General features: G+C 55.4%; 74 protein-coding genes (1 of these 74 running past the window's edge). 13 read left to right on the top strand and 61 right to left on the bottom strand.

Going from position 1 to position 87,511, the window contains the following annotated elements; genetic code table 11:
- From ACFPPD_RS23570 to ACFPPD_RS23595, 6 genes are all read right to left on the bottom strand, one after another.
- Positions 1-558, bottom strand: partial view of an urease accessory protein UreD gene (locus tag ACFPPD_RS23570; RefSeq protein ID WP_209743842.1) — the 5' portion only. The gene continues 390 nt to the left of window position 1, outside the view; the window shows 558 of its 948 coding nt (coding positions 1-558); it begins with the start codon at positions 556-558; the stop codon falls past the left edge of the window.
- The gene (gene ureG, locus ACFPPD_RS23575) at positions 542-1,219 is read right to left on the bottom strand and encodes an urease accessory protein UreG (protein WP_209743845.1); all 678 of its coding nucleotides are present in this window, start codon (positions 1,217-1,219) and stop codon (positions 542-544) included. The genes ACFPPD_RS23570 and ureG overlap by 17 nt, the downstream gene beginning before the upstream one ends.
- Before the next feature lie 71 nt (positions 1,220-1,290).
- The gene (locus ACFPPD_RS23580; RefSeq protein ID WP_378083589.1) at positions 1,291-2,109 is read right to left on the bottom strand and encodes an urease accessory protein UreF; all 819 of its coding nucleotides are present in this window, start codon (positions 2,107-2,109) and stop codon (positions 1,291-1,293) included.
- Positions 2,058-3,764 carry an urease subunit alpha gene (ureC, locus tag ACFPPD_RS23585; RefSeq protein ID WP_378083728.1) on the bottom strand — a complete coding sequence of 569 codons (1,707 nt, stop codon included), beginning with the start codon at positions 3,762-3,764 and terminating at the stop codon, positions 2,058-2,060. Before ureC ends, ACFPPD_RS23580 begins: the two co-directional genes overlap by 52 nt.
- Positions 3,765-3,802: 38 nt before the next feature.
- Positions 3,803-4,165: an urease subunit beta gene (locus ACFPPD_RS23590; RefSeq protein WP_209744355.1), complete on the bottom strand. Its 363-nt coding sequence runs from the start codon at positions 4,163-4,165 to the stop codon at positions 3,803-3,805.
- A 30-nt stretch (positions 4,166-4,195) separates the two neighbouring features.
- Positions 4,196-4,498: an urease subunit gamma gene (locus ACFPPD_RS23595; RefSeq protein WP_209743851.1), complete on the bottom strand. Its 303-nt coding sequence runs from the start codon at positions 4,496-4,498 to the stop codon at positions 4,196-4,198.
- A 310-nt stretch (positions 4,499-4,808) separates the two neighbouring features.
- Here ACFPPD_RS23595 and ilvD point away from each other — a divergent pair, with 310 nt between their 5' ends.
- On the top strand, positions 4,809-6,479 hold the full coding sequence (gene ilvD / locus ACFPPD_RS23600) for a dihydroxy-acid dehydratase (RefSeq protein WP_209744358.1): 1,671 nt from the start codon (positions 4,809-4,811) through the stop codon (positions 6,477-6,479).
- A 71-nt stretch (positions 6,480-6,550) separates the two neighbouring features.
- On the opposite strand, the gene ACFPPD_RS23605 is transcribed toward ilvD, so the two are convergent.
- On the bottom strand, positions 6,551-8,014 hold the full coding sequence (locus tag ACFPPD_RS23605; protein WP_209743854.1) for a polysaccharide deacetylase family protein: 1,464 nt from the start codon (positions 8,012-8,014) through the stop codon (positions 6,551-6,553).
- 191 nt (positions 8,015-8,205) lie between these two features.
- On the opposite strand from ACFPPD_RS23605, the gene ytvI reads away from it, so the two are divergent.
- Positions 8,206-9,357, top strand: coding sequence for a sporulation integral membrane protein YtvI (gene ytvI, locus ACFPPD_RS23610; RefSeq protein WP_209743857.1), 1,152 nt, complete (start codon positions 8,206-8,208; stop codon positions 9,355-9,357).
- On the opposite strand, the gene ACFPPD_RS23615 is transcribed toward ytvI, so the two are convergent.
- The 16 genes from ACFPPD_RS23615 to cymR form a co-directional block, all read right to left on the bottom strand.
- Positions 9,314-11,107 carry a peptidoglycan D,D-transpeptidase FtsI family protein gene (locus ACFPPD_RS23615; RefSeq protein WP_209743860.1) on the bottom strand — a complete coding sequence of 598 codons (1,794 nt, stop codon included), beginning with the start codon at positions 11,105-11,107 and terminating at the stop codon, positions 9,314-9,316. The genes ytvI and ACFPPD_RS23615 overlap by 44 nt on opposite strands.
- Before the next feature lie 146 nt (positions 11,108-11,253).
- Entirely contained in the window at positions 11,254-13,350 is a 2,097-nt protein-coding gene (locus tag ACFPPD_RS23620) for a methyl-accepting chemotaxis protein (protein WP_209743863.1), read from the bottom strand.
- A gap of 181 nt (positions 13,351-13,531) precedes the next feature.
- Positions 13,532-15,646 carry a methyl-accepting chemotaxis protein gene (locus ACFPPD_RS23625; RefSeq protein ID WP_378083593.1) on the bottom strand — a complete coding sequence of 705 codons (2,115 nt, stop codon included), beginning with the start codon at positions 15,644-15,646 and terminating at the stop codon, positions 13,532-13,534.
- Between the two features lie 205 nt (positions 15,647-15,851).
- The gene (locus ACFPPD_RS23630) at positions 15,852-17,111 is read right to left on the bottom strand and encodes a peptidase U32 family protein (RefSeq protein WP_209743864.1); all 1,260 of its coding nucleotides are present in this window, start codon (positions 17,109-17,111) and stop codon (positions 15,852-15,854) included.
- Between the two features lie 69 nt (positions 17,112-17,180).
- The gene (locus tag ACFPPD_RS23635; protein WP_209743867.1) at positions 17,181-18,116 is read right to left on the bottom strand and encodes a peptidase U32 family protein; all 936 of its coding nucleotides are present in this window, start codon (positions 18,114-18,116) and stop codon (positions 17,181-17,183) included.
- A 112-nt stretch (positions 18,117-18,228) separates the two neighbouring features.
- Complete coding sequence (mltG, locus tag ACFPPD_RS23640; protein WP_378083596.1) at positions 18,229-19,539, bottom strand: endolytic transglycosylase MltG; 1,311 nt, start codon at positions 19,537-19,539, stop codon at positions 18,229-18,231.
- Positions 19,540-19,608: 69 nt separating this feature from the next.
- Positions 19,609-19,908 carry a DUF1292 domain-containing protein gene (locus ACFPPD_RS23645; RefSeq protein ID WP_209743872.1) on the bottom strand — a complete coding sequence of 100 codons (300 nt, stop codon included), beginning with the start codon at positions 19,906-19,908 and terminating at the stop codon, positions 19,609-19,611.
- Positions 19,892-20,194: a DUF1292 domain-containing protein gene (locus tag ACFPPD_RS23650; protein WP_209743875.1), complete on the bottom strand. Its 303-nt coding sequence runs from the start codon at positions 20,192-20,194 to the stop codon at positions 19,892-19,894. Before ACFPPD_RS23650 ends, ACFPPD_RS23645 begins: the two co-directional genes overlap by 17 nt.
- A gap of 10 nt (positions 20,195-20,204) precedes the next feature.
- On the bottom strand, positions 20,205-20,618 hold the full coding sequence (gene ruvX / locus ACFPPD_RS23655; protein ID WP_209743878.1) for a Holliday junction resolvase RuvX: 414 nt from the start codon (positions 20,616-20,618) through the stop codon (positions 20,205-20,207).
- Positions 20,619-20,620: 2 nt separating this feature from the next.
- On the bottom strand, positions 20,621-20,896 hold the full coding sequence (locus tag ACFPPD_RS23660) for an IreB family regulatory phosphoprotein (RefSeq protein WP_209744364.1): 276 nt from the start codon (positions 20,894-20,896) through the stop codon (positions 20,621-20,623).
- A 257-nt stretch (positions 20,897-21,153) separates the two neighbouring features.
- On the bottom strand, positions 21,154-23,781 hold the full coding sequence (alaS, locus tag ACFPPD_RS23665) for an alanine--tRNA ligase (RefSeq protein WP_378083732.1): 2,628 nt from the start codon (positions 23,779-23,781) through the stop codon (positions 21,154-21,156).
- Positions 23,782-24,151: 370 nt separating this feature from the next.
- On the bottom strand, positions 24,152-25,222 hold the full coding sequence (locus ACFPPD_RS23670) for an AI-2E family transporter (RefSeq protein WP_209743884.1): 1,071 nt from the start codon (positions 25,220-25,222) through the stop codon (positions 24,152-24,154).
- 384 nt (positions 25,223-25,606) lie between these two features.
- A complete protein-coding gene (locus ACFPPD_RS23675) occupies positions 25,607-25,816 on the bottom strand; it encodes a hypothetical protein (protein ID WP_209743886.1) in 210 nt (69 codons plus the stop codon).
- On the bottom strand, positions 25,813-26,361 hold the full coding sequence (locus ACFPPD_RS23680) for a PRC-barrel domain-containing protein (RefSeq protein ID WP_209743888.1): 549 nt from the start codon (positions 26,359-26,361) through the stop codon (positions 25,813-25,815). Before ACFPPD_RS23680 ends, ACFPPD_RS23675 begins: the two co-directional genes overlap by 4 nt.
- 29 nt (positions 26,362-26,390) lie before the next feature.
- On the bottom strand, positions 26,391-27,542 hold the full coding sequence (locus tag ACFPPD_RS23685; protein ID WP_209743890.1) for a cysteine desulfurase family protein: 1,152 nt from the start codon (positions 27,540-27,542) through the stop codon (positions 26,391-26,393).
- Between the two features lie 201 nt (positions 27,543-27,743).
- Positions 27,744-28,163: a cysteine metabolism transcriptional regulator CymR gene (cymR, locus tag ACFPPD_RS23690; RefSeq protein WP_209743893.1), complete on the bottom strand. Its 420-nt coding sequence runs from the start codon at positions 28,161-28,163 to the stop codon at positions 27,744-27,746.
- A gap of 256 nt (positions 28,164-28,419) precedes the next feature.
- On the opposite strand from cymR, the gene mnmA reads away from it, so the two are divergent.
- Positions 28,420-29,574 carry a tRNA 2-thiouridine(34) synthase MnmA gene (mnmA, locus tag ACFPPD_RS23695; protein ID WP_209743896.1) on the top strand — a complete coding sequence of 385 codons (1,155 nt, stop codon included), beginning with the start codon at positions 28,420-28,422 and terminating at the stop codon, positions 29,572-29,574.
- A 51-nt stretch (positions 29,575-29,625) separates the two neighbouring features.
- Here the strand turns inward: mnmA and queE are convergent, their stop codons facing one another.
- The 6 genes from queE to ACFPPD_RS23725 all read right to left on the bottom strand — a co-directional run bounded on the left by queE (position 29,626) and on the right by ACFPPD_RS23725 (position 33,587).
- On the bottom strand, positions 29,626-30,363 hold the full coding sequence (gene queE / locus ACFPPD_RS23700) for a 7-carboxy-7-deazaguanine synthase QueE (protein ID WP_209743898.1): 738 nt from the start codon (positions 30,361-30,363) through the stop codon (positions 29,626-29,628).
- Positions 30,350-30,814 carry a 6-pyruvoyl trahydropterin synthase family protein gene (locus ACFPPD_RS23705; protein WP_209743902.1) on the bottom strand — a complete coding sequence of 155 codons (465 nt, stop codon included), beginning with the start codon at positions 30,812-30,814 and terminating at the stop codon, positions 30,350-30,352. The genes queE and ACFPPD_RS23705 overlap by 14 nt, the downstream gene beginning before the upstream one ends.
- Entirely contained in the window at positions 30,811-31,476 is a 666-nt protein-coding gene (queC, locus tag ACFPPD_RS23710) for a 7-cyano-7-deazaguanine synthase QueC (protein WP_209743905.1), read from the bottom strand. The genes ACFPPD_RS23705 and queC overlap by 4 nt, the downstream gene beginning before the upstream one ends.
- Positions 31,477-31,665: 189 nt before the next feature.
- Entirely contained in the window at positions 31,666-32,391 is a 726-nt protein-coding gene (locus ACFPPD_RS23715) for a YebC/PmpR family DNA-binding transcriptional regulator (protein WP_209743909.1), read from the bottom strand.
- Between the two features lie 178 nt (positions 32,392-32,569).
- Positions 32,570-32,767, bottom strand: a complete 198-nt coding sequence (locus ACFPPD_RS23720; protein WP_209743912.1) for a cold shock domain-containing protein — start codon at positions 32,765-32,767, stop codon at positions 32,570-32,572.
- A gap of 100 nt (positions 32,768-32,867) precedes the next feature.
- On the bottom strand, positions 32,868-33,587 hold the full coding sequence (locus ACFPPD_RS23725; RefSeq protein ID WP_209743915.1) for a methyltransferase domain-containing protein: 720 nt from the start codon (positions 33,585-33,587) through the stop codon (positions 32,868-32,870).
- Between the two features lie 223 nt (positions 33,588-33,810).
- Here ACFPPD_RS23725 and ACFPPD_RS23730 point away from each other — a divergent pair, with 223 nt between their 5' ends.
- The 4 genes from ACFPPD_RS23730 to ACFPPD_RS23745 all read left to right on the top strand — a co-directional run bounded on the left by ACFPPD_RS23730 (position 33,811) and on the right by ACFPPD_RS23745 (position 36,877).
- Complete coding sequence (locus tag ACFPPD_RS23730; RefSeq protein ID WP_209743918.1) at positions 33,811-34,044, top strand: hypothetical protein; 234 nt, start codon at positions 33,811-33,813, stop codon at positions 34,042-34,044.
- Between the two features lie 45 nt (positions 34,045-34,089).
- On the top strand, positions 34,090-34,269 hold the full coding sequence (locus ACFPPD_RS23735; RefSeq protein ID WP_209743921.1) for a hypothetical protein: 180 nt from the start codon (positions 34,090-34,092) through the stop codon (positions 34,267-34,269).
- A 213-nt stretch (positions 34,270-34,482) separates the two neighbouring features.
- On the top strand, positions 34,483-36,273 hold the full coding sequence (pepF, locus tag ACFPPD_RS23740) for an oligoendopeptidase F (protein WP_209744366.1): 1,791 nt from the start codon (positions 34,483-34,485) through the stop codon (positions 36,271-36,273).
- 55 nt (positions 36,274-36,328) lie between these two features.
- Entirely contained in the window at positions 36,329-36,877 is a 549-nt protein-coding gene (locus tag ACFPPD_RS23745) for a YfiT family bacillithiol transferase (protein WP_378083605.1), read from the top strand.
- A 113-nt stretch (positions 36,878-36,990) separates the two neighbouring features.
- Here the strand turns inward: ACFPPD_RS23745 and ACFPPD_RS23750 are convergent, their stop codons facing one another.
- The 4 genes from ACFPPD_RS23750 to ACFPPD_RS23765 all read right to left on the bottom strand — a co-directional run bounded on the left by ACFPPD_RS23750 (position 36,991) and on the right by ACFPPD_RS23765 (position 40,783).
- Positions 36,991-37,494: a DNA-deoxyinosine glycosylase gene (locus ACFPPD_RS23750; protein ID WP_209743924.1), complete on the bottom strand. Its 504-nt coding sequence runs from the start codon at positions 37,492-37,494 to the stop codon at positions 36,991-36,993.
- Between the two features lie 114 nt (positions 37,495-37,608).
- Positions 37,609-38,439 (bottom strand): carbohydrate ABC transporter permease, encoded by an 831-nt coding sequence (locus tag ACFPPD_RS23755; RefSeq protein WP_209743927.1) that lies wholly within the window; start codon positions 38,437-38,439, stop codon positions 37,609-37,611.
- Entirely contained in the window at positions 38,439-39,317 is an 879-nt protein-coding gene (locus tag ACFPPD_RS23760) for a carbohydrate ABC transporter permease (protein ID WP_209743930.1), read from the bottom strand. Before ACFPPD_RS23760 ends, ACFPPD_RS23755 begins: the two co-directional genes overlap by 1 nt.
- A gap of 77 nt (positions 39,318-39,394) precedes the next feature.
- Positions 39,395-40,783, bottom strand: coding sequence for an extracellular solute-binding protein (locus ACFPPD_RS23765; protein ID WP_378083608.1), 1,389 nt, complete (start codon positions 40,781-40,783; stop codon positions 39,395-39,397).
- A gap of 423 nt (positions 40,784-41,206) precedes the next feature.
- Between ACFPPD_RS23765 and ACFPPD_RS23770 the strand changes: the two genes are divergently transcribed.
- The 3 genes from ACFPPD_RS23770 (at position 41,207) to ACFPPD_RS23780 (ending at position 43,806) form a co-directional block, all read left to right on the top strand.
- Positions 41,207-41,929, top strand: a complete 723-nt coding sequence (locus ACFPPD_RS23770) for an MBL fold metallo-hydrolase (RefSeq protein WP_209743933.1) — start codon at positions 41,207-41,209, stop codon at positions 41,927-41,929.
- Complete coding sequence (locus tag ACFPPD_RS23775) at positions 41,926-42,492, top strand: TetR/AcrR family transcriptional regulator (RefSeq protein ID WP_209743937.1); 567 nt, start codon at positions 41,926-41,928, stop codon at positions 42,490-42,492. Before ACFPPD_RS23770 ends, ACFPPD_RS23775 begins: the two co-directional genes overlap by 4 nt.
- A 192-nt stretch (positions 42,493-42,684) precedes the next feature.
- On the top strand, positions 42,685-43,806 hold the full coding sequence (locus ACFPPD_RS23780; RefSeq protein ID WP_209743940.1) for an HD domain-containing phosphohydrolase: 1,122 nt from the start codon (positions 42,685-42,687) through the stop codon (positions 43,804-43,806).
- A 70-nt stretch (positions 43,807-43,876) separates the two neighbouring features.
- On the opposite strand, the gene ACFPPD_RS23785 is transcribed toward ACFPPD_RS23780, so the two are convergent.
- The 7 genes from ACFPPD_RS23785 to ACFPPD_RS23815 form a co-directional block, all read right to left on the bottom strand.
- Positions 43,877-44,527, bottom strand: a complete 651-nt coding sequence (locus ACFPPD_RS23785; protein WP_378083612.1) for a fumarylacetoacetate hydrolase family protein — start codon at positions 44,525-44,527, stop codon at positions 43,877-43,879.
- Positions 44,528-44,529: 2 nt separating this feature from the next.
- Entirely contained in the window at positions 44,530-45,285 is a 756-nt protein-coding gene (locus tag ACFPPD_RS23790) for a glycerophosphodiester phosphodiesterase (protein WP_209743944.1), read from the bottom strand.
- 61 nt (positions 45,286-45,346) lie between these two features.
- Entirely contained in the window at positions 45,347-46,588 is a 1,242-nt protein-coding gene (locus ACFPPD_RS23795; protein WP_209743947.1) for a CapA family protein, read from the bottom strand.
- Between the two features lie 184 nt (positions 46,589-46,772).
- Positions 46,773-48,347: a beta-N-acetylhexosaminidase gene (nagZ, locus tag ACFPPD_RS23800; protein WP_378083615.1), complete on the bottom strand. Its 1,575-nt coding sequence runs from the start codon at positions 48,345-48,347 to the stop codon at positions 46,773-46,775.
- Between the two features lie 18 nt (positions 48,348-48,365).
- On the bottom strand, positions 48,366-49,994 hold the full coding sequence (locus tag ACFPPD_RS23805; RefSeq protein WP_209743952.1) for a response regulator: 1,629 nt from the start codon (positions 49,992-49,994) through the stop codon (positions 48,366-48,368).
- Between the two features lie 6 nt (positions 49,995-50,000).
- Entirely contained in the window at positions 50,001-51,857 is a 1,857-nt protein-coding gene (locus ACFPPD_RS23810) for a cache domain-containing sensor histidine kinase (protein WP_209743955.1), read from the bottom strand.
- Positions 51,858-52,312: 455 nt separating this feature from the next.
- Positions 52,313-52,537, bottom strand: coding sequence for a hypothetical protein (locus tag ACFPPD_RS23815; protein ID WP_209743957.1), 225 nt, complete (start codon positions 52,535-52,537; stop codon positions 52,313-52,315).
- Between the two features lie 549 nt (positions 52,538-53,086).
- On the opposite strand from ACFPPD_RS23815, the gene ACFPPD_RS23820 reads away from it, so the two are divergent.
- Both ACFPPD_RS23820 and ACFPPD_RS23825 read left to right on the top strand, forming a co-directional pair.
- The gene (locus tag ACFPPD_RS23820; RefSeq protein WP_378083619.1) at positions 53,087-54,766 is read left to right on the top strand and encodes a cache domain-containing sensor histidine kinase; all 1,680 of its coding nucleotides are present in this window, start codon (positions 53,087-53,089) and stop codon (positions 54,764-54,766) included.
- Positions 54,738-56,138 (top strand): extracellular solute-binding protein, encoded by a 1,401-nt coding sequence (locus ACFPPD_RS23825; RefSeq protein ID WP_209743963.1) that lies wholly within the window; start codon positions 54,738-54,740, stop codon positions 56,136-56,138. Before ACFPPD_RS23820 ends, ACFPPD_RS23825 begins: the two co-directional genes overlap by 29 nt.
- Before the next feature lie 103 nt (positions 56,139-56,241).
- Here ACFPPD_RS23825 and ACFPPD_RS23830 read toward each other — a convergent pair whose 3' ends face one another.
- Positions 56,242-57,558, bottom strand: coding sequence for an ABC transporter substrate-binding protein (locus ACFPPD_RS23830; RefSeq protein WP_209743966.1), 1,317 nt, complete (start codon positions 57,556-57,558; stop codon positions 56,242-56,244).
- A gap of 126 nt (positions 57,559-57,684) precedes the next feature.
- Between ACFPPD_RS23830 and ACFPPD_RS23835 the strand changes: the two genes are divergently transcribed.
- Positions 57,685-59,514: a sensor histidine kinase gene (locus tag ACFPPD_RS23835; RefSeq protein ID WP_209743969.1), complete on the top strand. Its 1,830-nt coding sequence runs from the start codon at positions 57,685-57,687 to the stop codon at positions 59,512-59,514.
- Between the two features lie 24 nt (positions 59,515-59,538).
- On the opposite strand, the gene ACFPPD_RS23840 is transcribed toward ACFPPD_RS23835, so the two are convergent.
- The 20 genes from ACFPPD_RS23840 to ACFPPD_RS23935 all read right to left on the bottom strand — a co-directional run bounded on the left by ACFPPD_RS23840 (position 59,539) and on the right by ACFPPD_RS23935 (position 87,461).
- A complete protein-coding gene (locus ACFPPD_RS23840) occupies positions 59,539-60,528 on the bottom strand; it encodes a GGDEF domain-containing protein (protein WP_209743971.1) in 990 nt (329 codons plus the stop codon).
- 120 nt (positions 60,529-60,648) lie between these two features.
- Positions 60,649-62,781 carry a putative bifunctional diguanylate cyclase/phosphodiesterase gene (locus ACFPPD_RS23845; protein ID WP_209743974.1) on the bottom strand — a complete coding sequence of 711 codons (2,133 nt, stop codon included), beginning with the start codon at positions 62,779-62,781 and terminating at the stop codon, positions 60,649-60,651.
- 33 nt (positions 62,782-62,814) lie between these two features.
- The gene (locus ACFPPD_RS23850) at positions 62,815-64,818 is read right to left on the bottom strand and encodes a methyl-accepting chemotaxis protein (RefSeq protein ID WP_209743977.1); all 2,004 of its coding nucleotides are present in this window, start codon (positions 64,816-64,818) and stop codon (positions 62,815-62,817) included.
- Between the two features lie 39 nt (positions 64,819-64,857).
- The gene (locus tag ACFPPD_RS23855) at positions 64,858-65,829 is read right to left on the bottom strand and encodes an HD-GYP domain-containing protein (protein WP_209743980.1); all 972 of its coding nucleotides are present in this window, start codon (positions 65,827-65,829) and stop codon (positions 64,858-64,860) included.
- A gap of 21 nt (positions 65,830-65,850) precedes the next feature.
- Positions 65,851-66,153 carry a LuxR family transcriptional regulator gene (locus tag ACFPPD_RS23860; protein WP_209743984.1) on the bottom strand — a complete coding sequence of 101 codons (303 nt, stop codon included), beginning with the start codon at positions 66,151-66,153 and terminating at the stop codon, positions 65,851-65,853.
- Between the two features lie 24 nt (positions 66,154-66,177).
- The gene (locus ACFPPD_RS23865; RefSeq protein WP_209743987.1) at positions 66,178-68,301 is read right to left on the bottom strand and encodes a methyl-accepting chemotaxis protein; all 2,124 of its coding nucleotides are present in this window, start codon (positions 68,299-68,301) and stop codon (positions 66,178-66,180) included.
- Positions 68,302-68,353: 52 nt separating this feature from the next.
- On the bottom strand, positions 68,354-68,713 hold the full coding sequence (locus ACFPPD_RS23870) for a response regulator (RefSeq protein ID WP_209743991.1): 360 nt from the start codon (positions 68,711-68,713) through the stop codon (positions 68,354-68,356).
- A 15-nt stretch (positions 68,714-68,728) separates the two neighbouring features.
- Positions 68,729-69,124 carry a hypothetical protein gene (locus ACFPPD_RS23875; protein WP_209743994.1) on the bottom strand — a complete coding sequence of 132 codons (396 nt, stop codon included), beginning with the start codon at positions 69,122-69,124 and terminating at the stop codon, positions 68,729-68,731.
- Positions 69,111-71,516: a putative bifunctional diguanylate cyclase/phosphodiesterase gene (locus ACFPPD_RS23880; protein ID WP_209743998.1), complete on the bottom strand. Its 2,406-nt coding sequence runs from the start codon at positions 71,514-71,516 to the stop codon at positions 69,111-69,113. The genes ACFPPD_RS23875 and ACFPPD_RS23880 overlap by 14 nt, the downstream gene beginning before the upstream one ends.
- Positions 71,513-73,906, bottom strand: coding sequence for a putative bifunctional diguanylate cyclase/phosphodiesterase (locus ACFPPD_RS23885; RefSeq protein WP_209744001.1), 2,394 nt, complete (start codon positions 73,904-73,906; stop codon positions 71,513-71,515). The genes ACFPPD_RS23880 and ACFPPD_RS23885 overlap by 4 nt, the downstream gene beginning before the upstream one ends.
- Before the next feature lie 55 nt (positions 73,907-73,961).
- Positions 73,962-74,993, bottom strand: a complete 1,032-nt coding sequence (locus ACFPPD_RS23890) for a protein-glutamate methylesterase/protein-glutamine glutaminase (RefSeq protein ID WP_209744004.1) — start codon at positions 74,991-74,993, stop codon at positions 73,962-73,964.
- A 21-nt stretch (positions 74,994-75,014) separates the two neighbouring features.
- On the bottom strand, positions 75,015-75,830 hold the full coding sequence (locus tag ACFPPD_RS23895) for a CheR family methyltransferase (protein ID WP_209744006.1): 816 nt from the start codon (positions 75,828-75,830) through the stop codon (positions 75,015-75,017).
- A gap of 30 nt (positions 75,831-75,860) precedes the next feature.
- Positions 75,861-77,585 (bottom strand): methyl-accepting chemotaxis protein, encoded by a 1,725-nt coding sequence (locus ACFPPD_RS23900; protein WP_209744009.1) that lies wholly within the window; start codon positions 77,583-77,585, stop codon positions 75,861-75,863.
- Positions 77,586-77,601: 16 nt separating this feature from the next.
- The gene (locus tag ACFPPD_RS23905) at positions 77,602-78,093 is read right to left on the bottom strand and encodes a chemotaxis protein CheW (RefSeq protein WP_209744012.1); all 492 of its coding nucleotides are present in this window, start codon (positions 78,091-78,093) and stop codon (positions 77,602-77,604) included.
- A 34-nt stretch (positions 78,094-78,127) separates the two neighbouring features.
- Entirely contained in the window at positions 78,128-79,762 is a 1,635-nt protein-coding gene (locus tag ACFPPD_RS23910) for a methyl-accepting chemotaxis protein (RefSeq protein WP_209744015.1), read from the bottom strand.
- A complete protein-coding gene (locus ACFPPD_RS23915) occupies positions 79,759-81,444 on the bottom strand; it encodes a methyl-accepting chemotaxis protein (RefSeq protein WP_209744019.1) in 1,686 nt (561 codons plus the stop codon). The genes ACFPPD_RS23910 and ACFPPD_RS23915 overlap by 4 nt, the downstream gene beginning before the upstream one ends.
- 48 nt (positions 81,445-81,492) lie before the next feature.
- On the bottom strand, positions 81,493-83,556 hold the full coding sequence (locus ACFPPD_RS23920) for a chemotaxis protein CheW (protein ID WP_209744022.1): 2,064 nt from the start codon (positions 83,554-83,556) through the stop codon (positions 81,493-81,495).
- Positions 83,557-83,670: 114 nt separating this feature from the next.
- Positions 83,671-85,314, bottom strand: coding sequence for a methyl-accepting chemotaxis protein (locus ACFPPD_RS23925; RefSeq protein ID WP_209744024.1), 1,644 nt, complete (start codon positions 85,312-85,314; stop codon positions 83,671-83,673).
- Positions 85,315-85,352: 38 nt separating this feature from the next.
- On the bottom strand, positions 85,353-85,709 hold the full coding sequence (locus tag ACFPPD_RS23930; protein WP_209744027.1) for a response regulator: 357 nt from the start codon (positions 85,707-85,709) through the stop codon (positions 85,353-85,355).
- A gap of 141 nt (positions 85,710-85,850) precedes the next feature.
- Positions 85,851-87,461: a methyl-accepting chemotaxis protein gene (locus tag ACFPPD_RS23935; RefSeq protein ID WP_378083632.1), complete on the bottom strand. Its 1,611-nt coding sequence runs from the start codon at positions 87,459-87,461 to the stop codon at positions 85,851-85,853.
- Positions 87,462-87,511 lie beyond the last annotated feature (50 nt).

Raw genomic sequence — 87,511 nt, forward strand, 5'->3', positions numbered from 1 at the left:
CCGAAAGTCGAACGCTTCTCCCCGGAACAGTCTCCCGGGGCTGAACAAATCCCCGAGCATGCATATCGCGCCTTCTCCGAGTTCGACCTCCGTCTCAGCGATGAACCGTGCGTCCCGGAACAGCATGACCGGTTCCGGTATCCATTCCAGCACCGCGCCCGCGCCCAAGCGGAACGATTGGCGAAGGCGGGCGTCGCCCGTCTCCGACTCGCAAGGATGAACGCGCGTATACGCTTGGTTCGTCGCGTACAGCCGCGCGCCTTCGCGAAGCTCCCAATCGAACGAATACCTGTCGCCTTCCAGTAAACCGGGTGAACCGTCCATCTGGACGACGGCCAATTGCCGCCAATCCCCTTCCCCCCGAAGAGAGAAAGTCTTCGCGATCTTCAGAGGCGACGTGTGGTACCGTTCGACGAGCTTCGGTACGCCGTCCGCATCCGGAATGCCGACGGTCGCGCGAAGCTCCGAGAGTCTTCCGGCGACAGGAACGGAACGGATGGCCGGCGGAACGGACGACGCGAGAGATCCTTCCGCGGCCGGGCTAGACGACGGCGACATGGCCGTCCGTCTCCCGCGATACCCATGCCGATACGGCATCGAGTCCTTCGCCGCCGAACAGGTTCGTGAAAATAAACGGACGTTCGCCGCGCATATGGCGGGAATCGTGCTCCATCACTGCCAAGCTCGCCCCGACATGAGGCGCGAGATCGATTTTATTGATGATGAGCAGGTCGGATCGCATAATGCCCGGACCGCCCTTACGCGGGATTTTCTCCCCTTGCGCGACGTCGATGATGTAGATGAACCGGTCGACCAGCTCGGGGCTGAACGCCGCGGCCAAGTTGTCTCCGCCGCTCTCGATCAGGATCAGGTCCAAATCCGGGAACCGTCTTTCCAGCTCTTCGACCGCCTCGAAATTCATCGACGCGTCCTCGCGGATCGCCGTGTGCGGACAGCCTCCCGTCTCGACGCCGATGATGCGTTCGTCCGGCAAGCAGCCCGTCGCGGACAGGATACGCGCGTCTTCCTTCGTATAAATATCGTTCGTAATGACCGCGAGATTGATTTTGTCCTTCAACTCGAACGCCAGTCTCTCGACGAGCTTCGTCTTGCCGGAACCGACCGGTCCCCCGATGCCGATCCGCATCGGCCGTCCGTTCACGATTTCGGGCGTTTCCCAGCCGTGGTGATGATGTTGTCCGTCTTTTCCTTTGCACATATGGAATCCCTCCGAGTATGAGTGATGGTTATTTACGAATTGTAGGAATCGCGTCCAGCCCTTCGACGCTATCAAGACATGAACAATCTGGAATACAGCGTTTCATGGCGGATCATCGCAAGCTCCGCGAGAGGCATCGCGCCGTAAGCGTCCTCCGGATCCATTTCCTTAACGCTAGCCCATGCCGCCGTCACGTCGGGGAACAGGGACGCGGTAATGCGCTGCGCTTCCGTCTGCCCCATCGAGATAAGCCTCAGCGCCGCGTTCACGCAAGTGCCGACCGACGCGTACAAATACCCTTCGGCCGCCCGGTCGAGCGGGATGCGAAGCTCCCTGCACACGATGCCGTATACGAGCGGATACGTACCGAAACAGCGACCCGCTTTGGCGTCTTCTCCCAGCTTCCGGAGCGAGACGTCCGGAAACAGCTCGGGCGCCAGCTTCAACAGCCTTCTTCCGATTTTCTCCATGCCGTCGCGCGATTCGGGCGCCAGCCGTTGGAGATGGACCAGCCGTTCGACGCGATAGGCATATTCGTCCATGCTTATGGAGCGATGTTCTTCCGCCTCTTCCGGTTCTCCCAGGCCCCCGCCCTTGCGGTCCGCGGCCCCGGATCCCACGCCGTATGCCGCCTTGACGATCATTGCGTCCCCCGGCGCCCAACTGTGCCGAAGCATTGCGGCGACGTATTCCCTCAAGCCTTTGCCATTCGAGATCCGACCGTCTTGCACGAGGGATTCCAGCCCGAACGAATGGGCGAAGCTGCCGATCGGCAACGCCGAATCGAGCAGCAACTGCAGCGACATCCAGCTGTCCGGCCTCGTTCCCGCCGTCTCCATCAGAACAGGAAGTACCGCTGCGCCATCGGCAGCACGGTAGCCGGCTCGCACACGGCGAGCTCGCCGTCGACCGTCACCTTGTACGTGTCCGGGTCGACTTCGATCTTCGGCGTCGCGTCGTTGCGGATCATGTCTTTTTTGCCAATGCCCCTGCAGTTGACGACGGGTTCGACCTTCTTGCTTAAGCCGAGTTCCTCCGCGATCCCCCGGTCGAACGCAGCTTGCGAGACGAACGTGATCGAGCTTTGCGTCAGCGATTTGCCGTAGGAAGCGAACATCGGACGGCCGAACACCGGCTGAGGCGTCGGGATCGACGCGTTCGGGTCGCCCATCTGGGCATACGCGATGCTTCCGCCCTTCAAGATCAAGTCGGGCTTCACGCCGAAGAACGCCGGACTCCAGACGACGACGTCCGCCCATTTGCCGGGTTCGAGCGACCCGACGAGGTGCGAGATGCCGTGGGCGATCGCCGGATTGATCGTGTACTTCGACACGTACCTCATGATGCGTTCGTTGTCGCCGTTCTCGTCGTCTCCCGCGAGCGGCCCACGCTGCGCTTTCATTTTGTCCGCGGTCTGCCAGGTCCTCGTAATGACTTCCCCGACGCGACCCATCGCCTGCGAATCGGAGCTGATGATGCTGAACGCCCCGAGATCGTGCAAAATATCTTCCGCGGCGATCGTCTCTGGACGGATCCTTGAATCGGCGAACGCGACGTCCTCCGGAATGCCGCTGTCCAGATGATGGCACACCATCAGCATGTCGAGGTGCTCCTCGATCGTATTGACCGTAAATGGGCGGGTCGGATTCGTCGACGACGGAATGACGTTCGGCTCGCCCGCCGCTTTGATAATGTCCGGGGCATGCCCTCCGCCGGCGCCTTCCGTATGATACGTATGAATCGTTCGGCCTCCGATCGCCCGAAGCGTGTCCTCGACGAAGCCCGCCTCGTTCAGCGTGTCGGTATGGATCGCGACCTGCACGTCGTACCTGTCCGCCGCCGACAGGCAGGCGTCGATCGCGGCCGGCGTCGTGCCCCAATCCTCGTGAAGCTTCAACCCGATCGCGCCCGCCTCGATCTGCTCGGCGAGCGGCTCGAGCGTCGACGCGTTCCCTTTGCCGAGAAAGCCGAGGTTCATCGGGAAAGCTTCTGCCGCCTCCAGCATTCGCCGGAGATGCCACGCGCCCGGCGTGCACGTCGTGGCGTTCGTTCCCGTCGCCGGTCCCGTCCCTCCGCCGATCATCGTCGTGACGCCGGAGGCGAGCGCGGTCTCGATCTGCTGCGGACAAATATAATGGATATGCGTATCGATGCCGCCGGCCGTAACGATTTTGCCTTCGCCCGCGATCACCTCCGTGCTCGCTCCGACGACGAGATTCGCGTCGACGCCGTCCATGATGTCCGGATTGCCGGCTTTGCCGATGCCGACGATTCGTCCGTCCTTGATGCCGATGTCGCCTTTGACGATACCCCAGTGGTCGATGACGACCGCGTTCGTAATGAGCGTATCGATGACGCCTTCGCTCCGGACGGCCCTGCTCGACTGGCCCATGCCGTCCCGGATGACTTTGCCTCCGCCGAATTTGCATTCGTCCCCGTACACCGTGTAATCTTTCTCGATCTTCGCCCACAGTCCGGTGTCCGCGAGCCGGACGGAATCCCCGGCCGTCGGCCCGAACATGTCGGCGTAGCTCTGACGGTTCATGCGCATGAACGCTCACCCCTCGCATCGATAAGCTGCAATTATTTTAAATCGTCCCATTCTTTCCATCTGTCCGAGACGTCGGACGGCATGACGCCGGAAGCGTTGCCGTTCGTCAGCCCATTCAACCCGTAGGAAGCTCTCGCGCCGCCGAGTTCCGTCAGCGAAACCGGCTTTTCTTCGCCCGGCTCGAACCGGACCGCCGTGCCCGCCGGAATGTTCAGCCTCATGCCGAACGCCTGCTCCCGCGGAAACCTGAGAGATCGGTTCACCTCGAAGAAGTGAAAATGGGAACCGACCTGCACGGGCCGGTCTCCGGCGTTGACGACGATCATTTCCGCCGTCCTCCTCCCCGCGTTTAATTCGATATCGCCGGGCTTCGCCCGGATTTCTCCCGGAATCATGGCCATGAACGAACTTGCCTCCTCTATGCGTCAGGCGATCGGCTGATGAACCGTCACGAGCTTCGTCCCGTCCGGGAACGTCGCTTCTACCTGCACCTCGTGAATCATTTCGGGCACGCCTTCCATCACTTGATCGCGACGGAGCAGCGTCGTGCCGTAAGCCATCATCTCCGCGACCGTGCGGCCGTCCCTCGCTCCCTCCATGATGGCGGAGGTGATCAATGCGATGCATTCCGGATAATTCAGCTTCACCCCGCGGTCCAGCCTGCGTTGAGCCAAGTCCGCGGCTACCGTAATGAGCAGCTTTTCTTTTTCCCGTTCGGTCAAATTCATCCCAACGTCTCCCTCCTGAACTTTCTTCCATTATAGGAAAACAGAATGGCACTGTAAATCTTTATGTCAACTTTCATGACATAAATGATGAATAATTTGGTTGTATTTCACGGAACCCCATTCCGAAACCAACCAACACCTCCCATGAACATGACGCATATACGCCTCCTTTGCTCATTTGACGCTTTACCAAACAAACGCGTCTATTGCCAGCAACATTCTGGTCAAGCCGTTCGAATCTATGATAAAATCAAGGATATGACATTCCGGTACAACCGAAAGCGAGGGGCACTCATTGGCTAACAAAAAAATGCGTTCAGACATGATCACCAAAGGGTTCGACCGCGCTCCGCACCGCAGCTTGCTGCGCGCCGCGGGCGTTAAGGAAGAAGATTTCGGCAAACCCCTGATCGCGGTGTGCAATTCCTACATCGACATCGTTCCGGGACACATCCATCTGCAGGAATTCGGCAAAATCGTCAAAGAAGCGATTCGCGAAGCGGGCGGCGTTCCGTTCGAATTCAACACGATCGGCGTCGACGACGGCATCGCGATGGGCCATATCGGCATGCGTTACTCGCTCGCGAGCCGCGAGATCATCGCCGACTCCGTCGAGACGATGGTTAACGCGCACTGGTTCGACGGCATGGTGTGCATCCCGAACTGCGATAAAATCACCCCGGGCATGATGATGGCCGCGCTTCGCGTCAACATCCCGACGCTGTTCGTCAGCGGCGGCCCGATGAAAGCCGGCCGCACGAGCGACGGCAAGGCCATCTCGCTCACTTCCGTCTTCGAAGGCGTCGGCGCGTACATGACCGGCAAAATCGACGAGAACAGCTTGACCGAGCTCGAGCGTTACGGCTGTCCGACTTGCGGCTCTTGCTCCGGCATGTTCACCGCGAACTCGATGAACTGTCTCGCCGAAGTGCTCGGCCTCGCCCTTCCGGGCAACGGCACGATTCTGGCCGTCGCGCCGGAACGTCGCGAATTCGTCAAGAAATCGGCGCTGCAATTGATGGAGCTCGTTAAGCAAGACATCAAGCCGCGCGACATCGTTACGATCGACTCCATCGACAACGCGTTCGCGCTCGACATGGCGATGGGCGGCTCCACGAACACGGTTCTTCACACGCTTGCCCTCGCTCACGAGGCGGGCATCGAATATCCGATCGAACGCATCAACGAAGTGGCGAAGCGCGTTCCTTACTTGTCCAAGCTCGCGCCGGCTTCCGACCACCACATCGAAGACTTGCATAACGCGGGCGGCGTCAGCGCGATCATCAACGAGCTGTTCAAGAAGGAAGGCGCGCTGAACGGCGACGTGCTGACCGTATCCGGCAAGACGCTTCGCGAGAACGTCGAAGGCGCGGAAATCACGGATCACTCCGTTATTCGCAGCGTGGAAGACCCGCATTCCAAAGAAGGCGGCCTTTCCGTCCTATTCGGCAACTTGGCGCCTCGCGGCTCGATCATCAAAGTCGGCGCGGTCGACAAATCCGTCGGCGGCTATCACCGCGGACCGGCGATCTGCTTCGACTCCCAAGAAGATGCCCTCGCCGGCATCGCAAACGGCAAAGTCAAAGAAGGCCACGTCGTCGTTATCCGTTACGAAGGACCGAAAGGCGGACCCGGCATGCCGGAAATGCTCGCCCCTACGTCCCAGATCGTCGGCATGGGTCTCGGCACGAAGGTCGGCCTGATTACCGACGGCCGATTCTCCGGCGCGTCCCGCGGCATCTCGATCGGCCACGTATCCCCGGAAGCGGCCGAAGGCGGCCCGATCGCGTTCGTCAACGACGGCGACATCATCGAACTGGACATGAACAACCGTAAAATCACGCTGGAAGTGAGCGACGAGGAGCTCGAAACCCGCCGCGCGGCATGGACAGGTTTCGAACCGAAGATCAAACGCGGTTATCTCGCTCGTTACTCCGCGATGGTCACGAACGCCAGCCAAGGCGGCGTCATGAAGATGTAATTCGCGTAATCGCGCAACGCAAAAAAAGAGCTTGCCCGGCATACCGGGCAAGCTCTTTTTGTCGTTATGGGCTAGACAAGGGTGCCGAGAGGCTCTTCCGTCGACGCGTTCGCGTTCGGTTCCCCGTGCGCGACCGCCTTCCGTTCCTTTTCCCGCTTCCGCTTGCGGGGACTCGACTCGTCCGCCCAGCTAAGCAGCATTTCGCGATGCATGACAAGCATGCGGGGATGCATCGTGTCGTCTTTCCCCCGTACCCTGTCTTTGCCTGCCGGATGAATGACGCGCATGAGAAACTTCAAATATTGTTTCGTCGTCCAAGCGAACAAGCCTTTCGGCAGCTCGACCGTATCGAAGCCGAGCGATTCCGCGCCGCGATGGATCATCGAAATGCCGAACAAAGCTTTCACCCGATCGCCGTTCGGAGCGGTGGACAGTTCTTTGGCCATATCCGGCAACGCGTTCTGCATCTCGCGAATGATCCGTATGCCGATTTGCAACGTCGTCTTCGCTTTCATGCCGAGGTCGAACAGCATTTGGTTCTCGAAATGGATTTCCATAATCAGATCGCCGGGACGAAGCGTCTCTCCGTCCCGCAAGTCGAGCTTCGCTCCCGTATACTTGCGGATACGATAATTGAAGAAATGGCCGGAACCGACCGGACGAAGCCGAAAGACGACGTGAAACGCTTTTTCGTACAACATCCAACCCGCGACGACGGCTTTCTTTAACCATCCGATCGAAGCGCGAACGTCGCCTTCCGCCCCGTCGCGGGGTTTGCCCGTTTCCTCTTGCATCCGTATATCCCCGCTTACCTTCCGATTTTTCTTCGCCCGTTCCGTAACCGCGATCAAGTCGTCGATGCCGACGAACCGGTAGCCGAGTTCCCTGCCGTCATCCAGAATGCGCGCCAGGGCGGCGATCGTGTTCGCCGGCGCCTCCCGGTCCGCTCCGAGCGTCGTGCCGCAATCGTGCAGCAGGAACACTTGCCCCGGCTTCAGCTTCTTTCTCATCCGCTTGTACAGCTTCTCCGCGCCGACCCGTTTTTTCCAGTCGTTGAACAGCGAAGACCAGAGAACGATCTGCAAATACCCGATATTTCGAAAATCGAATACGTTCAAGATCCCCCAAGGAGGCCGATAGTACATCGCTCTCGTCCCCGTAATCCGCTTGATCGCTTCCGAAGTCGTCCGAATATGCTTCTGGACCGTGCTCGGCCTCATCAGCCAGTTCGAATGGTGCAAGTAATTATGAATGCCGAGAATATGGCCTTCCGCGTGTATCCGGGAGATCAGCTCCGGATGGCGTTCCGCGTTCTCCCCGACGACGAAAAACGTCGCCTTCGCCCCGTGCTTCTTCAATAAATCGAGCAGCTTCGGCGTATATTCCGGATCGGGCCCGTCGTCGAACGTCAAGGCGATATCCGTGTCCGACACTCCTTTCATGAACACCCTGAATCCGAACAGCCGACTGACGAGCGCCGGCAAAAACGCGTAAAAAGTCAAAAAATAAAAACCGATCCATAGGATGATTTCCATGCGTTCCCCACCATCTTGATTGCCGTATTTAATCTGCCACAGGCTCCGCTTACGAAAATGCGCTTACTCTCTATTTTAACATAGTCGCTCGAATTAAGGCATTGCCGCGGGCATCTTTTTTGGTTTTCGTGTACAATAAGAACTGGATGCAAGACCCAACTCCCTATCGAATGCAAAGGATGGATTGACTCATGCTACCCCTGTACAAGAAATATTGGCGTACCGCCTTCGACATCTCGATGGTTGCGCTTACCGTATGGCTTACGATGTACGTTTTCAGCTATTTATACGATTTGGCCAAGCCCGTCTTTTACTCCTTCGTCATTTTCTGGTGCATCGAGCCGCTCGCCAGGAGACTGAACCGGGTCGGCTTGCCGAAGTCGATCGCGTCGGCCGTCAGCATTCTCCTCTTCGTGATCGTCATTTTGGCGATCTTCGCCGGTCTCGGCGTTATTTTCACGCAGCAGATCAACCAGCTAATTAAGGACTTGCCGGAATACCAGAGACTGCTGCAGCATCAGATCGAAGTCATCTCCGCCAACCTGGCGAAGCATTCCGAATCGTTGCCTCCGGACATTTCGGAGAAGCTGACGAGCGCGACCGAATCGATTACGAACAAGGGCGCGGAATGGGCGCAGCAATTCCTGAAATGGCTCGTCGGCGCGCTTAGCTCGTTCTCCACATTCGTCCTGAACATCTCGATCGCGATCATCCTCGCTTATTTCTTGAGCCTCGAGATCGACTCTTGGAAAAAGCTGAGCCGCGAGCGTTCGCCGAAGACGCTGCAGATCGCGTTCGAATTTCTTCGGAACAACGTGTTTAAGGGCATCGGCGCATACCTGAAGGCGCAAGGAAAGCTGATCAGCATCACTTTCATCGTCATCTTCATCGCGCTTCTCTCGCTTCGCGTGGAGAACGCTCTCACGATCGCGCTGCTCGCCGGCATTTTCGACGTGCTGCCGCTGCTGGGCGTGAACACGTTGTTCATCCCGTGGATCATCTACTTGTTTATTACCGGAGATACGACGCTCGCCGTCTGGCTCACCGCGCTGCTTCTCGTCGTTACGTTGACCCGTCAGTTCCTCGAGCCTCGCATCACGGGTCAGACGGTCGGCGTATCGGCCTTCACGATGCTCGCTTTCATGATGATAAGCTTGTCGCTGTTCGGCGTCGCGGGACTCATTCTCGCGCCGATTCTCATGATCCTGCTGAAGGCATTGTACGATCAAGGGTACTTCCACAAATGGATTCGGTTGCCGAAGGACGAATTCATCGTCTCCCCGCTCTCGCCGCAGCTCGCTAAAGACGACGTTCCCGCTCCAGAAGACGCAAGCCGTCCATGATTTCTCCGAACAACGCAGCGCCCCGATTGCGAACGCCCGCCGGTTGGTCTTCGATCAGCACGGCGATCGCGTAACGCGGCTTTCCGGTCGCGGGGCCGTAACCGACGAACCATTGGTCGTTGCGGCCTTCCGACTTCCCGGCGAGCTCGGCCGTGCCGGATTTGCCGGCGAGCGGCCATACGGCGCCGCTCAGCGCCGATTTGGCGGTACCTTCCGTCACGACGGTTCTCATGCCTTGCCGCAGCGTCGCCATCGTCTCCGCCGATACGGCGCCATGCTTCGACTTCGCCGCGTGAACGGGTAGCGCCGCGAGCAAGTTGCCGTCCGCGTATCGCAATTCCTTTACGATGCGTGGGGAATACGCTTTGCCGTCGTGCACAATCGTGACCGCCATATTGGCGACTTGCAGCGGCGTGACCCTGACGTTCCGTTGGCCGATTCCCGTCCCTGTCTTCATGCCGCCGTCATAGGCGGTTTTTTTGTCCGCGAATACCGTCCCGGCTTCCTCTTCCCCAAGCAACCGCAAAGGTTTGCCGTCCGCGAACGACTCCGTGTGCCAGCCGACCTGCCTGCCCAGACCGAGGCGGTCCGCCGTAATTTGCAACCATGCCGGATCGAGTTTTTCCGCCAAGCCGGCGAACGCGACGTTGCACGACTGCGCGTAAGCCTCCCGTAGCGTCAATTCGCCGTGTCCTCCTTCCTTCCAGCACTTCAGTCCGTATTTGCCGTAATGGCCGTCGCAATGAAACTTCTCGTCCCAGCTCGCGATTCCCGACTCCAGCGCGGCCGCGAGCGTAACCGTCTTGAATACCGAACCCGGAGGGACGCCCGTGAGCGCATGGTTGCGCTCGTCCGTCCCTTCTTCGCCGATCCGGTAAGGATTCAGCTTCGGCAACGAGACCATGGCCAAGATGTCCGCGTTAGCGGCGTCGAGAACGACGGCCGCCCCTTTGCGGACGCCATGCTTGGCGAGTACGTCCTCCGCGATCCGTTGCGCGTCCTTGTCGATCGTCGTCGTCACTCGCAACGGGAAATGCGGATTGTCGCCCGCGAGCAGTCGCAGGCCGAGCCCTCCGAGCGGGAGGCGGCTTCCCGACGTCACCTGCGCCGCTCGCGTCGGTCCGATGCCTTGGATGAGCCGATCCAGAGATTTCTCGAGTCCCGAACCGCCGACCTCGGATGATTCGTTCATCCGCCGACGTTCGATGCGATCCCCGTAAATCGCCCGTACGCGCTCGGGATGCTGGGAGACGAAGCCGATCGCGTGAAGTGGAGACAGATCGCCGCCGTAACGGTCCACGTACGGAACGACGGACACGCCGATCAAACCCGCGCGGTTCACTTCGGCGATTTGCCGGTCGGATAAGTCCAACGTTCGTCCGCTCGCCTTTATCTTCCACGTCTCCGACGCGCGAAGATTGTCCAGCCACTCCCCGAAAGAGGCAGCGTCCGTCCCGAGCGCGGCGGCGAGCCGGCCGACGGCTTCGTCCGTCCCCCTCGGCATTCCGTTGTCCGGGAAAGCGGCCAGCCCGCGAACGGATATGCCGGCCAGCGGTCTTCCGTACCGGTCGACGAAGCTGCCGCGGCCGCTGTCCAGCGCCAGCTCGTCCGACCGCTGCGCCGTCGCGTTGTGCCGGAGCGTGCCGCTAGCGGTTCGCGAACTGCCGATGCCGAGCTGCAACCATGCCAATCTTGCCCCTTCCAAGCCGAATACGATCGCGAGCGCCAACAGCACCTTGAAACCTCGCATCGCCCAGTCCTTCTGCAATCGTCATCGCCCTTTCGCGCTCAAGCCCGTCTCTCCACATTGTTTCCAACAAACGGTGCAAGCAAAAACGAAAAAACGGGAAGGACATGAAGTCCCTCCCGCTATCGCGGCGTCATTCGCGTCGCGCGTTAGGCGACGTTAAAGCGGCTGAGCGATTCGGTTAGCTTGGCCGACACGCTCTCCAATCGGTTTGACAGCCGGACGAGCCGTTCGCTGACGCTCATCTGCGCCGAACTGAACGACGCGACCCTTACCGACGTCGATGTAGCCGTCTGAGCGACCGACGTCACGTTGCCCATCGCGTGCGACAGCGTCGCTTGGGCGTCTTCCAATTGACGTACGGAGTCCGTCGCCGAATCGAGCCTGCCGGCGAACCCGCCCATGTGCTCCTGCACGGATACGAAGATCGTGTTCGCCTCCTTCACGGACTCGACTTGTTTCCGGTATATCGGATACGCCCGCGATAGAATCGCTACCGTCTCTTCGATCTCGAGAGAGATGCTCTCGACGATGTTGCCGACGTCGCCGATCGATTCCCGCGACTGGTCCGCCAGCTTGCGAATTTCGTCCGCGACGACCATGAAGCCCTTGCCGGACGCGCCTGCCCTGGCCGCCTCGATCGCGGCGTTGAGCGACAGGATGTTCGTCTGCTTCGTCATGTTATCGAGCAACTCCAGCACGCGGCGAATGGAGCTCGTGCTCTCTTTCAGCTTGTCGACCTTCTCGACCATTTCCCGGGTCATCCGTTCGGTCGCTCCCGTCTGGTCGATCAGCTCGCCCATGTATACCGTTCCTTGCCGGCCCGCCTGCTCGACCTCGCTCGCGGCGCGCTCCATTTCGCCGTTCGAGCGGATGACCGACTGCACGCGCGATCCGATCAGAGCCGTCAGCTCCGTGCCGGCTTTCGACTCCGAAGCGAGATTAGCGGCTCCTCCGGCGATTTCTTCCGTCGCCGCGGCGATTTCCTTCGCTGCGGCGGCCGTTTCCCTGGACGAATCCGTCAGCTCGGCTGCCGTATCCAGCACCTCTCGTGCCGTTTCGTTCGTCCTTCTTACGAGCGTCGTAATCTCTTCCATCATCCGGTTGAAGCTTTCGGACACTTGTCCGATCTCGTCCTTCTTGCGAATGTCGGAACGAACGGTCAAATTGCCCTTCTCCCCTTCGTTCATGAGCGTCCGCAGCTTCGACAGAGGCTTGCCGACCGTCAGCATGACGATCCAGCCGATACCGCCGGCGATCAGCGCCGCCAGAAGCGAGATGATCCACGTAAGACGGCTGATGGAGCTCGCGTCCTCGACGAGCTTCGAGACCGGAATATTGCCGATGACCGTCCAACCGCTTCCCTCCATCGTCCCTTTGACGGACAGCATCCTTTTCCCGTTCTCGGTAATCGTCGCCGATCCTTCCCCCGGCACTTCGTTTCCGTAAGGCTTGGCCAAGCGTTCCTTGTCGGGCGAATAAACGACCGTTCCGGCGTCGTCCAGCACGAAGGCGCTTCCTCCTTCCCCGAAATCGACGCCGCTCATTTCCTTCGCGATCGCGCTCAGCTTCACTTCGATGATGAGATAATACGAGAATTGAAGCTTGTACAGCCTGCCGACGGCGATCGTCGGTTCGGAACGGTTGCCGTCCAAGCCTAGAAGCATCGTAGGCAGCCATACGGTCGCCCCTTTGCCCGCGTCGATCTTCTTCAAGGCGTCTTGTTTCCGCAACACGTCCGCATTAACGGTCGAATCGCTCGTCATCGTTTTCTTGTCCGCCTGCACCGGGAGCAGCGTCACGTTGTCGATCAACGGATTCGCCTGCGCGACCGCCGTTAGCTTATCGTTCAAGAGGCGTTCGTTGCTGTACAGCTCAACGTCGTCGTTCGGAAAATTATACTGCGTCAGCACTTTCGTAAAATCGTTGTCGGCCGTAATCTGTCTGGACTGCCTTTCGTACTCCCCGAGCAGAAGCCGCAGTTTCCCGGTCGTCTGATCGGCCGTCTGGATGCTTGCGCTCGCGACTTTGTCCTGAATGATCGAACGGGATTCCGCGTAAGAAAACCAACCGAGCGACAGCACGCACAACAGGATGCTGCCGAAAATAAGCAAAAACAATTTCATGCCGACGGAACGGATCGGATTCGCGATTCGCGCCCCATTCGCGCGGCCCCCCGGCCGAATGGATGAAGCGTTTTCATGATTCCGCCGTTTCGACGGTTGAAGCGAGGATGGATTCGCCATGTTTACCCTCCCGGTAAAAGAAGATTGGTAATGATCAAAGGCGAATCGTCGTCACCCCCCGATGGCAACGATATCTTTGATAACGTATACATTCTCCATCGTTCGACATAATTCCTTTCGACGCGCAAAAAAACAGGCAAAGGAGTGACCCCTTGCCTGTTCTCGATGAAGCGGAAGATCGTTAGGCGACCGTGAACCGGCTAAGCGATTCGCGCAATTGTCCGGACACGGATTCCAATCGGTTGGATAGCTGCACCAGGCCGTCGCTGATGTTGAGTTGCTCGTTGCTCAGCGACGCGACCTCTTCCGATGTCGCCGACGCTTGCTGAGCGACCGCGCTGACGTTGCTCATCGCGAACGACAGCGTCGACTGCGCATCCTCCAGATGCCGGACGGATGCCGTCGCCGATTCGAGGCGTTGCACGAAACCGCCCATGTTGTCCTGTACGGCGATGAAGATTTGATTCGCTTCTCGAACGGATTCGATTTGCTCTTGGAAGATCGGATAAGCTTCGGACAAGACGGCTACCGTCTCGTCGATTTCGCGCTGGATTTTTTCCACGATGCCGCCGACGACGCCGATCGATTCCCTCGATTGATCCGCCAGCTTGCGGATCTCGTCCGCGACGACCATGAAGCCTTTGCCGGCGGCGCCGGCTCTCGCCGCTTCGATCGTGGCGTTAAGAGACAGAATGTTCGTCTGTTTCGTCATGTTGCCGAGCACGTCGAGAATTTTGCGGATCGAACGAGTGCTTTCTTTCAGCTTGTCGACCTTCTCGACCATCGAACGCGTCATGTCTTCCGTTTGGCCCGTTTTCTGGATGAGCGTGCCCATGTAGATCGAGCCTTTGCGTCCGGCTTCCTCGACTTCGTTCGCGGATTGGCCCATCTCCACGTTGGAATCGATGACCGATTTCACTTGCGTGCCGATCTCCACCGTCAAGTCGGTGCCTTTCTCGGATTCGACCGCGAGATTGGTCGCGCCGTTCGCGATCTCTTCCGTCGCGACCGCGATTTCCTTGGCCGCTCCAGCCGTTTTACGGGACGATTCGGTCAGCGACGTCGCCGTCTCCAGCACTTCCATCGCGGACTTGTTCGTCTGCCTCACGAGTCCGGTAATTTCCTCCATCATGCGGTTAAAGCTGTCGGATACTTGGCCGATCTCGTCCTTCTTGCGGATCGTCGACCGAACGGTCAAGTTGCCCTTCTCGCCCTCGTTCATCAAGTTCCGCAATTTCGCCAGCGGTAGGCCGACCGTCAGAAAGACGATTAATCCGATGCCTCCGGCAATGAGAGCGGCGAACAAGGAGATGATCAAGGTCAAGTTGCTGATCGCCTTGGCGTCCTTCACGAGCGCCGATACCGGGATGTTGCCGATGAGCGTCCAACCGCTCGTCTCGAGCAAGCCGCCGGAAGTGAGCGTCTTCGTTCCGTCGACGTCGACCGTCGCGGAGCCGTCGTCGCCGGGAAGCTCGTAGCCGTATTTAGAGCCCCACTTCGATTCGTCCGGACCGAACACGATCATGCCGTTGCCGGCCACGATAAACGCGGAGCTGTCGTCGCCGAAATTAACGGATACCATCTGCTCGGCCAATGACTTCGCTTTGATTTCCATGATCAAATAATACGGATCCCCTTGAGAAAGGAGGCGTCCGACGGCGAAAGTCGGATTGTTTCTTTTCCCGTCGAGCCCGGCCGGCATCGTCGAGCTCCATACCGCTTTACCGGAGCCGGCCTCGATTTCCTTCAGCAGCGGGTTATTCGCGATTTCGGCTTCGTCGAGGCTGCTCCCCGTCGTCATGAGTTGCCCTTCCGGGTTCACGGGAATAAGCGAAATCGATTCGTAACTATTGTCCGCCATCGCGATGGAGCTCAGCTTCGCCGTCAATTGGCGCGCCGCATCGAATTTCTCGTAATCGTCCGTCGAAACTCCCATTCCGCTCAGCAACGACATGAAATCCGAATCGGTAATGAATTGCAACGATTGCCTTTCGTAACCTTTCAGCAGCAGCGAGATTTTTCCCGCGGTTTGCTTCGCCGTCTCCGAACTGGAATCGGCCACTTTGCTTTGGATGATATCGCTGGATTTCGAATACGAGAACCAACCTAACGTAAGCACGCATGCCAAGATGCTGCAAAAAATAAGCAAAAACAGCTTCATGCCGACGGAACGGATCGGATTTTCAATTTTCGTTTCTTTCAATTGCCTGCCGATTTTTTTCGATAAACCGCTTACAAGACCCATTGATTTTTTCACGCTTGCCGCGTCCAATTTCCCACGCCACGATTTACTCATTATGCATAACCCCCACCTATGTAATGACGACCGAACGGCGTTAAAACAAAAACTTGCCGAAAATGCCATTAAAGTATATATCGGCATCAATGCGATGCGGCATTAACTTTAATGGAGACATTTCGACAAGTCTCGTTCAATTCCTTTAGATTCCACAAAATATTTTAGAATTTTCGCGTCGCCCGGACGCGGGAAACGCCGTCGATCAATGCAGCCGCTTGCGCATCATGTCTAGCGGTTCGACCGGCTTGTCGGTGCTCAGCTTGATCAGCTGAAGCGGATGCCTCGCGACGGTCAGCGGCTGACCGGCTTCGTCCGTCATGTCCCCGACGGTCTGAGTGAAGCAGCGTCCCCCGGGCCCGATGAATTCCACTTCCATGCCCGGACGGAACGGACTGCGCTGCTGCACGGTGGCGATTCCCGATTCGGCGTCGTAGCCGGTCACGATCGCGGCGAAGTCGTACGGGGCGGGTTTCTCTTCCGCCTCGTAGATGTGCTCCTCCGCTCCGGGAACGGAATAGAAGAAACCGGTGTTCAGCGGCCTGTTCGCCGCTTTACCGATCTCGTCCACCCATTCCTGGCGCAGCTCGTAGCCTTCCGGATCGGCCATGTAGGCGTCGATCGCCTGCCGGTAAGCGTTCACGACGGAAGCGACGTAATGGATACTCTTCATACGCCCTTCGATCTTGAAGCTGTCCACGCCGGCGTCGATCAAGTCGGGAACGTGACGGATCATGCACAAGTCTTTGGCGCTCATCGTAAACGGGTTTTGTCCCGGTTCGGCGACGGACTCCTCGTCCGCGCGTAGGTCGTATTTCCAGCGGCAAGACTGGCAACAGCCGCCGCGATTCGAATCCCTGTCGGTAAAATGATTGGAAAGCACGCATCGGCCAGATACCGACGAACACATCGCGCCGTGAATGAACACTTCCAGCTCGACGTCCACTTTCTCTTTCATGCCGCGGATTTCGTCCATCGTCGTCTCGCGGGCGAGCACGACGCGCGGCAAGCCTTCCTCTTTCCAGAACTGCACCGCTTGCCAGTTCATCGTCGACTGCTGCGTGCTCAAATGCACTTCCAGCTTCGGCGCATATTTCTGCGCCGTCTCCACGATCGCGGGGTCGGCGGCGATAATCGCCGCGATGCCCGCGTTCTCCAGCTCGCGCAAGTATTCGGCGATGCCGTCCAAGTCTTCTTGGTGAGCGTAAATATTCGTCGCCACGAACACCTTCGCGCCGTATTTCGCCGCGAACGCCACGCCCTCGCGCATTTCCTCGAAGCTGAAGTTGTCCGCGTTCGACCGCAGGCCGTACTTCTGCCCGCCGATATAGACGGCGTCCGCGCCGTAATGGACGGCGAACTTCAGCTTCTCCAAGTTGCCGGCAGGCGCGAGCAGCTCCGGCTTATCCAGCCGGTTGCGCTTTCCCTTGAATCGCGGCGCGATTCCGATTGCCGTATGGCTCATCTGGGTTTCCTCCTTGTATAGGCTCCCTGTTCAACTTCGTGATCAAAAGCGGACTTTTTGAACTTCCTCTTAATAGACTTGATCTTTGTATAGGAATCCGAAGCCCAGCTCTCGATCCGGGCTTTGCATTTTCCGGATCGCCGCCAGCCAGCGCGGATCCATCCGGTAAGAATCGGGTGCATGCGCGTAGGCATCCAGCGCCTGGCGGTAGCCGGTCAATACCGTCTCGTTGTAGGCTTCCGTCTTGAGCAACGTTTCGACGTACAAGCTATCGACGCCGAAGGAAATCAATTCTGGAAGCGCCTCGAGCAAGCAAATATCGTCAGGGCTCATGACGTGGGTGCCGCTCTCGTCCTCGTATACGGGGAACTTCTCGTCCGGTCTCTCCGCTTCGACGAGGAATAGCCCTTTGTCCGGGCCTTTGCGGATAAGCGTCGCTTCCCTGCCGATATGCTCGAGATAGCTTTGGATCAAGTTCCGGTGCGAATGATAAATATTGGTCATCCCGTGCGCCTGCACTTGTACTTCGATGCCGGATTTCATCTTCAAGTCGGCGATCTCGCCTTCGTTCAGCTCGCGGGCGAGCACGGCGCGAGCCGCTCCCCGCCGCGCCCAATACGAAGCGGAAGCCGAATTCGTTCCGGTCATCTCGGCGTTCCAATGCCAACGCAGCCCCGGCGCGTGTTGCCTGACGTTCATCAATACGGCAGGATCGCCGAAGACGATCGCGTCCGCGCCGGACGCTTCCACCGCCTTCAAGTAGGCGGGAAGCTCCTCCAACTCTTCGTTGCGGAACAGCTTGTTCATGTTGACGTAGGCTTTCGCCCCGAGACCGTGCGTCGCTTCGACCGCCTCGGCGAGCGCGGATGCCGCGATGTCGCCCGGCTGCCTCATGGCAAACCGCGACTCGCCGATCAAGATGGCCGACGCTCCGGCTTTTATATATCGTTTCGCTTGTTCCGCCGACCCCGCGGACGCGAGCAATTCGGGAATGGTCGCTGTCATGAGTATTGACCTCCGGGAAGTCTTCGACCCGGCGCGCCGCATACCGGGCGCTTAGAAGGCACAACGGTCGGACTCGCCGGGTCGGGACGCGCCTTTCGTCGGCGCGACTTCCTTATTTTTTTACGCTTTTTTCGTTCTTCTCGCTGAGCTTGATGTTTTTCTGGTGTTGCTTGTACGTCACCGCGAACAAGTGCGTGTTCGTACCGTCTTTTTTCGTGACGTAGTACATGTAGTCGGATTTCTCCGGATACAGCGCCGCTTCGATCGACTTGTAACTCGGACTCGCGATCGGCCCCGGCGGCAGCCCCGCGTTCAAATACGTGTTGTAAGGGCTGTCCACTTTCAAGTCGCCTTCGAGAAGGCGTTCCTTCTGCTTGTCGAGCAAATATTGAATCGTCGCGTCGATTTGCAGCGGCATCTTTTTCTTCAAGCGATTCTGAATGACGCCCGAGACGAGCGGACGCTCTTCGTCGACGACGACTTCCCTTTCGACGAGCGAGGCGATCGTGAGCAGCTGGTGGACGGTAAGTCCTCGCTCCTCCATGACGCTTTGCCAATCTTCCGGAAGCTGGTCGAGACGCCGGTCGAGCTCCGTCAACATCCGGTCGATAACGTCGAGCTCGGTGCTACCCCGTTTCATTTCGTACGTCTCCGGGAACAAATAGCCTTCGAGCGGATATTTCAGGCTGTTGTCCACCGGCAGCGACTTCGTCCATGCCGAACCGGCCCACAGCCCCGGCTTCTTCGCCGCATCTAGGAACTTCGCCTTGTCGATGTCCGCAGCATCGGCTAGACGGCCCGCGATTTGTTCGATCGTGAAGCCTTCCGGTATCGTGAACCGGATCGTGGCGGCCGCGATGATTTCCCCGTTGTTCAACTTCGTCACGATCTGTTCCATGGACATGCCCGGAGTCAGCTCGTAGACGCCCGCTTGGAAACGGGAGCCTTCCCCTTTGAGTTTCATCCACCCGCTGAATAAACTCGCATTGCGTATGAGTCCGTTTTGTTCGAGCAACTCCGATACTTTCTTCGCGCGCATCCCGCTCGTGATTGTCACTTCCACGGGAGCCGCGGATGCAGGAGGACGAAGCCCGTTCCACAAATAGAACAGCAACCCCGCCGAAACGGACAAGACGATGCCCAGTGCGATAAGGAACGACCAGAGCAGCACGCGAGGCTTGCGCCGGACGGGAGCCGACGATACCTTGCTTGCGGTTCTCGGCGCCGTTGCGGTTTCCGTCGCTTCGTTGTTGCGGACCGGCGCTTCTTTACCGGCGGGGGCCGAAGCGAAGCGACCGCTTCTCGTCCCGAATTCGGTAGCCGCGGCCGTTTCGCTTCTTTCCTCCGGGTGATTCTCCCGAGCGTCGATTTTATTGCCGTATACGGATTTCCATCCCGAATTCGAATCGTCGTCCCTTTCCACGCCAGTTCCCCTCCAGCTAGCTCTCTTTTCGCGGGAAAAGAGCGGTTGCCCGCTCTTCTCGCATCCCAATCAAGGCCGATCGTCGCTCCCGAACAGCATATCGTCGTAAGCTTCGGCGACGAGTTCCCACTCGTCGTCGTCTTCCACCGTCTCGAGTTGAGGGTCGCCGTCGCCGTTATCGACGACTTTGAACACTTCGAACTCGTCTTCCTTGCGCATCGCATCCGATTGCAGGACGGCGTAGTTCCCGGTCCCGACGGCCAGTTCGGCGAGAATGCGGAACTCGAGCGTCTTGCCGTCTTCCGTCAGCAACTCGACCGCGTCCCCGAATTTCTCGCGCAACGCGGAACCGTTATTGCGGATCGTCATTGAATTCTCCGATCAACGTGTTAAACGTCTCTTCGACCATGTCCCACTCCGCCTCGTCCTCGATCGGATAGAGTTTGAGCTCGTCTTCTTCTTCGTCGTAACGGAACGCGAATACTTCTTGCTCTTCGTCTTCGTCGTCGGCCGGCACGACCATAATATATTTCCGATCCGTGCCGTCGTCCAGCTCGAAGCGCATGATGACCTCGAACGCTTCGTCATTGCCTTCGTCGTCCGGAATATAAATAATTTCCGCTTCTTCTTCTTGGTTGTTGTTCACGTCTGCCATGACAGTTCCCTCATTTCGGTCTCGAGTCCAAATAGCCCTGCAGCAAAATCGCCGAAGCCATTTTGTCGATCACTTTTTTGCGTTTGCTCCTGCTTACGTCGGCCTCCAGCAGCGCGCGTTCCGCGGCCACCGTCGTCAGTCTTTCATCCCATAGGCGGACTGGCAAATCTAGTGTCTGCTTCAAGCTTTCCGCGAATGCGATGCAATTTTCTCCACTGGGTCCGATCGTTCCGTTCATGTTCTTCGGCAAGCCGACGACGATTTCCTCGACCCCGTATTCCCGGACGAGCTCCGAGATGCGGGCCATAAAATCCGCGACGACTTTGCGGTCGATGACCTCCAGCCCTTGCGCGGTCCAGCCGAACAAATCGCTCATCGACACGCCGATTCTTCTTTCCCCGTAATCCAAGCCCATGATTCTCATGCTTATCTGTTTTGCTGAAGATAGAAACGCACGAGCTCTTCGATCAGTTCGTCGCGCTCCTTCTTGCGAATCAAGCTGCGCGCGTTGTTGTGACGCGGGATATAGGCGGGATCGCCCGACAACAAGTATCCGACGATTTGGTTGATCGGATGGTATTCCTTCTCCACCAGCGCGTCGTGCACGGTAAACAAAATATCGCGTGCCGACACTTCTTGCGGATCCGCGACGACGTCGAATTTGACGGTTTGGTCGAATTGGTTTTTGCCCGTCGAGCTCATCTTCAGCACCTCGCTTTCGCTGATCAACTCTAATTCCTTGCCAATATCATAACATAAACCTCTACGGACAGGAAATTCGTGGGCGGGAAAATGTGACGGCCGCGGGACTCCGCGAAGGTATCTCTCTCCGGCCGTTTGCTTTCCGCCCATTGCCTGAATGATTTTCCGAGGGGGCAATGGGCTTCAAGAGGCGGACGTAAACTCCTACGAGAGATACCTTCGCTCCGTCCTCCAAGCGTCGTCCGAAAACCGAATGATTAAGAAAGTTGGGACAGAACCAACTGCTCGGCTGCTGCCAGGGCGTCGGCGAGCTTGGACGGGTCTTTGCCGCCGGCTTGGGCGAGTTCCGGCTTGCCGCCGCCTCCGCCGCCGCAGATGGCGGCGATTTCCTTGATCAGCTTGCCGGCGTGCAGCCGTTGCGGCACGAGGTCCGGCGTGACGGCGACGACGAGGTTCACCTTGTCGCCTTCGACGGAACCGAGCGCGAGCACGGCGGAACCGAGCTTGAGCTTCAGTTCGTCGGCGACGCCGCGAAGGGCGTCCATGCCGCCGGCGTTCACTTGGGCGGCGAGCAGCGTAACGCCGCCGACCGTCTTCGCGGCCGAGACGAGATCCGCCGCTTCGAGGCGACTTAGCTTGCCTTGCAAAGATTCGTTGTCGCGCTGCAGCTGGCGAATTTCGGCTTGCGTCGCTTCGATACGCTTCGGCACGTCAGCGACTGTGCTCTTGAGAAGCGCCGCGGCGCCTTTAAGCAAGCCAAGCTGGCCGTCCAGATACAAGTACGCGTTGCGGCCCGTGACCGCTTCGATCCGGCGGACGCCGGATCCGATGCCGCCCTCGCTAACGAGCTTGAACAGGCCGATCTGCGCCGTGTTGCGCACGTGGCAGCCGCCGCACAGCTCCAAGCTGTAGTCGCCGACGCGCACGACGCGCACGATGTCGCCGTATTTCTCGCCGAACAGCGCCATCGCGCCCAACGCCTTCGCTTCCGCGATCGGCTTGAACCCGATGTCGAGTTCCGTGCCGAGCCAGATTTGCTCGTTTACGCGGCGTTCGATGTCGGCGAGCTCTTCCGGCGTGATCGCGCCGAAGTGCGAGAAGTCGAAGCGCAAGCGCTCCGGCTCGACGAGGGAGCCCGCTTGGTTGACGTGCTCGCCGAGTACGTCTTTCAGCGCCCGGTGCAGCAAGTGGGTCGCCGTATGGTTGCGAACGGTATCCGCGCGGTCGGAAGCGTTGACGGACGCGGACACCGTATCGCCTACGCGTAGGATGCCTCCGGCGACGAGCACTTGATGCACCGATTGGCCGTGCGGCGCTTTCGACAAGCCCGTCACTTCGGCGTTCAAGCCTTTGCCGGTCAATACGCCGCGGTCGCTCACTTGGCCGCCGCTTTCCGCGTAGAAAGGCGTGCGGTCGAGGATGACGAGCACTTTCTCGTCGACGCCCGCGACTTCCGCGAATTCGTTGCCGGAGACGATCGCGAGCACTCTCGCTTCCGCCGTCAATCCGTCGTAACCGACGAATTCGCTCTTCTCCGTGTATTCCGCGAGAGGCCCGCCCTGCACTTTCATGCTATCCGTCTCTTGACGGGCGGCGCGGGCGCGATCGCGTTGCTCTTGCATCGACGCGTCGAAACCTTCGCGGTCGACGGTCATGCCTTGTTCCGTCGCGTAATCTTCCGTCAAGTCGAACGGGAAGCCGTACGTATCGTACAGCTTGAACGCGTCGGGGCCGGAGATGGCCGAGCGGCCTTCGGCGCGCGCCTTGGCGCACAGATCGGACAAGATGGACAAGCCGTCCGACAGCGTCTCGTGGAACCGTTCTTCCTCGGTACGGATCACTTTCTCGATGAACTCGCGCTTCTCGAGCACTTCCGGATAGTAGACGCCCATGATCTCGCCGACGGTCGGCGTCAGCTCCCACAGGAACGGACGGTCGACGCCGATCACTTTGCCGTAACGCACGGCGCGGCGAAGCAAGCGGCGGATGACGTAGCCGCGGCCTTCGTTAGAAGGCAGTACGCCGTCGCCGACGGAGAAAGCGACCGTGCGGATATGGTCGGCGATGACTTTCAGCGCGACGTCGTGCTCCGCGTTCGATTTGTAGGTCACGCCGGCGATTCCGCTCGCCTTCTCGATAATCGGCATAAACAAGTCGGTATCGAAGTTGGAATCGACGTCCTGCAGGATCGAGGAGAAACGCTCCAAGCCGGCGCCGGTATCGATGTTCTTATTCGGAAGCGGCGTGTAGCTGCCGTCCTTGTTATGGTTGAATTCGGAGAAGACGACGTTCCATACCTCGAGGAATCGCTCGTTCTCGCCGCCCGGCGTACAGTCCGGATCGGACAGGTCGCCGTATTTGTCTCCGCGGTCGTAGAAAATTTCGGTGCAGGGTCCGCAAGGGCCTTCGCCGATATCCCAGAAGTTATCCTGGAGCTTCACGATCCGCTCGGCCGGAATGCCGATCTTCTCGTTCCAGACGCGGAACGCGTCCTCGTCTTCGGGATAGACGGTTACGGACAGCCGCTCCGGATCGAATCCGATCCACTCCGGTCCGGTCAGGAACTCCCAAGCCCACGTGATCGCTTCTTCCTTGAAGTAATCGCCGATGGAGAAGTTGCCGAGCATCTCGAAGAACGTATGGTGCCGTCGAGTTTTGCCGACGTTCTCGATGTCGTTCGTGCGAATGCACTTCTGCGAGTTCGCGATGCGCGGGTTTTCCGGAATGACGCGCCCGTCGAAGTAAGCTTTCAGCGGCGCCATGCCCGCGTTGATCCAGAGCAACGACGGGTCGTTATGGGGAACGAGAGGCGAGCTCGGCTCGATTTTATGGCCTTTGCTGGCGAAGAACGCCAACCATTTGCTGCGGATTTCTGCTGCTTTCATCGGTTTCATCGGATAATCCTCCTCGAATTTGCCTGAAAAAAAATAAAAAACGCCCCTGTAGTCAGGGACGAAATGCTTCGCGGTACCACCCTGGTTATCGCGTTCCGGTCGGAAAGCGATCTCCTCTTTCGCGGGATAACGGTCCTCGCCGGCGGATTTCATCCGCACTCCGAAACGAGCTTCCCCCGCCCTTCGCACCGAAGATTTTTTCAGCCAAGCGTCATTCGCGCGATCGAATCTCCGTTCGATCGACTAGAATGGCGTCAAGAAATCTTCTCTCTGTCCATGCGGACTGCCGGGTACTTATGTTTCGTCAACGTGTTGAATATGGGGATCAGAATTTAATTATAGACAACGCTTTTCCACGCTGTCAAACGGTTTTTCGGTGAATGTAATAGGCGGCGACGTGCTGCGCGACGACCTTGAGCGCCGCGTACAGCGGCACCGCGAGAAGCAATCCGACGACGCCCGCGAGCTCCCCGCCGACGAGCAGTACGAGGATGATCGTCAGCGGATGCATGCGCATCGACCGGCCGACCACCTGAGGACTGATGACGTTGCTCTCGAGGTTCTGGCAGATCACGTTGACGATGATGACCATGAGCACCATTTTCCAAGAAATCGTCGTTGCCATGATGAGCGCCGGGAAGGCGCCGAAGAACGGTCCGAGATACGGGATGATATCGAACAGCGACACGAACCCGGCCATGAGCAGCGGGTAGGGCATGCCGATAATCAAATAGCCGATGTAGGCGAGCACGCCGATGCACAGGGAAACGATCAGTTGTCCGCGTATGTAGCTGCCGAGAGCCGCGTCGATATCCTTCATGAGCCTGACCGCGTGCTTGCGCCTCGCCCGGGGAATATACTGCAACGCCGCCCGTTCGAACACGTCGAGATCCTTCATCATATAGAAGGCGAGGAACGGAACGATCATCGCGAGGAATAGGACGTTGACGACTTCGTCGATATTGTTCAGAAATTCCGATACCCGTTTCTCGACCTGCTTCTCCAAGCCGCCCAGCGAATTGTTGATCGCGTCGCGCACGGCTTCGGGCAATACGTTGTTGTTGTTAAAATGGTCCGAAATGCTTTGCGCCCGCATCGTCAGCTCCGGCATATGCTCGTTCAGTTCTTCGACCTGCTTCATGAACATCGGAATGACGTTCATGAGAATGACGGCCGAAGCGGAGACGAACACGGCGTAAATCAGCAGAACGGCCGCCGTTCTCGGCACCTTGCGGTCATGAAGCAGATTGACGACCGGATTCAGCATGTACGAGATGATCATCGCCACGACGAACGGCGCGAGCACCGCCTTCAGGAAACCGAACACGGAGAACAGCATCGGCCTGACGAGAATGACGAGGAACAACGCCAGCAAAACGAGAATGACGTATACGAGCGCGGTAAAAAACCGGCTTTGGGCGAAACGGCCCATTTCCCCACCTCCATCCGGTCGCGGCGCTTCCTTACATTTCGAGTTCAAAAAGTCCGGTTTTCAGCACCGAGAAGGTTGAACGAAGCTAGGGAATGAGGATCGGAGCGTAGGCAAACCTACGTGAGAACCGGAAGTCCGTGCAGCATTCAAGATTCGATGTCGAATAAGCTTCCTGATTCACTTCGTGATCAAAATCGGACTTTTTGAACAACCTCTTACAGTATATGTACTTGTCCGGCCGCATAACCATCGAAAGCCCAAAAACGCGGACGCCGACCTCATTTCCTCCGGTTTTTCGATGGCGAAAACAAAAAAAACGCCCCGTCCTCTCCCTGCGGGGAGAAGCGGAGCGCCATTCCTAAGTACGTTCGCCGATCGTTATCCTTACATCCCGTTCGCGTGAACGTGAGGAGCCGGGATCGGCTCGTCGAAGAACAAGTCGTCCAAGGAGCTAAGCGTTCCGTCCTCTTCCACTTGGTACACCGACATTTTTTCTCCGTTCACCGTCAGTTCGATGAAACAGCTCCAGCAGTAAAATTGATGGGAACCGATTTTCCCAATGTCCTTGGAGCTACAGTTCGGGCATCTCATCATCCGTCTTCACCTGTCACTTTCCACGTATGGTCTCTCGTCAGTATCCGCTCGCAAGAAGCAGGCACCAGGATGGCGTCCTCGCCTAATGTCATGTTCTCGGATGCATCCGGCAACAACAATCTTCGTCTGCCCTCGAATATGTCCGCGAGAAATCCGTCCGTCAATTCGTAACCTATTATTGGTGTACCCTTAGCCGGCTTCATGTAAACGTCCGAAACTTCGCCCAGCCGCTCGCCCTCCACCGTGAACACGGGCATATCCTTCAACCGGACGACGCCGGTCTGGAACGTTCTCAACAGCGACTTGCCGCTGACCGCCTTGATGTCCGCGTCGCCGCGCACGAGCAAAGCGTCCGCGCCGCAATGAGCGACGTGTTCCCACAGGATGACTTTGGGCCTCTTGCGAAATCCGGATCTGGCATTCTTGTCGAGCACGACGCCGACCAAATTCCAAAACTCGTCGAACCATAGATCCTTGACCTTGCCGACCGCTTTGCCGCTATCCAGCAACACCGTCGTGCCGATGATCGCTTGCGCTTGGATCATGAGGGACTCCTTACGATTTCCGGTCCCTGTTAACTATTACGCAGGCGAGCCGAAATGGTTGCAGTCATTTTTGCCGTTTTGTCGGCTTCTTCCCTAGTATTGCCCAAACCGAAGCTAAATCGCACGGCCGACGACACTTTTTCCGAAGAAAGGTTCATCGCCGACAGCACGTGGGACGGTTTGAGCGATCCCGAGTTACACGCCGAGCCTCCGGACGCGGCGATGCCCGCCAGGTCAAGATTCATCAGCATGCTCTCCGAAGAGACGCCGGGGAAGCTGACGTTCAGAATATGCGGCAATCTGCGAACCGGATGGCCGTTGACGGCGAAACCGTCCGATCCCAAGCTCGTCTCGAGTCGGCGAATGAACGCTTCCCGGATGCTTTCGGTATGCTCCCGCCGCGCTTGCCGTTCGGCAATGGCGATTTCCGCGGCTTTGGCGAATGCGGCAATGCCCGCGACGTTCTCCGTGCCGGCCCTGCGGCTTCTTTCCTGGGATCCCCCGTATAGGAGCGGCTGGAAAGGCGTGCCCTTCCTAGCGTAAAGAAGACCGACGCCCTGCGGTCCGTTGATCTTGTGCGCGGACAAAGTAAGCAAGTCTATCGGCAGCTGGTTCAGATCAAAGTCGACATAACCGAACGCTTGCACGGCGTCGACGTGCATGACCGCTTTATAAGTGCGAGCCCACTGTCCGATATCGGCGTAAGGCTGTAACGTACCCGTCTCGTTGTTGCCCGCCATGACGCTGACGACCGCGGTGTTCTCGCCGATCGCCGCTTTCGCATCTTCCATGGACACGATTCCGTCCGAATCGACGGGCAGCACGGTCAGCTCGAATCCGTCCGCCTCGAGCTTGCGGCACGCGTTCAGCACGGCGTGATGCTCGACCGCCGTCGTCACGATGCCGTTCTTGCCTTTCTTGCGTTGGGCGTATGCGGCGCCGAACAAAGCGGTATTGTCGCTCTCCGTTCCGCTACCCGTGAACACGAGCTCCGACGCCGAGACGTTCAGCCTTTCGGCGAATACGTCCCTGCCCGCCGTCACCCGTTCCCTCGCCTCGCGACCGCGGGCGTGAAGGCTGGAAGGATTGCCGGGTCCTGCTTCCGCCGCTTCCGCGTATGCGCGAATCGCTTCGGGATGCATGGCGGTCGTGGCCGCGTGGTCGAAATAAATCGATTCCATGCCTTGCACCTTCCTGTAAGGAAGTTCAAAAAGTCCGCTTTTGATCACGGCGCTGTCCAAGGGAGCCTATTCGGCGTCGAATCTTGAATGCTGCGGGATCTTCCGGCTCTCGCGTAGGTTCGCCTACGCTCCGATCCTCATCCCCCGCATCATCCAAACTTCTCGGTGCTGAAAATCGAACTTTTTGAACAGGATTTAATTTTAGATATAAAACATATAATTATCGTGCTTCTCCGCGCCTTTGAACGTGATCAGATCGTTGAGAGTGGTCGAATCGAGCACTTCGGCGATACTGTCGCGGATGCGAAGCCACAAATCGCGCTTGGCCGGATCGTCTTCTTCGGTGAAGTCTACCGGGCTAATCGGCCCTTCCAAGATACGGATGACGTCGCCGGAGGAGATCGTTTCGGGTTCCTTGGAAAGAATATAGCCGCCGTAAGCGCCCCTGACGCTCTTGACCATACCCGCGTTGCGAAGCGGGGCGATCAGTTGTTCCAAATAGTGCTCGGAGAGCCCGTTCTTCTCCGCGATGCTTTTTAACGAAATCGGCCCTTCGCCGAACTTGGCCGCGAGTTCCATCATGATCGTTAAGCCGTAGCGGCCTTTTGTCGAGATTTTCAAAAAAACACCTGCTTTCGCTGTGTCCAATGGAGGGTATCCCCATATTAAATCTATGTTATCACATCTATTTCTTTTTTGGTCAAAAAAAACGTGACATATTCATGATGATGACGTCCCGAAGTGAGAAATGCGCGCGATTATGCTAAAATAGTACCACGATTCCGGACCCGCCCGGATCGATGACGAGTATGCTCCTAGAAATGCTTCGTGATCATAAGCGGACTTTTTGAACTACCTCTACAAGGAGAGATCAGCCATGCATATAGATGAATCATTGCTTCCCGATTACTCGGACCGTTTCCCCGATCCGTCCAAGGTTCGCGTCGTCGTCGGCATGTCCGGCGGCGTCGACTCCTCCGTCACGGCGCTGCTGCTCAAGCAGCAAGGCTTCGACGTCATCGGCGTCTTCATGAAAAACTGGGACGACACCGACGAGTTCGGCGTCTGCACCGCGGAGGAAGACGCTGAAGACGTCCGCAGGGTGTGCAACCAGATCGGCATCCCTTACTACACCGTCAATTTCGAAGGCGAGTACCGCGACAAGGTTTTCGAGTACTTCCTCGAAGAGTACCGGCGCGGCCGGACGCCGAACCCGGACGTCATGTGTAACCGAGAAATCAAGTTCGGCGAATTCCTGCAGAAGGCGCTGGAGCTCGGCGCGGAAGCGATCGCCACCGGCCACTACGCCCGCGTCTCGCTGACGGACGGGCGCTACGAGCTGAAGCGCGGCGTTGACAACAACAAGGACCAGACGTATTTCCTTCACGCCTTGAACCAGTCCCAGCTGTCGCGCGCGATGTTCCCGATCGGCCATCTGAACAAGCCTGACGTTCGCCGCATCGCGGAGGCCGCCGGACTGGCGACGGCCAAGAAGAAGGATAGCACGGGCGTCTGCTTCATCGGCGAGCGCAACTTCAAGGAATTCTTGAGCCAATACTTGCCGGCCAAGCCCGGCAATATGGTCGATCTCGTATCCGGCGAAGTCAAAGGGCGCCATGACGGGCTCATGTACTATACGCTCGGCCAGCGGCAAGGACTCGGCATCGGCGGCTCCGGCAACGGCGAGCCGTGGTTCGTCGCCGGCAAAGACCTCGAATCGAACACGCTAAGCGTCGTGCAAGGCGACGCGCACCCGAGCCTGTTCTCCGTCGCGCTCACGGCGACGGGCGTGAATTGGATCGCGCCCGAGCAGCCTTCCGCCACGTTCCGCTGCGTCGCCAAGTTCCGCTACCGTCAGCCGGATCAAGGGGTGACGGTCGTCCCGCAGGCGGACGGCACGTGCCGTATCGAGTTCGACGCTCCGCAGAAGGCGGTTACGCCGGGCCAAGCGGTCGTCTTCTACGAAGGCGACGTCTGCCTTGGCGGCGGCACTATCGACAAAGTGCACATGCTTGAACCGGCCATTTCCTGATTTACCGACAGCCTAAGGAGGGAACCATTCTCATGGTCCCCTCCTTTTCATTTATACGCCCCTTTTGTTGCCCCATAGCCAAGCGTGAAGCTGCGGCAACACGCGAACTTCGCTCCATTCCGCCGAGCTTGTCACGGTTTCGACGAGCCATTCGTAGCGGCGCATCAGCCGGCGAACCAACGAATCGGCATCCTGTTCCTTGACGTCGTCGTTTCCGGACTGTAGGAAGAACGTTACCCCGGGATAACGCCGGTGCACCTTCCACGCATATCGCAGATCGGTCTCGTCGAACACGACGACTTTCAGGCTGAACGCGCGGTGCCCCGCCTGACGCAACTTCTCGATCACCGCGTCCAATACGTCCCAATCCGTTTCCATCCCGGAACTGGGAGGCTTCGGCGACAGCGTCAGCTCGTCGATATTCAAGAACCAATCCTGCCAGCGGCTCCCTTGCGTCTCGAGCGCGACCGCCTTCCCGTCCGCGCGCAGAAGGTCGACCAGTTCTCCCAGATGCGTCAGCAGCGCGGGATTCCCGCCGGATAGCGTCACGTGCGAGAAAGCCGCTTCCCCCGCCGCGGAGCGCAACTCCGCTTCTACGTCCGCCGCGGAAAGCATCCGGATTTGATCCTTGCCCGTACCGTCCCAGGTAAAAGCAGAATCGCACCATTTACAGCTATAATCGCATCCGGCCGTGCGAACGAACATCGTCTTGCGCCCGATGACCATGCCTTCGCCTTGCACGGTCGGACCGAACACTTCGAGCACGGGAATCCGCTTAGCTTCCGCCATGAGCTTTGCCCCCGATTCCCGCTTCGATGCCCGGGCGGTATATCACGTAGCTCGTAGGCGTCTCGCGCAGAAACACTTGAATGCATCGCGCACGGGTTCCCATTCCGTCCAGATGCGCCTGAACGATCTCGCATACGACCCGCGCCGCGTTCTCCGTCGTCGGGTAACGCAGCGGATCCTCGTCTCCGAACCACGCTCCGTGATCGTTTAACGAAGAGTGGTCGAACCGGCCGTGAACCAGTTTCTTAATGACCGAGAAATCGACCAAAAACCCGGTGTCGTCCAGTTCGTCGCCCGCGATCGTCACGTTGGCGAAGTACGTGTGTCCGTGCATTCGGCTGCAAACGCCCGCTTTATCGCTGGGGATGTAGTGGGCCGCCGCGAATTGCATATCCTTGTTGAGCTCGTAACGGTAAGGATGGGCGACGGAAGGATAAATTTGTTGAATCATACCCGTCTTCCCTCCCGCTTCGCCTGTTCGTATTCCCGCAAGCCCCGCGCCCGAAGCACGCACGCCGGACATTCGCCGCAGCCGTTCGCGACGACGCCCTCGTAACAAGTCAGCGTCCGCTCCCGCACGTACTCGTACGCGCCGAGATCGTCGGCGAGCTGCCATGTCTGCGCCTTGTTCAGCCACATGAGCGGGGTATCCAATACGAATTCGTAATCCATTGCCAAATTCAGAGTCACGTTCAACGATTTCACGAAGACGTCCCGGCAATCCGGGTAACCGCTGAAATCGGTCTGGCATACGCCGGCAACGACGTGGCGCGCGCCGATCTGCTTCGCCACGATAGCCGCGAACGAGAGAAACAGCAAATTGCGTCCGTCGACGAAAGTCGTCGGCAATTCGCCTTCCGCCTGTTCGATCGCGATATCCGAACGGGTAAGCGCATTGGGGGCAAGCTGCCCGAGCAGCGACATGTCGAGCACGTGCTGCTTTACGCCGAGATCCGCCGCGATCTTCGCCGCGACTTCTACCTCCAGCTTATGGCGCTGGCCATAGTCGAAAGTCACGACCTCTATATCGTCGAAACGTTGCCGCGCCCAGAACAAACATGTCGTGCTGTCTTGACCTCCGCTGAACACGACGATCGCCTTATTCGGTTTCATGATCGATTTTCCTCCTCTTGCGAACGCGAAAAAACGGCACCAAGGAGATGCCGTTTCCTTAGTTTTTTATAGAGGGTGTCGCTAAAACCTCTCCCGCTTGCCGGCATGCGCCGGAAAACGGAGTTATATGTTGTTATTTACATTGTAGATGTTGCCGTTCGTAATGGCAACCTCGTCTATTCGGCCCGATTATTCGTCGCCGAACTCGATGTTGTGATACACGTCCTGTACGTCGTCGTTGTCGTCGAACGCGTCCAGCATCTTAAGAAGCTTATCCGAGTTCTCCCCTTCGACCGCGATCGTGTTCTGCGGCAGCCATTGCACGCTCGCCGATTCGAACATGTAACCGCCGGCGTCGAGCTTGGTCTTCACGTCGAGGAAATCCTCGGTCGCGGTCAGAATCTCGAAGCTATCTTCTCCCGCGACGACGTCTTCGGCGCCAGCATCTAACGCTTCCATGATAACGGTGTCCTCGTCCTTGTCCAAGTCTTCGCGAGAGACGACGAGCAGTCCCTTATGATCGAACATGTAGGACACGCTGCCGGACTCGCCCATGTTGCCGCCGCGCTTGTTGAAGATCGCGCGCACGTCGGCCGCCGTGCGGTTGCGGTTGTCGGTCAGGCACTTCACCATGATGGCGACGCCTCCCGGTCCGTATCCTTCGTAGATGATTTCCTCGTAATCGACGCTGTCCGCACCGCCGGCGGCTTTCTTGATCGCTCTTTCGATATTGTCCGCCGGCATCTGGATGGCGCGCGCGCTCGCGATCGCGGCTCTCAGTCCGGAATTGGCTTCCGGATTCGTGCCGCCCCTGCGGGCTTGGACGTAAATTTCGCGGCCCAGCTTCACGAAGCGGTTGTTTTTGGCTTGGTCGGCTTTTCCTTTGCGTCCGGCGAAAAGCTTGAATTTTGGCATAACGATTAACCCCCGGCAAACGTATGGAATCATGAATTGCACTCATGTTGAACAATCTTGAAGTAGTTTAACATTCCGACTAGGGCACGGTCAAAGCATCGACAAGAAAACCCCCGGCGCGAGCCGAGGGTTCCATCTCTAGTTCGTGATATGAGAATAAGCCGGAGCTAGGCTCGACTTACAGTTTAACCACGTTAGAAGCTTGAGGACCGCGATTGCCTTGCGTGATTTCGAATTCAACCGCTTGGCCTTCTTCCAATGTTTTGAAGCCGTCGCCTTGGATGGCGGAGAAGTGAACGAATACGTCGTTGCCGTCCTCGATAGAGATGAATCCGTAACCTTTTTCCGCGTTAAACCACTTAACTGTTCCTCTCAAATGAAAAACCTCCTAAAATCTCGCCGTCAGTCGGCGAATAAAATAATTATAACCGAAATTACCTACATCTGCAATATATCCAAGCGTTCTCCCGCGCGGGTTACGAGCGTTTCTTGGCCAGTCTGAGCACGCGGCTGCGAACGGGCGTGAACGGTAATTCCGTCGGCAAAAACTCGGCGTCCGCCAGTCCTTTCAGCTCCTCCAGCATGTCGTCTAGAAACGCGCAAGGCTCCCATCTGAGCGACACGAGAGGATAGATCCTCAGCTCGCCGCCCGGCTTCAGCACGCGCAACAATTCGGCGATCGCTTCCGCGTGAAACGCTTGGCCGAACGACTCCGCGTACAGGAACAAGAAATGGCTGCACGTCGCCAGCGCGAACGTTCCGTCCTCGAAAGGCAGCCGGGGCAGCGACGCGGCGACGTATTTGGTACGGTCTTCCCGGAAATGCGCGGCGAACAACTCAAGCGAGTTCTCTCTCATCGAGCGATGCGCCGCCGGGGAACCGTAGAAGCTCCAGTCGAAGTTGCCCGCCATGGCGGCGATCTTCGCCGACGACGTTACGATTTCTTCGCGGGCGGCCGCTATCACGTCTTCCGTCATGCCTTCGTAGTAAGGGTCCGCCGCGATCGCCGGCACGCCCTTCGCGTTCAGGCGGGCGACGAACGAAGAGGCGCCTCCCGCGACGTCCAGCACCGGTCCCGTCCCGATCGTCTTCTCCGTCAACCCGAACATCGCGACGTATTCTTCGTACGATCTGCAAGTCGAGGCGACCCCCGTCTGCGGATATTCGGGAATTACGGCTTTGAATTCGTTGTTCATGTTCGATCTGCTCCTCTCGTCTCGTCAATCTGATCTCGGCTCTTCTCGTCTCGTTCCGTGAATCCGAATCGTCCCCGTCCGTAACGGATCGGAAAAGATTGAAAGTAGAATCCCATATTCTTCACGGGTTTGTCAACCTTATTTTCCCAGCCCCGCATTGATTTATCGCGGCATCTCTTCTATGATGAAAAAAACGGCAATGAGCCGACAACAGGAGAGTATCATGTTCGCCAAACATACCGTCTACAAGCACGACCACTACAATATGCTGACAGTAGAAGTCCAAGGCAAAACGCTCGTCGTCCGGGAAATTTCCGATCAATGGGGCGAAACGTGCCACAAGTTCGTCAGCCGTCCGGAATTGATGGATTGGGCGACGAAGAGATTCGCTCCGAACGACTTCCCCGACGGCGAAGAAGGCCTTCGCGCGGCGATGGAGAAATTGAAAAGCATCTAGCCCCACTACAACGCCCATTCGTCCGACAGGAGGAACTCGCGCATCATGAACAACGACGCGAATATTATTTTCATTATCGCTTCCTTCGGGCTAGCGGTCGTCCTCATCCTGATGAGAGAACGGATCCCGGAATCGATGCGCCGCTCGATGGCGATCTTGTCGCTGGTCCTCGTCGCGTTCGCCTTCTTCTTGATCGTCTATAGCTTCTTCAATATAGGCGCTTAAGGATATCCCGCTAGGACATACTACTCCGGTACCTTATCCGCGTACCGGAGGCCGAACATGAAACTGCAAGCCATACGCGTGGCCGCCTTTACGGCGGCCGCGATTCTTCTATCCGCGACGGCGTCCGATTTCGGAAAACCGGCCGCGCCCGCATGGGCCGCCCCTTCCTCCGAACGAGCCGGCGAGACTCTATCCAGGAGAGTGAACTTACCGATGAGCCAAGTGACGAAAAGATCCGAAGTGCCTAACGAGTACCGCTGGAAACTGGAAGACCTTTACCCGAACCAAGCCGCATGGGACGCCGAATTCAAGAAGGTCAAGCAACTGGCCGGGGAAATTGCCGGCTATCAGGGCAAGTTGAAAGACGCGGCCTCCATCGCGCGATGCTTCGCGCTCGACGACGACGTTTCCTTATTGACGGAACGCCTCTACGTCTTCGCGAACATGCGGCATCACGAGGATACCGCGGAGCCTTCCTATCAAGCTCTCTCCGAGAAATCCAAGAAGCTCAGCGTCGAAGTCGGGGAAGCGACCTCTTTTATCACGCCGGAAATTCTCAGCCTGTCCGAGGAGCAATTAACCGGGTTGATCGCGGAGCCCGATCTCGCCAAATACAAGCGCACGCTCGAAGAGATGCTTCGCCAGAAGCCTCACGTCCTCTCCAAGAACGAGGAATCGCTGCTCGCGCAAGTCGGCAACGTCTCTCAAGCGCCGAGCACGATCTTCGGCATGCTGAACAACGCCGATCTCAAGTTCCCGAAAGTCAAGAACGAGAAAGGCGAAGAAGTCGAACTGACGCACGGCCGCTACATACAGTTCCTGGAAAGCAAAGACCGCAACGTCCGCCGGGAAGCGTTCAAGGCCATGTACGACACTTACGCCAAATGGAAAAACACGCTCGCGTCGACGCTCAGCGCCAACGTGACGAAAAACCTTTTCTATTCGAAAGCGCGCAAATATCCTTCCACTCTCGAAATGTCGTTGTTCGGGGATAACATTCCCCAGTCCGTCTACGACAATCTCATCTCGACGATTCACGAGTTTCTGCCGCTCATGCACCGTTACATGGACTTGCGCAAGAAACTGCTGAAGCTCGACGAGCTGCACATGTACGACTTGTTCGCTCCTCTCGTCGAGGAATTCGACATGGAGATCGCTTACGAACAAGCGAAAGAAAAAGTGTACGACAGCTTGACCCCGTTGGGCGAAGATTATCGCAAAGTGCTCAAAGAAGGCTTCGACTCCGGCTGGATCGACATTTACGAAAACGAAGGCAAGCGGAGCGGCGCGTACAGCTGGGGCGCGTTCGGCACCCATCCGTACGTGCTGCTGAACCACAACGATAACCTGAACAGCATGTTCACGTTGACGCACGAGATGGGACACGCGCTGCACTCGTATTACTCGGACCATAACAACGAGTATCGCGACGCGCAATATACGATTTTCCTCGCGGAAGTCGCGTCCACGCTGAACGAAGCGCTCCTGATGGACTACTTGCTCAAGCGTTCGACCGATCCGAAGGAAAAAATGTACTTGCTGACGTATTACGCGGACCAATTCCGCACGACGGTGTTCCGCCAGACGATGTTCGCCGAGTTCGAGAAAATCATCCACGAGAAGGCGGAGCAAGGCGAGGCGCTTACGCCGCAGGAGCTTAGCGAAATCTATTACGGCTTGAACGTGAAATATTACGGCGACGGCATGGTCGTCGACAAGGACATCGAGATGGAATGGGCGCGCATCCCCCATTTCTACAACAGCTTCTACGTGTATAAATACGCGACGGGCTTCTCCGCCGCGACGAGCTTCTCGAAGCAAATCCTCGACGAAGGCGAGCCCGCCGTCGAACGTTACCTCGGCTTCCTGAAGAGCGGAGGAAAAGATTACTCGATCAATATCCTGAAGAAAGCAGGCGTCGATATGAGCACGCCGGAGCCGATTCGCCAAGCGATGAGCGTATTCAAAGGTTTGATCGAGCAAATGGAGCAATTGACGAAATAATCGTCCGCGATTGCATGGGAGCAAGCTTCGGACGTACGCCGGGGAGGAATCGAAAATGACTGACGAAATGGAAATGGATTTGGAATCGCTGAAATATCCGATCGGGAAATTTAGCTTCGATGCGGAATCGTTCCCCGCGGAGAGGCAACAACGAATTGATGAGTTGGCGGAGACGGCTTCGAGATTGCGCGCCGCGGTCGCGGGCTTGACCGCCGAACAGCTCGATACGCCGTACCGTCCGGGCGGCTGGACGGCGCGCCAGGTCGCCCACCATATCGCCGACGCTTCGATGAACGGCTTCATGCGCGCCAAGCTTGCCTTGACGGAAGAGAAGCCGCTTATCAAGACGTTCGAGGAGAACTTGTGGGTCGATCTGCCCGACACCGCCAAGTTGCCCGTAGAGCCCTCGCTGCGCATGCTGGAAGGCATCCACGAGCGGCTGGACGCGCTGCTGCGCTCCTTGCCGGAGGAAAGCTTCGCGAAGGGCTTCCAGCACCCGGCGACGGGCTATAACACGCTCGACAGGCTCGTCGCCTACTTCTCTTGGCACGGCAAGCACCATGCGGCGCATATTACGTCGTTGCGCGAACGCAACGGCTGGTAACGAACAATTGTTATAACGAAAAGAGGTCCCATTGCAACTGTAGAGGGGACCTCTTTCGTTTGTTCAAAGGCGCCGTAAGCAGCTCTACGCTACTATCGCGTCCCCCCATAAAGTTACAGTACCAAGATTGCCCGCCAAGCTTGAACCCGGTCTTCGAGGTTGCGGTAATCCTTCGTCGGGATGGGGCTCGTCGACGGCATGCGGACGACCCGGCGGCTTGCGATCTCGGGATCGTCGCCGAAATGCTTCGTCAGCTCCGCGTACGACTTCGTGCCGTTGCAGACGATCGCCCGGATGCCCGGATACTCGGTCAGCAAACCCGGCACGTCGTTCGGTATCGCCCGCGTAATGTCGCTGTCGAGGCTTCCGGGCCTGTCGCAGCTTGCGATGACATCCCATAGCGCGATCCCGTTGCCGAGCGCGAACCGGAGCCTGTCATCGTAGACGTCGTCTACGTCCCTCCCTTCCCCGTACAACGCATATAGAATCCGCCACATGTAGTTACGCGGATTGCCGTAGTATTCGTAGGCTCTCAGAGATGCCGCCCCCGGCATGCTTCCCAAGACGAGCAGCCGGGACGCCGAGTCGATCAGCGGCGGAAACGAATGAACGAGCACGTTGAATGTCCCTCCCGATCTTTCTCATCTTCTCCCGTTATAACACAAGAAAGCGCCGTCCCCCAAATCGGGGACGACGCCTGGAATCGTAAGCGGCAATGGCGAACGTCGAGATCAACCTTTGACGCTGCCCGCCGTAATGCCTTCGATGATTTGTTTCTGCAGGAACGCGTACAGGACAAGAACCGGCAATACGCTGAATACGATGCCCGTGCTGATGAGCGCGTAGTTCGTCTGGTACGCGTCGCGGAATCCGACCATGCCGGTAGGCAGCGTGCGAAGCGCGTCTTTGCTGATGAAGAAGTTGGCGAGCAAGTATTCGTTCCAGTTACCGAGGAAGTTGATGATGAATACGGTGACGAGCGCCGGCAACGTCAACGGCAGAATGATGCGCGCGAACAGCCCCGCGGCGCTGAGACCGTCGATGATCGCCGCTTCCTCCAGCTCGTTCGGAATCGACTTCATGAACGCCGAGATCAACAGCACGCTGAACGGAAGAGCGCCCGCCGTGTACGGCCAGAACAAAGCCCAGTGCGTGTTCAGGATATTCAGCTTGCTAACGAGGAAGTATTGCGCGATGAACAGGCCGTTAGCGGGAATGAGCATGCTGAACAAAATCGCTTGGTAGATTAATTTGCTCGACAGACGGAATCTCATCCGGGTCAAGGCGAACGAAGTGCCCGCTGCGATCAGGACGCCGACGACGGCGGACGAAAGACCGATGTACGCGCTATTGAGAAAATAGGTGTCGATTTTCGCTTGGGTCCAGGCTTTCGAATAGTTCTCGAAATAAAGCGATTTCGGCAATGCGAACGGCGCTTGCGAAATTTCGACGTTGCTTTCCTTCAGGGACGAGAAGATGACGAACACGAAAGGAAAGAGAATGATGACGACATAGATCATCAGAACGATATGGGGCAACGACTTTCCGAGAGTTCCGCGCATCAGTATTCAACCCTTTCCGACTTACCGAGCGTAAGCTGATAGATGGCGGTAAGCACGAGAGCGAACGCGAAAATGATGATCGCGAGAGCCATCCCGTAGCCGTATTCGCCGTACTTGATCGCTTTGTTGACCATGATGGAAGCCATGACCTCCGTAGATCCCGCGGGACCGCCGTTCGTCATGACGAGCACGACGTCGACGACCCTCATCGCGCCGGCGATCGAAAGCATGACGACGACGGAGATGATCGGTTTGATAAGCGGCAAAGTCAAATACCAAGCGCGTTGCGGCGCCGTCGCGCCGTCGATGGCCGCGGCCTCGTCGATATCCTTCGGAATCGCCAAGATCGCCGCCAAAATCAATACAATATAGAAACCGACCCACTGCCACGCGTTCGTGATCAGAATCGCTTTCATCGCCCATTTCGACTCGGCGAGCCAATAGATCGGCTCCATTCCGAAGAACTTAAGGAACGCAGCGATCGGTCCGATGTCCGGATCATAGATAAAACCCCACAAAATCCCGATGACGGACGTGGAAAGGATGGACGGCACGAATACCGTCGTCTTGTACAAGCCTGCGAATCTTTTCACGTTGCTGATGAGCAGCGCGCAAACGATGATGACCGGTACTTGCAGAATGACCGAGAATAACAGGAAATACATGTTGTTCCAGATGGCGACGTGGAATTGATCGTCGCTGAACGCTTTGGTGAAATTATCGAAGCCGATAAACTTGGCCGGATTCAAACCATCCCAGTCCGTGAATGCGTAAAATACGGAGGAAAACATCGGGTACAGGAAAAACAGTCCGTAATGCGCGATCGTCGGAATAACGAACATTAAGTATACAGCGGGATTTTTTAGTGTATTTTTCATGGTTCCTCCCCCACTAATGGCCAAGAAGGTCCAGCCATTGGCTGGCGGACCTCCTCGCCAAACTTCCTAACCTGTTATTACTTCTTGTTTTCCGTTTCTTGAATCTTTTGGAGCGCGTCGCCTACTTCTTGGGCTTTCGCTTTGCCTGCGATCAATTTTTGCAATTGAAGCTCGGTTTCGCTGTATACGGGCTTTTGAGCGATGGCATCGAAGTGAACGAACGTCGTTCCGGCTTTGCTCATGACGTCGAGTACTTGTTTAACGATCGGATCCGTTACTTGAGCCAAGGACTCGTCGGACAGCTTCATGGAAGGAAGCACGCCGTCGTCGATCAAACCGCGAAGTTGCATTTCGTCGCTGTACAGGTGTTTGATGAAGCCTTTGACCGCCGCAAGCTCTTGATCGTTCAGATCGGAAGAGAAACCGTATCCGTTCGAGTAGTTCGCGTTGAGGGATGTTTGGTCAGCCGCCGCGTTCGGAAGGGCGGGAAGAGCGACGAATGCCACTTTGCCGGCCAGGGTAGCCGCTACCGCGCCTTCTTTGAACGCGGACGAACGCCAGCTTCCGTCGAACATCATGCCGGCTTTGCCGGCGGCGAAGTCGTTGAGCATGTCGTCGTACGTTTTGCCCAGCTCGCCTTTCGTGAAGTAACCTTTTTTAACCCAATCTTCGTACAGGGCGTAGCCCGCGACGACTTCCGGTTGGTTCCATTTCGCTTCGCCCGTTACGATGCCGTTCGGGAATCCGTTCGCGTAACGGCCGATGAGCGTGTTAACGAGCATGTTCGGTACCCAACCCGCTTGGGAGCCCATCGCGAAAGGCGTGATTCCTTTTGCTTTCAGAGCGTCGGCAGCTTTGATCAGGTCGTCCCACGTCGTAGGAGCGTTTAAGCCGTTTTGCGTGAACAGCTCGGTGTTGTAGAATACGCCTTCCACGGAACCGCCGATCGGCAAGCCGTAGATTTTGCCGTCCAACGTGAATTGGCCGAAGACGTTCAGGAACTTGTCTTTGATGCCCAATTCGTCGAGGATCGGAGTCAGGTCGAGCAAACGACCCGCTTTCGCGTATTTCAGAGCGTCCGCGTTACCGCCGAACAAGTCGAAAATTTTCGGAGGGTTGCCGGCTGCCATTTCGGCAGGCAGCTTCGTGAAGCGGTTGACCGCGTCTTCCACGCCGTCGAGTTCGAATTTCAGGCCGGGGACTTCGCTTTCCGTTTTCTTGACGACTTCGTCGAGAATCGCTTTGCGGAATTTTTGCGGTTCGCCGATTTGGATATGGCGAAGGGAAACCGTGAACGGTTCCGCTGCCGCAGGATCGCTCGCGGATGCTGACGGCGAAGCGCTAGGAGAAGCGCTTGGCGATGCTGCTGGAGATGCGTTGCCGTTGTTGTCGTCCTTGCCGCAAGCGGCCAGAACTGTCGACATGGCGAGAAGCATGGTTAGAGCGACTTTGAAATTCTTTTTCACTCGGTAGACCTCCCAAAGATATTTGATTTTGTTTGTTGCTTGCACCCTAATTGTAAGAGCAAATTCCGTCAAAGTAAGGGAGTCAAACAACTAACGGAGGGATAAGATCATCTTTAAGCGGTAGTTCAAAAAGTCCGATGATGATCACGAAGGATTTCGGGATGCTTTTTCGACGTCGAATCTTGAATTCAGCCGGGACTTCCGGTTCTCACGTAGGTTTACCTACGCTCCGATCCTCATTCCCTAGCTTCTTTCAACCTTCTCGGTGCTGATCACCGATCTTTTTGAACTTTCAATACATTTTCCCCCTCCATCCGGTTATGCGCTAGAACTTATTTTGCGAAAAGCGAAAAACCCTCTTGCAAAAAACTAATGATATTAGTTATTATGATAACAAGGATAGTAAATGGAGGCGATCGAAAGATGTTGAAACATTCGTGGGGTAAAACGACTCAACTGCAATTTTTGCCGAAGCTGTTTCCGATCAATTGTTATCTCGTCGAGGAAGACGACGGCTTGACGCTGATCGACGCGGGTATGCCCTTCGCGGCCAAAGGAATCGAGGAAGCGATTCGGGCGACCGGCAAACCGCTCGTGCGCATGCTGCTGACGCACGCCCACGACGATCACATCGGCGCCGTCCCTTACTTGAAGGAACGCCACCCCGAAGCGCGCGTCGGCATCTCCCGCCGGGACGAATCCCTTCTTCGCGGCGACCTCTCGCTGCTTCCCGGCGAAGCCCAGACTCCGATCAAGGGCAGCGTGCCGAAGAAAACTCCTTTCCAAGCGGACTTCCTGTTCGGCGACGGCGATGTTATCGGTTCCCTCCGAGCGATCGCGACGCCGGGACATACGCCGGGCCACTTCGCTTTCTATGAACCGGAAGGTCGCGTACTGATCGGGGGCGACGCGTTCCAATCGAAGGGCGGATTCGCCGTCTCCGGCACGATAAAGTGGAAATTTCCTTTCCCCGCGCTCGCGACATGGCATGCGGCGACCGCGATCGAAAGCGCCGTTCGCGTTCGCGAGCTCGATCCGGCCGTCCTGTTGGTCGGTCATGGTCCCGCCGTCGAACAACCCGCCGATGCCATCGACCGGGCCGTTCGCAAGGCCGAAAAAAGCTTGAAAGAGAGGAAAACCGGATGAGGGCGGGCGTCACGACTGAAACCGTCATCACCGCTGCGGCGGACATCGCGGATCGCGAAGGCTGGGATCAGATTACCCTCGCCAACGTGGCCGGCCATCTCGGCATTCGCACCCCGTCGCTCTACAATCATGTCGGCGGCCTTCCCGACCTGCGCCGGAAGCTCTCCGTTCACGGGGCGAACTTGCTGTACGATTCGCTCGCGGACGCGGCGATCGGACGATCCGGCGAGCAGGCGCTGACCGAGGTGGGAAAGGCTTACGTCGACTTCGCCCGGAGGCGGCCGGGACTCTACGAAGCGATGAACCGGACGGACGACTCGCGTCCGGAACAATTCGATCTCGCCGCTGAACAGACGCTCCGGCTGATCGTCCGTTTGATGGAGCCTCTCGGCGTCGGCCCTGACGATTACGTGCCGGCCGTGCGGGGTCTTCGAAGCATGTTTCACGGTTTCGCGTCCCTCGAATCGATGGGCGGATTCAGAATGGACGAAGACGTCATGGATAGCGTCGTCAAGGCGATTACGATCTACTTGAAGGGGTTACGCAAAACCGACGTCACGTAGGTTTGCCTACGCTCCGATCCTCATTCCCTAGCTTCTTTCAACCTTCTCGTCGCTGAAAATCGAACTTTTTGAACACGCGCCAATAACGGCGTTTCCCTCCCGGGGAACGCTGTTTTTTTGCGCGCGTTGCAGGATTCGACAAAATCTCGCCGAATAACATTTTTGAATAGGTAGCGCGAGGAGTGGGAGCCTTTGTTCAAGAATGAATTGTCGTCCGAAGATTTGCTTCGGATCATATTCAAATATACGGCGAAAATCGCCAGCGAAAGAAGCTTGAACTCGGTGCTCGTCTTCATGGCGGACATGGGACGGGAAATGATCCTGTCGGACCGTTGCACCGTCTGGCTGATCGACGTCGTTAGCGAGCAGTTGTACACGACGGTCGCCCACGGCGTAGACGAAATCCGCATCCCTCTCGGAACGGGACTCGTCGGCAGCGCGATCGCGACCGGGGAACCGATTATCATCGAAGACGCCTACAGCGACCCGCGGCACAATTCGGACAACGACCGCAAAACCGGATATCATACGAAATCGATTATCACCGTACCGTTCCGCAACAACGACGGGGAAATCATCGGCGCGTACCAGGCGATCAACAAGCTGACCGAGATCGGCTACTTTACTTCCCGGGATCTGGAGATGCTCACTCTTGCCGCTTCGTACGCCGGCAAATCGCTCGAGTCCGTCATGCTTCACCAGGAAATCATCGATACGCAGCGCGAAATCATCTTCACGATGGGCGAGATCGGCGAGATCCGCTCCACGGAGACGGGCAACCACGTCAAGCGCGTAGCCGAATATTCTTACATACTCGCTAGAGGCCTGGGCCTAAGCGCGACTGAAGCGGAAATGCTCCGGACGGCCTCCCCGATGCACGACATCGGCAAAGTCGCGATACCGGACGCGGTATTGAACAAGCCCGGCAAGCTGACGCCATCGGAATACGAGATTATCAAGTCCCACACGAAAATCGGTTACCAGCTGCTTAAGGGCTCCAAGCGCGAGTTGCTGCGCGCGGCGGCCATCGTCGCCGAGCAGCATCACGAGAAGTGGGACGGCACCGGTTATCCGCTCGGCCGCAAGGGCGAGGACATCCATATCTACGGCCGCATCACGGCCGTCGCCGACGTATTCGACGCCTTAAGCGCGGAACGGGTCTACAAGGCGGCTTGGCCCTTGGACAAAATAGAGAACTTGTTCCGCGAGGAACGGGGGCGCCACTTCGACCCGGCCATCGTCGACGTCTTCTTCGAGAAGCTGCCGAAGCTGCTCGAAGTCCGCGGCCAGCTGACCGACAAGGAGACCGATTAGGAATGAATCGGATCTTCGCACGCAAAAGGAGCGTTCCCCGCACGCGCGGACGAAACGCTCCTTTTTCATGTTAATAAGTTTCCACCGTCGATCTGCCGAGACTTTCCCCGTTCCACCATACGTCGAGCGAGTCCCCGTCGCTCAAGCTTCCGACGCCGGCCGGCGTCCCCGTATAGATCAAGTCTCCCGCCCCTAGCCCGTATCGCGTTCCGACGAAATCTACGATCCGCTGAAGGCCGAATACCATATCCTTGACATTGCCTCTCTGCGCTTCGGCTCCGTTCATCGTTAAGCCGAAATCGTGAGCCTCCATCCCGTTCTCGCCGGGAAACGGCAACCAACGGCCCAGCACGGCGGAGTTCCGGAAACCTTTGGCCGCAAGCCAAGGGTGGCCTTTCGCTTTAATAACGTCTTGAACGTCGCGCAACGTCAAATCGATCCCGACCGTGAAAGCGCCGATCAACTCGTCGCAAGCGATTCCCGACTCGTACGTCCGGCCGATCGCGAAGACGAGCTCCGCTTCGTAATGCACGCTTCCTTCAGACGCGGGTATGCCGAGTTTCCCGACGTCCATGCCGATCGCCGCGTGAGTCGGCTTCGTGAAAATCATCGGAGACGTCGGCACTTCGTTGCCGAGCTCCGTCGCATGCAAGCGGTAATTGCGCCCGACGCAATAAATGTTCCGAATATCGGACAAAGATAAGGCCGTCATGTCGATCATTGTTATTTCTCCCCGCGTACGGCCGCCTCCCAGCGGTCCGGATAATTCGTACACAATTGGAACGCTTCGGGCCGGCTCGCGAGCCGGCTCAAATCGCTGGCCGAGTTGACGGTCCACGCCATGACGTCGACGGATGCTTGCGTCGCCTTCGCGAGCAGCTCCTCGTTCAAATGATGAAAGCCGATCGACAGGAAATCCGCTCCCAAACTCTTGACCCGGTCGATCAGATCATTCGAGCCTTCGTCGACGATCAAGCCGGTACGAATCGTGCGGGACAGGCTTCTGACCTCTTTCAAAATATCGTCCTGGAACGACGTGATGACCGTGTCGTTCTCTCTTCCTCGCGATCGAATCGTCTCTACCGCTTTGGCGGCGAGAAGAGCCCGGTGGCCGTCGTCGCCTTTCAGCTCTACGTTCAGCCTGCACCTGCCCGCCGTCAAGTCCAACACTTCGCCGAGCGTCGGCACTTTTTCTCCGGAGAAGCCGGGATCGAACCAACTGCCGGCATCGAGGTTGCCGAGCTCCTTGGCCGTCTTCTCCCTAACCCGGCCATTCCCGTTCGTCGTCCGCTTCAGCTCGCCGTCGTGAATGACGACGGGAACGTCGTCTTTGGACAGGTGGACGTCCAGTTCGATCCAGTTCACATAAGGGAGAGCTATCGCCATTCGGAAAGCGGCCATCGTGTTCTCCGGCGCTTTGCCGGAAAAGCCGCGGTGAGCGACGCAAGGATGAAGCTTCTCTTTCGTCGTTTCGTCCATGATTCTCTCCCCCTTGGAGGGGAACCGGAAAGGCAAATTCGGCAGCCCCGACAACCAATATTTAATTTTTCGCCACAATGGCGCCGTCCTCCCCGACGGCCGCTCCGTACGAGAGCTCCGACAGTCGGGCGAGCAATGCCTTCCCTTCAGGCTCTTCCATCGGCGCAGGCTGGGATTGCTTCGCGAACATCGGCGCGAAACTCAGCTTGCAGGCGCCGTCCTTGTCGCATGCGGCGCTCAGCACGCCCGTCTCGCTCGTCTTCGGCGACGTCGTCGTCGAGAAGACGAAGTTGCCCAGACTGTAGGCGATCCACTTGCCTTTGTACGCTTCGAAACCTTGCAGAACGTGAGGATGGCTGCCGATGACCAGATCCGCCCCGGCGTCGACGAAACGATGCGCCAAATCGGTCTGATGCTCGACCGGTTTATCCGCTCTCTCGACACCCCAGTGGACCATGACGACGACGATATCGGCGTTCTCCTTCGCCTCCATGATCGCCTGAACGGCTCGCTGGGGAGAGTATGCCTCCGCCACGCCGGGATGATTGCGCTCGGCCTTCCAAGCGACTTCGGGAACGACGCGCGTCACGCTGACGAAACCGACCGTCGTACCGTTCTTCTCTATGTATGCGGGCGCGTAGGCCTCGCGGTCGTCGTTGCCCGAGCCCGCGTGCTGCAAACCCGCGTCGTCGAGCGCGTCCATCGTGTCGCTTAATCCGTCCCAGCCGTAATCCAGCGTATGGTTGTTAGCGAGGGAGAAGAAATCGAAGCCCGCGTTCTTCAGTTCCGGCACCGCTTCCGCGCTGCCGCGGAACACGAACTGCTTGTTCTCCGCCGGAATTCCCCGCTCCGAGATCGGCGTCTCGAGATTGCCGGCCGCGATATCCGCCGAAGAAAGCAACTCTTTCGCCTCCCGGAAAGGATAATCGTAGCCGTTGATCTTCATGAGCTCCAGCACCTTCGCCGCGGGTAGCACGTCTCCGACGAACGCGAGCTTGATCGCGCCGTCCGCCGAAGCCGGAGATGCCGACTCTTCGCCGTCGCCATTCTCTTCGGATGCCGGCCGACCGTCGTCGGAACCGGAGTCCGCCGGCGCGCTTCCGGACGGTTGAGGCGAAGATGTCGCCGCCGGTTCGCGGGAAGGGCCATCCGCGGCGCCGTTGCCGTCCTTCGACTTCCAAACGGCGATCGCTACGGCGACGATGGCGCAAAGCAAGATGCCGTTCAACGCGAGCAGCGCGCGCGTACGGTTCCGTTTTTTCGTTTTTTTCACGTTTAACGTCCGCGAACGCGAATAGGTCATGTGGCAAACCTTCCCTTTCGTCACTGTTCTCCTGTCCGCTATTATACATCAGAGGACAAGCAAAAAACACCTTCGGCGCGCAAAGACGCCGAAGGTGTTCATGCCGATGCGGTAGACCCATCCGTTCCCCCCGGTGCGATCGAGCCTCGCGATGAGGTTGCATGCGTTCGGGAGCGATGGCCGATTACGCTCTTGCGTATTCTCCTATCGTCACCGGCAGCTTCGCCGCGACGGGCAATTCGCCGGCGAGCACGCCTGCCAGCGCGCTCATCATGGCCGGCTTATTCTCGTAAGAGCACACGTACACTTCTGCTTCAGGAGCTGCGATCAGGTCGTACGGCGTTCTCATGGCCGCCCAGACGAACAAGTAATCGTCGCCGGCCGACAGTTCTCGGATGAGCGCTTGTTGTCCGGCGGAGAAGCCGGCGTCGTACGAAGCGAACACGACCGTGCGGCTCCCGCCGAGCGCGGAGCGGACGTCTTCGATTTCCTCCGCCGTAGGGTCGATGCCGATCCGAACTTCCGCGACGTCGTAGCCCATCGCCTGAAGTGCGGCTCCCAGTGTCCATTCCTGCCGGATCACTTCGATCACTTCCGTGCCGACACGCGCCTCCGTCCAGACGACGAGCGTCTTGCCGTCCTTGGACAACGGCAACCGGTCTCCGCCCTTGACGACGGTGACCGCGGATTCGCACAGCAGTCGCTGCACTTCTTCCGCGCGAGCCGGGTTCGTCGCGGGAACCGCGACGCCGAACAAGCCGCTCGATTGCTTCAGCTCCCATATTCTGCGGGCCGCTTCGTCGATCCGGGATTCCGGAATTTCGCCGGCCATGACCGCTTCGTGCACCGCTTCCAGCGCCGCCGTCTGGCGGACGGCGCGATGGCTGACGAGGATCAGATCCGCCCCGGCCTTGATCGCTTCTACCGCGCCGCGAGCGACGCCGATCGACTCGGAAATCGCGTTCATCTCCAAGCAATCGGTGACGATGACGCCTTCGAAGCCGAGCTGCTTGCGAAGCAAGCCGGTGAGGATGCGCTGGGACAGCGTCGCCGGAATGCCGCCCGGTTCGAACGCCGGAAACACGACGTGGGCCGTCATGATCGCGCCGACCTTCTCTTCGATCGCCTTGCGGAACGGCAGCAGCTCCACCTCGTTCAGCCGTTCGATTCCGTGCGAAACGGAAGGCAATTCGTGATGCGAATCCGCCGCCGTATCCCCGTGCCCGGGAAAATGCTTCGCCACCGCGACGACGCCTCCTTCCCGATAACCGTCGATCGCCTGTATGCCGAGCTCCGCGACGCGCGCTGGATCTTCTCCGAAGGAACGTACGCCGATAACCGGGTTGTTCGGGTTATTGTTCACGTCCAGGCAAGGAGCGAAATTCATGTTGATGCCGATGCCGCGCAGCTCCGCGCCCGACCACTTCGCCGCTTCGCGAGTCAATGCCGCGTTGTCGGCCGCCCCTTGCGCCATCGCGCCGGGCATGACGGTCACGCCTTCTTCCAACCGGACGACCATGCCGCCCTCTTGGTCGATGGCGATGAACAGCGGGTTCTCCGCCGCCGCCTGCAGCTTCGCGGAAAGCGCAGCGACCTGCGCCGCGTCCTTCACGTTCCTGCGAAAATAAATGATGCCGCCTAGCCCGTAGTCCCGGATCAAGTTCAGGATGTCGTCCGTCGGCTCCAGGCCGTCGAAGCCGCACATGAAGAGTTGGCCGATTTTATCCTTCAATTCCAGTTGTTCGAACGTTCTCGTCAACGGTAACATCTCCTTTATTCATGACTCGCGATTCGTCCACGTCGGTTCTTTGCCCGACCGGTTCTGCTGGCGTTCGCGATATTCCGACGGAAGCATCCCCGTGAATTTGCTGAACACTCTCGTAAAATAACGCCTTTCCGCGTAGCCGACCATCTGCCCGACCTGCGTCACGCTCTTGTCGCTGAGCGCGAGCAGCGACTTGGCCATTTCCATGCGTTGCTTCGTCACGTATTCGACGAACGTCTCTCCGACGTGCTGCTTGAACAGCAGACTGAAGTAGCTGCCGCTGATGCCGAGGTAATCCGCGAGCAGATCGATGCTGAGGTCAGCCGACAAATTGCGTTCGATGTAATCCCTCGCCGACAGCATAAGAACGTCGCTCGTCTTTTTCTTCAGGACGCTCTCCAGCGATTGGTCGACGAGCCTGTTAATGACTTGAAGCGTGTCGCGGATGCCTTGATGCTGGTCGATCTGGCGCCAGATCGCGATTTCCTCCTCGCGGCCGATCACTTCCATCGCCCTCATCTCCCGGAGGAGATGGATGCATAAGTAATGGACGATCGGCGCGACCCGCTCGAACGACGAATCCGGAAGCTCTCGGAAGCTGTCGTTCAGCTCCTTGAGCGCGGTTTCCGTCCGCCGGCGGTCGCATCGCTTGAGCCCGGTGACCATTTCCTCGATACGATCCCACAGCTGCTGCGACGTTTCCGCGTTGCCTCTGGATTTCTCCGAGACGATGACGCCTTGCTCCGCCGACGGCAACAAGTTCAGCGAGCGCTGCAAGCTCTTGTACGTTCTCGCGAGCTGCTTCAACGTCACCTCGGAAGGATGGAGAGCGACCCGGATCGTCAGCTTGAGGTAATTTTCCGCCGCCTGCCTTAGCTTCTCCGCCCATTCCAAGGATTGCGCCCGGTCGTAAATATCCGGAACCGACCGTTCGATCAGCACACACCATTCTCCGCTGCGAACTTGGAGAACCGAGAAAGGCACGTTAAAAGAAGCGAGGTTTTCCTGCAAAATGTTATGGACGGCGAAATTCCACAGCTTGCGCTCCTTGTCGTCCCACGATCGCTCCCGTCTCGAATAATCGGCGACGTCGACGAGCATCATCGCGAACGCCAGATTTTCCCCGTCCATCTCGCTTAGTTTCTGGAAGGGCCGGCTCGGCGTCCCCCCGAGATCGACGATCCGGTCGTACAGCACCTTCTCGTAGGCGAGGTGGAACATGATCTTCCTTTCCTGCTGGATCGAATGCTGCTCGATGCTTCTCGCCCGAACGCCAGCCGCCAGCCGCGCGATCGTCCCTTCCAGTTCCTCGTAATCGATCGGCTTGAGAATATAGTCCTTCACTTCGTAACGGATGACCGACCTGACGTAGCTGAAATCCTGGTAGCCGGTCATCATAATGACTTCGGCGTCCTCATCGAACTCGCGAAGGGCTCCCAGAAACTCGATGCCGTCCATGACGGGCATCCGGATATCGCACAAAATGAGCTGCGGCCGATGCTCCCTAGCGATCTCGAGCGCCTGCTCCCCGTTACGCGCGGTACCGACGAGCTCGATGTCGAGGCTATCCCACGGGATGACCGCCTGTAAATTTTTGAGAATATTCACTTCGTCGTCGATGAGCAATGCTTTAAGCTTCAATGCGTTTCACTCCCCGCCGTCTGCGGAATGCTGCGGTATTAAACATTTGATGACCGTGCCTTGGCCCGGCGCGCTGCACAGCGTGAGCCCGTACGGACTGCCGTAATGGATTCGCAGGCGATCGGCGACGTTGCCGACGCCGAGCCCGCGACGCTCCCCGGTTTCCGGGGATTCCTCGTACATTTCCTGCAGCGTCATGCCCCGTGACACGAATCTCGCGAGTTGCTCCTCGGGAATGCCGATGCCGTTATCCTCGACGTAGAAGGCGATATCATGCCCTTCTTCTCTCGCGCTCACATGGATTTTGCCCATGTATCCGATACCCTCGAATCCGTGCTGGATGCTGTTCTCGACGAGCGGCTGCAGCGTGAGCTTCAGAATTGGGGTGTCCATGAGCTCGCGGGGAACGTCGATCGTGTATTCGAACAAATCCTCGAACCTATACTTCTGGATCTCGAGGTAGCTTCGCAGATGCTCGAGCTCCTGCTCGATCGTGATTTCTTCTTTCTGCTGAATGCTGATCCTGAAAATATTCGCGAGCCGCTGCACCATCTTGCTCACTTTGCGGCCCTCGTTCTGAACGGCGAGAATGTTGATCGACTCCAATGCGTTAAACAAGAAATGCGGCTTGATCTGGGCCTGAAGCAGCATCATTTCCGCTTTTCGCTTGCGGGACTGCTCCTGCTTCACGTCGTCGAGCAGCTCCGATACCCTTTCGACCAAGCTATTAAACCCTCTGGAAAGCGTCGACGTCTCGTCTTTGCCGACGACAGGCACTCTCGTCGACAGGTCGCCCCGCTCCACTTGGCGCATCGCGCGCACGACGCGGACGATGAACGTAACCGTCCTTCGAACGAACATCAAGTTAAAGATCAGCGCTAGCACGAGCGACATCCCGGTGATGACGACCATCCATCGCAGCACGTCTGTCATATCGCCGTTCAAATATTGCAAGGACGTGACCATAACGAGCTTCCAATCGCCGACGCCGAGCCGTTGCAATTGCAGGTTCTGCGCGGTGACGAGGCTTTTGCGTCCTTCGAACGCGATCGTTTTGCTTCTGGCGGCGCTGCCCGCGTTCTTCAGGTCGATGCCCTTATCCAAGTCGACGTAATCCGATATCGTCTTCCCTTCGGCCTGGGCCGCGTTGTCGAACACGATTTTGCCGTTGCCGGCGACGATCAGGAAGCGGCGGTCCAGTTTCCCTTGTTTGCCGTAGAAGCTGAATATGCGATCCAGCTCGTTCATCTGGAACCTCGTCACGAGAATGCCCTTGCTCTCGAGCGAATCGACTTCGAGCAGGACGCGCACTTGGGTAAACACGTTGTGCTCGGCGGACAGCATCGGATCCTCGTTAGGTCCGATCCATACCGGAGCCCCGTTCTTGCGCAGCACCTCCGGGAAAATCGAGTTGCTTTCGAGCTGGGTGCGCGTGATCGGCATGTCTTTCGTGAAGTTGACCGATATTTGCTGGTTATCGTTGCGATACAAGGTGACCGATTTGATGCCCGGATAGGTGAGGAGGACGCGCTGGCGCAGCCTTTCCTTCTCGAGAAGCTGCACGTAGTCCGGACTGCGGGAGGCGTCGCCGCCTACGTCGGGCTGCGCGCCGCCCGATTCGATCGACTGCTCGACGGACTCGACGCTATCCTGCGTCGTAACCCAGAAGTCGGAGAAGTAGTTCGCTTCTTTGATCATATTGTTGATATTGCGGCCGATCGCCTTCAGCGTCAGTTCCGTTTGTTCCGCGTATTTCTCTTGGGCGGCTTTCTGGAACAAGAAGTAGGAGACGCTGCCAAGCACGAACAATGGAACGATGATGAATGCGAAAAAGGCGGCGAAGATCCGTTGGCTCAAACTCATCTCGATGCCCGTCCTCTCGGAAATGTTGACCTCATTATAGCAGGAGGAGGAACGGAAGGGGTTGCCGGACGTAAAGTTGCCTCTTACCTCTTTTATTATAAAGTGTACATGGTGCGGCTATAAGTTGTTATTCCCATTATGCGGGGATAAAAATGGACAGTAGGGGAGCGTGCGTAGTATTCCGATGAAGCATAATTTGCCTGGAGAAGCGAGTTGTTGCGTGCGTCGGCCGTCCGCGGGGAAAGGTCTCTACAGCCGCTTGCTGCAAACCCGTTGCCTGAATGGTAAACCCTCGGCAAGGAGGCAACGGGTTTGCAGAGGCGGACGCTCCGCTCTTCCGAGACCTTTCCCCGCTCCCGGCCAAGTGTGACTCTGTTACTTGTTATCCCATTTCACTGTCATACACGCGCAGTCCATCGCTGCAATACGCTCGCAGCCTGCGGGGAATCATCCTATCACTCTTTCTTATTCCTATCTTTCACGATTGCCGCGTCCGCTTTCTCTTTGATTGCTTTCACCGTTTCGTCCAGAGAACGTTCGCCGACGTAACCCAACCTGTTATCGAAGAACGCTTTCGCGAGGTCGTCCACGGTTACGCTGCCGTCGGAAAGCCCGGCAATTTGCTTAATCGAATTGTCTTGGGCAGCCGGGTTCGCAAATGCAGGCAGAATTCCGCGCATGTTAGCTGCATACTGCGCCTTGGATTTGACTTACTCCAAAGCTTCCTTCGGATGAGTCAAACGTTTATAAACGGCATAGTTTTAGGTAACGCCGAAATTATTCGTCCCTGTACCGTCCACCAAATCCTTGTCGGACATCTGATGGAAAAGAATTGTTCAAAGCGACCGCCGCCTATTACGAGGAGTATCAACGGGTCATTTGGGACGCATCGGAGTATCTTGTAGAGGAGCTTTACATGAAGGTCGTTGACCAATCAACCGGAGATCAAGTAAAAAAGCTAGGGTCAACAGTTACAAATCATGAATTAATGGCATTAATTGACTAGGCGGAGTTTCGCCAAAGTGATATTTTACCGACTTGACTGACGAAATGATGCGACCTGGGTAAAATTTAACCCGAATATTGTCGATAAAGACAATATTCTTCTTGTTTGAAAATGATAACAGTCTGCACATATGCGAGGGCGGAATCAGAAAATGCGGCCTAAAATATCTCGCTTCAATACGCTGCGCAACCAAATGCTGTTCGGATTTCTGGCGGTCATGATCATGATTCTCGGTATCGTCGGTTATTTGACGTTCCGTGCGGTTGCGGCGATGTTGACCAACAACGCCGCAACGATCATCCAACAGACGGCAGTTCAGGCCAACGGGCGGCTGGAGGGCATCCTGCGGCAACTGGATTCTCTCACGACCCAGGTCGCGACCAATCCATACGTCCAACAATTGCTGTTAAATGAGAAAGACGGGCACCACGCCACTTTTCAGCAGCGCCAGATGCTTCACGCCACGATCAATACCATTTATCAGTTCGCGGACGGCGTCAAATCCGTTGAATTATACAGCTACAGCGGTCAAAGGTTGTATCCGCTTGACGACACCAACCTGAAGATGAAAGTAAGCCGGAACTGGATAAACCGGACAATAGAAGCCCAGGGAAGTATGGAGTGGTTCGGTATTGATCCGAATGATCCGAACTCCCTCCTGGCTATCCGACTCGTGACGTTGATCGACCAGAATTTCTCCCCGGGAGGTTATCTGTTGCTTCGGATCAACCGCAATCTGTTTGCGCTGAAGGATCCGGACGGACAGGAGGAGGGGCGCAACCAGATGCTGCTCGTTGGCGGGGACGGCAACGTGATCGCCTCCACGCTGGCGCAGCAGATCGATCCTCCCCAGATTGCGGACATGCTCCAGTCTTCATTGAAGAAGGCGGCGATCGGATCTCGGACTTTCATGGTCGTGCGCCAAAAATCGGAAATCACCGGCTGGACGCTGCTGATCCTGACGCCGGTCGATGAGATCACCAAAGGGATTTCCGTGCTGCGGCACGAGATTTTCATCTCGGCTGGCATCGGTTCCTTGCTCTATGCCATGCTAGCGTTACTTCTCTCAACCGTCATCACGAAGCCGATCTTTCGCTTGAGCCGCACGATGCGCGGCGCTAGATTCGGCGTACTCCGTCCTGTTGCCATGCCCTCGTCTACGATCGAAATCCGAGAATTGAATCATTCTTACAATGAAATGGTCGAGAATATCAACAATTTGATTACGCTGGTATACGAAAAAGAGATTTTGCAAAACCGGAGTGAGTTAAAAGCGCTGCAGTCGCAAATTAACCCGCATTTTCTGTTCAATACGCTGGAAGTGCTGTATGGTTCGCTGATCGACCGGAATGAAGAAGGGTTGGCCGATTACGTACTGGCCATGGCGGATTTGTTCCGCTATACGATCACGAATTCCAATCAGGACGAATGGGTCACGATTCGGGAAGAACTGGATCTTATCAAGCAATATTTGCTTATCATGAAAACCAGGTTAGAGGATCGTCTGAACTGGCACATCGACGTCCCGCCGTATCTCACGTCGTACAAGATCCCCAAGCTGATCATCCAGCCGGTCGTGGAGAACGCCATCAACCACGGCGTGGCAAGCAAGATGGATCCGGGAACCGTGTCCGTCAGCCTTAACTTGTCAGAAAATGAAAAGGATCTTGTGATTCATGTTAAAGACAACGGCGACGGAATTGACGTAGATATGCTGGCTGCGATCAATCGTGCGATTCAGCAGGGCAGTGTCTTATCCGCCAAGGGTACAGGTATGGGTATCGCCAATGTTCATCGTCGCATTCAATTGTATTATCAACACAGCTCACGGACCAAAGGCATTGACATTTCGAGTCGGAAAGGTGAAGGAACGCATGTCCGGATTATCGTCCCATACGAGTGAAAAGAGGAAACCCAGAGTGAAAAGAAAGCTATTGGCAGCACTAAGTCTATTGCTGGTACTGATTCTGGCCGTTGCAGGATGCGGAGGCCCCAACAACGGCAAATCAGTTTCCGAAGATTCGATCGACAAACCGTCCTCCCTGGCGTCCAATCGCGATGGCACGGACAAATCCAGCGAGAAGATCACGCTCAAGCTGATGCATCTGTGGCCTGAAGATAGCGCCGCTCAATACAAGGTGGTCAGTCGGATCATCGACGAGTATCAGAAAGCGAACCCGAACGTGAAGATTCAGACGGATATGTTGGCGAATGAGCAGTACAAGAGCAAGCTGAAGATTCTGGCGGCATCCAACGAGCTACCTGATATCGGCTTTACCTGGGCGGCGGGCTTCATGACCCCGTATGTGAGAAGCCGCATGTTCGCGCCGCTCAATGATATTGTGCAGGGAGAGTTCAAAGGCAAATTCGTTGCCGGCACGGTGGAAGCATACTCCTACAACGGGAACGATTACGCGCTTCCGATCGAGCTGAACATCGTTCCGATCTTTTACAACAAATCCATCTTCCAAAAGTACAATCTGCAGCCGCCGAATACGTACGACGAACTTCTGAATATCATTCGAACGTTGAGGGGCAACGAAGTAACGCCCATTACGTTGGGCGGCAATGATGGCTGGCCCGTTTCCCTTTGGTACATGTATCTGGCCGACCGAATCGGCGGGCCATCTCTGTTGGATGAATCGGTTGCACACCGCACGTTCACGGACCCCGCGTTGATCGCAGCGGCGAAGAAATCGCAGGAGCTTGTCGACATGGATGCGTTCAACCAAGGCTTCATCGGGTTGTCCAACGATGAGGCGACAGCCGTATTCATGAACAGTAAAGCCGCGATGTACATGACGGGATCGTGGGAAGTGCCGAACTATACGATGAACAAGGCCTTTCCGCAGGAGTTCCGCAATCAGATCGGTTTTTTCAAGTTCCCGACGATCGACGGCGCGAAAGGTAACGTCGACGATTGGGTCGGCGGTCCGGGCGTCGGGCTATTTGTCTCCCAAAACTCGAAGCATATGGACGAAGCGAAGCGATTCGTCGCCTTCTTCGTCAAGAAGTGGGGGGAGATTTCGGTAACGGACGCGGGCATTATTCCGGCTACCAAGGTGGATACGGACGCCATCAAGCTTCCGCAAATGTACATCGATCTGCTGAACGAGCTGAACAATGCGAAGAAGGTTACGCTTTATCTGGACGTTCAAATGAATCCGGTCGAGGCGAAGGGCCATTATAACCTCATCCAGGAGTTGTTCAGCAAGCAGATCACGCCGGAAGAATTCGCGCATTTTCAGGAGAAACTGCTGAAAGACGGCAATTGATCGATCTTGTGAACGGCGCAGCTTGGCACGCAGCGTGCTATTTCGGCCAAATCACCTCGACTCGTCACTGTAACACGCTCGCAGCCCGCGGGGGATCATCGTATCACTCTTTCTTATTCATTTCTTTCAAAATGGCCGCATCCGCTTTCTCTTGGATTGCTTGCACCGTTTTGTCCAGAGAGCGTTCGCCGCGGAGATAAAGATCACTTTCCTGCAAAATGATCGTGCTGTACTCCGCTGCCGCTGGGCCGATATTTTTTTCCTGTACATAACCCAACCGGTTATCGAAGAACGCCTTCGAGAGGTCGTCTACGGTAACGCTGCCATTGGATAGCTCGGCAATTTGCTTAACCGACTCCGCTTGTGCAGCCGGATCCGCCAATGCAGGCAGAATTCCGCGCATGTTGGCAGCGTACTGCGCCTTGAATTTGACATACTCCAAAGCTTCCTTCGGATGAGTCGAACGTTTATTCACGGCATGGTTGTAAGCAACGCCGAAATTATTCGTTCCCTTGCCGTCCGTTGGAATTTGCGTAACGCCCCACTTCCAATCTTTAGGGAAATCCTTTGAATTGGTAAGCAGTCCCGTGTACCAGTTGCCGATAAGGTGCATCCCGTAATTCCCGGACATAAACCCGTCCCATTGCAGCTTGTTTGTTTGGTAATCCAGCCAACTGGGCTGAATCTTGTGGACATTTCCTAAATCCCCGAAAAATTTCAAACTCTCTTTAAAGATCGGATCGTCATAATTGGATGTGCCGTCCGCCTTGTAAGCGGAAATATTATGTTGTCGCGCCAGCATGAACAGATAAATATCAAAATCCAGCATATAGGAGCCGTAGATTCCCTTGGACGGATCGTTTAGTTTTTGCGCCGTATCAATATACTGCTCCCAAGTCCATTCGGATGGCGGATAAGGGACATCGGCATCGTCAAATATCTTTTTATTGTAAAATACGGCCCACATCGACACGTTGTCAGGCAGGGAATAAATTAGCCCTTCGTACTTGGTTAAATATTTGCCATGGATTTGATCCGCATCGTAATGATCGGCTTCCAATAACTCGTTTAACGGCAGCAAGTAACCGTTTTTCACGTATTTATCAAGCGGCAACGGATTGGTTAATGGGATAACGTCGGTCGTGGAGGCGGAGGAAGCGAGGTCCATGTCTATTTTCTTGTACATATCGTCGCCCGGAACGACATCATACTCGACTTTGATTCCGGTCTTGGCGGTAAAAGCGTCATTGATTTTCTTTTCGATCTCATTATTCGCCGTATCCGCGCTGATGTAGACTTTGATCGAGGTCTGCGGCTTAACGGTCACGGCGTTGCCGGTATCCGAACGGCAAGCCGATAGGACAAGGATCAAGACCGCCGATAATAAAAGCGTAATACACGCACGAGAAAAACGCTTCATTTGGTTAACTCTCCAATTTTTGATTAGTTATTATGTCATATTTTATCAGTGTTTGTGGTGTTTTCATAGTTAATGTGGTGTAATTATGATGATTTGCAGCAGACGGCAAAGAGGGGGAGCGCAAGCATGAAAGGTCTGGGTCTGGGCGTACAGAGGAACATGTTTCTGATCTTTTCCTTGTTGACTCTCATTCTGATCGTCGCTTCGTTCTCGTTCTTCTATTCCTACTTGGCCAACCGTTTGAAAAACGATGCCAAAGCGAATATGGAGCAATTAACGACCAGCATGTCTGAACGAATCGACTTGTTCTACGGCGAGCTAAACCACATTACCTTTCAAATTATCAATTCGCCCGATTTGCTCGAAATTATGGAACAAGCGGATGAGTCCGACAATCTTGACAATTACTTTGGATGGAATACCCAGATCGGACGAAAAGCAAATAATTACTTGGCCACGATTAAAGGTCCTAATAATCATGTATCGCGTATCCGTTTATATAATAATCACGGAGATTATACTAGCTTAGGAATGGCTCCTGAAAACATGGATGCGATTCGTTCACATTTGCAAAGTCGATCCTATCAGGAGTTCTACCAACGGATCATCGAGAACGATAACATCCACTTTGTCGGACCGCATGCCGATCCCTTTGCCGAAAATGAACCCGGGCAGGTCGTTTCGTTTTACCGGGTGTTTCGCAATTATTTGGAGACATTCGGCATTATCGAAATCCAGCTAACCGTTCCGGAATTCGCGGCGACTCTGGGCATTACCGATAACGCCGACTTGAAAGCGTACATATTCGATAAGGACGGGCAACCGGCGTATCAAAAGACGGGAAATGGGCCGCAAGAAGAGATTACTTTAGATAGATTGCTCGATCATTTCGTAGCCGACAACGAAAAATCCGTAAACTTATCCGAAAATGTCATCACCTATCGGCAGTCTGTCGCAAGCCAATGGCATATTTTCCTCGCGGAACCCAAATCCGTCTTGCTGGCGCCAGTCAAAGTCGTAGGCAGGCTCATCGTCATCGTCAGCTTTGCTTTCATTCTTCTAAGCCTGATCATGATCTATATGATTTCCAAACAATTGACCAAGAGAATGCGCAAGACGGTCGACTTGATTCGGGAGGTTAGCCTGGACAATCTTTCGCTCAAGCTTGATCCTTCCGTAGACGAGATTCATCTCATTAACAAAGCTATTACCGGCATGTTCGAACGCTTAAAGGCTTCGATGGAAAAGGAAGTGCAAGCCCATTCGCGTGAATTGAGAGCTCGCATCAACGCTTTGGAATCGCAAATGGATCCGCACTTCCTATACAATGTGCTGTCGGTCATCGGTTCGGTCGGCGAGGACGCTGGCGTGCCCAAGGTCATGGAACTGTGCGAGAAGCTCGGGGCTATGTTCCGGTATACGTCTCAGCATCAAGACAAGGAAGTCACCGTCCACGATGAGCTGACGTATGCGCGGCTTTATTTGGATCTGATGAAAGTCCGTTTCGAGGACCACTTCCAATATCAAGTGGAGATAGATGAATCTTCGCTCTCTTCCAAGGTGCCTCGTCTGATTTTCCAGCCCCTAATCGAAAACTGTTTTCGCCATGCGTTTCGGAAACCCGCTCCGCCTTGGATTATCCACCTTGCGTTGAAGCAAACCGCAGATCATCATTGGCTGTTTGAAGTGAAGGATTGGGGGGATGGATTCGATCCGGCTGCATTGGACAAGTTTCAACGAAGGATTGAATCCTATGATCGTTACAATGCCAAGGATAAAAGGAATGTCCAAGAATTTTCCGGGAATGAAGGCGGTGGCGGTGTCGGCCTTTTCAATATCTTCATGCGCTTGAGACTCACTTATGAGGAGCGGGCTTTTCATGAAATCGTAACCAATCGCCCTAACGGAACGATCGTTCGAATCGGGGTGAAAAGAACGAACATCGAAGCGCGCTAGGGTGAAGTGACCAGAGGGGAATCATCATAAAGAAACAACCCGGTTTCGTCCCGTTCTTTTGGCCTCGTATAGGGCATTGTCGGCCGATTCCAACAAGCTCTCCCTACCGATATCGGGGTAAGTCGCCACGCCAATCGATGCCGTAACCTGCAGGCGCGTCCGATCTGGCAATTGAAACGCAAATCCGCGCACACCCTCGCATATCGCTTCGGCCATTTTACGCGCATGCGCTCGGGGGCATTTTTCCAAGATAACGATAAACTCTTCCCCGCCCTTTCGGTAAACAGCATGTTCAGCTCCCGCGTAATCGACAAGTACCGCCGCGAATTGCTTTAGCACCTCGTCTCCCGCTTGATGTCCGTAGGTATCGTTTACTTTCTTGAAGAAATCGATGTCGATCAGCAGCACGGACAATGAGGATTGTGCGGCTGCCGCGTGCCCGACGGCATCGTTAAAGCGGATATCGAAGGAACGGACGTTCATAAGCCCGGTCAAGTGATCTTTGGTCGCTTCCTTTTCGTATTTCAGAAAAAGGGATTTCGTCTTGTCCAGATAATGAATGACATATGCGATAATAACCCCGCCGACGAGGTAAACAGGGAGAAATACCGGGATGACCTCGATGCTTTTCTCCCGCAACAGCAAATAAACGACGATCGCCGGCAAGACGGCCGAGAATGTCAACAGATAAACCCATGCTTTACGGTAATCCCTGACATAACGCACGATCAGGCCGCAGCCAATGCCTGTAATGGTAATCGAAATCGAACTCAACGCCGCGGCCTCGGTCAATCCTCCAAACAGAAGAATGCGGCCTGCCGCAATGATAAGGCTCGCCAAAACGGAGGCGTGAAGCCCCCCGAAAATAGCAGCGCAAACGACCGCGAGCGAGCGCAAGTCCATGATGACGGTCGGAGAAACCCTGATGCTGATCAGCATTTGAACGATGCCGAGCAGTCCGAAAATTCCTCCGATGACGAGCTTGGACTTCCGCGTTCGATGTGAATGCAGCAAGGTTCCTTTAGAAACCTGCATCACGATAAAAATCATGGTCGAAAGAAGGGAGAAATTAGAAATCAAGTCCCTTGCCAAAACCATCAACATCACAACTTTCGTATGTCATTCGATTTTTTCTCAAGCCATGCGCGTGTCGGCAGCGTTTATGACCCTAACGAGCCACTTTTCGAACTCTTCTGGCGGCAGCGGCCGACTATAATAGAAGCCCTGGATTTCATCGCAATCGCGGTCCTTCAAAAAATCAAGCTGTTCCTTTGTTTCCACGCCCTCGCAGATGACCTTCAAGCCCAGATTATGCGCAAGCGCGATCATCGCGGTGACGATCGCCGCATTGTCCGGATTGACCGTTACATCCTTGACGAACCCTTTATCGATTTTAAGAACATCGAGAGGCAGATGGGGCAAATAACTAAAGCTGGAATATCCCGTGCCGAAATCGTCGAGCGCGATGCTTAATCCGCTTTTCTTCAGCTGATACAACGTATGGTTGGATAATTCCGGCGTCTGCATGACGCTGCTCTCCGTTAATTCCAGCTGCAGACAAGCCGGATCGACCCTGTACTCCGAGATGATATTCCGTATCCGGGATATCAGATCCTTCTTCTCGAATTGGCGGCTAGACAAATTGACCGACACCTGAATCGGGCGGAATCCTTGGGCTTCCCAAGCCTTCAATTGCCTGCAAGCTTCGGACAGAACCCACTCTCCCAGCGGCACGATTAGGCCGGTATCCTCTGCGACGGGAATGAATTGGGCGGGGGAAATCATCCCTTTCGTCGGGTGATTCCAGCGGATCAACGCCTCCGCTCCAACCGTTTTCCCGCTGCGCGTATCGATCTTCGGCTGATAAACCAAGAAAAATTCTTTCCTCTCGATTCCCCTTCTCATATCGTTCTCGATCGATAGCCGCTCCAGCAGCTTATCGTTCATATCTTCCGTATATAGATGGAGGTCGATTCCCCGCTCCTTTGCGAAATACATCGCAGTATCGGAATTGCGGATCAACGAATCGGCCTCCGTTCCGCCGTCCGGATAGACGGCAATTCCGACGCTCGGGGCTACAAAGAGTTCGTATTCGTCGACGTTAACCGGCTGATCGAAGGCTGACAGAATGTTTTCCGCTTTTTGTTGCACCTCATGAACGGATGAAACCTTGCCAAGAAAAATCACGAACTCGTCCGCGCCGGGCCTGGCCAGCAAGTCGTCTCGATCTAAGCATGCTTCCAAACGCTTTGCCAGCTGTACGAGCAGTCGGTCGCCCACGGCATGTCCAAGACTGTCGTTTACGTTTTTGAACCGTTTGATGTCGAGATGCAGCACGGCAGCCGAGTAAGCCGAACCGAACGGGTTGGTAAGCGCCTCTTGAAGCCTCTCCCGAAACAGCGCGCGGTTCGGCAAACCGGTCAGCGCATCGTAATAAGCCAGATGGCGCAGCTCTTCCTTGTGCCGGCGGAGTTGGCGCTCCACGACGTAATAGGCGCCGGACGCAAACAGGACGTACATAATCAAAAGAAGGAAAAAGACGACCCCTGTCATCCTGAGTCGAGTCTCGGCTACATTTTTCAGAAACAGGCTCCCGTCAAAATCAAGCCCCAAAACGTCGATCTGACGTCCATTCGAACCCATAATCGGGACAAACGCGCTTATCGTCTGTCCCCACTGGTCCTCTGTCACTTTGGCCTGAAATGTCGGTTGCCCCAGAAACGAAGCTTCCAGCTCCGGAATCCATTCCTCGTATACTTCGCCGATTGGAACTCTGGACTCCAGCTCGCCGCTGATGCGTCCATCCCGGTTATAATCCGTCTCGGGTCCCAAAATAAAAACGCTCCGGCCATTCTCCAGCTTGCGGAGGGTATAGAAGCTGATGATCTGCGGATTAAGCTTCATCCAGTTAATCATGGTCCCGATCAATCGCACATAATCCGGGTCGTCGGGCGGAGTATTCAAGCCGAGCATCCCATATCCCGAGCTGGACATCTCGTAAGCCAGAATCGGTGCGTTGCCCGACAGCATGCCTTGCGTCCGATCGAATTCTCTTTTTTCCGCATATTGAACCAGGAACCATCCGCCGAACAGCACTAGAACCGAAATGGCACCCACAACCAAGTAAACCGGTCGCGTTCTCCGGATTTCCATCTCAGCTAGCCAGATCTTGCGCACGAGCAGAATGACTATTAGCGTGAAAATAGTCATGACGCCCGCAAATATCATGTAATCCCGGTTGCCTTCAAGAAAAGAACTTATGCTCATCATGACAGCCTCCTCTTCTTATATCGGCAGGGACTATCCGAATTTGAATTGATTGGTTGCCATTCGCAATTGTTCGGCCACCTGCTTGAGGGAATCCGCGGAAGCCGAGATTTCCTGCATGACCGCCAACTGTTCTTCCGTCGCGCCTACTACGCTTTGCGTGGCGTCGGCCGACTCCCGAGCGATCGCTTCGCTTTCCCTGACCGTGTCGGCCACCTTCTCCGACAACGCCGTTAATTGATGAACGACCGACGATACCTCCTGGAGCTGGCTATCGATGCTTCTGACCGATGACATAATGTTTCGGAAAGCTTCACCGCTTTCGGTAACGGCGGCAATTCCGGATTGCACTTCATCCGTGCCCTCGGCCATGGCATCGACAGCCTGTCGGGTATACGACAATACTTCCTCCACCATTTCCGAGATTTTCCTGGCGGAATCTTCCGATTGCAGAGCCAGCTTTCGGACTTCCCCTGCCACAACGGCAAATCCTCTACCATCCTCCCCGGCTCTCGCGGCTTCTATCGCGGCATTAAGGGCCAGCAAGTTCGTTTGGGAGGCGATCTGGGTTATCAATTCGGTGATGTTCCCGATTTCCTCGGATCTCTCTCCAAGCTTTTGGACAATGTCCGCCGAACGATGTACGGCGACGCTGATTCGGTTCATTTGGCTGACGGCATGTCCCGCCAGCTCGTTTCCTTGCTCCGCTTCACTAGAAGCCAGCTGCGAAGCCTCGGAGACGGCAAGCGAGGTCCGCTCGATGCTGCGTATCCCGGACATCATGTCCAATACGGCGATAACGCTTTGGGAGGCCCCTATTACCTGTTTTTCCGCGCCTTGGGCAACCGCGGTTATCGCTTCCGCTATGTAGTTCGACGACTGGGAGGTTTCTTCCGCGGCCATAGAAAATTGCTCCGAGGAAGCGAGTACGCGTGCAGTCGTATCGCCTATGCGCGAAAGCAAATGGTTTAGCTGCCGGATCATGCCGTTTACGGAGGAGGCTATTTCTCCGAGTTCATCCTTGCGAAGCGCTAATTTCTCATCCGCATGCCCGACGAGCGATCCTTTGGATACCTCGCGGAGCAGCGCCGCCAAGCGCCGAAGAGGAACCAGAATACGCCTACGGACCATCACGCTTAGCAAAATCAATAGAAGAAACAGTATAGAGCCTACGGTCAAGCTTAACGTAAAGATCGAATTGGCGACGTTCGTACTGGCTTCGGAAGGAATCGTCGCGTACAGGACAGCGATCGGTTTCCCGTCAATTCCTTTCAGGGAGGCAAACGCGTGCGAAATTCTCCATTTGTCCTGCCTCGTTACTTCCGATTCCGAGTAACCGCCGTCTTCGAGCGCCTTCGAGAGACGGGGCTGCAAATCCGCCTCCCGAACGTTCCCGCTGGTCGATAAGAAAGGACCATTCTTGGCCAGCACGACGATCTCCGCCTGCTTCTGCAGGATGTTCTTGATCCCTTCGACCGCCTCCACATCAAGCAGCCTCCCGAAAACAAGCGCGCCCGGCGAAGGAGCGTCTCCGGCTTCATTCGTAATTCTGGAAACGGCGATTACCGCGAGCCCCTTCGAAGTTATAACCAAGCCGGAAAATCCGCTTTCTTGTTCAAGCCGTTCCGATATGGAAGTATATGCCAACTTTTCCGTAAAAACCTCTACATCTCCCGCCTGCGACAAAATCGTGCCGTCCGGGTTTAGGGTGGCGAGAAAATGCAAATTGGGAACGATATCGACCGCCACGTTGACGTTTTCTTGTAGCCACTCGGCATCCTTGCTTGCAACCGCAACGCGATTCTCTTCCCAGTAGGAATTGGTTTTCGTTACATTAAGCAAGTTGCCCCCCATATCGTCAAGCAGCTTTTGCGCCGCTTGGTTCGTATTTTCGGCGTGCTCCTTCTCTACTTGCGTCAAGTTGTTAAGCATGGAAGAGTAGAAATAGGCGCCGATGGCCGAAATCGGAAGAATTAACAGCAGCGAAAGAAACACGATCAATTGGGCGGTTAATGAAAATCTCTTTTTCCGGAACATACAGCAGCTACCCCTTTCAACCTTCAGCTTATCCGATTGTTATCCCGCTGTTATTAATACGGAAGGATGATCTGTTAAAAAAAGCTCCTCGCCTGTCGCGAGCAAACGGATGCAGGGTCTTTGCAGATGATCGATAATGCGGGTCACAATCGCCTCTTTCCCGTCCAACTGCCGAACCTTCGTGCCCGGCGGATACGCGGGAATCGACTTCACGAAAGCGGAAACGACACTCTCCGAGTATTTGATTCCGTTCTGCCCCATAATCACTTCCATCGCTTCATGGGGCGCTGTTCCTTCATCTGCGATTAAATGATCGTACAGATCGGCAACGGCGCAAACTTGGGCGTATTCATGAATTTCCTTCCCCGCCAACTGCCGAGGAAATCCTTTGCCATCAAGCGTTTCATGGTGCTGGTAAGCGATATGCGCGGAAAGCAAGCTGATTTCGCGTATGGCGCGAATGATTTGAAAGCCCGTTTCCGGGTGAGCTTCTTTACTTTTATCTTTGGCTTTGCCAATATCGTGAAGAAGGACCCCGACGACCAGATCCCTAAGCTGCAGTTGGTTGTAGCCCAGCTGTTTGCCCGTTTGCAAAGACATAATGGCAACGTTGACGGCATGAGCGTAATCCTTCAGCTCGTCAGCCACCATAGCGGATGGGACGGGCACAATGATCGGACGGCGCGAAGCTTCATCGATCAGCTTCCCCGCTTTCTGCAGCAAGTCGCGCAAATTGATCGGCTTGCCCGTCCGGACGGCTTCATAAGCAGATTTGACGCAATCGATGACATCCAACCAGGTCGGCATGTCCAGCAGCTCTTCCATCGTAACGCCTTTGGACACGGCATCCTCCACGATCAAATTAGTGATGCCGATATCGATCAGGCGCTCCAAATACTTGGGATGAATCGTATTTCCTGCCGCTAGCAAAATCCGCCTTTTGCCGTCGTACACCGGCTTGGCGAGCTGCATCGTTTGCTCATTGTACTCTTGGATACGGATCAATCTCATAATGTACTCTCTCCAATTCCTCTATCGGGTTAGACCGTCGTTCATCGAAATAAAGATCATGGAAAAAAGCTTCCGAATGGAGCCGGTGCCTGCTTTTTTCATCATGTTCGAGATATGGATTTTGACCGTTTTTTCGCTGATTACGCACCTTTCGGCGATTTCACGGTTCGTAAAGCCATATACGGCGAGCAACTCAAGGATTTCCGACTCGCGCGGCGTAAGGTCGAAACTTCCCGCGACAGATCGCACCGCCGTTTCGACCCCTAAAGTTCGAGAGCTTGTCCGCTCATGTTTCACTAACGGGATGACGATTGTTCTTTCCATTCTTCAACACCTTCAATCTTTGGGTTAAATGTTAAATCTCCCAATAGCCGACTGCAAAGCTTCCGCCATTTTCGCTAAATCCGCAGCCGAATTGGACATCTCTTCCATCGAAGCATTTTGCTCTTCGGCGGATGCAGCCACATTCTGCGTATGGAATACGGAGTTCTGCGAAATCTGTTCGATCGCGTTCATACTGTTCGCCATTCCGGCGGTTCCGTGCGAAACGTGCTCAATAGACCCCGAGATTTCCCGCATATCGGTAGCGATCTGCTCGATTGAAGAAAACATATCCTTAAATAGCTCTCCCGATTTCGCAACCAACGTTACGCCGTCTTCAATCGCCGATTTCGCGTCGTGGATGGAGATGAACGATCGATCCGACTCCAGCTGAATCTCGCGGATGATAACCTCGATTTGTTGGGCGAAGTTAGCGGATTGGTCCGCCAATTTGCGAATTTCACCCGCAACGACCGAGAAGCCTTTCCCGGCCTCGCCCGCCCTGGCCGCTTCAATGGAAGCATTGAGCGACAACAAGTTCGTTTGTCCGGCGATATCGGACATGGTGGAGAGAATTTTGCTGATTTCTTCGGACTTGCGGGTCAGGTGAGCGATCGCCTCTTGCGTCAGATTGGACTTCTCTTGAATGACCTGCATCTGATTCATCGTGCCGGTTACGAGGGCATGACCCTGTTCGGCTGTTCCGGAAGTGGATTGCGCCGAACCGGCGGCGCTTTGAATGGTGAGCAGCATCGCCTCGACATGGTTTGCGATCCCATCGGCCGTTTCCTTCGAATTCTTGACCGTCGAGAACTGGGATTCGGCCCCTTCAGCCACTTCGTTGATTGACACGGCGATTACCTCGGAAGCTTTGCTCGATTCGTGAGCGGCTGCGGTCAGTTCCTCCGAGGAAGCGGCGACTTGCATGGAAGCGTCGTTTACGTCCTGAATGATGGACTTCAGGTTGTCCGCCATCATCTGGGCGCTTCGATACAATTGACCGATTTCGTCTTTGGATTTATGCTCCATCCTCTTGGTCAGATCGCCGTTTGCAATGTCATGCAGCATCCCGGAAATTTTTTTGATCGGATTGCTGATGCTCCGGGACAGGATGAACGAACACAACAATCCGGCAACGAGAAGGATGAACAAGATGACATAACCGGTCAGTTGCAGCGAAGAGGTCTTGTCTTTAATCTCTTGCTGGGAAGCGACGAAGCCGGGGATCCGGTTAAATAAAATACCGCTTACTTCCCCTTTGTCGGTGAGCAGCGGAATCAGGTAGGATGCGTAAGGTTTCCCGTCCAACTCCACGTTTTTGATTAACGGCTTCGATGATTTTCTCGCTTCTTCGAGCACCGGCAACAATTGCCGATAAACCGGCTTCTGTTTCGCTAAGACAGACAAATTGGCGGCTTTATCTTTCAGCTTTTCATGCGAATCGGCGAAGAGGAGCTTGCCCAGATTATCCTTCTCCACGTCAGTCATCACATAATAATCGTTATTGTTAATCAAAAATAAGCTGCTCGCAGTGTCCGTCGAGTCGGAAACGACCTGCAGCATCGGTTTATATGTTTGTTTTCCCACGACAACGGCTCCGATCACCTTGCCGTTTTCCTTGATAGGCGCGGTAATTTGCAGCTTGCCGTCTTCTTCGTTCACTTCCCAAGAGGACACCGTCCCGCCGGTATCGAGCGATTTGTTGGTCGAGCTGTAGTTCAACTGATCAAAGCCGTCGAAAGAAGGATTGGACGGGCAAGCCAGAATAGGCGTTCGGCCGTCGGATGCACGGTCTTCCAGCTTCGTCAACCAGATCAGGTCGATTCCGAGCTTGGACTTGTATTCCTTGGCGGGGCCGTCCAGCAACCGATGAAGCGTACTTTTATCGTTTTCTTTGATTGCTTGCACCACTTGCGGGTTGGACGCGATCTGCTCCGCAACCAGCACGGACGTCTGCGCGATATTGGCGACTTCGGAATCGACCCCTCTTTTTATCAGATTGACCTTTTCGCTTAGTTGGTTCGCCAATAAGTCGCTTGTGTAACCGGAAGTCTTGTTTAGAGTCAATTGAATGAGAATCAGATTGACGGTCAGGATCGAAACAATAATCAAAACGACAAACGACATAAGCTTCCACTGAATAGATCTCATGCTGTCTCTTCACGCCTTCTATATTGAGATTTGTTAATCAACGCTTTCCGTTCTACCCCAAAACCTTCATGACCGCTTCGAGCACCCTTTCCGGCTGGAACGGTTTAATGACAAAATCCCGGGCGCCGGCCTGAATGGCCTCGACAACCATCCCTTGCTGTCCCATGGCGGAGCACATAATGATCTTGGCGTTCGGGTGCTCCTGCTTGATCAGCCTGACGGCTTCGATTCCTTCCATGACCGGCATGGTAATATCCATCGTCACCAGGTCGGGAACCAGCTTGCGGTATTGCTCGACCGCTTCCGCACCATTGGCAGCCTCGCCGACCACCTGATGCCCGCCTTTCGCGAGCATCTCCTTCAGCATCATTCTCATAAATGCGGCATCGTCTACAACCAGAATTTTCGCCATGTTCTAAGGTCCTCCTCAGTCGATTTCATATAGCCATTGACCGGCTTCTTCCAGGTTGGCAAAGTGGCCGAATACGATCGGAATACTCCCCGCTCCGGCGGAAACTTCGTTATACAGCGGCTTGGTTAAAATATGTACCGGTAAAACCGCGGCCGCGAACCTGATTTCGGATTGCAATAATCTCGGATACATATCGTTAGAGGCCCATTGCCGATCGTCTTCCGCGATTTCAAACAATAGACGGGTGTCATACAGCACCTTCTTGGCTTGCCGAAGATTCGCCAGCTCCAACACTTTCTCCATGGGCGTTCGAAAATGATCGCCATGAGCATCTCTTATCCATTGCAGGACGGCGGCTTCGATGATATCGTTCCATAAAACCTGCGCAAACGGCGAGTCATAGTACACCATCCGTTTCCCTCTCTTTCTCGCCGCTTTCCAACAGCAGGGCGTCGATTCCCTCCGCAGGCATTGGCCGGCCATATAAATAACCTTGCGCTTGATGACACCTGAACCGTTTCAGGAGATCGAGCTGGGCTTCGGTCTCCACGCCTTCCGCCAATACTTCCATCCCCAGCCGGCGGGACAAGCTCATAATCGTCCGGAAGACGGCCGCATCCTTGCGGTCCGTGTCGATATCGCGAATAAGCGACCTATCGATCTTGACCGTGTGAAACGGGAAACGGCTCAGCATACCCAACGAAGAATATCCGGTGCCGAAATCGTCGATGGATAACCTGACTCCCAGCCTTACGATTTCTTGACATACGGCAAGCGTCTGCTCCAAATAGTCGATGGCGGTGCTTTCCGTTATTTCAAGGCACAGGTTGCCGGCCGGAAAATCGTATTCCTGCAGCAACTCGGTCAAACGGTCGGCCAGACGGGGCTCCCTGAACTGCCGGGCGGATAAGTTGACCGACATGACCAGCCCGGTACGTCCGCTCTCCAACCATTGCTTCCCTTGGGCAACCGCCGACCGAAGGACCCATTCGCCGATCGGGACGATCGCTCCCGTCTCTTCGGCCATTGGAATGAAGTCGGCGGGCGAGACATGCCCGAGCTTGGGAGAATGCCAGCGCAGCAGCGCTTCGACCCCGATGATCCGGTCGGCTTGCAGGTCGATTTGCGGCTGGTAATGCAGTTCGAATTCATTATGCTCCAACGCGGTTCGAAGTCCGTTGACCAGAACGAGCGTTTTTTCCGCCGTATCGCTCAAGGCGGGGACATATTTCATGTACCGGTCCCTTCCATTGCTTTTGGACCTGTACATGGCCATATCCGCATTGCGGACGAGCGTTTCAGCATCGATGCCGTCCCTTGGCCCGATGCTGATTCCGATGCTTGCCGTCACTTGGAGCGGCTGATCCATCACGGCATATGCCGGTCTCAGCTTATTAATCAATTCCAGCGCCATCGCGTCGGCTTCATACTCCGTCTGCATGCCGGGGAGCAGCACTCCGAATTCGTCCCCTCCGAGCCGGGCTACGCAGCCATACTCCGGGACGGTTTCCCTCAGGCGGTCCGAAACCGACAGCAGCAGCTCGTCCCCCGCATAATGTCCAAGCGTATCGTTAATCCACTTGAACTGGTCCAGATCGATCAGAAATACGGCCAGCATGCCGTCCGACCGTTCCTGTCTCCGGAGCACTTCGTCCAGCTTCTCATAAAACCGCCTCCGATTGGCCAGCCGAGTCAACGGATCGTGATTGGCCTGAAAGAGCAGTTGCCGTTCGTTTTTTTTCTGAGCGGTAATGTCATACACCGTTACGTGTGCCCCGATTTGGCCTTCCATTTCAAAAAAATGAATTTGTACGTTAATGTCAAAGCTTTGCTCCGACCGGTTCGTCAATCGCAGTTCCGTGTAGTACGGCGTTTTCTCCAGCCAACGCCGCTTGATCTCTTCGCTGGAAAACAAGAATCCTTCCAAACGGATATAGTCGGTGTACGACGCTCCCTTCCAGCTCATATCCGCGTCATCCTCGATCCCGATCATGCGCAAATATGCCGGATTCGCATCCACGAATCTCCAATTCTCGTCGAAAATCACAATACCGTGCCCGGACTCCCGGAACAGCAGCTTGTACCGCTTTTCCGGCGCGGACAGGAAATCGTAATGAACCATCGCATACCAGATTGCCCAGCAAAAGAACATATTTGCGTATGACATCATCACATGGAGTTGCAAGTAACTTGACAGCGGAAACATCGTAAACAGAAGCGGACATAGAACCAACCACAATACCATAGCAAGGCAGGTCTTCATAAAGAGAGTCACATTCGCTCTTTCCTGAACGAGCCACGGTTTCGACTTCAATCTTCGAAATGCTAACCACAGGTGGATGTAATACGTAGCAAACGAATATAAAGTACTAGCGACGATGAGAAGGTTCAGTCCGTCGCTCCTCTTCACTGTTCTCCAAATCGTCTCCTGCTGCACCTCGGTCCCGAACCAAGAGCCTCCATAACCTATGCAAACGAGACCAATCAGAGGCAGAAGCGCACCGGCTTGGTACCATACCGGGCGAACCGGCGAACGGCACAGCTCCTGCAGGAAATAAATCCCTACCGACATATTTATGAATCCGGCACCGATTTTCACATACAGATAGACACCGGCAGCGGCATTCATAGAAACGGTCTGCAGCAGTATATCGCCAAGATAGAAGACGGCATTCGTCAACAGAAGCGCAGCCGCCAAGCGGTTCATCGCGCTTCCGGGATTTCGCTTGTAGATTTCCGCAGAGCCGAGCATGAGAATCATGAATGGGACGAACAGGAACAGAAACAACTGCAAGTCTTTCATTCCCGCTCACCCCTACCGAGAAGATGCGCCTTCCCGAACTCTGCGGCCGGAACCGGGCGCCCGAGCAAATAACCTTGCACCGAATGACAGCCGAAACGCCTTAGCAATTCCATCTGCCATTCCGTCTCCACCCCTTCGGCCAACACTTCCATCCCCTTATTGCCGGATAATTTCACGATGGTCTGAACGACATCGGCATCATAGGGATTCGAATCAATGTCACGTATGAGCGATTTGTCGATTTTTACGGTTCGGAACGGAAAACGGCTGAGCATGCCGAGAGAGGAGTACCCGATTCCGAAATCATCGAGAGCAAGCTTCACGCCCAGCCCGACGATTTCACGGCAAACCTGAAGCGATTGCTCCATGTCTTCGATCGCATAGCTTTCCGTAATTTCAAGGCAAAGATTGCCCGCCGGAAAATCCTGCTCCATCAGCATCACCGCAAGCAGGCCCGCAAACTGCCGGTCTTGAAGCTGCCGAGGCGATACGTTGACGGATAGGAGCAGTTCGGGCAAGCCCGATTGAATCCACCGTTTTCCTTGCTCGATTGCCGATCGGAGGACCCATTCGCCGATCGGGATGATAGCCCCGGTTTCTTCCGCGATCGGGATAAAGTTGCCCGGCGGCACCGGCCCCAGCTCCGCGGAATGCCATCTGAGCAACGCTTCTACGCCAATCAGACGGCCAGTCCGCAGTTCGAATTGCGACTGATAGTGGAGGGTGAATTCATCCTTCTCCAAAGCGCTTTTGAGTCCGTTGATAAGTATGTTCGTCTGTTCGGCAGCCATTCTCTGCTGCGGCTGAAACTTCCCGTACCGGTCCCGCCCTTCTTTCTTCGAGCTGTACATGGCCGTATCCGCATTCCGGAGAAGCTCCTCCGCGTCGCTTCCGTCCCGAGGGGCGAGGCTGATCCCGACGCTGGCCGTAATTTGAAAATGGCGCCCGCTAAGGATGAAGGCTCCTCTCAGCTTCACTATCAATTCCCTGGCGAACGCTTCCGCCTCGTACTCCGAGCACAAACCCGGAAGCAACAGTGCAAATTCGTCCCCTCCCAACCGGGTCAGGCAGCCGTTATCCGGAACAACCTCCGCAAACCGCTCCGCGACCGAGCACAGCAGCTCGTCGCCGGCGTGGTGGCCCAGCGAATCGTTGATCCATTTGAAATGATCCAGATCGATCAGCAGGACGGCAAGCATTTTATCCGTCTCCTGAAGCCGGTTCAGCTCCTTCGTCAGCTTTTCATAGAACCATCTTCGATTTCCGAGTCGCGTGAGAGGATCGTGATTGGCCAGAAAAGCCAGCTTTTCTTCGCTTGCCTTCTGGGCGGTGATATCCTGGGTCATCGCGAAAGCCAGGATCTCTCCGTCCAATTCGAAATACGAAACCGATTTGTCTACGAAATAGGATTCGTTTATCCGGTTGGTCATGAGCCTCTCCAGCCTGAGCGGTCTTTTATCCCGAAATGCCTCGTTCATTTGACGTACCGCGTCTCCGTTGTCTTCATAGGCCGCGTAATTTCGAATGGGAGAATTTCGCCATTTATTATCGGGCAGATCGGCTATCCCAAGCATGCGGAGATAGGCCGAATTGGCATCCAGGAGCATCCCTTGATCGTTGAATATCGAAATGCCGATCGGGGACCGGTTAAACAGGACTTTGTAGCGGCTGTCAGTCGAAGACAGGAAATCGTAACGGAGCACCGCGTATCGAAACGCCCAGCAGTAAAATAGGGTTGGGTACGATGATAGGAGATCGAAATCCACATATGGATTGGACCAGGGAAGCGGCTTTAACACAAATTGAAGCACCGCTATCGAGACCATGGTCAGGGCGACAGCCCAAAGAAACAAGCGAACCCGTTTCCTCTCCTCGGCAAGCCACGGCTTTAATTTCAACCGGCGAAGAGCCAGCGCCAGGTGGGTGATATAAACCGCAGTGGCATATAAGGTGAACAACGCCAGCACAAGAGCTAAACCATCGCTTCTAACCTCCGTCCGCCAGACGGTCCCCGGCAGCACCGCAACGCCAAATTCGGATGCGCCCGAAAGGAGACAAGCGATGCCGGCCATCGGCGGCAGCGCTGTCAGGTGAAGCAATGCGGGCCGTATCCGGGATTTGCAGAATAGCAGTACGAAATATAACCCGGCCGACAAGTTCACGAATGTAGCCACATATTTAATGTACCGGCTAGCGAAAGGCGCAAGATCCAACGGCATCGTCTGGTTGAAGAAGTTACCCAATATCATCAAACCGTATGTCGCAACGCAAATCGCCGTTAAGCGGTTCAGAACGTTCTCCCTATTCCGCAAATAGATCTCCATTGCCAGATATAAGGGGAGCAAGGAAGGAAGAAATAACAGAAGATAAGGGATCAAATGTGCGTTCACTGAGATCGGCTTCCTCCCTTTATCCTTAACTCCGCCATGTCGTCTCTTTCCCCTTCTAATCCAAAGTAGATAATAAAGCTTGAGCGATATCCGAAAGACGCGCTTGCTTTTCCACGGCTCCTATTTCATACGCCGCTTTCGGCATCCCGTACACGACCGAAGAACCTTCATCCTGGCCTATCGTCCTCGCGCCTTTACGGCGCATGGCCAGAAGCCCCTTCGCGCCATCGTAGCCCATACCCGTAAGGATAACGCCGACTGCCCGGTTTCCCGCTTCCTTAGCGATCGAATCGAACAGCACGTCGACGGAAGGACAGTGTCCGTTTACTTTATCTCCTTGAAAGCATTCCACCTTGTAGGAATCGCCGATCTTGCGGACCCGGACGTGGCGGTCTCCCGGGGCGATCAGCACTCTGCCCGGCTCCAGCCTGTCGCCATCCTCGGCTTCCTTTACCTCCAGCGGCACGGCTTTATCGAGTCTGTCCGCGAACATTCGCGAAAACACGGGCGGGATATGCTGGACGATGACGATTCCGGGCATGTCGGAAGGCAAATCTCTTAATACCCGGTATATAGCTTCCGTACCTCCCGTGGAAGCGCCTATGGCAACGATTCTCGAGGTAATCTTCGCGCCCGCCGCTTTAAGCGCAACAGTTCGATCGACTCGAACGGCTTCGGCAGTCATTACTTTGGCCTGTGCTGCGATCTTGACCGCCCGAATCAGCTCGCGGAGGAACGTTTCCACGTTCCCGACCGAACTTAAATCCGGTTTGGCCACGAAATCGACCGCTCCGACTTTCATCGCGTCGAAGACGGCCGCATTGACCGAACTGACCACGACTACCGGCAGAGCATACTGAGGCAGGAGCCTGCGGATAAACTCGATTCCGTTCATTTTCGGCATCTCTACGTCGCTGGTCATGACGTCCGGTTGATAGCGAAGGATTTTATCCCGGGCATCGAAGGGGTCGACGGCTACGGCCACCACTTCGATCGCCGGGTCGGAGGAAAGCCCCTTCCTCAGCACTTCGCGGAAAACAAGGGAATCGTCAACGATCAGCACCCTGATTTTTTTTGCTGCGGCCATACCGGCACCTCCATTTACCCCTCATTCCTTGCGGTATACGGAGGGCATGACATATTTGTACCTCGTCTTGTCGCGGTCGAGCGATTCCGAATGCCCGATAAACAAGTAACCCCCGGGTTCCATGATGTCGTAAAACTTCCGAACGAGCTCCATCTTGGTCGCGTTGTCGAAATAAATCATGACATTCCGGCAAAAGACGACATGGAACTTCTTTTTGAACGGGAAGGTTTCCTCCATCAGGTTGAACTTGCGGAAAATGACTTCCTGGCGAATCTTGTCGGCAACGACCGAGCGATCGGCGGACATTCTCCGGAAATTGTTCAGCTTCCAATGCGCCGGCAAGGATTCCAACGATTCATTCGGATACATTCCCTTGATCGCCATGTCCAGCACGCGTTCGGAAATATCCGTCGCCAAAATCTTCGTATCCCAGAACCTCTTCTGCTGCCCGAAAAATTCGTCGATGAGCATCGCGAGCGTATACGGTTCTTCGCCCGAGGAGCAGCCGGCGCTCCAGATGCGCAAATCTTTATCCCTGACCGTGCCCGAAAGATAAGGAAGAACCTTATCTCTCATCACGTCAAAATGCTTCGTTTCCCTCATGAAAAACGTGTGGTTGGTCGTTATTCTATCGATAAGAGTAACGGCGGCGTCTCCGGAACGGTCGGAGACGACATATTCGAAATACTCCGTAAAGCTGTTGAAATTCAGCTGCTGAAGAACCAGGTGAAGCCTTCCCGTGATGAGCGACTGTTTTTCATCCTTTAAATGAATGCCGTAATGGGATCGGATGAAATCCGCCAGCTGCGTGAATTCCTTATTCGTAATCGAAACCATAGCCACACACCTTATCAAGCCTTCGATAGATTAATATTTTCCGAACTCCCTGTCGCTTAAAACGATTTTTTTCGAGCTTGCCGCCACAGTCTCCGAATAGGCTTCGTCGGCCGATCCGTTTGAGCGATTCTTGTCCGACATGCTTTCAAGCATGCGAATGACATCGGGGCTGAGCTCCTCCAATCCGGCATACTGGGAAGAACGCGACGTCCTTCTCAATTTGAACCTAGCGACCTGCTCCTGCATCATGGTAGCTTGGCTCGACAGCTCCTCGCTCGCGGCCGCGCTTTCTTCGGATGTCGCCGAATTCGTCTGCACGACCTGCGAGACTTGCATAATCCCTTGGTTGATTTGCGCAACTCCCGCCGCCTGTTCATTGGAGGCCACGGCAATATCGCCGACCAGATTGGCGACCTTTGCGACGCCATCCACGATTTTGCCCAGCGCGTCGGCCGTTTCGCCCGCGATTTTGGTTCCGCCCTCGACTTTCTTGATCGATCCTTCGATCAGATCGGTCGTTTCCTTCGCGGCATTGGCCGACCTTGCCGCCAGATTGCGGACCTCTTCCGCCACAACCGCGAAGCCTTTGCCGTGCTGCCCCGCTCTCGCCGCCTCTACGGCTGCATTAAGCGCCAGTATGTTGGTTTGAAAGGCGATTTCGTCGATGACTTTAATGATTTTGGAAATATTGCCGGAAGCGTCGTTGATATCGCCCATCGCTTTGAGCATTTCCCTCATCCGCTCATTGCCTTGGATGGCGTTATCTTTCGCCTCGTCGGCAAACTGATTCGCCCGGGTTGCGTTGTCGGCGTTTTGCTTGGTCTGGGAGGAAACTTCCTCCAGGGAGGCGGTCAATTGCTCGACCGAGCTGGCCTGTTCGGTTGCTCCCTGGGAGAGGGACATGCTCGATTCGGACACCTGCTTCGCTCCGGCCGCCACTTGTTCGGAGGCTGCTTGGATGTTGCCCATGACTTCGTTTAGGTTGTCCGTCATTTGGCGGAAAGCGGACGCGAGCGTGCCGATTTCGTCCTTGGTGTCCACCTGGATCGAGACATTCAGGTCCCCATCCGCAATCTGGTAAGCCGCGTCGACCATCCTCCTGACCGGATTGCTGATGATCCGGGAGATGAACATGCCCAGCACTACCGCCAGAATCATCGCTCCGATCACGACTCCGATCATGGTCATGATCGTGGTGTTTGCGTAATCTGAATACTCTTCCGCCCGTTCCTCCCCTCCGGCTTCTTTGTTTTTGAACAATTTGTCAATCAATTCGTAAGCCTTCAGAGCTAGAGGCGTTCCTTCTTCCAATAAAGCCTGCGCTTCTTCATCACGTTCTTCAATAGCCAAACCAAGAGCTTTGTCTCGAATAGGGTTATAACTCTGCAAAGTCTCCTTCAACGCATTAAAGTCTTGATGCGCATCTTCCGTTTGAATGGTCGCCTCGAATTCGGTAAGACGATTGTCGATCCTCTCATCCAGATCTTTGATCGTTGCAAGATATCCCTCTTGTTCGGAACGGTCATCGCTGGAAGTCACATCCCTGATTAGAACCCGAATTCTCTGGAAGTTCGTTCCCACGCGGCCTAAGTACGCTTGCCCCATGCCAAAATTGTTATAAAGATCCGTATACTTCTTATCCACGCTTCGCAGGCTGTTGATCCCGATTACGCCGACGGTGCCTGCCAATAGAGCAACCAAGATAAAGGATACGATCAGTTTCTTCCCGATCTTCATGTTATAGAACCATTTCATTGTCGATTCCCCCGTTTTATTGGATCTGTATGAGCTGGTCGGCTTCGTTGTCGTTCAGAAGCTTATCGCAGTCGAGAAGAAGTTTGACTTCGGTCCCGACTTTGCCGATTCCTTTGATATATCGGTTGACGCCCTTGCTTACGTCCGGCGGAGGCACGATCTCTTCCCCCGGAATGGACAAAACCTCGGATACGCTGTCGACGATGAGCCCGATGGAAATGTCCTGTATGTCGATCACGATGATGCAGGTTCTGTCGTTGTATTCCCGATAAGACTTCTTAAACCGCAACCGCACATCCATGACCGGGATGATCTTCCCCCGCAAGTTAATGATCCCCTTGATGTAATCGGGAAGCTCGGGAACTCCCGTAATCGCCTGGATGCCGATGATTTCGGTCACCTGCTTGATCTCGATTCCGTAAAACTCGCTTCCAAGCGAGAAGGTCAGAAACTTGTCTTTCTGGGCGTCTTCCTCAAACGTTTCATTTTGAACCAAATCTCCCGCCATGCCTTCATCTCCTTTACCGAATGTGATATGTACATTATTTCGGGGCAGCCGCCTCAGCTTCCAAACCCGGCATGCGAGAGGCACGAGCCGTTCTTTTCAGTTTGAACTTGCCGACCTGCTCCTGCATCATGGCCGCTTGGCCGGAAAGCTCTTCGCTGGCGGCCGCGCTTTCTTCGGACGTCGCGGAGTTGGTTTGAACGACTTGGGAAACCTGCAGGATGCCCTGGTTGATTTGCGCAACCCCCGTCGCCTGTTCATTGGAGGCCACGGCGATGTCGCTGACCAGATTGGCCACCTTCGCCACGCCGTCAACGATTTTGTTAAGCGCGGCGGCCGTGTCGCCCGCGATCTTGGTGCCGCCATCGACTTTCTTGATCGTGCCTTCGATCAGGTCGGTCGTTTCTTTCGCCGCGCCCGCCGATCTTGCCGCCAGATTGCGGACTTCCTCCGCCACCACCGCGAAGCCTTTGCCGTGCTGACCCGCCCTTGCCGCCTCGACAGCCGCATTGAGCGCTAATATATTGGTCTGAAAGGCGATTTCATCGATCACCTTGATGATCTTGGAAATATTGCCGGAAGCGTCGTTGATGTCGTCCATCGCTTTCAGCATTTCCTTCATGCGCTCGTTTCCTTGAACGGCGTTGTCTTTCGCTTCTTCGGCAAGATGATTGGCCTGAATGGCGTTATCCGCGTTCAGCTTGGTCTGAGAGGAGATTTCCTCCAGTGAAGCGGTTAATTGCTCGACGGAGCTAGCCTGCTCGGTTGCGCCCTGCGAGAGGGCCATGCTCGATTCGGATACCTGCTTGGCGCCTGCCGCTACCTGCTCCGAGGCCGCCCGGATGTTGCCCAGGACTTCGTTCAGATTGGCGGTCATTTCATTCGTAAAAAACGAAAGCTGCTCGATTTCATCCTTGCGTCTTCTCTTCATCTGAATGGGTTCCAATGTTAAATCCCCGTCGGCAACGCGCTGCAATTGGCTTGTAACTAAAGAAATCGGTTTCGATATGTGCCTTGCCATGATGTAGATAAGACCGATTCCGATCATGAAAGCAACGCCGACTATCATATACAGTCTATTCAGGATGTTGTTCGCGCCTTGATTAAAATCCATCAAGTAAGAACCGGCAGCAACGATCCATCCCCAATGCGGATCCGCCTCAGAGTAGGTGATTTTTGTGGCTAGCTTGTCGGGGTTTCCCGGCAAAGCCCATGCGTAATAGGTATATCCCCCGCCATTCAATGCCTGCTTGATGATCTCTTGTCCCAACATCACGCCATCGCTCGATTTTGTATCCCAAAGGTTCTTCCCTTCTATGTTCGGATGAGCCAACTCTACCCCGTTCTTATCCATAACAAAATAATAGCCGTGTGTGCCGATATCGATTTTCGTGTTAATCGGACGCGTGTTATCCTCGCGTTTGGGACCCAGAATGCTGATCTTGACCTGCTCCTGGGCTTCTTCCAATGTGATTCGACCTTGCTTAACTTGCTTGTCCAAGGCATTAATCATTTCAATAACCAGACGCACATCGTTCTTTAAACCGATTTCACCTGCCTTGTTTAGCTGGTTTTTTGCAGCGTTGTAGCTGGTAATGCCAGTCACCAGTACAGGACCCAGCAATAGAATGAGCGACATCGCGACGAGTTTCATTCCGATGTTCAGTTTCATCGTATTTCCTCCCTTCTTTCCAGCATTCGTATAACATCAGTGCTGAGCTCCTCCAACCCGGCATACGATGAGGCGCGAGCCGTTCTTTTCAGCTTGAACTTGCCGACCTGCTCCTGCATCATGGCCGCTTGGCCGGAAAGCTCTTCGCTGGCGGACGCGCTTTCTTCGGACGTCGCGGAGTTGGCCTGGACGACCCGGGAAACCTGCAGGATGCCCTGGTTGATTTGCGCAACCCCCGTCGCCTGTTCATTGGAGGCCACGGCGATGTCGCTGACCAGATTGGCCACCTTCGCCACGCCGTCAACGATTTTGTTAAGCGCGGCGGCCGTGTCACCCGCGATCTTGGTGCCGCCATCGACTTTCTTGATCGTGCCTTCGATCAGGTCGGTCGTTTCTTTCGCCGCGCCCGCCGATCTTGCCGCCAGATTGCGGACTTCCTCCGCCACCACCGCGAAGCCTTTGCCGTGCTGACCCGCCCTTGCCGCCTCGACAGCCGCATTGAGCGCCAATATATTGGTCTGAAAGGCGATTTCGTCGATCACTTTAATGATCTTGGAAATATTGCCGGAAGCGTCATTGATGTCGTCCATCGCTTTCAGCATTTCCTTCATGCGCTCGTTTCCTTGAACGGCGTTGTCTTTCGCTTCTTCGGCAAGATGATTAGCCTCTATGGCGTTATCCGCGTTCAGCTTGGTCTGGGAGGAGATTTCCTCCAGGGAAGCGGTTAATTGCTCGACGGAGCTTGCCTGCTCGGTTGCGCCCTGGGAGAGGGCCATGCTCGATTCGGATACCTGCTTCGCTCCGGCTGCCACCTGTTCGGAGGCTGACTGGATGTTGCCCATGACTTCGTTCAAATTCGACGTCATCCGACGAAATGCCGATGCTAGCAAACCGATTTCGTCTTTGGTATCAATCCGGATGTCGGCGTCCAAATTCCCGTCTGCAACTTGATGCGCTGCAGCCGCCAGCGTATTGACCGGTCTCGTAACCGAGCGAATGAGAAGCCAAGAGAAGGCGGCAGCAATGACCAGAGAGAGCAGCACCGCGGCGCTAAGACCGACCAGCAGTCGGGTTCCTGTCCGATCCGCGTCGTCGATATCGATTAAAGCTCCGTTGTCGTTGATACCCTGAAGAAGATCAAGGTGATTTCTGGCGCTATCGAAGAACGAATCCGCGCTATCCGCCCGTTCCTGCCAGCTCATCTTGTCTTCCTCCGCAGCACTTTGATATCCTTTGATCATTTCTTCCGTCTTCGTTTTCCATTCGTTCAAATCCGTTCTAAATAATAGGAGATGCTCGAAAGCGTTTTTCCCCGATTCATCGTTACGAATCTCTGCATAGAAGCTATGCTTCGCTTCAAAGATGTCTGCCGCTTTGCCGGCTCTCTCTTCAACCTGAGCCAGATTTTCTTGATAGTCCTTGAGCGCGTCTTCTTGCTCTTCCGTGTCTTCCGCGTTAAAAAAAGCCCGAAAACTTACCAAGGACTGGTATAAATCGCGATCGGCGTTCAGCAAATAGCTGGAGCTTACGTACGCTTCATCATACAAGGATGTAATCAATTTATCCTTTATGGCATTCAGATTGACGGCGGCAAACGCGGCGACAACCATAAGCGCTATGACGGGAACGGCCAACAACATGAGAAGTCTCGTACCAATCCTTCTGTCGTTCAGAAATCTCAATGGAAATCCTCCTGGGAAGTTATTGGGATTGTACAAGCTGAAACCGCTTCACGGGATCCGAGCCATGCTTCTCTTCCCGGCCAGCTCCGCGACATCGAGAATCAGGCTGATGCTTCCGTCTCCTAGCAAGGTGCAACCCGATAACCCTTCGATTTTCTTATACTTCTTGAAGTAGTTGGGAAGCGTCTTGACCACGACCTGCTGCTGGCCAAGCAGCTCGTCCGCCAGCAAACAAAGACTCTTGTCGCCCTCCTCTACCATTATCAGTATCCCTTCGCCGATGTCGGTTACTTCCGTCTCCACGTCGTATATTTCATGGATCCGGAGAATCGGGTAACACCGTCCCCGGACCATAATCATTTCGTTCCCGTCCGGATCCGTAATCACATCCGAGCCCAGCGGCCGGAACGATTCCTTGATCGACAACGTTGGAATCGTATAACAAGAAGCCCCCACCCGGATATTCATGCCGTCAATGATCGCGAGAGTAAGCGGGATTCTTAACGACATGCCGGCGCCACGGCCGGGTATGCTGTCGATCGCAATCGCGCCGCCCAGGTTCCGCAGCTTTTTGAACACGACATCCATTCCCACTCCGCGGCCGCTGAACTCGGTCACGTTTTCCTTGGTCGAAAATCCGGGAAGCAAGATCAGGTTATAGATTTCCTTGTCCGTCATCTCGCTCTCGTTCTTCTGCAGCAGTCCTCTCTCTATCGCGATGGCAAGAATGCTCGATTTGTTCAACCCCCTGCCGTCGTCCCGCATCTGGATCAGAACTTCGCTACCCAGGTTTCTCGCTTCCAGCGTGATTTTGCCATTGGCGCTTTTCCCCGCGGCCAACCTTTCTTCCGGAAGCTCGATTCCGTGATCGACGGCATTCCGGACGATATGCATGATGGGGTCCGAAAGCTGATCGATGACGTTCTTATCCATTTCGGTTTCTTCGCCGATGATCTCGACGTCAACCTCTTTGCCAAGCTTCTTGCACATATCCCTGACAATACGCCGCATTTTATGAAACGCAGTCGCCACCGGCACCATCCGGATGGACATGACCAAATCCTGCAATTCCTCGGAAATTTTGCTCAGCTGCCGGGCCGCCTTCTGGAAATTGTCCAGATCGAGGCCCTTCAGTTCAGGGTTCTGCGTCACCATCGCTTCGGCGATCACAAGCTCGCCCACCATATCCATCAATTTGTCCAGTTTGGCGACATTGACGCTGATCATGCTTGATTGGGAGGCGGTTCCTTGGGAATCGGCGTAAACCTTATCCTGTCCGGATTGGTCGAACGGCTCCTTTATCAGCTCGCCCGTCGGCGTGTTCTCGGTCTCGTTACCGGTCGCATAGATATCCAAATCCTTCAAGTATAAAGTACTTGAGAAATAAGTCCGGACTTCCTCATAGGATTTATCCGTGTCCAGGAAAACTTGAAAGCCATGTTTGCGGATATAGTCGGCGCTGTCGTGATTGTCCAGGATGTCGCCGGGAACAAACTTGAACTTGTCCGTGATTTCCGTAAGGCCGTGGACGATTTGATACGCCCTGACGTTCTCCATCCCGCAGTCTTCCGAAAAATGGATGACGACTCTGAACAATTGATTGCAGCCGCTCACCCGAATCGGCTCGGACGGCAGCTCCGGCAGAAAATGCTCCATACTCGGAAGAACACCATCATGCTCCCGCAGCTTTACGGGCAAGGAAGAAGCACCCTTCAATTGGATTAAATACACGCTTAATCGATCTGCGAGGACAGCCGCATCGCCGTCGGGGCTGTATCCGTTTTTGATTTTATGTACTTCTACCTTGATAAAATCCAGGCTGTCAAGAATGAGGTCGAAAAGCGACGCAAATTCGACATTCTGCGGTTTCTCGTCCCTTAGACAGGCAAACAGATCTTCAACAAGATGCGCTAGAGAAGATATGCCGGCGAATCCCATCATGGCCGAAGAACCTTTCAGAGTGTGCATGAACCGAAAGATTTCGTTTATCGCTTCCGGCGTAAAGGTCTGCCGCTTTTCGCAGTCAAGGAAGATCGTTTCCAACTGCTCGACCAGCTGAGTAGATTCGAAGATGTACATCTCGAGAATCGGATCGTTGTGATGGCTTGACAATTTCCTCCCCCTTTCAAATGCCATTTGCATGCAGAGACTAAAGTCTTGGTCTACAAGCACTATTCAAATGACATAGTTCGACATTTTTTTCTCACAAAAAAAACAGTCATCAACCTATTCAATCTTAAAGCCTGATGCGCTGTCGCTTAATTCCCTGGCCATCCGTTCAAGGGAGTGCGCGGCCGCCGCGGTTTCCTCGCTGCTCGCGGCCGTTTCTTCCGTGGCGGATGTGATGCTTTCGATCGAACGGAGGACATTCTCGGCCTGCGCGGCCTGTTCCTCGCTCGCGGCCGCGATTTCCGTCACCTTGAGAGCGGTTTCGTTCACCATGGATACGATATTCTCGAACGCCACGCCCGACATTTGCGATGAAACGACTCCCTCTTCCACCGCCATTACGCTTTTCTTCGTATTCTCTTGGATGACCTTAATGATGGACGTAATATGCCGGGTCGCCTCGCCGCTGCGTTCGGCCAGCTTGCGCACTTCCCCCGCCACGACGGCAAATCCCCGTCCCTCTTCGCCGGCCCGCGCCGCTTCGATCGCCGCGTTAAGAGCCAGAAGATTGGTCTGCTCGGCGAGCTCGTCGATCAGCTCGCTGAATTCGCCGATTTTGCCCGAATCTTCCTCGAGCCGCTGCATGTGGCCATGGATCCGGTTCATCCCTTCAATGGAATCCCGGATCACCCGGCCTCCTTCGCGGGCGATTTCCGTCGTTCGTTCGGACATTCCGGACGCTTGCTCCGCGCTTCGGGCTACCGAGTTGATCGCGATGGACAGCTCCTTGAACATCTCGGCCATCGAATTCGCGGCTTGGGCCTGATTTTCGCTGCTGCTCGAAATATCCTCGGTGACCGCCGTAAGATTCCGGGAAGCTTCGGAAACATGTCCTGAGGAAACAAGAACGCTTCGAACCAAATCTCTTAGGTTATCGGTCATTTCATTGACGGACTGAGCCAACTGACCGACTTCGTCCCGGGAGCGAATCTCCAACCTTTCGACTCGCAATCGGCCCTCGGCGACTGAAGAAGTAACCCCGGCTATCTTTCGGACAGCGTAGGAGATGGAACGGATGAGCGCCCATCCGAAGACGCTGACCAGAAGCAAAGCCGCCAAACCGACCGCTATCAATACCGACGCGAACGTCTTTTTTGCTTCATCGTTCCGTTCAATCCCGCTCTGGGCGGCGGCATTAACGAGATCCTCCGATACGTTCAAATATTCCCTGACGGACGAGAAAATCGGATCTTCGCCGTCCGCTCTGTCCAACCAGCTCTGTTTATCGACGGAGGCCGCTTTCTCGAACCCTTTCATGATAGCTCCCGTTTCCGAGATCCAACGGTTGAAGTCGGTTTCGTACCCTTGCAGATGCTCGAACACGGTGCGTTTGCTGTTCGCGTCTCTTAATTGCTCGTATACCCCGCGGTTCGAGTCGAATATCGCCGCCGCTTTTCCTACTCTATCTTTGACCTGGACGATGTTCTCTTCGTAATCGTTTAGGCCTTGCTCCCGCTTTTCGGACGAATCGTTAAGCAAGTATTGCCAGAAGCCGACATAAGCCTGATACAGATCCCGGTCCGCGTTCAATAGGTAATCGGCGCTGGAATACGACTCATCGTATAGACTGTGCGTAAGCTTGGCGGTAAGCTTGTCCAAATCTCTCACCGCGAACGCGATAATCAACGCCAGCGCGAGAATCGGGATGGCGAACAAAGCGGTAAGCTTGCCGCCCAGCCTTCTGTTATATAGAATACGCATATTGCTTCGCCTCTCCGTCTTGTGAATTCATCACTCGGTTATTTCGCCGCGCGTCCTACGGCTTTTTTGAACCGCTCTTCTTCCACTGGCTTGATGACAAAATCGTATGCGCCCGCCAAGATCGCCGCCTTCACCATCGGTTCCTGGCCCATGGCCGACGTCATGAGAATTTTCGCTTTAGGGTCGAAAGCCCGGATCTCCTGCACGGCCGCAATTCCGTCTTTATTGGGCATCGTAATATCCATGGTCACCAGATCCGGCTGAAGCTCGCGGTATTTGGCCACCGCATCGTTGCCGTCCACCGCTTCGCCCGCAACTTCATGCCCCTCCGACTCGATCAATCTCCGAAGCATCATCCGCATAAATGCGGCGTCATCCACGATCAACACTTTCATAGTCGCACCAACGCTCCCAATCAGGATTAGATTAGCTTTCTAAGGCAAGACACAATTCCATGCCGTCCATGCCTTCCAGATGGATCGGCACCGTTATCATTTGTAGCCTGTCACTCCAACAAAGTGAGTATTGCCCGACCATCAAAGAATCTTGAAGACGGAAACGGTCGTATTCATATCTTCCGCCAACTGGGCCAGTGACTGGGCAGCCGCAGCGGTCTCCTCGCTGCTTGATGCGGCTTCCTCGGTCGCAGAGGAGATCGTCTCGATCGAATGAAGCACCTCAGTCGTCTGAGCGGCCTGCTGCTCGCTTGCCTCCGCGATTTCCGATACCATAAGTCCGGATTGATTGACCATTGAGAGGATCCTTTCAAACGCTTCTCCCGTTTGCTGCGAGGAAGCGACTCCTTCTTCGACCGCTTTCACGCTTTGCAGCGTATTCTGCTGCATTCCTTTGATAATGGTTGTGATTTGCTTCGTCGCCTCGCCACTGCGTTCGGCCAGCTTGCGGACTTCGTCCGCCACCACGGCGAAGCCGCGCCCCTGGTCTCCGGCCCGCGCCGCTTCGATCGCGGCATTCAGGGCAAGCAGGTTGGTCTGTTCCGCGATGTCGTCGATGACTTCGATGATTTCCCCGATTTTGTTCGAATCGTTCTCCAGCTTGGACACTTGCTCATTCAGTCGGTCCATGCCGCTGATCGACTTATTGACGACATTGCCGCCTTCCTTGGCAATGTCCATCATCCGGTTCGAGAGGTCGGCGGCATTCCCGGCGCTTCTCGCTACCGAGTTGATGGTTTCGGCCAGCTCGCCGAAGAGCTCGTTCATCGTTTGCGCCGACTTGGCCTGATCGTTGCCGCTGCTTGCGATTTCCTCCGTGCTGGCGGAAATCTCCTGCGCCGATGCGGACACCCCTTCGGCGGCCGTCAGAACTTTGGCCACGGTTTCTTTGAATCCGGTCAGCATGGCGTTAAAGGAGCTGTTGAGCTGGCCGATTTCGTCTTTTGAGTCGTAGTTTCCTTGCACAGTCAGATCGCCCTTCTCTGCTCTGCCCATAAGCCCCTGCAATATATAAATTGGCGATGTGATTGATTTGATAAAGAATATACCGATTACGACGATTAAAATAACAACCAACGAAACGGATAATATGGTATAGAATATGGAGGATTGTTTCAGATCATTATCTTCCGAAATTTGACTGGCTGAGAACTCATCAATGATCTCGCCCGCTAGGTTAAGATAGTCTCTGGCAGCATTAAACGATTCATTCGTCTTTTGCAGGGCAATCTGTGTGTCATTCCCTGACTTGGCTTCAATAAGCGACTGGGATAATACCGTCCATTCCGCAAACGTCTTTTCAAATTGTTGGATGGTCTCTTCCAGTGATACCTTTGACTCGCTGTGAAGGTAGATTTCGAGTTTCGGTATTTTTTGGATCAGCTCATTCACTTTCAGTACTCTGTCATTGACCTGTTCCACATTCTCGTTAAAGCTCTCCATGGATGCGGCAAATTCTTTGCTCTGCCCGTCATATGTAAAAAGGTTTTGGGTTGCTGTCAGAGCCTGGTACATGTCTCTGTCTGCGTTTAACACCAGGCTGGAACTGGAATAGATTTCGGATTTGTTGGCTGTCAAGATATTCATGACTACGATAGTAACCATAGCTGTCAAGAGAAGAGCCACTGTAGGAATAGCAAGCAAAGCCATTAATTTATTTCTGATTTTAATATTCTTTATATATGTAAGCATGCCTCTCCACTCCATCCTGTAACAAGTTTATGTTTCTGCCCCCCCCCCCC

Origin of the sequence: Cohnella suwonensis (genome assembly GCF_042655365.1) — a bacterium.
Lineage (GTDB): Bacteria > Bacillota > Bacilli > Paenibacillales > Paenibacillaceae > Cohnella > Cohnella suwonensis.

What these genes read in the sequence shown, in the direction of transcription:
- ACFPPD_RS23835 (WP_209743969.1), top strand. Translation starts at nt 57,685, where the DNA reads ATGAAAGGTCTGGGTCTGGGCGTACAGAGGAACATGTTTCTGATCTTT.
- ACFPPD_RS23880 (WP_209743998.1), bottom strand. Translation starts at nt 71,516, where the DNA reads ATGAAAGACTTGCAGTTGTTTCTGTTCCTGTTCGTCCCATTCATGATT.
- ACFPPD_RS23785 (WP_378083612.1), bottom strand. Translation starts at nt 44,527, where the DNA reads ATGATCGACATGACGGCCTTATCTTTGTCCGATATTCGGAACATTTAT.
- ACFPPD_RS23705 (WP_209743902.1), bottom strand. Translation starts at nt 30,814, where the DNA reads ATGATTCAACAAATTTATCCTTCCGTCGCCCATCCTTACCGTTACGAG.
- ACFPPD_RS23650 (WP_209743875.1), bottom strand. Translation starts at nt 20,194, where the DNA reads ATGGCAGACGTGAACAACAACCAAGAAGAAGAAGCGGAAATTATTTAT.
- ACFPPD_RS23875 (WP_209743994.1), bottom strand. Translation starts at nt 69,124, where the DNA reads ATGGTGTACTATGACTCGCCGTTTGCGCAGGTTTTATGGAACGATATC.
- alaS (WP_378083732.1), bottom strand. Translation starts at nt 23,781, where the DNA reads ATGAAAGCAGCAGAAATCCGCAGCAAATGGTTGGCGTTCTTCGCCAGC.
- ACFPPD_RS23930 (WP_209744027.1), bottom strand. Translation starts at nt 85,709, where the DNA reads ATGAAAGTGTTGATCGTGGATGACGCCGCATTTATGCGGATGATGCTT.
- ACFPPD_RS23925 (WP_209744024.1), bottom strand. Translation starts at nt 85,314, where the DNA reads ATGCGTATTCTATATAACAGAAGGCTGGGCGGCAAGCTTACCGCTTTG.
- ACFPPD_RS23725 (WP_209743915.1), bottom strand. Translation starts at nt 33,587, where the DNA reads ATGAACAACGAATTCAAAGCCGTAATTCCCGAATATCCGCAGACGGGG.
- ACFPPD_RS23620 (WP_209743863.1), bottom strand. Translation starts at nt 13,350, where the DNA reads ATGGCGAATCCATCCTCGCTTCAACCGTCGAAACGGCGGAATCATGAA.
- ACFPPD_RS23795 (WP_209743947.1), bottom strand. Translation starts at nt 46,588, where the DNA reads ATGACCTATTCGCGTTCGCGGACGTTAAACGTGAAAAAAACGAAAAAA.
- ACFPPD_RS23735 (WP_209743921.1), top strand. Translation starts at nt 34,090, where the DNA reads ATGAACAACGACGCGAATATTATTTTCATTATCGCTTCCTTCGGGCTA.
- ACFPPD_RS23910 (WP_209744015.1), bottom strand. Translation starts at nt 79,762, where the DNA reads ATGAAACTGAACATCGGAATGAAACTCGTCGCGATGTCGCTCATTCTA.
- ACFPPD_RS23755 (WP_209743927.1), bottom strand. Translation starts at nt 38,439, where the DNA reads ATGCGCGGAACTCTCGGAAAGTCGTTGCCCCATATCGTTCTGATGATC.
- ytvI (WP_209743857.1), top strand. Translation starts at nt 8,206, where the DNA reads ATGCTACCCCTGTACAAGAAATATTGGCGTACCGCCTTCGACATCTCG.
- ACFPPD_RS23810 (WP_209743955.1), bottom strand. Translation starts at nt 51,857, where the DNA reads ATGAGTTTGAGCCAACGGATCTTCGCCGCCTTTTTCGCATTCATCATC.
- ACFPPD_RS23685 (WP_209743890.1), bottom strand. Translation starts at nt 27,542, where the DNA reads ATGGAATCGATTTATTTCGACCACGCGGCCACGACCGCCATGCATCCC.
- pepF (WP_209744366.1), top strand. Translation starts at nt 34,483, where the DNA reads ATGAGCCAAGTGACGAAAAGATCCGAAGTGCCTAACGAGTACCGCTGG.
- ACFPPD_RS23745 (WP_378083605.1), top strand. Translation starts at nt 36,329, where the DNA reads ATGACTGACGAAATGGAAATGGATTTGGAATCGCTGAAATATCCGATC.
- ACFPPD_RS23790 (WP_209743944.1), bottom strand. Translation starts at nt 45,285, where the DNA reads ATGGACGAAACGACGAAAGAGAAGCTTCATCCTTGCGTCGCTCACCGC.
- ACFPPD_RS23615 (WP_209743860.1), bottom strand. Translation starts at nt 11,107, where the DNA reads ATGCGAGGTTTCAAGGTGCTGTTGGCGCTCGCGATCGTATTCGGCTTG.
- ACFPPD_RS23715 (WP_209743909.1), bottom strand. Translation starts at nt 32,391, where the DNA reads ATGCCAAAATTCAAGCTTTTCGCCGGACGCAAAGGAAAAGCCGACCAA.
- queC (WP_209743905.1), bottom strand. Translation starts at nt 31,476, where the DNA reads ATGAAACCGAATAAGGCGATCGTCGTGTTCAGCGGAGGTCAAGACAGC.
- ACFPPD_RS23900 (WP_209744009.1), bottom strand. Translation starts at nt 77,585, where the DNA reads ATGAAATGGTTCTATAACATGAAGATCGGGAAGAAACTGATCGTATCC.
- ACFPPD_RS23730 (WP_209743918.1), top strand. Translation starts at nt 33,811, where the DNA reads ATGTTCGCCAAACATACCGTCTACAAGCACGACCACTACAATATGCTG.
- ACFPPD_RS23890 (WP_209744004.1), bottom strand. Translation starts at nt 74,993, where the DNA reads ATGGCCGCAGCAAAAAAAATCAGGGTGCTGATCGTTGACGATTCCCTT.
- ureG (WP_209743845.1), bottom strand. Translation starts at nt 1,219, where the DNA reads ATGTGCAAAGGAAAAGACGGACAACATCATCACCACGGCTGGGAAACG.
- ACFPPD_RS23630 (WP_209743864.1), bottom strand. Translation starts at nt 17,111, where the DNA reads ATGAGCCATACGGCAATCGGAATCGCGCCGCGATTCAAGGGAAAGCGC.
- ACFPPD_RS23645 (WP_209743872.1), bottom strand. Translation starts at nt 19,908, where the DNA reads ATGACGATCCGCAATAACGGTTCCGCGTTGCGCGAGAAATTCGGGGAC.
- ACFPPD_RS23815 (WP_209743957.1), bottom strand. Translation starts at nt 52,537, where the DNA reads ATGCGCGGAATTCTGCCTGCATTTGCGAACCCGGCTGCCCAAGACAAT.
- ACFPPD_RS23680 (WP_209743888.1), bottom strand. Translation starts at nt 26,361, where the DNA reads ATGATCCAAGCGCAAGCGATCATCGGCACGACGGTGTTGCTGGATAGC.
- ACFPPD_RS23675 (WP_209743886.1), bottom strand. Translation starts at nt 25,816, where the DNA reads ATGATGAGATGCCCGAACTGTAGCTCCAAGGACATTGGGAAAATCGGT.
- ACFPPD_RS23935 (WP_378083632.1), bottom strand. Translation starts at nt 87,461, where the DNA reads ATGCTTACATATATAAAGAATATTAAAATCAGAAATAAATTAATGGCT.
- ACFPPD_RS23860 (WP_209743984.1), bottom strand. Translation starts at nt 66,153, where the DNA reads ATGGAAAGAACAATCGTCATCCCGTTAGTGAAACATGAGCGGACAAGC.
- ACFPPD_RS23825 (WP_209743963.1), top strand. Translation starts at nt 54,738, where the DNA reads ATGTCCGGATTATCGTCCCATACGAGTGAAAAGAGGAAACCCAGAGTG.
- ACFPPD_RS23670 (WP_209743884.1), bottom strand. Translation starts at nt 25,222, where the DNA reads ATGGGCCGTTTCGCCCAAAGCCGGTTTTTTACCGCGCTCGTATACGTC.
- ACFPPD_RS23605 (WP_209743854.1), bottom strand. Translation starts at nt 8,014, where the DNA reads ATGGAAATCATCCTATGGATCGGTTTTTATTTTTTGACTTTTTACGCG.
- ACFPPD_RS23775 (WP_209743937.1), top strand. Translation starts at nt 41,926, where the DNA reads ATGAGGGCGGGCGTCACGACTGAAACCGTCATCACCGCTGCGGCGGAC.
- mnmA (WP_209743896.1), top strand. Translation starts at nt 28,420, where the DNA reads ATGCATATAGATGAATCATTGCTTCCCGATTACTCGGACCGTTTCCCC.
- ACFPPD_RS23830 (WP_209743966.1), bottom strand. Translation starts at nt 57,558, where the DNA reads ATGAAGCGTTTTTCTCGTGCGTGTATTACGCTTTTATTATCGGCGGTC.
- ACFPPD_RS23635 (WP_209743867.1), bottom strand. Translation starts at nt 18,116, where the DNA reads ATGACAGCGACCATTCCCGAATTGCTCGCGTCCGCGGGGTCGGCGGAA.
- ACFPPD_RS23625 (WP_378083593.1), bottom strand. Translation starts at nt 15,646, where the DNA reads ATGAGTAAATCGTGGCGTGGGAAATTGGACGCGGCAAGCGTGAAAAAA.
- ACFPPD_RS23590 (WP_209744355.1), bottom strand. Translation starts at nt 4,165, where the DNA reads ATGATTCCGGGAGAAATCCGGGCGAAGCCCGGCGATATCGAATTAAAC.
- ACFPPD_RS23660 (WP_209744364.1), bottom strand. Translation starts at nt 20,896, where the DNA reads ATGAGCTCGACGGGCAAAAACCAATTCGACCAAACCGTCAAATTCGAC.
- ACFPPD_RS23845 (WP_209743974.1), bottom strand. Translation starts at nt 62,781, where the DNA reads ATGAGCATAAGTTCTTTTCTTGAAGGCAACCGGGATTACATGATATTT.
- ACFPPD_RS23855 (WP_209743980.1), bottom strand. Translation starts at nt 65,829, where the DNA reads ATGAGATTGATCCGTATCCAAGAGTACAATGAGCAAACGATGCAGCTC.
- ACFPPD_RS23865 (WP_209743987.1), bottom strand. Translation starts at nt 68,301, where the DNA reads ATGAGATCTATTCAGTGGAAGCTTATGTCGTTTGTCGTTTTGATTATT.
- queE (WP_209743898.1), bottom strand. Translation starts at nt 30,363, where the DNA reads ATGGCGGAAGCTAAGCGGATTCCCGTGCTCGAAGTGTTCGGTCCGACC.
- ACFPPD_RS23895 (WP_209744006.1), bottom strand. Translation starts at nt 75,830, where the DNA reads ATGGTTTCGATTACGAATAAGGAATTCACGCAGCTGGCGGATTTCATC.
- ACFPPD_RS23770 (WP_209743933.1), top strand. Translation starts at nt 41,207, where the DNA reads ATGTTGAAACATTCGTGGGGTAAAACGACTCAACTGCAATTTTTGCCG.
- ACFPPD_RS23870 (WP_209743991.1), bottom strand. Translation starts at nt 68,713, where the DNA reads ATGGCGAAAATTCTGGTTGTAGACGATGCCGCATTTATGAGAATGATG.
- ACFPPD_RS23905 (WP_209744012.1), bottom strand. Translation starts at nt 78,093, where the DNA reads ATGGCGGGAGATTTGGTTCAAAATGAAACGTTTGAGGAAGACGCCCAG.
- ruvX (WP_209743878.1), bottom strand. Translation starts at nt 20,618, where the DNA reads ATGAGAATCATGGGCTTGGATTACGGGGAAAGAAGAATCGGCGTGTCG.
- ureC (WP_378083728.1), bottom strand. Translation starts at nt 3,764, where the DNA reads ATGAACCGTCAGAGCTACGCCGACATGTTCGGGCCGACGGCCGGGGAT.
- ilvD (WP_209744358.1), top strand. Translation starts at nt 4,809, where the DNA reads ATGCGTTCAGACATGATCACCAAAGGGTTCGACCGCGCTCCGCACCGC.
- ACFPPD_RS23850 (WP_209743977.1), bottom strand. Translation starts at nt 64,818, where the DNA reads ATGTTCCGGAAAAAGAGATTTTCATTAACCGCCCAATTGATCGTGTTT.
- ACFPPD_RS23820 (WP_378083619.1), top strand. Translation starts at nt 53,087, where the DNA reads ATGATTCTCGGTATCGTCGGTTATTTGACGTTCCGTGCGGTTGCGGCG.
- ACFPPD_RS23760 (WP_209743930.1), bottom strand. Translation starts at nt 39,317, where the DNA reads ATGAAAAATACACTAAAAAATCCCGCTGTATACTTAATGTTCGTTATT.
- ACFPPD_RS23595 (WP_209743851.1), bottom strand. Translation starts at nt 4,498, where the DNA reads ATGAATTTGACCGAACGGGAAAAAGAAAAGCTGCTCATTACGGTAGCC.